A 115343-nucleotide genomic window follows, 5' to 3' on the forward strand; every position below is an offset into this window, starting at 1 on the left:
TTCCCGCGCGAGATGAGCGGCTCGCCCGAAGCTGGCTGACGGCCCACCTGATCCTGGCCCTGATGATCGACGAGGCCGTCACCGACGTTCTCGACTCTCCCCCCTGTGAAGACCAAACCACGCACGGCGCAATCGCTGTCCCTTTGGAGGCTGCATAGTCTCCTGCGTTCTGAAATCCTCAACGCCATACTGAGGGTGATGCGGCCGGGAAAAATCCTCACCCGCGTCACCGAAATCATTCGTCACGTCTGCGACCCACCAAGACGGCGCAAAAACCAATCCGCCGCAGCAAGGATAGCTGCCATGCCCTAAGTTAGCGCTTATGGGACAGCGCCCCCCTCTGGCCTGCCGGCCATCTCCCCCTTAAGGGGGAGATTGGCAGCTTCGCCGAAAGCGCCCTTCTTTGGAGACTAGCGAAAGCCGAAGTGACATCCAATCTCCCCACCAGAGGGGGAGATGTCCGGCAGGACAGAGGGGGGCGCGACGGATCGCGGCGGGTCGGTTCTACTTCCCACTCACCGCCTGCTGATAAACATCGGGCTTGAAGCCAACGAGAACCCTGTCGCCAAGTTCCAGCACCGGACGCTTGATCATCGTCGGTTTGGCCAGCATCAGCGCCTTGGCCTTGTTCTCGTCCAGGCCCAGTCTGTCCTCCTCCGACAGTTCACGGAACGTTGTGCTCGCCTTGTTGAGCAGGATCTCCCAGCCGACCTTGCCTGACCAGCCGTTCAGCCGATCCGCATCCAGCCCTTCGACCCTGTAGTCATGAAAGCGATAGGCAACATCATGGCTCGCCAGCCAGGAACGCGCCTTCTTGACCGTATCGCAATTGGTAATGCCGTACATGGTGATCGTCAAAACGCGTCCTCGGACCAGTCGAATCTGACGGCACCCTAAAACCGCGCCTCTCGGTTTTCCAGCGGCCTCGCCGGCCGTCTGCGATTTTCGCGCTTGCCAATAGTAAGGAATTTTCCTAACTATTTCCCGAGCTAATTTGAGGCAAGGAAACGACCATGACGGGCCTGCAGACCGAAAGCCCCCCGCCCATTGACGGCATTTTCCGGGCGCTCGCCGATCCGACCCGGCGACGCGTGGTCGAGCGACTGAACCGAAGCCCCGCCTCGGTCAGCGAGCTTGCCCAGCCGTTCGAGATGGCCCTGCCATCCTTCATCGAGCACCTCAGGGTTCTGGAAGGCTGCGGGCTGGTGCATTCGGAAAAGGCCGGCCGCGTCAGGACCTACCGGCTCGCGCCGGAGCCGTTGAAGCTCGCGGAAAACTGGCTGGCCGAGCAGCGTGCGCTGTGGGAGCGCCGTCTCGACCAGTTCGACGATTACGTGCTGAAACTCAAGGAGACAGACAGATGAATATGGTGCCGTTGTTCCAACCCGATCCTAAGCTCGACCTCGTGCTCGAACGAACGATCGAGGCGCCGCGAGAACTGCTGTGGATGGCCCTGACGAGACCCGAGCATGTCAGCCAATGGTTCACGCCGAAGCCGTGGATCATCACCGATTGCGAGATCGACCGGCGGCCCGGCGGCCTGTTCCGCACCCGCATGCAGTCGCCCGACGGCAAGGAGGTCAACGATAGGCGTTGCTGCTACCTCGAGATCGTCCAGGACGAGCGGCTGGTGTGGACCGATGCGCTGCTGCCCGGCTACCGGCCGTCAGGCGACCCATTCATCACAGCCGTCATAGCGCTGCAATCGCATGGCGAGACGACGCGCTACACCGCCACCGCCATCCACCGCGACGAAGCCACGCGCAACAGCCACGAGGAGATGGGCTTCTACGACGGCTGGGGCACGGTGGCGGATCAGTTGGCCGGCTATCTCAAGACGATCTGAGGCGACCCTGCTTCGCACTCACATTGCGGCCACGCAATCGTTGTGGCCGTTCAGCCGAACGCCGGTGCCGAAGGCACCCACGCTCGGAACAAATTTCGATGGTTGGCGCAATGCCAGATGTCGAAGGCTCAGGCGCCGTAGCCGATGATGCCCTTGATCTCGAGGAAGTCGTGGATGGCCCAGTCGGCGTATTCGCGGCCGTTGCCGGACTGCTTGTAGCCGCCGAAGGGCGCGAACGTGTCCCATTCCGGATAGTTGATCGAGACCTGGCCGGCACGCAGGCGGCTGGCAATCTTGCGGGCGTGGTCGATATCCCCGGACTGCACATAGGCAGCCAGGCCATAAACGGTGTCGTTGGCGATCTTCACCGCATCATCATCGTCATCGTAGGAGATGACCGACAGAACCGGCCCGAAGATCTCCTCCTTCTCGATGGTCATGCCAGGCCTGACGTGGCCGAAAACGGTCGGCCGCACATAATAGCCACGGTTGAGGTGTTCCGGCCGGCCGGGGCCGCCGGTGACCAGCGTCGCACCCTCGGCGATACCGGCCTCGATCAACCGCTGGATCTTGTCGAACTGGATGTTGCTGACCACCGGCCCGAGCTTGGTCTCCTCCGAGCGCGGGTCGCCGACCTTGTGCCGTTCGGCGGCCTTCCTGGCGATCGTCAGCGCCTCGTCGTGACGGGCGGCCGGTACCAGCATGCGGGTCGGCGCATCGCAGGACTGGCCGCTATTGCCGAAGCAGGCGTTGACACCCTTGCGCACCGCCGTCTCGAAGTCAGCGTCGGGCAGCACGATGTTGGCCGATTTGCCGCCCAGCTCCTGCGCGACGCGCTTGACGGTCTCGGCCGCCGTCTTGGCGACGATGATGCCGGCCCGGGTCGACCCGGTGAACGAGACCATGTCTACGTCGGGATGGCCAGCCATGACCTGGCCGACATCCGGACCAGTGCCATTCACCATATTGTAGACGCCCTTCGGCGTGCCGGCGGCGTCCATCACCTCGGAAAAGATGATGCCGCTGATTGGCGCGATTTCGGAAGGCTTTAAAATGACGGTGCAGCCGGCGGCGATGGCCGGCGCCACCTTGCAGACTATCTGGTTGAGCGGCCAGTTCCACGGTGTAATCAGCGCGCAGACGCCGATCGGCTCCTTGACCACCATGGTGGTGCCGCGCTTCTCGCTGAATTCGTAATCCTCCAGCGCCTTGATGGTAGCTTCCATGTGCGCCCTGCCCGCCCAGGCCTGCGCCTCGCGCGCCCACCTGATCGGCGCGCCCATTTCCTGGCTGACCGCCTGGGCGATGTCCTCGTAGCGCTCATTGTAGACGTCGAGGATACGCTTCAGCAGCTTCAGGCGCTCGGCCTTGGTCGTTTGCGAAAAGGCCGGGAATGCCGCCTTGGCCGCAGCCACGGCCTTGTCGACATCGGCTTTCGAGCCGACCGAGATTTTGGTGTAGGCCTCTTCAGTGGACGGATCGATCACATCCAGCGTTGCCGGAACCACGGGGCCGACCCATTTGCCGCCGATGAAAAAATTGAGATGATTGCTCATGGGCCGTGCTCCGGTTTTCTGGAAATGAGTGAGACTAGCTAGGCAGCATAGGGCAGTTGGCACCACGGCGCAGGCTGATATGCGCCACGTCGCCGACGCTGAATTGAAAACCCTCTGTCCGGCGCGGCGCGTCGATCACCACCTGTGTCCCCTGCCCCAACTCTGCATGAAGGCGCAAGGTGCGGCCGTGAAAGACGATGCTGTTCACCCGCACCGGTGCAGTACCGGCCGCCGCCTCGGTCGTGGCCAAAAGGTCCTCCGGACGCACGCCAATGGTGCGCACCGTGCCCTCGCCAGGCAGCTCGCCTTTATCCGAAATCGCTTCCAGCGGCAGAGCGCCGGCGATGAACCGCAAGCGCTCGCCGTCACGGCCGACAAAGCGCGACTGCAGAAGGTTCATGGTGCCGATGAAGCTGGCGACGAATTTGGTGGCGGGTCGATCGTAAAGGGTCGCCGGCGGCGCAATCTGCTCGATGCGGCCCTTGTTCATGACGACAATGCGGTCTGAGATCGACAGCGCCTCGGTCTGGTCGTGCGTGACCATGACGAAAGTGGTGCCAAGCCGCGACTGCAGTCGCTTCAGTTCGACCTGCATCTGCTCGCGCAGATGCGCGTCGAGCGCCGACAGCGGCTCGTCGAGCAGCAGCACACGCGGCTCGCAGACGATCGCGCGGGCAAGTGCGACGCGCTGGCGCTGGCCACCCGACAATTCGGACACGCGGGCGCCGAGCTTCTCGGCAAGGCCGACCATGTCGAGCGCTGCGCCGACGCGCCTTGCCTGTTCGGCACCGGAGAGCTTGCGCAGCGACAGGCCGAAGCCGACATTTTCGGCAACGTTCATGTGTGGGAACAGCGCGTAGTCCTGGAACACGGTATTGACAGGACGGCCGAAGGGCCTGAGCGCTGTGATGTCGCGGCCTTCGAGCAGGACCCTGCCGTTCGACGGGCCCTCGAAGCCGGCGATGACCCGCAGGCTGGTGGTCTTGCCGCAGCCGGACGGTCCGAGCAAGGTCAGGAACTCGCCGCGGGCAATGTCAAGATCGACGGCGTCGAGCCCGATGATGCCGCCGGGGAATATCTTGGAGACCTTGTCCAGCCGGACGAGAGGATCAGGCGCCATCGCGAACCTCGGACGGCTTGGTGGTGTTGACCCACAGGATCTGGCAGCGCTCGCCGCCCGGATTGCGGAAGGCGTGCAGCAAGGTGCTCTTGAAGGCGAAGCTGTCTCCGGCCTTCAGCCCGTATCTGGTCGAATCGACCACCAGCTCGACCTCGCCGGACAGGACGAAGCCGAATTCATGGCCGGCATGGGCGTAAGCTTCGGCGGTGCCGCCACCGGCCTCAACGGTCACCAGCATGCCGGTTAGCGTGGCAGCCGGCGGCGACAGCAGTGCCTTGGCGATGCCTTCCGATTTGACCGGGATCTGACGCCGGCTGTTGGCGCGCACACAATAAAGATCGTTGACGACATCATTGCCGTCGGCGATCAGCGCCGACGGCTCTACATCGAGGGCGGCGGCAAGCGGCCAGATCACGCGGACCCGCAATGACGACATGCCGCGCTCGATCTGGCTTAGCGCACCTATCGAGACACCGGCTTTGGCGGCAAGTTCGGCCAGCGAGAGATTGCGCTCCAGCCTCAGCGCCCGCACGCGCCGGCCGACCCTGACGTCGGCGTCGTCCTTCGGCTTCTCAGCCGCTTCGTCCAGCATGTCCATTCGTTCGTCCTTGTTACAGTATTTTTGGCCGGCGCCGCGCGGCCTTCGCTTCTCCCCCTTGTGGGAGAAGGTGGCCGAGCGAAGCTCGGTCGGATGAGGGGTGTTCCAGAAAACACCAACGCCTCATTCCTTCCAACACCCCTCAACCGTCTTGGCGCTGCGCGCCAATCCACCTTCTCCCACAAGGGGAGAAGGAAGAGCGAACTCAGCCGCCTGCCTTGACCTTCTCGAACATCTTGGCGAGTTCGTCATTCTGTTTCATCGGCCCGGTGAAGATCGTGGTCTTCAGCATCACCTCGGGATCGGAAGGCAGCTGCAGTTTCTCCAACTCCTCCTTTGGCACGGCGGCGAAAGCCGAGCTGGTCGAGCTGCCATAGCCGTAGGCCTGGATCAGATACTTTCCGGAATCCGTTTCCAGCCGGCTGTTGATGAAGTCATAGGCAAGATCGACGTTCTTGGCGTCCTTGAGCATGACGAAGCCGCAGGCCCAGGTCAGCATGCCTTCCTTCGGCTTCATGAACTCTACAGGCACGCCCTGCTTCTTCAGCGAGGTGGCCGAGGCGTTCCAGGTCATGGCCGCGACCAGCTGGCCGCTCGCCAGTGCCTGTTCGACCGAGGTCATGTCGGTGGTGTAGTTCGAGAGCAGCGGGCGCTGCTCGCGCAGTTTCTCCGCCACCTTGTCCATCTGTTCCGGTGTCATGTCGAATGGATTGACGCCGGCCAGAAGGGCCGCCACCACCGGTGTGTCGTGGACGGCATCGATGGTCGCCATGCGCCCGGCATATTGCTTGTCCCAGAGCAGGTTCCAGCTGGCTTCGGGGTTCTTCACCAGATCGGTGCGGTAGAGGATCGAGGTATTGCCCCAGTCCCACGGCACCATCCAGACCTTGCCGTCGCCGGCCTGCAGGTCGGGCAGGTTCTTGAAGACCGGGAAGATCGAATCCCAGTTCTTGATGCGCTTGGTGTCGATCGGCTGCAGCAGGCCTTCCTTGTTCCAGCGCGCCACCTTGTCATAGCAAGGGTGCGCGACATCGGGGCGGAAGCCGGCCTTGACCTTGGTGAAGGCGTCATCGTCGTCGCCGAACATCGCGGCTTCGACGCCATCAGGGTGCGCGGCGAGGAAGCTCTTGTTGAAGTCGGGCAGCTCGTAACCCGACCAGGTGAAATATTGCAGCTTGTCGCCGGCAAAGGCGACAGTCGATGCAAGCGCCAGCGCGAAGGCGGCCAGTCCGGTTTTCGCTGTCTTTGTCGTTATCGATTTCAAGTCGAATGCCATTGCAGTTCTCCTCTTTCGGTTTCTTCTGGTTTTGACAGGCTGGCGGGCGCTGGCCGCTGGGTGGCGGCAAGCCCGCGATGGCGCAGGATTTCGGCGAGTGCGGCGATGACGAACGACACGGCCAGGATCGCCGTGCCGAGCGCCATGACGGTCGGCAGCGATTTCGGGAAGCGCAGCTGGCTCCAGATATAAAGCGGCAGCGTCGGCTCGGTGCCGGCAAGGAAGAAGGCGACGATGAACTCGTCGAACGAGGTCAGGAAGGCCAGCATGAACGCCGAAATAATGGCGGGCAGGCTGAGCGGCAGCATCACCCGTCTGAAGGTCGTCCAGTCCGAGGCGCCGAGGTCGAGCGCTGCCTCGCGGATGGTCTTCGGGATGGCGGCGAAGCGGCTGCGCATGACCACCACCGTCGTCGGCAGCGCCACCAATACATGGCCGAGCACAATGGCAATGCGCGACGGCCCGAAACCGGCGAGATTGACCAGGATCAACAGCGAGATGCCGACGATGACGCCGGGGATCAGGATCGGCAGCCGCGCAATGGCACTGATCGTGGCGGCCAGCGGCGAGCGGCCGTAAAGGTCCATATAGGACACGGTGATGCCGCAGAGTGTTGCGCCGGTGGCGGCAATGGCGCCGATGACGAGGCTGGTGGCAAGCGCACCGGACAGCGCCGAATTGCCGACCAGCGTGCCGTACCATTCCAGCGTGAAGCCTTGCAGCGGAAATGCCGCCTGGATCGAATTGTTGAAGGAAAACAGCGGGATCAGCAGTATCGGCAAATACAGGAACACCAGATAGGCAAGGACATAGACACCCAGCCAGCCGCCGCCCTGCCTTGCATCGATACGCGCCGTGTTCATGTGCGGCTGCCGTATCGGCGGTCGGCGAAGCGCACCACCAGCACCACGGCGAGAATGACCAGCATGACGGCGACGGCGAGTGCGGCGCCGAACGGCCAGTCATTGGCCTTGCCGAACTCGGCCTGGATCAGTGTGCCGATCATTGTACTGGCAGGGCCGCCGACCAGCGCCGGCGTCACATAATCGCCGACGGTCGGCACGAAGACGACGAGAGCAGCCGCCAGCACGCCCGGCATCGAATTGGGCAGCACGATGCGACGGAAGCTGGTGAACGGTTTTGCGCCGAGATCGGAAGCAGCTTCGAGCAGCGATTTCGGGATCGTGTCCAGCGCCACATAGATGGGCAGGATAGCGAACGGCGCATAGGCGTGGGCGAGCGTGACGACGACCGCTGCCGGCGTATTAAGGAAGGCCAATGTCGGCTCCGACCAGATGCCGCTTTCGATCAGCGCCGAGTTGAGCACGCCATTATAGGCAAGCACGATCTTCCAGGCGAAGACGCGCAGCAGATAGCTGGTCCAGAACGGCAGGGTCAGCAGGAACAGCAGCAGCCCACGCCGCCGCCCGGCATGGAAAGCCAGATAGTAGGCAACGGGATAGGCGGTGACGACGGTTGCCAGCGTCACCAGGCCGGCGATGCCCAGCGAGCGCAGCGTCACCGTCCAGTACAGCGGATCGGTGGCCACAGTGACGAAATTCGCAAGGGTGAAACCAGCCCCCAGCAACGAGCCGTCATTGCCGCGAAAGGCGAGAAAGAACACCAGGCCAAGGGCGAAAAGGATCAGCAAGAAGGTGACCAGCCCGCCGGGCAGCAGCATGGCGAAGCGGAAGGCCGGCGAAGACCGGGTTTCCGGCAGCGACTGCATTGCGACGATGGTCGACATCGGCTGTCCATCGAAATTTGAAATCGATTAAGCTTTTTTCATATTTGTGAAACTGTCAAGCTGTTTCATGCTTGGGAATGAACGTCAGCGTTCGAACGCGTCCAGCATCCGGTACCAGGCGATGGTCGCGGCGACGCCGACCTGCCGAAACGCATGAAACGGAATCGGCCGGATCGGCGAGACCGGGAACGGCAATTGCCTGGTGTCGCCGCTCGACAGGTAGGAGGCGATGCGCTCGCCAAGCGCGGTCATCAGGCCGATGCCGCGGCCCTGGCAACCGACGACCGCCAGCAGACCCTTCTCTGGCTCGTGGATATGCGGGAGATGGTCCGGCGTCATTGCCACCCGGCCGAACCACCGCTTTTCAATGGCCACATCGGACAGTGCCGGGTAGAGCCGCAGCAGCGCGCGTTCCAGATGCGCCCAGTCGGCCGGGCCGTTCGGCAAGGCCATGCGGCCGCGTCCGCCGAGCACCAGCCGACCATCGGCAGTCTTGCGGTAATAGACGAGGATGCGGCGCGAATCCGAAACCGCCTGCCCTTCCGGCAGGATAGCCGCCGCGAGATTGGACGATAGCGGCGCTGTCGCGATCTGGAAGGAATGCAGCGGGACGATCGTCTCGGCGAGGCCGGGAAGCAGGCCGCCGGTATAGGCGTTGGTCGCCAGGACAATCGCCTTGGCCTTGAGTTCGGCGCCGCTTTCCGTAGAAACGTGCCAAATGCCGGCATTCTTGCTGATCTGCATCACGTTCTGGCGCTCGGCGATCTTTACGCCCGCCGCTGCAGCGACGCGCGCCAGTTCCGACGTGTAGGCGAGCGGATCGATGACACCGGCGCGGCGATCGAGCCAGCCGCCGAGATAGCCTTGCGCGCCGGTCATCGTCGCGATCTCCGTCCCGCTCAGCAGCCGGACATCGGCGCCGCGGGCGCGCCACTGCCGATCCCGGTTCGCCGCCGCTTTCAGCGCGGTCTCGGTATGCGCGGCCTGGATCCAGCCATTGCGGACGAACGGCACCGCCAGTCTTTCGTCGCGGATCAATTCGAAGACCGTGTCAGCGGTCGAGGCGACAAAGTTGACGAGCGCTTCGCCGCGTTCGAGACCAAAATGCTCCAGCAGCCAGTCCGGATCGTATTTCAGGCCGGGAATGACCTGACCGCCGTTCAGGCCGGATGCGCCATTGCCAATTTCGCCGGCCTCCAGCACCTGGACGGCAAGGCCGAGCCGGGCAGCGTGCAAGGCTGTCGACAGACCCAGAATGCCGCCGCCGACGATAACGACATCGACGCATTGGCCGGCTGGAAAAAGCGACTGGAACGCGGTGGCTGTCCGCGGCTTCTGCCAGATTGGATCGGAAAACCGTAAGAGCAAGCGTCACCTGAAGATTCAGTAGGTGAAAACCCTAGCGACGGTTTCATTATTTTGAAAGAGCGTTTTCCGTCGCCGTTGGCGCACGTCAGGCTCGATCAAGGTCCAGCGATGCGAAGACCGCTTGAAAGAATTGACAAAGCTCGCCCTGCAAGCGGGATAGACCTTTGGCGGGAATTTGTTGAAAGTGCCGCCGCCGAAGGACAAGACAACAGGAAATGTAAGCCATGACGAACGCCACACATTTGCCCGCCGAAGGCCTCTTCGTGGGCCGCGCCCGGGCGAGCGATGCTTCCCATCCGCTGGTGGTCACGGTGCGTGACGGCACGGTCTTCGACATCACGTCAAATGCGGCGCCGACCGTACGCGACGTTTGCGAATTGCCGGATCCGGCGGGGCACGTCCGCTCGGCCAAGGGGCGACCGATCGGCCCGCTCGATGCCGTTGCCGCCAACAGTTTCGAGACAGCGCGCGATCCGGGGAAACCGTACCTGCTGTCCCCCGTCGACCTGCAGGCGATCAAAGCGTCTGGCGTCACCTTTGTCGTCAGCTTGCTCGAGCGGGTGATCGAGGAGCAGGCGCGCGGTTCGGCGGAAAGGGCCGACGCCATTCGCGCCGACATCGCCGGGCTGATCGGCCACGATCTGTCGAAGCTCAAGCCCGGCTCGCCGGAAGCGATGGAGATCAAGGCCAAGCTGATTGCGCGCGGCGCCTGGTCGCAATATCTGGAAGTCGGCATCGGCCCCGATGCCGAGATCTTCACCAAGTGCCAGCCGATGGCCTCGGTCGGCTTCGGCGCCGATGTCGGCCTGCATCCGGTTTCGACATGGAACAATCCGGAGCCGGAGATCGCCATGATTGCCGCCAGCAGCGGCAGGATTGTCGGGGCGACGATCGGCAACGACGTCAATCTGCGCGACGTCGAGGGGCGCTCGGCGCTGCTGCTCGGCAAAGCCAAGGACAACAACGCTTCGGCAGCACTTGGCCCCTTTATCCGGCTGTTCGATGAGACATTTTCCATCGGCGACGTGAAGCAGGCGATCGTACGCCTGAAGGTCGAGGGCGAGGATGGGTTCTCGCTGGAGGGCGCCAGTTCGATGGCCGAGATCAGCCGCTCGCCGGAAGAGTTGGTCGCCGCCGCCATGGGGCCGCATCATCAATACCCCGACGGGCTGGCGCTTTATCTCGGCACCATGTTCGTGCCGTCGAAGGATCGCGGCGAAACAGGCAAGGGCTTTACCCACAAGGTCGGCGACATCGTCACCATCTCGTCGGAGAAATTCGGCGCCTTGGTCAACCGCGTGCGGCTGTCGCCCGACTGCCCACACTGGACCTACGGCGCCAGCCACCTGATGCGCGACCTCGCCAGGGCCGACCTCATCTAGTCCCCCAGCCTAACATCCGATAGATTCTAGAATTCTCTGATTGGAAATTACCTGCTCGTCGGCATTCGGGAGAGTCCATTGATCGTCGCTCTTGAGGGCAAGACCCTTGTCGTTACCGGCGGAACGCAAGGGCTTGGCGAGACCATCGCCCGGCTGGCCTCAGCCGACGGCGGCGAAGGGATCGCCATTGTCGGCCGCATTGCCGAGCGTGGCAGACGCATCGCCGAAGAGCTTTCACGACCAAGCCGGCCCGTCGTCTTCATCCAGGCCGACCTTGGAGATCCGGCCGCGCCTGCAGCTGTCATGGCGGAAGCGATCAAAAGACTCGGCCGCATCGATTGTCTGGTGAACGCCGCGGCCCTCACCGACCGGGCCTCGCTGGAAACTGGCACAATCGACGACTGGGACAGGTTGTTTTCCGTCAATGCGCGCGCGCCGTTCTTCCTCATGCAGGCGGCCGTAGCCGACATGAAGACACGGCGGGCGGCGGGCGCCATCGTCAACATACTGTCGGTGAATGCGCATTGCGGTGCGCCGGACCTTGCCATCTATTCCGCAACCAAGGGCGCGCTTTCGACGCTGACCAGAAACATTGCCAACGCGCATCTTTCCGATCGCATCCGCGTCAACGGCATCAACATGGGCTGGGTAGCGACGCCGGCCGAACAAGAGATGCAGGCGCGCAGGCTGGGCAAGGGCGAAAACTGGGCAAAGATTGCCGCCGCCGGCCTGCCGCTTGGTCGATTGCTGACCATGGACGAAGTCGCCCAGCTAACGCTGTTCCTGCTCAGCGACGCCTCCGGGCTGATGACCGGGACGCTTATCGACCTAGAGCAATCCGTGCTCGGCGCGCCGCCGCGCAGCATTGCATGACGGTCGCAAGGCCGATCGTCGGCCGCCTGGAAAATATCAGCCAAACTGATGCAATCTGATGGGATTGCTGATGGCGCGGTGCCTTGCGCCAACGTCCATTGGCAATCGAGGCTTGCCATCGATCGAAAAAGGGAATGCTCTAATGCGCCCAGGTCGACGCTGGCAAAATGCGACCACCGTTTTGGCCGCGCACGGCTTTTCGCGGTGATCGTCGTCGGAGGAGGAGTTCGGTTCAAATGGGAGGAAATCAAATGCTGACGAGGCTAAGACTGCTTGTACTTGGCTTGATGGTGGCGCTGGCCATTCCGGCCGCGGCACAGGCCAAGACGTTCTACTGGATTTCGCATGGCGGCCCGGCCGATCCGGTCTGGACATACTTCCTTGCCGGCGCCAAGCAATGGGCGGCGGACACCGGCAACACCGTCAACACGTCGTTCCACAATGGCGACGTGGCGTCGCAGCAGGAGGCTGTTCGCGCCGCGATTTCCGCCAAGGCCGACGGCATCACCACGACCAGCCCTGATCCGGGCAGCCTTGTCGAGATCGCCAAGGAAGCGCGGGCGGCGAACATCCCGATCATCAACTTCAACACGCCCGACCCGAAGGCGGACTTCAACGCCTATGTCGGCGGCGACAACGTCACCTTCGGCAAACATTGGGCGCAGTATCTGGTCGACAAGGGCCTTGTGAAGAAGGGCGACTTCGTCTGGATGCCGGTCGAGATTCCCGGCGCCACCTATGGCGTCCAGGAAGAGGAAGGCATCAAGAGCGTGTTCGAGCCGCTCGGCATCACCTATGAAATCACCGAAGCGACGCTCGACCAGGCTGAAGTGATCAACCGCATGGTCGATTACCTCACCGCCAACAGGGCCAAGGTCAAGGCGGTTATCGGCCTCGGCGACCTTGTCACCGGTTCGATCAAGCGGGTGTTCGACCAGGTCGGCGTCAAGCCGGGCGAAATCCCGGTCGTCGGCTGGGGCAACTCGCTCGACACCACCCAGGAAGTGCTGAACGGCTACGTCAATGCCGCGCAGTGGCAGGATCCGCAGGCGACCAGCTACGTCGCGCTCTCGCTCGCCAACATGGCGGCGAGCGGTATTCCGCCCGGCTTCGACGTGATCACCGGCGCACTCTACGAGAAGGACACCGCGGCAGTCTACGACAAGATCCTGTCCGGCAAATAAATCCGCGATCGAGTTGGTCACGGCCGCTTCGGCGGCCGTGACTGTCTCATCATTCCGCCGAAGCCGGTTGCGGTCGCGGCCAAATCCAATCCTATCGCGGGTCCAAGGTGGAAAATCGTTCTCTTATCCAACGCTCGATCGCGCGGCCCGAGTTCGGGCCGTTTGTGCTGCTCGTCGTCGAGATCGCTGTGTTCTGGGGCATCAACCACGACTTCCTGTCGCCGCAGAACATCTCGAACACGCTGGCCTTCACGGTTGAGCTCGGGCTGATCGCGCTGGCGATGACGCTGTTGATGACATCAGGCGAATTCGACCTCTCGGTCGGCTCGGTGTTCGGCTTCTCGCCGGTCCTGATGTGGACGTTGTTCAACAGCGGCGTCGTCTCGCTCGAAGCCGCCTTCGTCATCGCGCTGGTGGTCGCTGCGTTTATCGGGCTGGTCAATGGCTGGTTCGTGACGCAGCTCAAGATCCCGTCCTTCCTGGTGACGCTGGGCATGCTGCTGGTGGTGCGCGGCACCGCTTTGTTCGTCACCAACGGGTTTCCGCAGCGGACCTGGAGCGCCGAGGGTAGCTGGCTGGCGGAAGCGCTGGTCGGCGATTTCTTCATCGGGTCGTTCCGTATCTACATGTCGCTGTTCTGGTTCATCGCCGCCGCAATCGCGCTCGGCTACGTTCTGACGCAGAGCCGGACAGGCAACTGGATCCAGGCGGCCGGCGGCAACCCGAGTGCTGCAAGGGCGCGCGGCGTCAATGTCAGCGGCGTCAAGATCGGCCTGTTCATCCTGTCGTCGATCCTGGCCTCGCTTGCCGGCGTCATCTCCTCGCTGCGCACCTCTGCGGCCAACCCCAACAGCGGCACCGGCTACGAGCTCGAAGTCATCGCCATGGTGGTGATCGGCGGCACGGCGCTGACCGGCGGGCGCGGCACAATCATCGGCACGGTGCTCGGTATCCTGATCCTGCGCGTGATGCGCAACGGCATCGTGCTGATCGGCGTGCCCGGCCTTGCCTATAATATTTTCATCGGCGCCATCATCCTCGGCATGATGGCGCTCCACTCATGGCTGGAACGCCGGCATCAGGCAGGGACTTGAACCATGGCCGAACCGCTTGTCCGCATGGAAAATATCCGCAAGTCCTATGGGCGCGTGCAGGCGCTGGTTGATGCCAATTTCCATGTCAACGAAAGAGAGATCGTCGGCCTGCTCGGCGACAACGGCGCCGGCAAGTCGACGCTGATCAAGGTGCTGTCGGGCGCGGTCCCGCTGACCAGCGGCGACATCTTCATCCGCGGCAAGAAGGTGAATTTGCGCAGTACCAGCGACGCCATCGCCCATGGCATCGAGACGATCTACCAGGACTCGGCGCTGGTTACGCAGCTGTCGATCGCCCGCAACCTGTTTCTCGGGCGCGAACCGATCAAGCCGCCGCGCTTCCTCAATCGGATGGACCAGGAGGCAATGAACGTGGTTGCCCGCGATCTGCTCAAGCAGGTCGGCATCTCGAAGAACATCCCGCCGACGACGCCGATCGGCTCGCTCTCCGGCGGCGAGCGGCAGGCGGTGGCGATTGCGCGCGCCATGCATTTCGACAGCGACCTCATCATCCTCGACGAGCCGACCAACAATCTCGGCGTCGCCGAAACGCAAGGCGTGCTGAGCTTCGTGCGCAGCGCCCGCGATTCCGGCCATTCCTGCATCTTCATCGCCCACAACATCCATCATGTCTTTCAGGTGGTCGACCGCATCGTCGTCATGCGCCGCGGCAAGGTGGTCGCCGACGATATCGACCCGAAGAAGACCAGCGTCGCCGAAGTCGAACGCGTCATCACCGGCATGTCGGACAAGGAGATCCATGACGCGCTGGTCGAGGGCACGCAACGGCCCGGCTGAGCAGCCGGGGGTCGGCCTGATCGTCGAGGCACTGGATCGCATCGCCACATGGTTGCGACATGAAAGCCACCGTTTCGGATATTGCCAGGAGCTGCGGCCTGTCTACCGCGACGGTCGACCGTGTGCTCAACAACCGGGCGGGAGCCAGTGCCGCCAACCGGCAGCGCGTGATGGAGGCGGCCAAGCAGCTCGGCTATCTGCCGGTCGTCGACCAGGTCGCGTTGCCGTCGCGGCCGGCGCATCTCGAATTCTTCCTGCCGATAGGCAGCAATGCCTTCATGGCCGATCTGGCCAGGCACATCGAGGATTATGCGGCGCGCCTGCCGCTGGTCGCCTCCTGCCGCATCCACAAGCTCGCCGGCATCCCGCCGAGCGCCTTGCAGGCGGCCGTCGAAAACCTCTCGCTCAAGGCGAACGGCGTCGGCGTCATCGCCATCGATCATCCGAGAACGCGCAACATCTTGCGCGAGATCGTCGAGGCCGGCATCCGCCTGGTCACCCTGGTGTCCGATGTTCCGGGCGCGCCCCGCTCGGCCTATGTCGGCATCGACAACCGGGTGGCCGGCCGCACCGCGGCGCTGCTGATGGGACGGTTCCTCGGCGGCCGCCAGGGCCATCTGGCGATGGTCGTCGGTTCACGCTCCTACCGCGGCCATGAGGAACGCGAGATGGGCTTTCGCTCCGTGCTCGGCGAGGAGTTCCCCAACCTAACCGTCACCAGCGCCGTGGAGATCAACGACGAGCCGGAGGTCAGTTATACCGCGACCATGAAGGCGCTGCACAACGAGCCGGAGCTGCTCGGCATCTACTGTATCGGCGCCGGGCGCTCGGGCGTGGCAAAAGCATTGCTCGAAGTCAGGCCGCAGACGAAGCCGGTGTTCATCTGCCATGATCTGACGCGCGAGACACGCGGCTATCTGGTCGACGATCTGCTCGACGTCGTCATCGACCAGAATGCGCGGCTGATTGCCGAACAGTCGGTCATTCGCCTGCTCGGCTCGATCGCCTCGTCGGCGCCCTATCTGACGCGGAAATTCATCGAGCCGCGCCTGATCTTCAAGGAAAATGTCCCGGTGCAGTGATGTCGCGCGAGGCGATGGCTCGGGCCAGTGGATCGTTAAAATTCGGTTGATACCGCAAATCTGCACATCACCTATGCAACTTTTGTGGTTGCCGAATCATTGGGCAATCGATAGTTTCGCAGGTGTCGGCCATCTACTCCTCCCAGATGCGATGCCGACGCTGAGTGCGGTACACCTCCTCCCGTGCCGTATTCGAAATCGAGCCCGCTGCCACCTCCTCCCGGCAGCGGGCTTTTTTTGTTCCGGCTCCGGGATAGCGGGCGATGCTGGGATCGTGACTGGCACCGGACACGATTGCTGATCCGCGGATCGATGAGCTTCGCTGCGACCGCCGCGGCTTGTCGGGCAGAATCCTGTCACACTTGTCACTCTCACCGGTTCGCCGGCGGCCCTATCCTGCCTCACGACCAGCAATCAACGCCGCGCCGGCCATGGTGCGGAGGATCGGCACAGGAGACGCGAGATGGCACATCGCGATGGGACGAGACATCACCCGGCGGCGCGGCCCGCAATCGAAACGCCACGTATCGTTTCGCCGCTTGCGAGACTATCTGGCCCTGAAAGACGTGATCAGGCCTTCCGCCATGCGGACGAACTGCGCGCTCGGGCCCTCGGCGCCGACGCTTTGCAGGCTGACGCGGGCGCCCTCGAGCAACAGCGACAGCGTGTCCGCAAGAAGCTCGGCCTGTCCGATGCCGGCATCGCGACACAGCGAGACCAGCCGCTCGCGCTGCGCTTCCTTGAGTTCCTTGATCACTTGCCTTGCCGGATGATCGGCCTCGCTCAGCTCGATGGCGGCGTTGGCCATGTCGCAACCGCGGCGATCCGACATCAGGCAATCGGCCGCCATCCGGACCCAGGCGTGCAGCTGCGCCAGCTTGTCGCCCGGATTCTCGGCCTCGAACTTTTCCCACATCGCGTTGGCGCTGCAGGCGGTCGCCCGCAGACATTCGATGATCAGGTCGTCCTTGGACTCGAAATGCCGGTAGAGCGTCATCTTGTTGGTGCCGGCGGCCTCGGTGATGGCGTCGATGCCGACGCCGCGAATGCCATGCTTGTGAAACATGTCCCGTGCCGTCTCCAGGATCCTGTCCCGGGGGCGAACACGCTCCACAACACCGTCTGTCATCAAAACCTCCGTGATTGCGTTTCCCGAAATTCCCTCGGTGCACCTCTTGACTAGGGTGTTACCGGTCTGTAACGTTAGAGATGTTACTTACCTGTAACACCCGCATTGCATCATGTCAAACTCGCAAGTGCCAGCCATCAGCCCCGCCCCGATCGGCAAGGGGACGAACCGCACCTCACGGCCTCGGCCGGCGAGCAAGAAAACACCAGATCCGCGGCTTGCCGCGGATCACCAAAAACCAGGAGCCGCTTCGATGTCGCAGCGCAATGATCTGACGATCGATGAAGTCGTAAGGGATCCGATGATCCGCATGCTGATGAAGGCCGACCGCGTCGACCCGCGGTCTTTCGAGGCGATGCTGCGTGCGCTGGCGGACGAACAGGCCGAGCGCCGCAATGCGCCGCGCCGCCTTGAAGATTTCGGCTTTCTCGAAGATTCCGGCTCAACACGCAGCCGGCGGCTGTCCAGGGTGGCCAGGGCGTTTGGCCGGGCCAGAGCATCGGGCGAGGCGTGCATATCATGGTAAACTTCTTCGTTCATCGTCCGATCTTTGCGTCGGCGATCGCCATCATCATGGTGCTCGCCGGAGGGATCTGTTATTTCCTCCTGCCCGTCTCGCAGTTTCCCGACATCACGCCGCCCCAGGTCGTGGTCAGCGCCCACTACCCGGGCGCCAGCGCGCAGGTCGTCGCCGACACGGTGACGACGCCGCTCGAACAGCAGATCAACGGCGTCCAGGGGATGACCTATATGTCGTCGTCGAGCTCCAATGACGGCTCCTCGACGATCACCATCACCTTCGACGTCGGCTACGATCTGAGCACGGCGGCCGTCGACGTCCAGAACCGCGTTTCGCAGGCGGCTTCCTCGTTGCCGGCCATCGTCAATCAGGGCGGCGTGACGATCAAGAAGCAGAACCCGAACTTCGTCCTGATCGTCGACCTCACCTCGCCGGACGGTTCCGTCAACCCGGTCGCGCTGAGCAATCTCGCCTACTTGCAGGTGGTCGATCCGCTGAAGCGCCTGCCCGGCGTCGGCGACGTGCAGATCTTCGGTGAGCGGCGCTATTCGATGCGCATCTGGCTCGACCCCGACAAGCTAGCCAATCTCGGCATTACTGCCGTCGACGTGCAGAACGCCGTCGCCGAGCAGAACGTCCAGGTGGCGGCCGGCAAGATCGGGCAGTCGCCGGCTCCGGCCGGCACCGCCTTCGAGATGCAGGTCAACGCCGTCGGCAGGCTGAGCGATCCCAAGGAGTTCGGCGACATCGTCGTGCGGGCCAATACCGCCAACGGCTCGCTGGTCAGGCTGCGCGACGTTGCGCGCATCGAGCTCGGCGCGCTGCAATATTCGTCGTCGGCCTTCTTCGGCAAGGACCCGACGGTGGTGCTCGCGGTCTACCAGATGCCGGGCTCCAACGCGCTCGATCTGCAGCAGCGCGTCAAGGACAAGATGCAGGAGTTGTCGGCCCGTTTCCCGAAGGGCGTCAGCTACGCCATGCATTACGATACGACACGTTTCGTTTCGGCCTCGATGCACGACGTGCTGATCACGCTCGGCGAAGCGCTGGTTCTGGTCGTCGCCGTGGTGTTCATCTTCCTGCAAAGCTGGCGCACCACGATCATCCCGACGATCGCAATTCCGGTGTCGCTGGTGGCGACGCTGGCCGTCATGCATATGCTTGGCTTCTCACTGAACATGCTCAGCCTGCTCGGCATGGTGCTGGCGATTGGCCTCGTCGTCGACGACGCCATCGTCGTCGTCGAGAATGTCGAACGCCAACTTGAGGCCGGTCTCAAACCTCTGGCTGCCACGCGCACCGCGATGGCGGAGGTCACCGGCCCGATCATCGCGACGACCGCCGTGCTGATGGCGGTGTTCGTGCCGGTCGCCTTCATTCCGGGCGTGTCCGGCCGGCTCTACAACCAGTTCGCCCTGACGGTGGCGATCTCCTTCGGCATCTCGGCCTTCGTCTCGCTGACGCTTACCCCGTCGCTCAGCGCCGCCTTCCTGCGCCACCGGCCGGAAACGCAGTTCGTGCTGTTCCGCTGGTTCAACATGGGCTTCGAACGGCTGGCGCATGCCTATGCGAATGGGGTCCGTATTCTCATCCGCCTGCGCTGGATCATGATCGGCGTGTTCGCGGCCGGACTTGTCGCGACCTATTTCGTCTGGCAGCGCCTGCCCTCGACCTTCCTTCCGGTCGAGGACCAGGGCTATTTCTTCGTCGTCATCCAGCTCCCCGACGGGGCCTCGCTGGAACGCACCGATGCCGTGGCGCAAAAGGCGCGCGACATCCTGCAAAACACGCCCGGCGTCGACATCGTCGGCTCGATCAGCGGCTTGAACTTCCTGACCAGCGCCGCGCAGTCGAACTCGGCGGTCGAATTCGCCATCCTGAAGCCATGGGACGAACGCGGCGCCGACCAGAGCGCCTCTAAGCTCGTCGCCGACGTGCGCAACAAGCTGCTGCAAATTCCAGAGGCTTTTGCGCTGAGCTTCGACCCGCCGTCGATCCCAGGCATCGGTACCACCGGTGGCTTCGAGTTCCAGGTCGAGGACCTGACCGGCCGCGGCAGCGTGGCGCTCAACGATGCGACGCAAGCGGTGATTGCCGAGGCGCGCAAGCAGCCCGAGCTCAACCCGCAGCAATTGTTCTCGTCGTTCTCGACCTCGACGCCGCAGTTCAACTACGATCTCGATCGCGCCAAGGCGAAGCTGCTCGGGCTCAACCTGCCGGACGTGTTCAACACGCTACAGATCTATCTCGGCTCGCTCTATGTGAACGATTTCAACCTGTTCGGCCGCACCTTCCGGGTGACGATACAGGCCGACAAGGACTCTCGCGCCGGTCCGGCCGACATATCGCGGCTCTATGTCCGCAATGCGTCGGGTGGGATGGTGCCGCTGAGCACGCTGGGCAAGCTTGTGCCCGTCGTCGGCCCCGAGACCGTGCCACATTACAACAACAATGCGTCGGCCCTGATCAATGGCGGCGCCGCGCCCGGCTTTTCGTCCGGCCAGGCGGTGGCGGCAATGGAACGTGCCGCTGCCACGGCGTTGCCGAGAGACTTCGGCTACGAATGGACCGGCATCACCTATCAGGAGCTCAAGGCGGGATCGATCGCATCCGTCGTCTTTGGTCTCGCGATCGTCTTCGTCTTCCTGATCCTCGCCGCGCAATATGAGAGCTGGGCGATGCCGTTCATGGTGCTGCTGGCGGTGCCGCTCGCACTGTTCGGTGCGTTCGTCGTGCTGTGGCTGCGTGGCATGCAGATCGACGTCTATTCGCAGATCGGCTTCGTCATGCTGATCGGACTGGCGGCCAAGAACGCGATTCTGATCGTCGAGTTTGCCCGGCGCCGGCGCGAAGAAGGCCTCAGCATCGTCGACGCCGCCATGGAAGCGGCGCGGCTTCGGCTGCGACCGATCCTGATGACCGCCTTCGCCTTCATCCTCGGCGTGCTGCCGCTGATGTTCGCTACAGGTGCAGGTGCCGCAAGCCGGCAGTCGATCGGCACCACCGTCTTTGGCGGCATGGTCGCGGCGACGATCCTGTCGCTGGTGTTCGTGCCGGTCTTCTATGCGGTGATCGAGCAGCTGCGCGAGCGCCGCAGCGAGAGCGAACCGGTTTCCGAAGCGACCGAACAACCAACTGCCGAACCCGCCTTCGAGCCATTGGCCGAAGCGGCTGAATAGGACTGGAGAATTGATCATGCGTAAATGGAAAATCGCGCTGGGAACGGCCGTCGCCCTTGGGGCGATTTCGGTGGCGAGCGTTCACCTGCTCGACATGGGCAGCCTCAGCCTCAACGCCGGCACAGCCGGGGCGGCGACACCCAAGCCGGAAGCCTTTGTCATGCCGGTGCCGGTGGTGAGCGTCGTCAAGAAGACGATCCCGATCTATCTCGACTACGCCGCCCGGGTGGAGCCGATCCGCAGCATCACGCTGCAGGCGCGCGTGCCGGGTTATCTGCAGGAGCAGGTCGCCACCGACGGCAGCGACGTTGCGAAGGGCGACCTTCTCTACAAGATCGCGCCGGAGGATTTCCAGGCTGCCCTCGAGCAGGCGAAGGCGCAGGTCCAGCGCGACACGGCGACGCTCGACTATGCGCGCTCCAATCTCGGGCGCGGCAGCGAGCTCGCCAAGAGCGGCTATCTCGCCAAGGACGTGTTCGACCAGCGCACCAGCACCTTGCGCGGGGCACAGGCCTCGCTCGCCGTGAATCAAGCCGCCGTACGGACCGCCGAGCTCAATTTGAGCTACACCGAAATCCGTGCCCCGTTCGCGGGACGCATCGGTCGCAGCCAGGCTTCCGTCGGAACGCTGGTCAGCGTCGCCGGCACGGTGCTCAACACGTTGGTGCAACTCGATCCGATCTACGTCACCTTCAATCCGAGCGAAACGGACCTGGCCCAGATCGAGGAGGCCCGCGCCGCAGGACCGATCAGCGTCGACGTTCTGCTTCCCGGTGAAACGGAACCGCGCCAGAAGGGCGATCTTACCTTCATAGACAACACGATCGACCGCTCGACCGGCACGATCACGGCACGGGCGACGATCGGCAACGGCAAGTTCACGCTGCTCCCCGGCCAATATGTCCGCGTCCGGCTGCACGTCAAAGAGCAGCCCGATGCGCTGATGGTACCGCAGACGGCACTCGGCTCAGGCCAGCTCGGCAAATACCTCTATGTCGTCGGCAAGGACAACACGGTCGACCAGCGTATCGTTTCGCTCGGACCGACCAATGGCGATCAGGTCGCCATCTTGAGCGGTGTGGCCGAAGGCGACCGGGTGATTACCGGCAATCTGCAGAAGATCGGCCCGGGAATGCCGATCTCGCCGCTGCCCGAGAAACCGGCCACCTGATAACCCCCATCAGGTCCGGTCCCGCGGCGCCCTCGGCTCCCACGCCAAGGGCGCCGTTTTTGCTGATGTTTTCGACACGGCCGATTCAAGCCGTAGTGCGAACGGCGGCTCTGGCGACGATGGCAGCATAGAGGCGCTCTCCAACTGTGAAGGCAGTTTGTGGATCAGCAAACGAGACATCCATCCAGCCGACGGCTTGTCGCGGCCACACGTATCACTCGCGCGAACGCCCGCTTCGACCTGGATGGATGGACTGCTGGATTTAGGCGGCATAAGGCACCGTCTTCCAGGTCAAATCCTGGCGCAACGGTTTCGCCGGTCAGGCCGCCTGCAGGATCCGGATCCCATGGCGTCCGGTAAGCTCGATCACGCGGTTAATCATGCCAGCGGTCGGCGGGCCGGAGGGCGCGTCCTTGGATGCAGCCTCTTCGAAAAATGCGATCATCTGGTCGTCGACGATCGCCATGAAAATAACCGGCACGGGACCAGCATTGCGATAGCCATGGGGCGCGTTGCCCGGAATGGTGACGACATCACCGGGTTCCACCTCATATTCTTGCGCGACCCCATCGATCATTGTCCATATCGTGAGGGTGCCCTCGAGAATGCGGAAAATTTCCGCGGAAGGATGCGTGTGGGGCGGCGTGCCGCTTCCAGGAGGTACCGTGACGTCGATCACGTTGAGTGCCGTCCCAGCGAGCTTTGCCCGGACAGCGACCTGATCGCCCATCACCCAGAAGCCTTGAACCGAATCGGCCGGATGGACCGTCGCTTTGGTCTTATGCCAAGTCACTTGCTTTTTCCTTTCGAACAGCGCCTTGCTGCGATTTTGCCGCATTGAGCAAGGCGCGAATTGCCCAGGCGGCTGCCTCTCCGGCCTCACGGCCGGTAAGACCCCAGTAGTCTTTCATCGTCTGCCAGGCAGTGGCGCTGAACAGGAGCTGGATCACGGCCTCAAGCTGGCGCGCCGCCTTCGGGTCCATTCCGTTTGCGACTTGCGAAAGGCTGCTCTGAAAGGCACGTTGCCGCTCACCATTGGCTTGCAGGCGCATCTCGCGCCCGGTAGCGCTCGCATGCGAGGCTCTGACTACGCCTTCGATTGCGTCCAACGAGGCGAAAAGGTCGGGAGGAAGATCGATCAGATCCTGCTCCCGCTCAGGCCAGAACCGCACTCCCAGAGAGGCATTGGTGCTGGCCCAAAAGGCCTCCAAAAGCGCTTCCTTCGTCGGGAAATGGCGGAAGATCGTCCGTCGGTTTACGCCCGAAACCTCGGCAACCTCATCGAAGCCAAGGAGGCTGTACGGATTTTGCTCCAGAATCGTTCGAATGGACGCGAGGATGCGCTCGCGCGTGGCCTGCGCCTGCTCTGCCCGCAGCGGGCTCTCGTATTTCTGAGTCATCGTTTGTGAATTCATGTCACTGCTAGTGACACAAACCTTCCCAGTCGTCAATGGACATTGCGAAGGCTACGCACCGGGCCGTTTCCCGCTGCGAGAAGCCAGCTGACGCTCAGCGGCCGGGACCTAGTCGGCTTGCATGGCCAGGCTGGCTGAGGCCGGAAGGGCGCCAATGTCCTCCAGGATCGAGAATCCAGCTCTTGTTAGATTGTCGACAATCTGCTTGTCTTGCTTTCGGTTCCCTGGAGCAGCCGAATGGCAAAGCTGGATTTCAGTCCGATCGCGGATACGACACGCAGGGCCGAGATCGTGGGGCTGCTCCGGCGGGCGATCCTGACCGGCCAGCTGGAACCGGGACAGAAGCTCAACGAACTCAGGATTTCCGAGCAGATGCGGGTGAGCCGCGCGCCGCTGCGCGAGGCGATGCGCGAGCTGGTGCAGGAAGGCATCCTGACCAGCATTCCCTACGCCGGAACCTTCGTCATCAACGTCACCGCCAAGGACATCGACGACGCCTATTCGCTCAACAAGGTGCTCGACGAGTTCGCCATCGAGCGGACCTGGCCGGTTCGCGACCAGCGCTTCTTCGACGAACTCGACCGGCGCCAGGCGGCGGTGAAGCAGGCGACGCGCGACCTGGACACCACGCGACAGATCGAAACGGCGCTGCAACTGCATGGCCTGATCCACGAATGGGCCGACAATTCGGTGCTGCTTGAAACGTGGCAACGGCTGACCAGCCGGCTGCAGATGTATTTCGCGTTGCACCAGCGGGCGCGCAACGAGCCGGTGCCTGCCGTAGGTGCTCACGAGACCTATGTTCGGCTGCTCAAGGGCAGCGACATGCGCGCCGCACAGCGCCACGCCAAGGACCATATCGACCTGGATTTCGAAGAACTGCTCGCCTATGCGCGCGGGCTGGAACAGCGCGGCTCAAAGGGCGCCGGCGCCGATCGTGCCGGCCGACCTAGAGGCGGCTGAGCCCGACAAATTTGACGGACATCCCGGAACACAGACAACGGACAGAACACGTGCAGATCAAAACCATCAAGGCCTACCATGTCGTGCAGCCCTTCGTGGATGGGCCTTACCGCATGTCCAAGGGGCGTGTCGCCGATGCGTTCGACGCGGTGATCGTCGCCGTCATCGCCGACAGCGGGCTCACCGGCTGGGGCGAGATGGCGCCGCTTGGCAATTTCTATTCGCCTGCCTTCGCTGCGGGTACTCGCGCCGGCGTCGTCGAGATCGCGCCGCATCTCATTGGCCATGACCCACGCGGGCTTGCCAGTATCAACAGGCTGATGGACACGGTGTTCAAGGGCCATCCCTACGTCAAGTCGGCGCTCGACATGGCGTGCTCGGATCTTGCGGCGCGCGCCGCCGACGTGCCGCTGGTCACCCTGCTCGGCGGACGCGAGAGCGAGACGGCCGAACTCTACAAAGTCGTCACCCACGGCACGGTCGACGCGATGGCCGCACTCGCCAAGCGCATCGTCAAGGACGGCTTTCATCGGCTGCAGGTCAAGGTCGGCGGCAACGTCCATGACGACATCGAACGCGTCACAGCCGTTGCCGCCGCGGTGCCGAAGGGCACCGTCATTTTCTGCGACGCCAATGCCGGCTGGACCCCTTACCAGGCGCGCCAGTTTGTGGATGCGACGCGCACCATCGACTACACGTTCGAGCAGCCCTGCACGACCATCGACGAATGCCTGTCGGTGCGCCGCTCGCTCGACAAGCCGATGGTGCTCGATGAATCCGTCGCCTCGCTGGACGATATGCTCGACATCCACCGCAAGGGCGCCGCCGACGGGCTGACGCTGAAGATCTCGCGCCTCGGCGGCGTTACCAAAACGCGCCAGATCCGCGACCTTGCCGTCGACCTCGGCTTCATGATCACGGTCGAAGACACTGGCGGCGCCGAGATCGACACATCGGCGATGGCGCATCTGTCGCTGTCGACGCCGGAGGAGCGCCGGCTGCACGCCATCGCCTTTCACGAATGGGTGACGGTGCGCACCGCATCCAACATGCCGCCGGTTTCGGGAAGCCGTATGGGCATTCCGGATGGGCCGGGCCTCGGCATCGATGTCGTTCCCGGCCTGCTTGGTGCGCCCTTCTTCGAAATCGGCAGCTGAGCTGCAACAAGGCTGCACCCAATCAACCTGAATATGGCGCGTCCTTCTGACTGCGGAGGCACGGCCGTGTGGATTGACCGCTCATCCAATCGTCTTCGGCCGATTGCAGAGCGACAATGCCCAATTGCCGGTTGAAATATTTTTCATTTGCAAATAGAAATGTTCAAAACGTTGATTTGGACGCTGCGGCGCGTCAGGAACTGGAGGAAGCGACATGTCCCATCCGCAATTTGCAGCGGAACTTCTGCAGCGCGCTGAACAGCAGGGGCCGATCACCATCGGGCTTGCCGGCGCCGGACAGATGGGCACCGACATCGTCGTCCAGGTGGCGCTGATGCCGGGCATGCGGATCGGCGCCATTTCCGAAGTCAGGCCGCAGGCAGCGATCGACGCGGCGCTGCTCGCTGGCCATGACCGTTCCGACATCGTGCAGGCCGGCAATGCGGCCGCGATCGACCGCGCCATCGAGGCCGGCAAGATCGCGGTGACCGAAGACTTGCATGCGCTGGCGGCGGCCGGCCGGATCGACGTCATCATCGACGCGACGGGCAATCCCAATATCGGCACGCTGTTCGCGCTGGAAGTGATGAAGAACGGCAAGCACATCGTCATGCTCAATGTCGAGGCCGACATCACCATCGGCCGCTTCCTCAAGGAGGAGGCACGCAAGGCTGGCGTCGTCTATACCGGTGCCGCCGGCGACGAGCCGGCCTGCACGCTGGAGATCATCGGCTTTGCCAAGAGCCTCGGCTTCAACATCATCGCCGCCGGCAAGGGCAAGAACAATCCGCTGAAGATCGACGCCAAGCCGGCCGACTACGAGAAGGAGGCGGCCGAGCGCAACATGAATGCGCGCATGCTGGTCGAATTCGTCGACGGCTCGAAGACGGCGATCGAGATGGTGGCGATCGCCAATGCGACCGGCCTAGTGCCCGATGTGCCGGGCATGCACGGCCCGACCGCGACGCTGGAGGAGTTGGCCAGCGTGCTTTGCCCGCGCGAGGATGGCGGCGTGCTGCATCGCAAGGGCGTGGTCGATTACTCGATCGGCAAGGGTGTGGCGCCCGGCGTGTTCTGCATCATCGAGACCCGGCATCCGCGTGTGCTGGAGCGCATGATCGACCTCAAGGTCGGCAAAGGCCCCTATTTCACGATCTTCCGGCCCTATCATCTGACCAGCCTGGAAGTGCCGCTGTCGGCGGCGCGCGCGGTGGTCTACAAGCGGGCCGACATGGAGCCGCTCGACCATCCTGTGGCCGAGGCGGTGGCGGTCGCCAAGAGCGATCTTGGCGTTGGCCAGTCGCTCGGCATGATCGGCGAGAATGACTACCGCGGCTTCGCCATGACCTGGGGGGATGCGCGCGCCCGCGGCGCCCTGCCGCTCGGCCTTGCCGAACGCGCCAAGGTGGTCAAGCCGCTCAAGACCGGCGACTTCCTGACCTATGAAAATTGTGTACCCGACGATTCGATGGTGATAACCCAGATCCGCCGCCGTCTCGACCAGTCGGACGGACGGTTCGTTACAAACGCAGCCTGACCCCGCCGGATCTCCGCCTGATGGACGATGTCGTAATCGGGATCGACGCCTCGACCACGGCCGTGAAGGCGATTGCCTTCGCGCGCGACGGCGAGGAGCTGTTCCAGGCGCGCGAGCCGTACCCGCTTTCAAATCCGAAGCCCGGCCATTTCGAGCAGGACGCCGAACAGTGGTGGACGGCGCTGCTTGGCGCATTGAAGCAGGTCACCGAGGCGGTCGGCGCTACGCGGGTGGCGGCGATCTGCATCGCTCACCAGCGAGAGACCTTCACGCTGGTGGACAGCGCCGGCAAAGCACTCATGCCGGCGATCCTGTGGCTCGACGAACGCGCCCGGCCGCAGGTTATCAGGCTTTCGGCCGAACTCGGCCGCGAGGCGATCCGCGACTGGAGCGGCAAGCCGCCGGACCCGACGCCGGCGCTCTACGCCATTGCCTGGCTTGCCGAGCACCAGCCGCAAGTGCTTCGCCAGGCAGCGGCACTGGTCGACGTGCACGGTTTCTTCGTCCAGCGGCTGACCGGGCGATTGGTCACCAGCACCGCAAGTGCGGATCCGCTCGGGCTGCTCGACGTCGAGAAAGGTACCTGGCATCCCCGCCTCGTTGCGGCCGCCGGACTGCAGATGGAGCAATTGCCCGAGCTGGTCGCGCCAGGCGTGGTCTGCGGCAGTCTTTCCGCAAGCATAGCGCAGCTGACCGGCCTGAGGGCCGGCACGCCGGTCGTTGCCGGCGCTGGGGACGGCCAGGCGATGGGCCTCGGCATGGGCGTCTACGGCGAGGGCAAGAGCTATCTCTCGCTCGGCTCCGGCGTGGTCAGCGGCTGCTATTCCGGCAAGGTGAAAACCTCGGACGCCTTTCGTACGCTGGTCTCGCCGACCGGCTCCGGTTTCATGCTGGAGACCGTGCTGCGCTCGGGCATGCAGCTGGTCGACTGGATCGTGCGAACCACCGGTTCGCCCTCGGCGGCAGCGCTGGAGAAAGTGGCGCTGGATGTTGCCGCGGGCAGCGAGGGCCTGCTCATCATGCCCTATTGGGCCGGCGTCATGAGCCCGTATTGGGACGGTGCGGCGCGCGGCGCCATTGTCGGCCTGTCGCTCGATCACCGGCCGGAGCATCTCTTCCGCGCTGTCCTGGAAGGCATCGCCTTCGAGCAGGCCGTCGCCACCGAGGCCATGGAAGCCCAGGCCGGCGGACCGGCGGCGATGATTGCCGCCGGCGGCGGCACCAATTGCGCGCTGCTAATGCAGATCATGGCAAGCGTGCTCGAGCGGCCGCTCTCGGTTTCGCCGGTCAACGAAGCCGCCGCACTCGGCGCTGCCATGCTGGCGGCAGCGGCTGTCGGCTGGTTTGCCTCGCCGGAAGCCGCAGCAGAGGTAATGGCTGCCGCTCCCACCAGGCATGTCGATCCGGTCGACGGGCTTGTCGCCGCCTATCGCAGCCGCAAGGAAATCTACCGCGACCTTTATCAGGCGACGCGCGACATCCACACCCGCCTCAGCGCTCTCGGCGAAATCTAGCGGTTGAGCAGGCCCTTGGCCGCGTCTTCGTCGGTGATCAGAACCGAAACCTTGGTGTTGGCGAGCGCAGCCCGCATTACCGCTACCTTCTCGCTGCCTCCCGACACCAGGATGATGCTCGGGATATCCGACAGATCCTGCAGCGGATAGGCGCAGACGCGGCGGTTGACCTCGTGGTCGACCGGGCGGCCCTCGGCGTCGATGAAATGACACAGAATATCGCCGACGGCACCGGCCGCCTGCAATTCCTCGAGTTCGCTTGGCTTGATGAAGCCGTAATTGGCGATCGGGCTGTCGTTGGAAAACGAGCCGACGCTGAGCACGGCGATGTTTGCCCGGCGTGCACGGAAGACGACGTCCTGAACGCTGCGCTGGCTCATGAAAGCGTCGCGCTGCTCCGGCCTGTCGGCATAGACCGGCACCGGCAGCAGGAAGCACTCCGCACCGATCTTTTCGGCGAAATCCCAGGCGCTTTCTGTCGGGTTGAGCGGCTGGGCATGGGTGAGGCCGCCAAGCATCGAAACCACCGTCGTCCTGGCGATGGGCCGCCGCGGCAATTCATTGATGGCGAATTTCAGTGTCCGCCCCCAGCCCAGTGCGATGACATCGCCGGCATTCACATGGTCGGCCAGGTAGGCGGCGGCGGCGTGGCCGATCATCAGCGGCGCGTTGCTTCGGTCGGCCGCCGACGGCACCACAACAGCCTGGCTGAGCCCGAACCGCTGCTTGAGGCTTTCCTCCAAAATCACGCATTCGACGACGCTGTCGCGGATGCGAAACTGGACGACACCCTCTTCGCGGGCGGCGGAGAGAATGCGATGCACCTTGATGCGGCCGACGCCGAGAATTTCGGAAATCCGCTCCTGTGTAAGACCCTCGACATAATAGTGCCAGGCGGCGCGGGCCTTGAGTTCGGCGTCGGGGAAGCGCGAGGCTCTTTCGTTCTCTACGATCGTCATCTGATTGCCTTGCCGCAGCCGCCGGCTCTGCTCATGATATTCCAATCCGGCGACTTCGAAATGCCCAAGATTTCCGAGACCTTGCGTAAGGCAAACCGGCGGACAGCGCAAACCCGTCGTCGAATGAAGCGGCAGGCCTTGACAATTTTCCGACGAACAGTTTAGCTGAACAAAATTGCATGTTAAAGATAAATTGTTCACAGGGAGGGGCCTGGTGAACAAAGTGGCCCGGTGATGCAGCGCCGGACTGCTGTGGAGGAGACAAAGTGGCTGTGAGCAACGACGCAAGCAATTTGAAGGCAGGCGAGTTGAAGGCAGGCTCTGGCGCGCAGGCTACGGCGGGCGCAAAGTTTTCAGCCGTCTTTGCCGGAACCATGGGTCCGCTGATCGGGCTGGTTCTGCTGTGCCTGGCGCTCTCGCTGACGACCGACACCTTCCTGACCATCCGCAACATCCTCAACGTGCTCGACCAGGTCACTGTGCTCGGCATCATGGCGATCGGCATGACGCTGGTCATCCTGATCGGCGGCATCGACCTGTCCGTCGGCTCGGTGCTGGCGCTGGCTTCCATGGTGATGGGCTTCGTCGCCCATCCGGACTATCTCAATCTCGGCCTGCCGGCCGGCATCGCCGCAGCCCTCGTCGTCGCCGGCCTTTGCGGGCTGGTTTCGGGCCTGCTGGTGACGGTCACCAAGCTGCCGCCCTTCATCGCCACGTTGGCGATGATGTCGGTGGCGCGCGGCCTCGCCAACATGATCACCGACGGCTCGCAGATCGTCGGCTTTCCCGACTGGTTCACCAGCCTGTCGATAATCCGCCATTTCGGATTCCTGTCGGTCACCGTCGGGCTGATGATCGTGCTTGCCGTCATTTTCGCGATCTTCCTGAATTATCGCGCTACCGGCCGTAGCCTGTACGCAATCGGCGGCAGCGCCGAAGTCGCCCGGCTGTCCGGCATACCAGTCAAGTCGCTGACAAACTGGGTTTATGCGATCTGCGCCGTGCTGGCCGGTCTCGCCGGCATCGTGCTTGCCGCCCGGCTCGATTCCGTCCAGCCGAGCTCCGGCCTTGGCTACGAACTCGACACCATCGCGGCGGTGGTGATCGGCGGCGCCAGCCTGTCGGGCGGCGTCGGTTCGATCGGCGGCACAGCCATCGGCGTCCTCATCATCGGCGTGCTGCGCAACGGGCTGAACCTGCTCGGTGTCTCGCCCTTCATCCAGCAAGTGGTTATCGGCGTGGTGATCGCGCTGGCGGTGGCCACCGACACGTGGCGGCGCCGAGCACAATGAAGAAATGGGGCACAATGAAGAATTGGGCTCAATGAGATTCGCCCCGATATTCGGGCGAAAACGGATCGGTGATCCGAAACTGGGAGTTGTTCGGCCAAGGGGCGCCGCGATGCGCGGGCAGGACAGATTGAACATCAACGGAGGAATAAACATGCTGACCAAACGTTCATTGCTGCTTGCCGCCGCGGCCGTCATCCCGCTGCTTGGCCTGTCCGACATGGCCTCGGCCAAGGAGGCCAAAAAGCTCGGCCTCGCCGTCGCCAATCTGCAGGCCGACTTCTTCAACCAGATCAAGCAGTCCGTCGAAGCCTACGGCAAGGAAAAGGGCATCGAGGTCGTTACCGTCGACGCCAAGGGCGATTCGGCGACCCAGGTCAGCCAGGTGCAGGACCTGATCACGCAGAACATCGATGCGCTGATCTATATTCCAGCCGGCGCCACCGCCGCCACCGTGCCGACCAAGACCGCCAAGGCTGCCGGCATCCCAGTCGTCAATGTCGACCGCAACGCCGATGGCGCGCCCGGCGATACTTTCATCGCAACCAACAGCGTGGCATCGGCCAAGGCGGTTTGCGACTACATCGCCAAGCAGGCCGGCGGCAAGGGCGAGCTGATCATCATCCACGGCCAGAAGGGCACGACGCCCGAAGTCGACCGCTCGAAGGGCTGCGGCGAAGCGCTGAAAGGCTATCCCGACATCAAGGTTGTCGGAGAATTGTGGAGCGAAGGCTGGCACCAGGACGAAGGCTTCAAGCTGACGCAGGATTTGTTGCAGTCGCACCCCGACGTGTCGATCGTCATCGGCCAGGCCGACGCGCTGGCGCTCGGTGCGGCGCAGGCGGTCAAGGTCGCCAATCCCGGCCACAAGGTCTGGGTTGCCGGCTTCGACGGCGACGTGGCGGCGCTCAAAGCTCTGAAGGACGGCGTCTTCGACGTGACCGCGACGCAGCAGACCCAGGGCATGGGCCGGCTCGCCGTCGATGCGGCAATCAAGCTGGTGGCCGGCGAGACCATTCCCGCCGAACAGCTGCAGGATGCGACGCTGACCACCAAGGACAATGTCGAGCAGTTCATCGCCAAGCATCCCTGATTGAGACCAGTCCGGCAGTCGACGAGCACAACGATGTCCACCGATCCTCGCCACACGCACAGCCCCCATAACGGGCTCGTCGTCAGCGGCCTCTGCAAAAGCTACGGGCCGGTGCAGGTCCTGGCCGATGCGAGCTTCGAGGTGCGGCCGGGCGAGGTCGTGGCGCTGCTTGGCGAAAACGGCGCCGGCAAGTCGACTGTCTCGAACATCATCGCCGGGTCGACGAAACCCGATGCCGGCACCATCACCTGGCGGGGGAACGCTTATTCCCCCGCCAATCCTGCCGCGGCGATCGACGCCGGCATCGGCATGATCCACCAGGAGCTGAAGCTCTTGCCCGATCTGTCGGTCGCGGAAAACGTCTATGTCGGGCGCCTGCCGATGCGTGGCGGCCGCATCGACCGCGCGGCAATGAATGCACGGGCATCGGCCCAGTTGAAGCGCCTCGGCCTCGATGTCTCGCCCGAGCGCAAGGTGCGCACGCTGCGTATCGCCGCCCAGCAGCAGGTCGAGATCGCCAAGGCGCTGACGCTCAATGCCGAGCTGCTGATCTTCGACGAACCAACGGCAGCCCTTGGCGGCGAGGAAACGGAGCTCCTGTTCCAGCAGATCCGCAAGCTCAAGGCGGAAGGCATGTCCTTCATCTATATCAGCCACCGGCTGGACGAGATCGCCCAGATCGCCGATCGCGTGGTGGTGATGCGCGACGGGCGCATCGTCGCCCGGCACGAGCGCGCCGACATTCCGGTGCGCACTGTCGTCGAGCAAATGGTCGGCCGCAGTGTCGAGCGGATGTTCCCTACGGTATCGGCGCCGGGCAACGACACGCTGCTCGAGGTCGAGAACCTGTCCTCGCCGGAACGCAGCTTTCAAAATGTCAGTTTTTCAGTGCGGGCCGGCGAAATCCTCGGCATTGCCGGGCTGATCGGCGCCGGACGCACGGAGCTGGTGCGGGCGATCGCCGGTGCCGATCCGATCTCATCGGGATCGGTGCGCGTCGCCGGCAAGCCGGTGCATCTCAATGGCCCGGCGGCGGCGATCAAGGCCGGCGTCGTCCTGGTACCGGAAGACCGCAAGGCGCAGGGCGTGGTGCTCGACCAGACGATCGGCGAGAACCTGGCGATCGGCAATTTCGACCATGTCGCGCCGAATGGCTGGGTGTTCCCGAAGGCGGTGCAGAAATTCGCCGAGGCCGGCATTCGCCGGCTCGGCGTCAAGGGCCGGCCGAACCAGGCGGTCAGCAAGCTCTCCGGCGGCAACCAGCAGAAGGTGATCATCGCCAAATGGGTGTCGCGCCCGCCCAAGGTATTCATCCTGGACGAGCCGACGCGCGGCATCGACGTCGGTGCACGCGCCGCGATCTATGATGTCATCGCCGACCTTGCCCGCTCCGGCATGGCGGTGGTGGTGGTGAGCTCCGACCTCGAGGAAGTTCTCGGCCTGTCGCATCGCGTGCTGGTGCTGAGCCGCGGCCGGCAACGCGGCATTCTCGACCGCAGCGAAGCAAGCAATATCGCCGTGATGGAACTCGCCACGAGCTAGGAACAGCCCATCGAAACAAAGCGCAGCAGGTGGTATCCTCCCGGGCACCAGACCGCGCGGGGCGCCAGCAACAGAGTTGGCGCCCCTTTATTTCCGGAGGACGGCGGTTGGAGCAGAGGGACCGACGATGAAATTATTCGACCTTTATGGTGACGTGGCACTTGTGACAGGCGCCGGCAGCGGCATCGGGCAGGCAATCGCCATTGGGCTGGCCGAGGCCGGCGCCGACATAGCCTGCTTCGGCCACGCCTCGAAAGGCGGGCTGGAGGAGACCGCGCACCGGATCACGGCACTCGGCCGCAAGGCGCTGGTGCTGAACGGCACGGTGACTTCAGAGGCCGATCTCGCGGCCGCGATCGAGCGTACGGAGATGGAACTCGGCGCGTTGACCATCGCCGTCAATAATGCCGGCGTCGCCGGAGCTGAACCGGCAGAGATGCTGTCGCTGGAGAAATGGCAGAAGCTCTATGACGTCAATGTCAGCGGCGTGTTCCTGTCCTGCCAGGCCGAGGCCCGCGCCATGCTGACGCGGCGCAATGGCTCGATCATCAACATCGCGTCGATGTCGGGCTCGATCGTCAATCGCGGCCTGACCCAGGCGCATTACAATTCGTCGAAGGCCGCGGTGATCCACATGTCGAAGAGCCTCGCCATGGAATGGGCCGATCGCGGCCTGCGCGTCAATGTCGTCAGCCCCGGCTACACGCTGACGCCGATGAACAAGCGGCCGGAGGTCGCCGACCAGGTCAGGATCTTTGAGCGCGACACGCCGATGGGCCGCATGGCGGCGCCGGAAGAGATGGTCGGCCCGACCGTGTTCCTGGCCAGCCGCGCCTCGAGTTTCGTCACCGGCATCGACCTGATCGTCGATGGCGGCTTCGTCTGCTGGTAGGAGAAAAGATGCAGAAGCGATTCCTGGGAAAAACGGCGGTCATCACCGGCGCCAGCGGCGGCATTGGCGCGGCAATGGCCAGGCGCTTCGCGGCGGAAGGTGCCGCGGTCGTTGTCAGCGCCATCGACCCGCGCGTCGAAGAGGTCGCCGCCGATCTCAAGGCTACGGGCGCCAGGGTCGCATCGATGCGCATGGACGTGACGAAGAAGGACGAAGTCGTCGCGCTCTACGACCTGGCCGAGCAGGAGTTCGGCCGCGTCGATATCTCCGTGCAGAATGCCGGTGTCATCACCATCGCCAGGATCGAGGCGATGACCGAGGCCGAATGGGACAAGGTGATGGCGGTCAACACCAAGGGCGTGTTCCTGTGCTGCCAAGAGGCGATCGCGCGCATTCGCAAGCATGGCGACGGCGGCCGGCTGATCAACACCGCATCCGGCCAGGCGCGGCAGGGCTTTATCTACACGCCGCATTATGCGGCCTCGAAATTCGGCGTCGTCGGCGTCACCCAGAGCCTGGCCAAGGAAGTGGCCAAGGAGAAGATCACCGTCAACGCGATCTGCCCCGGCATCATCGACACCGATATGTGGGCCTATAACGATGCCGCATGGGGCAAGTTGATGGGCGACTACAAGCCCGGCGAGCTGATGGCCGAATGGGTGAAGAACATCCCGATGGGCCGCGCCGGCAGCGGCGAAGATGTCTCCGGCCTGGTCAGCTTTCTGGCCAGCGACGATGCGGCCTACATCACCGGCCAGACCATCAATGTCGATGGCGGCCTGATCATGTCGTGAGCGGCGGCGCGGGCCAACGTACCATCCACCGGGATCTGAAAGCCCCTTCGCTGCGTTCAGACCGGTCGGCCGGCCCGTGCCAATCCATGCTCCACGAGCCGGTCGATGATTTCGGAATAGCTGACGCCGCTCGCCGCCATTGCCTTGGAATACATGCTGATATCGGTGAAGCCGGGGATGGTGTTGATTTCATTGACCAGGAATTGCATGTCCGGTGTCAGGAAAAAGTCGACGCGCGCCATCCCGTCACAGCCGACGGCTCTGAAAGCCCTTGCGGCCACGTCCCGCATGGCTGCCTCGACCTCCGGCGGCAGATCGGCCGGCACTCTTAGCGCCGCGCCGTTCTCGTCGATGTATTTGGCATCGTAGCTATAGAAATCGTGGCTTTCAGCCGGCACGATCTCGCCTGGCCGCGAGACGAACAGGTCGCCTGCCGGATCCTCCAGCACGCTACACTCGATCTCGCGCCCACGAACGAATTCCTCGGCCAACAGCTTGCAATCGTGCCGGAAGGCTTCAGCAAGCGCTCCATCGAATTCCTGGCTGGCATGGACTTTTCCGACGCCGACAGACGATCCCTGACGCGCCGGTTTGATGAAGAACGGCAGGCCGAGTTCGCTTTCCAGTGCAGCGAGGGCGGGCGCCGCACCTTCATGGATCGTCACTGAGCGCGCGATTGGCAGCCCCGCCGCTTCCAGGAGCCGTTTGGCGATGTCCTTGTCCAGCGCGGTTGCCGAACCCAGGATGCCGCAGCCGGCGAGCGGCACCCGAGCCACCTCGGCCATCCCCTGCACCGAGCCGTCTTCCCCGTGGAGGCCGTGCAGGACCGGAAACAGGATGTCGATCTTCGGCAGGTCATAGGGCGTGCCGTCGGCCGGGATCGCCATCATCCGTCCGTGCCCGCCCGGAACCAGGCAAACTTCCAAACCGCCCGCAGGCTTTGCGAGCGTACCATCCTGGAAGCTGCTCAGCAGCCACTGTCCTTCGCGCGTGGCGAAGATTGGGACGGCATCGTATTTGGCGGGCAGCAGCGCACGCATGACATTGGTTGCTGAAAGCACCGAAACGTCATGCTCGGCGGAACGTCCGCCAAAGAGCACGGCGATGCGCAGTCTGTTCAAGGAAGAGGTCTGCTGCATTGTATCGGTACCCTGACCTCGCGGCTCGCATACGGGATGACCGGCAACCTTGGCTTTTTTCGAACCGATCTGCGGGTCCATGTAAAAAGACGGGCCGTGAAATTGGCACCGGCGTTAATCGTTGCGCGACGTGAACGTTGGTATATATAATTTCATCCCATGAAAGTGGCTCTGGGCGAGTTGCCGAGCCAACAGCCGAGATCATGGGACTTTGATGGTTTGCCCCTCAAGACCGGCGATCGATCCGTGGATGACTGCCTTGGCAGCAATCCTTCGGCAGTCATGACGCGGCCGGTCCCGCCACATCTTCACCAATTTGGGCACCACCCCCGTTTTGCGCCGGCATCCGCTTCGGCAGCATTGTGGCGCCTACGGCCTTGCGCAACGACCAGCTGTTCCAACACAATCAAAAAAGACGCAAGAAGGGAACTAACGATAACGTCCACCAGAGCTTGACAGGAGAACAAGCATGTCACTTCGGAGCATGATTTCGAATTTCTCAATGGGAGCCTTAACACTTGCCGCAGCCGCACTGACATCTTCGGCCTATGCGGCAGCGCCGGAATCCAACGACCCGATCAAGATCGCACTGTTCGATTGGACCAGCGTCAATCTGAACGCCAAGATCCTCGGCGGCATCCTCGAAAAGCTCGGCTATACCGTCGAGTATCCGACCGCCGACTATCTCTCCAGCCTGACCACCGGCCTGACCAAATGGCGACATCGATGTCGGCCTGGAATTCTGGGACACGACGGCCGGCGAGGCGATGAAGGCCTCGGACGCGACCGGCCAGACCGAACGCCTCGGCAAGCTCGGACCCAAGGCCAAGGAAGAATGGTGGTTTCCCGAATATATGAAAGAGAAATGCCCCGGCCTGCCGAACTGGGAAGCGCTGAAAGATCCGAAATGCGCCGAGGCCTTTTCGACGGCCGAAACCACACCGAAGGGGCGCTATCTCGGCGGCCCGGTGACATGGGAAGGTTTTGACGACGAACGCGTCGAGGCGCTGAAACTGCCCTTCACCGTCATCCATGCCGGAACCGATGCGGCGATGTTCGCCGAACTGGACTCGGCCTATCAGCGCAAGGCGCCGATCATGCTGTGGATCTATTCGCCGCATTGGGCGCCGGCCAAATACAAGGGCGAATGGGTCGAATTCCCCGACTATACGACAGAGTGCTACACCGACCCGAAATGGGGTGTGAACCCCGACGCGAAATATGACTGCGGCAAGCCGCATGGCGAGATCTGGAAATATTCCTGGGCCGGCATGAAGGACAAATGGCCTGTCGCCTACAAGGTCGCGAAAAACTACACGGTCGACACCGACGAGCTCAACAAGATGAGCGGCGAGATCGATCTCGAAGGCAAGACGCCGGAAGACGTCGCCGCCGCCTGGATCGCCGCCCACGAAGCCGACTGGAAAGCCTGGGCCGAGTGACCGTCTGACTGGAAATCCGACGACCCGGCCATCCGTGGCCGGGTCTCGATCCCGTGTTCCAGAAGGACGATCGCATGACCGATACGATTGAACAGGCGGCGAAAGCGGGCAACGACGCCCGCCCGATAAAGCTTGCCTGTCGCAATGTCTGGAAGCTGTTCGGGGCGGACGCGGCCGATTTCATCCGCCGGCGCGACGGCAAGGCCAGCCTGGCGGACATCGCCGCTGCCGGACTGGTTGGCGCGGTGCGCGCCGTCGATCTCGAAATCCGCCAGGGCGAGATCTTCATCATCATGGGACTTTCGGGGTCAGGCAAGTCGACGCTGGTGCGCTGCATGTCGCGGCTGATCGAGCCGACCCACGGCAAGGTCGAGTTTGAAGGCAAGGACCTGCTCAAGATTTCCGATGCCGCGCTGATCGAGCTGCGACGCCACCGCATGGGCATGGTGTTCCAGAATTTTGCCTTGCTGCCGCATCTCAACGTACTGGAGAACATTGCCTTCCCCCTCGGCATCCAGGGGCAGGACCGGCCGACGCGCGAGGCGCGCGCGCGGGAAGTGATCGAGCTGGTCGGCTTGCGCGGTCGCGAGCATTTCTATCCGCGCGAGCTTTCCGGCGGCCAGCAGCAGCGTGTCGGCATCGCCCGCAGCCTCGCCACGAAGCCGGAAATCTGGTTCCTCGACGAGCCGTTCTCGGCCCTCGATCCGCTGATCCGCCGTGAGATGCAGGACGAGCTGATGCGGCTGCAGACCATGCTGCACAAGACCATCGTCTTCATCACCCATGATTTCGACGAGGCCATTCGGCTGGCCGATCGTATCGCCATCATGAAGGACGGCCAGGTCATCCAGATCGGCACGCCGGAAGAGCTGGTGGTCAACCCGGCGACCGACTATGTCGCCGAATTCACCCGCGACGTCGACCGCGCCAAGGTGATCTCGGCGCGCAGCCTGATGCGCGCCTGCGACGGCGCCGAGTACGGCGGCACGGTCGCGCCGGATGCCAAGATATCAAGTTTTTCGGCAGATATCGTCTCTGCCGGCAAGCCCTTCGCTGTGGTCAACGGCACCGGCAAGCCGATCGGCGAAGTCACGCCGCAGGCGGTGATCGATCTTCTCGCCGGCATCGAACGTCGTGGGGCCGGCGCATGACAGTCACGGCAAGCGCCAGCGCAGCGAGGCCCCGGCCGGTTCAAACCTGGCTGGCGATCTGGGCCTGCGCGCTCGCCGCCGTGCTTATCGTCTTCCTGCTGCAGGAAAGCCTGCCCTGGGCGGTCAATTACCCGGCCGGCGCGATCGTTCCTGTCGCAGACTGGGTCGGTGCGCTGATGAACTGGGTGAAGTCGAACTTCTCCTGGCTGACCCGCTCGATCACCGCGGTGCTCGGCGTGCCGCTCGATTTCGCGCTCGGTCTTCTGGCCAAGAATTTCAAGATCGGCCATGGCGCGGATATGATCGTCTTGCCGTGCCTGTCCTGGGTCGGCGTCTGCGCTGCCGCCTATCTTGCCGGGCGCGCCGCCGGCGGCTGGAAGCCGGGTGCGCTGGCCGGCGGCTGTTTTCTCTACATCGCGCTGTTCGGGCAGTGGGCCAGCGCCATGCTGACGCTGGGCTTGATCTCGATCGCCGTGCCGTTTTGCATTGTCACCGGGCTGTTCGCCGGCATCTGGGCATGGCGCAAGCCTTGGGCGGAGAGGTTGTTGATCTCCCCTGCCCTCGATCTAATGCAGACGATCCCGACCTTCGCCTATCTGATCCCGATGCTGCTTCTGTTCGGCAACAGCCCGGTCTCGGCAATGATCGCGACGGCAATTTTCGCGACGCCGCCAATGGTGCGGGCGACGATGCTCGGCCTGTCGCGGGTGCCGTCGGAGATCGACGATTTCAGCGAGATGGCCGGCTGCACGGCACGGCAGAAGCTGTGGCGGGTGCTGTTGCCGTCGGCGCGGCCGACATTGATGGTCGGCGTCAACCAGGTCATCATGCTGGCGCTCAATATGGTGATCATCGCCTCGATGATCGGTGCCGGTGGGCTCGGCTATGACGTGCTTTTGGCGTTGCGCGCGCTCAAGGTCGGTGAGGCCATGGAAGCTGGCCTCGCCATTGTCGCGCTGGCAATTGCACTCGACCGGCTGAGCCAGGCGATCGCGCACAATCACGCCAAGGGCAATGTCCGCCATCAGGCCAGCACCAGTTTCTGGCGACGCTATCCCAATCTGACGCTGGCCGTCGCCATTCTCGCCGCCACCACGCTGCTCGGCCTGTTCGTGCCGGCCTTTGCCGCGGTGCCGAAAGCCATCACCTTGACCACCGCGCCTTTGTGGAAGGCGGCGGTGAACTGGATCACCATCAACTTCTTCGACACGATCGAAGCATTCCGCGTGGTGCTTATCCTCAATGTGCTCAACCCGGTGCGCGCCTTCTGCGAGGGCTTTCCGTGGCTGGGCGCGGTGTGTCTCCTCGGCCTTGCCGGCTACCAGCTCGGCGGCTTGCGCCTCGCCGCCCTGGTCGCGGCATTGACAGCGTTCTGCGCCGCCACCGGACTTTGGGAAAAGACCATGGCGACGGTCTATTTGTGCGGCATCTCGGCCTTTATCGCCTGCCTGATCGGCATCCCGATCGGGCTGATCGCATCGCGCAGCGACCGCTTCGAAAAGATCATCACGCCGGTCATCGACACGCTGCAGGTGCTGCCGTCGTTCTGCTTCATCATTCCGGTGGTCATGCTGTTCAGGGTCGGCGACGTCACCGCGATGATCGCCACCGTCGCGTTCGCCGTGGTGCCGGCTATCCGCTATACCAATCACGGCATTCGACAGGTGCCGCCGGCGCTGATCGAGGCGGCGAAGGTTTCGGGCTGCACCAGGCGCCAGACCTTCTTTCGCGTGCAGCTGCCGCTGGCGTTGCCCGAGATCATGCTCGGCGTCAACCAGACCATCCTGATGGCGCTGGCGATGATCATCATCTGCGCCATGGTCGGCACGCGCGATCTCGGCCAGGAGGTGTTCATCGCCCTGTCCAAGGCCGATTCCGGTCGCGGCATCGTCGCCGGCCTGGCCATCGCCTTCATCGGCATCGTCGCAGACCGGCTGTTCAACGCCTGGACGGCGAAGGCTCGGGCAAGGCTGGGATAGTCCGGAATAGGACGGCCTCAGGAAGCTGCCGCCAAGCGCGCCGTTAACGAGGCACCGATCCCTACGCCTAAAGACATAGCCATTCGGGATTATTGCTCGTTTTTGCCTCACATCGTACGGCTGCCATGGGACGGGTAGGCTCAACAGGAGAGCGGATAATGTCTAAACGCGTTCCCTTTACTACTGATGATCTAGCAGATCATCAGTGGGGTATCGATGACGCCCTCACAGGCGATCCGAATACGAATATCTTGACCGGCGACGCTGGCGGCAGCCTGCTCGATTTCTCAAGGGGCGGCAATGACACCTTTACGGAAACCGCACCGTCGACCTACACCTTCTACGGCGACGCGGCTCGGAGCTTGTTCAATTTTGCTCGGGGCGGTGACGATACCTTCACCACGGGGCTGTCATCCTCCACCACCACTGCCTTTGGTGACGCGGGCGACGATATGTCGGACCATAGCAGGGGCGGCAACGATACCTTCAACAGTGGAGTGGCAAGGCAGGTAGTCGATACCTTCTATGGTGACGCCGGCGGCAAGATGTTCGGCTATGCCCGTGGCGGGGATGACACTTTCCTGACCAGCACTGTACAAGGAGCTACCCACACCTTCTACGGTGATGCGGGCGGCGAAATGTCGGATCACAGCAAGGGCGGCAACGACACCTTCCAGGGCTCCAGGCAGGCCACGAACACCTTCTTCGGTGAGTCCGGCAGCAACATGTCCGGCAATGCCCAGGGCGGCGACGACAGCTATACGAGCCGGACCGACTCGCTCAACACTTTCTACGGCGATGCCGGCGGCGATATGTCGGGCAACAGCAAGGGCGGCAACGACACCTTCACGGGTGCCTTCTTTTCCACCAGCACTTTCTTCGGCGATGCCGGCGGTGACATGTCGGACCATGCTCAAGGCGGCGACGACCATTACACGGATCTGGGTGGGGCGATCCCGAACAAAACCCTCTTTGGCGATGCGGGCGGTGATCTTTCCGGTTTTGCCAAAGGCGGCAACGACAACTTCACGAGCGCTGGTGGCTCCCAGATAAGCTTCTACGGTGACGCGGGCGCCAACATGTCCGACCACGCTCGCGGTGGCGACGACGTGGCCGTGCTGCAAGGCACTCATAATTTGGGGTATGGCGATGCGGTCACGATGCTCGGCAGCGTTGTGAGCGGCAATGATTTCCTGACCGGCGGCGACAGGAACTCCGGTCCGGATGTTCTAAGCGAGTTGTACGGCGACGCCCTCGCTATGTCCGGTTCCGCCAGGGGCGGCAACGACATTCTTACCGGGGGCCACAACAGCGAAAGCGGCCAGGTCCGCAACTTCCTGTGCGGCGACGCTCTACAAATGTCCGGTTCGGCTCTGGGCGGAAACGATACCCTGTACGCCGGGAGCGCGGCACCCGGCTGCACCGTCATCAACGACATGTGGGGTGACGGGCAACTGAGCGAACTGGCTCAGGGCGGCAGAGATCAATTCATATTCAAGGACGATGGTTCAATGACGGTCGGAACCCAAAACACCATCTACGACTTCAGCCAGACACAAGGCGACACTATCGTGTTTAGTGGCGTGGAGGGTGTGCAATCATTCGATGATCTTACTATTTCGCAAAGTGGAACCAGCACCATCATTACCGCGGGAGCCGATCAAGTTACTCTCGCAAACTTTACGAGCCCGCTGGCGGCGAGTGACTTTTTGTTCGCCTGAAAGCGAAGCTCTTATCGCATTCGAAGAGGGGGAATGCGTGAGAATTCGTTGAGCATCGTCGCGCGGCCGGTCGCCCCAATAATGCTCGACCGGCCGATCGACAATCCCAGCCGCAAGTATGGATCAAGCGGCCAGGAATCTCTCGGTCAAACGAGCCCAGAGCGCTGCGCCGACGGTCAGATTGCCGTCGTTGAAATCATATTTCGAGCTGTGCAGGATGGCTGAATCCTCGCCGTTTCCGAGGCGCAGGAAGCAACCGGGTTTGTGTTCGAGGAAATAAGAAAAATCTTCGCTGCCGGGGATCAACGGGCAGACGGACACCTTGTCCTGACCGACGAGTTCGACAGCGATGTCTGTCGCAAAGGACGTCTCGCGCTCGGAATTGACGACCACCGGGTAGCCGCGCTCGTAATCGATCTCGACCGTTGCGCCATGCGCCTGCGCCACAAGTGCTGCGATATTGCGAATACGCTGCTCGAGCGTGTCGCGGATCTCGGCCGAGAAGGAGCGGACGCTCAGCGTGATTTCGGCGTGTTCCGGGATGACGTTGGAGGCCGTGCCTCCGTGAATCGTGCCGACGGTGACGACAGCCGTCTCGATCGGGTTGACGTTGCGCGACACAACCGTCTGCAGGGTCATGACGATGTTGGCGGCAGCGACGATCGGGTCGACCGTCAGGTGCGGACGCGAGGCGTGGCCGCCGCGCCCGGCGATCCTGATGGTGACGGTATCGCTCGCTGCCATCAGCGGCCCGGCGCGCATCAGGAACGAACCCGTCGGCGCGCCCGGGTGGTTGTGCAGCCCGAATATCGCATCGCAGGGAAAGCGCTCGAACAGGCCGTCGGCGATCATCGCCTGCGCCCCGCTTCCCTTGCCGGCTTCCTCGGCCGGCTGGAAGATAAGGTTCACCGTGCCGTTGAAATGCCGTGTGCGCGCCAGGTATTCGGCGGCGCCGAGCAGCATCGTGGTGTGGCCGTCATGACCGCAGGCGTGCATCTTGCCGCTGGCCTGGCTGGCATAAGGGAGATTGGTAGCTTCGGTGATCGGCAGGGCGTCCATGTCGGCACGGATGGCGATGCTGCGGCCGCTGCCCTGGCGCAAGCGGCCGACAACGCCGAGCCCGCCGACATTGCGCGTCACCTCATAGCCCCAGCTTTCGAGCCGTTCGGCAACGTATGCAGCCGTTTCGTGCTCCTGGAATGAAAGCTCGGGATGCGCGTGCAGGTGCTGGCGGGCCGCTGCAAGCTCGGCGGCCTTGTCGGCGAAGTCGGAAATATCGGCGAACTGGTTGGAGGTCTTTGGCATAGGAGGTCCTTTGCCGGCCCAATAGGCAAATCGCGCCGGCTTTGCTGTTAGATGAAACGGCTTAAGAAAGCCCGCGTGCGCGGGTGCCTGGGTTTAGCGAGAACCTCGTCCGGAGGCCCGGCCTCGATCACATTACCGTCGTCCATGAACACCACCCGATCCGCCGCTTCGCGGGCGAACCCGATCTCATGCGTGACCACCATCATGGTCAAGCCCTGCCTGGCGAGATCGCGCATGGTGGCGAGCACCTCGCCGACCAGCTCCGGATCGAGCGCCGACGTCGGCTCGTCGAAGAGCATCAATTTCGGGCGGATGGCGAGCGCACGGGCGATGGCGACGCGCTGCTGCTGGCCGCCTGAAAGCTGGCGCGGATAGGCGTCGATCTTGTCGGCAAGACCGACACGGGTCAGCAGTTCGCGGGCGTAGCCGATCGCCTCCTTGCGGTTCTCCCGGTGAACGCCGACCGGAGCCTCGATGACGTTCTGCAGGGTCGTCATGTGCGGATAGAGATTGAACTGCTGGAACACCATGCCGATCTTGCGCCGCTGCGCGGCGATCGCGCGGTCGGAAAGCTTGTCGAGGCGGCCGTCGTGCAACCGGTAACCGATCTGCTCGCCGTCCACCTCGATCGACCCCTGGTCGATCGCCTCGAGATGATTGATGCATCGCAGGAAGGTCGACTTTCCGGAGCCGGACGGTCCGAGAATGACCACCACCTCGCCAGGCGCGACGTCCAGATCGATGCCCTTCAGCACCTCGAGCGGGCCGAAGGCCTTGTGAACGTTGCGCGCCCGGACCAGGGGCGTGTCATGCGCGCTCATTGGCGGCCTCCAGGGTGGCGGTCGCCGTCTTCTCGCGCGCGCCGCGGTCGCCGCGGCTGTAGTGGCGTTCGATCGCGCCTTGCGCGACATTGAGGACCGAGGTGATCAGCAGGTACCACAGCACTGCAACCATCAGCAGCGGAATGATTTCGAAGGTGCGGTTGTAGATCGACTGCACCGAGTAGAGCAGGTCGGCCATGGCGATGACGCTGACAAGCGACGTCGCCTTGATCATGCTGATCAGCTGATTGCCGGTCGGCGGCACGATCGACCGCATGGCCTGCGGGATGATGATGCGCCGCAAGGCCCGCGCGCGGGTCATGCCGAAGGCTTCAGCCGTTTCGGCCTGTCCCTTGTCCACCGACAGCAGCCCGCCACGGATGATCTCGGCCATGTAGGCGGCCTCGTTCAGCGCCAGACCAAGAACGGCGGCCGTCAAAGGCGTGATCAGGTCGTTGGTGTTCCAACTGGCGAAGCCAATGGAAATGCGCGGAAACAGCGTCGAAAGGTTGTACCACAGGATCAATTGCACCAGCAGCGGCGTTCCCCGGAAGAACCAGATGAACAGGCCGGAGAGAAGGGATGCCAGCCTATCGTTCGACATGCGCGCGATGGCGAGCAGCAGGCCGAGCACGATACCCAGGATCATCGCCACGACCGTCAGGCCGAGCGTTACGGAAAGCCCCTGCATGACCGTCGGATCGAAGAAATACTGGGCGACGACCGGCCAGCCGAAATTCGGGTTGACTGCAACGATATAGGCGAAGCCGGCTGCCACGGCGACGGTGAACGCCCAGAGCGCCAGCCGGACGAGCGGAAACGGCCGGTGGGCTCGTTTGACGTCGCGCAGCGCGTCGTCGGGACGTCGCGGCAGCCCGGCCGCGTAGGCAGCGGTGGCGTCGGTCATGGCAGCCTCTACTGGCCCTGGTTGATGCCTGGCGCATCGATCATGTTCTTCTCGAGACCCCACTTCTTCATGACCGCGGCGTAGGTGCCGTTCTTCATCAGGATCTTGAAGGCGTCGAGCAGCACGCCGCCCAGCGGCGAGCCCTTCTTGACGACGGCGCCTTGATAGATGTCCTTGAAGCCGTTGGCCTGGCCGACCCCGGCGAGTTCCAGCTGGCCCTTCGCCGCTCGACGAAATAGGTCAGCGGCGCCTGCGAGGAGAAGAATGCGTCGGAGCGTTTCGACCGGACGGCCAGTATCGAGCTTGGCTGGTCGGTGAAGGATTGCACCTCGACGGCCGGCTTGCCGCCCTCGGTGCATTTCTGCGCCTGCTGCTTGATGACCTTTTCGGCCGAGCCACCCGACATGACGGCGATGCGCTTGCCGCACGCGGTGTCGAGCGAGGTGATGCCTTGCGGGTTGCCCTTCTCGACGGCGAAGACGACGTATTCGCGCACCCAATCGATGAAGTGGTTGGATTTCTGCCGGTCGGGATAGTCGCCGACAGGCCCCATCGCGAACTGATAACGGCCGGCATTGATGCCGCTCAGCAAAGCCGGCAGGCCGGCGACCGAGGCATGATCGATCTCGACACCGAGCAGCTGGCCGATGGCGTCGGAAATGTCCCTGGTCGCCCCCGACAGTTCGGTGCCGGTGACGATCTCATAGGGCGGGAACGAGCCGTTGTTGACGGCTGTGATCTTTCCCGCCGTGCGGATCTCTTCCGGCAGCCGGGCCTGCAAATCCTCGTTCACCGATTGCTTCTGGATATCCTGGGCAAAGCTGGCCTGCGCCAGCATGGTGACGAGCGAGGCGAATATGAAGCTGATTGTCCTCATGGCATTCTCCTTCGTGTTCTTCGTTGTGCGTTGTCAGGCTGCGGTGGCCCGCGATCTGGCCTCGAAAGGAAACAAGGCTTCGGCGGAAATCGGTTCCGCCAGAATGCCCTGGGCATGGAGCTCGGTGACGAAATCCTCGATCATGCGCCGGTTGGCCGGCAGGCCGCTGGCGTTCCAGGAGGCAGGCAGGTCGCGCCCCGCATGAAGCAGCTCCTCGAGGATCCAGGGCGAGGTATCGGCATATTTTCGGCGCTTTGCCGTCCAGACGCGCTGGCTTTCGTCGATCAGCCTGGCGAGTTCCTGCGGCAGCCAGGGGTGCTCCCTGACCAGGGCGGCCTTGACGGCGACCAGATGCATGCCCGGGATATAACCGACGTCGGCGAAATAGGCGCGTTCGGCCGCGCGAAAATCGCGCAGCACTTGCCGGAAGCCGGAAGCTGCACCGAAAAAGCCGTCCGGCATGAAGGGCGTGAAAACGGCGTCGAGCTCGCCTTGCGACAGCAGCTCCATCATCGGGCGCTCGCCTGGTGCTGCTTCGATGCGCCCCGGCCTGCCGAATCCGTCGAGGCGGTCGGCGATCGGGTGCCCCGATGTCAGCCTGCCGGCGAACCAATAGGCATCCTCGACGCCGACGCCTTCCCGGCGAAGCGCCGCGCGCGTCCATGTGTTACCGGAATCGCGCCAGCCGGTCACGCCGATGCGTTTGCCGGCAAGGTCGGAAAGCCGTTCCAGCGGGCTGGTCTCGACCGTTATGATGCAGCGATGGCGAAAGCCGCGCATGATGAAGCACGGTAATCCAACCACCGTATCGACGCCCGAAGCCATGGCCGACACATAACGGCTGAATGAGACCTCCGCCGCATCGTAGTTCGGATCGGTACCGAGGTCCGGAATGAGCGTGGCGACGCGATCAACCTTCACCGACAAGCGGCTCGAAGTGACGTCACCCAGCACCAAAGGGGTGAGATAGTCCCAATCGCGGGTGGCTACAGTGATGGAAACGGGCATCGGCATGAACTTCAACGCTATGTTTGACCGGCGATTGGTAAATGTTTATTTTTGGCCGATCAAATGTTATTATGTTATTGAACATTAGCTTTAATGGTCGCGGGTGCCGATGGATTTCGATGCAGGATGGTTCGCTGATCGCCTTGGCGACCGCACGATGCGCGGCATCGCGCGCGAGACCAGTGCGCTGATCAGAAGCGGCGCGCTGCCTGTCGGCGCAAAGCTTCCGCCGGTGCGCGATCTGGCCTATGTGCTTGGCGTCAGCCCGGCGACGGTCTCGCAGGCGTGGAGCGAGTTGCGGCGCTACAAGATCATCGGCGGCCGCGGACGCAACGGCACCTGGATCATGGGCAACCGCTTTGCCGCCCGGCCCGAGCGCCACATGAGCGGCGGCAATTACGGACAGGATGTTCTGAACCTGGCGATCGCGGAGCCCGATGTGAGGCTCTTGCCGCCGCTCGACATCGCGCTGGCGCATGGTGCGCGCGCCGAAAAGCTCAACAGCTACGAGCGGGTGCGCATCCTGCCCGAGCTGGAGGCCGCAGTGCGCCCGTCATGGCCGTACGATCCCGGCGCGTTCCTGGCCACCAATGGCGGTTACAACGCCATCTACACCTTGCTGCATGCGCTGGTCCCGCCGGGGGCGCCGGTGGCCATCGAGAACCCGACGGCGCTTCGCCTGCTCGACATCCTCGAGGATCTCGACGTGCCGATCATCCCCGTGGATTGCGACAGCGACGGTCCCTTGCCGGATGCACTTGCCAACGCTCTGCGGCAGCGGCCCGTCGCGTTCCTGTTCCAGCCGCGCGTCCATTCGGTTACCGGCGCCTGCATGTCGTCGGCGCGGCTGGACGTCATCGGCGACCTGCTCGCCGGCACCGACGTGCTGATTGTCGAAGATGACGGCGTCGGCGATATAGCCTCGGCGCCGCGCATTTCGCTTGGCCGGCGTTTTCCCGATCGCGTCATCCATATCCTGTCCTATTCCAAGACCCATGGCCCGGATCTGCGGCTCGCCGTGCTATCCGGATCGGCGACGATCGTCGAGCAGATCCAGTCCTACCGCAGCTTCAGCTCGGGATGGACCAGCCGCATCCTGCAGGCAGCCACCGCCTGGCTGCTGCAAGACCCGGCCACGGCCGCCCTGGTGGAGCAGGCGAAGGAGGTATACCGCGGCCGTCGCGAACGGCTCGCCGGCGAACTGGCGAAACGCAACGTCGCGATCGACGCCGGACATGGGCTCAGCGTCCTCATTCCCGTTGCCTCAGAACCTTATGCGATGGTCACGCTGGCTGCACATGGTATCGCGGTCCATGCCGGGGCGAAGTTTTCGACCGGAAAGACCAGCGCCGTGCGCGTCGCGACCAGCATCCTGAGCGAGGAGTACCTCGAGCACGCCGCAAATTCCGTGGCGCTGGCAGCCGATCCGGCGCGGGAGGTTAGCTAAAGGGTCAGCTGCTCCGACGGATAGTTGGCGACTGGCCATATACAGACCCTGTCTTCTTTCGCGTTCAGCTGCCGCTAGCCGGTCCCGAGATCATGCTCGGCGTCAACCAGTCCGTCATGGTGGCGCTGGCGATGATCATCAGATCTCCCTGATCCGCCGTTCATCGAGAGGAGGCTGCAGGTTTAGGCGAGGCGTTTCCACGGCCCGCGTTGGAGCTTTCCACGCTGACGCACACGCCTGCTTCCATACCGCTGGCCGATGACAGTTTCGAAGAGGTCCTTCGAGGGCAGAAACATGTCGAATCGTCAATCACCACCAACTGGAGGCAGGGAGGTTCGGGACGGCGCAATACGGCTACGCGGCCTGTTGGCTGCGGCCGGCGCCACGACCGCCATGGCGTTCGGATTTGGCAGCCTGGCGCTCACATCCGTCTTCATCAGACCGCTTGAGGCGGAGTTTGGCTGGTCGCGAGCCGACATCAGCCTTGCCTACACGCTATCAAGCGTCGGCATGGCGTCGGGCGGGCTGTTCTGGGGCCGGCTGTCGGACCGCCTGAATGTCAAAAGCCTGCTATTCATCGGCTCAGCTGGCATGGTGATCGCGCTCGCCGCGCTTTCCTCCGCCAATTCGCTCTGGCAGATCTATGCGGCCAACTTCGCTTTGGGCGGGCTAGGCTTTGCCTGTCTGTACGCGCCGGTACTTGCAGTGACCGGACTCTGGTTCGACCGCCGCCGCGGGGTGGCGGTGGGGATCGTCACAGCAGGCGGAGCCCTGGGCCAGGGCATAATGCCCTACGCCGCGAATGCCTTGATTGACGGCGTCGGTTGGCGCCTCGCATACGCGATCATGGCGGCGGCGACGATGGCTGCGCTGGCGATCTTCATGCCGGCGGTTCAGGCGCCGCCCGTCGGTGAGGTCCTTCCCGCGCCGGTGCGTTTTTCAGCAAAGCCAGGGTTCCAAAGTGGCCGCCTTTCCCCGGTGACGCTGCTATCTGCCGCAGCCTTCCTCTGCTGCGCCTGCATGGGCGTCCCGCTGATGCACCTCACGAGCTTCGTCACGGCTGTGTGCGGGTCTTCGGATGTCGGATCGCTCAGCCTGCTGACCGCCATGCTGTTCGGCGCCGTCGGGCGGATCGCGTTCGGGCTCCTCGCCGACCGGGCAAGCAATCTTGCCGCCTATGCCCTGGCGTCGTTTATTCAGACGGCATGCGTTGCGATTTTTCCCGCGCTGGACCAGCAGCTGAGCCTGCTGGCGCTGTCGGCGGTTTTCGGCTTCGGCTTCGCCGGAAACATGACGTGCCTGATCCTTTGCGTGCGCCAGTTTGCGCCAGCCGAACGCTTTGGCCAGTCACTCGGCATCGTCATGCTGATCGCCTGGCTGGGCATGGGCGTGGCCGGCTATTTCGGCGGTTTCGTCTATGACAGCTTCGGCAGCTATGGGCCCGCTTTCCTGGTGGCATCTGTCGCAGGCGCGGCCAATCTCGTGGTTCTGGGCGTATTGGCGGCATCATCCGGCGCGAGAGCGCAGGTCCCATGCGGCCGCCTTCCGGACCCTGCGATGAGGCGCTGATTCAAACGTCGAAATCCATTTTAATTCCACGTTGGTTCGAACGCTGCAAACCACGGCCTTCCTGCCAACCTCAGAGATCGAAGAGGGCAGAGCACCGTCATCACCAGGCAAGGACAGCTGAGATGAGCAGTATCTACGACAGCATTCTCGACACGATCGGCGACACGCCGGTCGTCCGCCTTTCCCGCATCAACAATGGTGCCGCTTCGCTCTATGCCAAGATCGAGGCGTTCAATCCTGGCGGCTCGGTCAAGGACCGTCTTGCCGCAGCGATCATCGAAGAAGCGGAGAGTTCGGGTGCACTTCGGCCTGGCCAGACGGTGATCGAGGCGACGAGCGGCAACACGGGCATCGGACTTGCCATGGTTTGCGCGCGGAAAGGCTATCCTCTCGTCATCGTAATGCCGGAGAACGCCAGCCTCGAACGCCGCAAGCTGATGCGTTTCTTCGGTGCCAAGGTCGTGTTGACCCCTGCTGTCGAGCGCGGCAGCGGCATGCTCGCCAAGGCGTTCGAGCTGGCCGGAGCGCACGGCTGGTTCCTCTGCCGGCAATTCGAGACGCCCGTCAACGCCGATGTCCATGCCCGCACGACAGCGCTCGAAATCCTCGCAGCGTTCCAGGACCGTCCACTCGATTACTGGGTCACCGGCACCGGGACCGGCGGAACGCTGGCCGGAGTGGCGCGAGTACTCAAGCGCGAGCGCCCGGAAACGCGGATCATCGTCTGCGAGCCCGACAATTCGGCGCTGCTGTCGAGTGGCATTCCCCAAGCTTTCGACGAACACGGACTGCCCACTCGGGCGCACACTCGCTTCCGGCCACACCCGATGCAGGGCTGGAGCCCTGATTTCATTCCGCTGATCGTCGGCAACGCGATGGCTGACGGTCTTGTGGACGAAATCTTGCCCGTTTCAGGCGCCAGCGCTTTGGAAGCTGCGCGCCGGCTTGCGACGGAAGAAGGAATACTGGCGGGGATCTCTGGCGGGGCTACCTTGAGCGGCGCACTGGAAATCGCTGGACGCGTCGGACCGGACCGGAACGTGCTCTGTATGTTGCCTGACACGGGCGAGCGGTATCTCAGCACGATTCTGTTCGATCACATCAGCGAGGAAATGTCGCCCGCCGAAGAGGCGATCTCTCGCTCCACACTCGGCTACCGCTTCGACCGGCCGCCGTCCTTCGCCCTTTCATCGGCGCCCGTGAACGAAATCCAAATCGATCAGTCGGCGCATGCGTTTGTCGATGAGGCGATCTATGATCCGGAGCATCCGGTGGTCATATTCGCCCTGACATGGTGCGAATTCTGCTGGACGGTAAGAAAGCTTTTCGACCGTGCCGGAATCGCCTACAGGTCCATCGACATCGATGCTCCGGAATTCCAGAAGAACGGCCGGGACGGGGAAATCCGCAAGGCTCTGAGGGCCCGGATCGGTTCGCCTACAATTCCGCAGGTCTTTGTCGGCGGCGAGCATATCGGTGGTTGCATGGATACGCTTGCGGCCTGGCGGGACGGCACGCTCGCCGCCCGGCTGGAGTTCGTTGGCGCAAACTACACGCCCGGCGCATGCGCAAATCCCGAGAGCCTGCTGCCCCGATGGGTGCGCGCGGCAGCGTGAGACCCTGCCTCCGGGCCTTTCAGAGTGCGGTCGCCACCATCAAAGCGAGCCGGAACGGGCGTGATCCCGTTCCGGCTCGGCATTCATGTGGACTTGTCCGTGTCGGCCTTCCCACGAAGGGAAGGCAAATCAGAGCGCAGGCGGAAACCTCACGCTTTCGGAAACGAACGCTTTCGGCAGCGGCACGGACTTGATACAATCCATGGCTAATTTAGCAGCGACTGGGATTGGCAAAGTGTCGCTCGAAATTCGCGTTCTCGGAGATCTGACCGTCCTTCGCCTTGGCGAGGTCGTTTCCTTGCCGCCTTCGAAAAAGACGCGGGCTCTACTGGCCTATCTTGCGCTCGTAGAGCGCCCGCAGCGGCGCGAGCGCCTTTGCGAGATGTTCTGGGAGGTACCGGACGATCCTCGCGGCGCCCTGCGCTGGAGTCTCTCGAAGATCCGACAGGTCGTCGACCTCGGGAACGGCGAGATCCTGCAAGCCGACCGCAATGCAGTTCGCCTGAACACCAGCGAAGTCGTGCTGGACATCGCGCCGCTCCGGGGCCTCGGCGGTCGTGACATAGAGGCTCTCGAACCGGAGAAACTGGAGGCCCTCGCCTTAGCGTTCCGCGGCCGTTTCCTGGATGATCTTTCACTGCCGCGCTGTCCGGAATTCGAAGCCTGGCGCATTGCGACCGCCGACGAACTGCACGTGACGCATCTGCGCATCCTTCGGGTGCTGGTCGACCGGCTTGAGCCGGCGCGGGCACTTCCGTACGCGCATGTCCTGGACGGGTTGGAGCCTGGGGACGAGGCTCTTCGAGCGGACATCCGCCGGCTGAGCGAGGCAGCACGGCAATCCGCCATGGTCCAGAGCCGCGCTTCGAGAACCGACATCGGGGTCGCTCCCGCCGATGAGACCGTTCCTCCGACGCGTGTTTTGCCTGCGTCGGAGATACAGCTTGCCTCTCCGCCGGAGCGAACCCTGGCGCAGGAGATTCGCCGGTGCACGACGCCCGACGGCGCGCGCTTGGCCTATTCCTTGAGTGGTCAAGGCCCGCCTTTGGTAAGGGCCGCCCACTGGATGTCCCATCTCGAGCTTGAATGGGACAGTCCGGTCTGGAAGCATTGGATCGAGGGCCTCTCCGCGCACTACCAGCTGATACGTTACGACCAGCGCGGCAACGGCCTGTCGGACCGGTATCCCGCCGACCTGTCCTTCGAGGCCATGGTTGCCGACCTGGAGAGCATCATCGATGCGGCTGGTCTGCGCCGCGTTTCCCTGCTTGGCATTTCCCAGGGGTGCGCCGTTTCGATAGCCTATGCCGTCCGGCATCCAGAGCGCGTGGCGGGGATGGTGCTGTATGGCGGATTTACCAAAGGTTGGCGCAAACGGGGCAATCAGCGCGAAATAGCGCGCCGCGAAGCGATGGGAGCGCTGATTCAGGAAGGCTGGGGCCAAGACGACCCGGTGTTCCGGCAAATGTTCACCTCCCTCTTCATTCCGGAAGCAACGCCGGAACAGAGGAATTGGTATAACGAGTTGCAACGCAATACCGTCTCGCCGGAGATTGCCCATCGCATCTTCGAGGAAGGCGCCGTCATTGACGTTGACGAGCTGTTACCGCGGGTCCGCGTCCCGACCCTGGTGATGCATGCTACGGGGGACGCGGTCATTCCGTTCGATCATGGCCAGGCGATGGCTGGGAAAATCCCCGGCGCGCGTTTCGTTGCGCTAGACAGCGTCAACCACGTGCTGCTTGGCCACGAACCGGCATTCGCGACCTTCGTCGACGAAACGCGTCGTTTCCTTGCCGACCCCGAACAGACGCAGCAACTGGCAGGCCCTCCGGCGTCCTTGGGAATCAACCGCTCTCGGCAATACATAACAGTGCTGGCCGCGGAAGTGGTCAGTCCCATGCATCTCCTCGAAACGGAGGATCCGGAAGTGGCGATCCGCGAATTCCAGCCCGTCGAGGATCGGGTGATAGAAGTCGTGGAGAGCCATGGCGGCGTCGTCACGTCGGCTGCTGACGGGACAATCACCGCAGCATTCGGCCTCGCTCGCGCCACCGAGGATCACGCTTATCTTGCATGCCGCGCCGCGCTTGCGGCCAAGCTGGCAGTGGAGGAGCTTTCCCAGGGCGGGATCCAGTTGAGGGCCGGAATAGACACCGGCGAGGTGATCGTACGGCAGCAATGGACGACCAAAGCCAGCAAGGTTGAACTGGCCGGAGCCGCGCCGCGTGCGGCCAACCGGCTGATGCGTGCCTTGCACCGTGCGACGATCGCCGCGACAGGCCGGGCGCGCGCAGCCGCCGGAGGCTATGTGCAGATGCACCGCTTAGCGCATTCGGAGCATCCGCAACTTGGCCAAGAGGAACGCATTTACGAGCTGTTGGGCGAAAATCACGCTTTGTCGCGCTGGCACCTGAGGGCCAACCGCGGCCTCACCGGACTGGTGGCGCGCGAGCTCGAGCTGAAAATCCTTCTTGCAACCTGGCGCCGGGTCAGGGAGGGCCACGGCCAGGTCGCCGGGATCGTCGCCGACGCCGGCATGGGCAAGTCGAGGCTTGCCCATGAATTTCTCTCCCTCGACGAAGTGGCCGGTTTTACTGTGCTTGAATGTGGCGGTCTGGAGTTTGATTCATCAGTTACTCTGGGTGCTGTAAAGAAGCTGCTGCTCTCGGCTTGTGGCATTCGCGGCGAAGACGGCTTGGCGGAAGCCCAGCGCCTGTTTGCCTTCAAACGGGCTGAACTGGACCTGGATCCAAGTCATACGGCGCCGCTTTCCTTCCTCGCGGACCTGCCGGTCGACGATTCTTCCTGGTGGCATCTCGATGCGCGGGAGCGGACCTCACGGGTATCGGAGGCGATGAGCGCTTTTCTCGTTGCCTTGAGCCGGGCCGCGCCCGTAGCCGTGCTTATCGAGGATCTGCACTGGATCGATGCCGAGAGCGAGGCCGTAATGTACAGGCTGGTCGAAGTCATGGGCGCCAACCGTATCATGCTGCTCGCCACCTACAGGCCGCAGTACCGGCACGAATGGAACCGCCGCGGCTATTTCCAGCAGATAAGGCTGGAGCGGTTCGCGCGGGACGAAATGGAGCAGTTCCTCACCGAATTGCTGGGATCCGATCCCAGCTTGGGGGAACTGCGGCAATCGCTTGCCGAGCGGGCCGAGGGCACGCCGCTATTCCTGGAAGAAATGGTGCGCGGATTGGTTGCGGACGGTGCACTTGCCGGCCAGTCCGGCCGCTACGAGCTGAAGAGGCCAGTGGATTCCATCACCATCCCGTCGACGGTTCAATCGCTCATCGCCGCACGTATCCAGCAGCTGGGTGACTCGGAAAGGCAGGCACTCCAACTCGCTTCGGTTATCGGCAAGAATGTTCCGTATCCCCTGCTGAGGGCACTCTCGCCGCTCTCGGAGGCGGAGCTGGGGGTATGCCTGGCCAAACTGCAGAGTTTGGAATTCCTGTTCGAGGTCCAGAGCTATCCTCACGTGGAGTATACGTTCAAGCACGCGTTGACGCTCAAGGTGACCTACGAATCCCTGCTGGCGGAGGACCGAAAAAGGCTGCATCGGGCTGCATTGGTTGCGATGGACAGACTCTATGCCGGATCGCTGAACCACCATATCGAGGAACTGGCCGAACACGCGCTTCGTGCCGAGGCATGGGAACCGGCCGCGGATTATCTGCTGCAAGCGGCGGGTCGGGCTGAGGAACGCTCGGCTTATTCCGCCGCGGTCCAGTTCCTCGAAAACGCCCGCAAAGCAGTCGCCGCGCTGCCCCGAAATCCGAAAACCCTCGCCCAGGCGATCAACCTGCGGGTGCGGATGCGGCCCGCCTACGGCGCCCTGGGTGCCTATCGGAAGGCGCTGCCGCAGCTATTGGAAGCGCGCGAACTGGCCATGGAACTGGGCGATCCGCAACTCATCTCCGACGTGTTGCTTCACTTGAGCTATCTCAACAGCTCCCATGGCCGCTACGAGGAGGCGCTGGAACCGGCCGACACACTCAAGCGCGGCGCGACGGCAAATGGCGTGCAGCGCTGCATAAGCGAGTCGGATCTGGCCGCCTCACAGGCGCTTCTGATCCGCAGCGAGGCGCGGCAGGTGCTGGAGCGGCTTGTTCCGCATGAGGAGAGATTCACCAAAGCTTGGCGTCTGGAACGTTTCGGACAGCTCGGTGCGCGTGCGGTTTGGTACCTGGGGCACCGCGCGCAGGCGGAAGCGCGCCTTGGCCGGTTCGATGATGCGGAACGTTCGATTGTCGAACTGCAGAAGGTCGCCGCCGAAGTGGCGCGCCCGATCGACAGCTGCGCGGCCGCCTATTTCACCGGTGTGGTGGGCGTTCTGCGCGGCCCCGAGCCGGCGCTTGTCGAGGCGCTGCAATTGTGGTCCTCCGAAGCCGCTACCAGCGCATCTATCCTGCTCCGGCCATGGCTGTTGACCGTGCTCGGGCATGCGGAATTCCTGCTCGGCCGCAACCACGACGCGGGCGCCACCTTGGAAATGGCGGTGACCGAGGCTGAGCGGCTCGATCTTGCCCAGTTCGAATGTCACGCGCGCGCGGTGCTCGCATGCGTGCGTGCGCGCCTGTATGAGCCGGAAGCTGCGGCCAATCTCGGCCATGCGCTCGAGCTTGCGCGGGGACGCGGCGACCCGTGGAGCGAGATCATCGTACTGCGCGGCCTTGCCGAGCTGAAGCCTTCCAGATCGGCCATTGGCTGGCTCGAACAGGCCTGCAATCTTGCCAGGAGGGTTGAATTGCGGCCGGAGCTTGCCCGCTCCTTGCTAGCTCTCGGGCTTGCGAAGCGGCGCGGCAAGATTGCTGGCGCGGATGCCACTCTCGCGCAAGCGGCCAAGCTCTACACAGAAATGCAGATGCGGGAGGATTTCTCCGGCACGGAAGAGCCGGCCGGAAGTGTCCTGCCCGATCGCGTTCCCATGGCGGTTACGGCTTGATCCCTCCGCATCCAGGGATCTGCTTCGAAGGTTTGCGCTGCCTGTAGGGCAAGCAAGCCGCGGTCACGCAGCTCGCGACCCCGCGGTGTCATGGAACGATATCTGCCGGACCAAACGATCCGCCACCACGTCTGCGTGGGTCAGCGGTCCCATATGCCCGGCGCCAGGAACAATCGCCCCGATCGCGGCCGGAACGCGGGAAACGAGTTCCCGAGCAATGAGCTGCGTCGGAACTGGTGCAAATTCGCCGCGCAATACCAGGACCGGAAATCCAAATCTGGCATATTCGCTTGCTGGCGTCGATTCATGGATCAATGCGTGGAAGTCCAGGCTGGCCTTCGGCAGAAACCGCACGAGTGCGGCCTGAAGTTCCGGCTTCATCGCCGCGAAGATGCCGGCCCCACCCCAGTAGTCGATGAAATGAGCTGTCGCGGTCAGGTAACTGCCGTTGATCAGACCGTCATGGACGGTGCCTGCGATCGCCAAGACTTCGCCGAGCGCCTCGTGGCCCTCACAGTCCAGCTCGCGCAGCAGGTGAAAGGCAGACGGCTCATAAAGGGAGAGGCTGGCCAGCCGGTCTGGACGCATCGCCGCTATATGCAGGGCCAATCCACCACCATAGGAATGGCCAACAAGATGCACAGGCCCGTCATGGTGGTCGATCATCTCCAGGATCCCGGCGGCTTCGTCGGCCAGACGGAAAGCGCCGGCACCAGTCCAGGTGCCGCCGCCCGGCGCCCCGATCAGATCGGGTGCGATGAGCCGGTAGCTGTCATCGAGCCGCTCCGCCAGGCTGCGCCATTGCCGTCCGCTGCCGCCTGAGCAGTGCAGGGCGATGACAAGCGGTGCCTGGCACGCCCTATGCGAGACGTGGGACGTCGATGCGGCAATCATCGAGCCCCTCCCGCCTCAAAAACGCGTGCGGCGGCTGGGATCACGCCCGGCAAACGAAGTGATCCAGTTGATCTCGAAGCGGGTGATGCCGATGTCGCGCAAGATGTAGTCCGGCAACTCATAAAGCTGTCTACGGTCCCGTTGGATACGAATGAAACGCCAGACTGCGGCCAACATTGTTCCGCCAGCCCAGCGCAAACCTCGCGTTGTGGTGAGGCACAGGGATGGGTTCACCATTGCACTCATTTTGATTTTCTCCATGGTTGCGGGCGCTGACTACGGCGCCAGTGGAGCCCTGTCGTTGTCCGCCGTGAGCGTCATCGTTGAAGGCAACGTCGATTCTTGCCGCGCCAGCGTTGTATTCGGCGGTCAGGCCGCGGCTCGGCGGGAGACGTCGAGAAACATTGCCAGGTGAGCCGCCAGCGCCTCCGCATCGCGGCCGACGCCGTCGAGGAAGCTGGAGCTTCGATGGCGCATGAAATTGAGGCCGAGCACGTAGAGTCCCGAATACGCGCAGACGCCGCCATCGTTCAGGATTTCGCCCCGGGCGTCGAACACATCCAGCTTCAGCCATGGGTATTCCCGGCGATAGCCGGTGGCCCATATGATCGTCTCGATACCCTGGTCGATGAGGTCGATTTCGGTCGCCTCGGCGCTCAGGATCAGGCTCGGAATGGAACCGGGATCGATCGAGTAGAGGCCGTCTCCGGCGGCCGCGCGGTCGATATTGGCCAGCACGCGCCTCAGCCTGCGTTCCGCCGCCATGGTCGTGTCGGCGAGATCGCCGTTGAACCGAATGCGTGTATCGCAAGCGGCAGCCGCTCGACCGACAAGACGAACGCCTTGCTCCCGAAGACCGGCAAGGTCGAGCGCCCTGCGCTCGGGTGTGCCTATCAGCTGCAGGGAGGGCTGCCGCCGTGCCGCGGTGAGATCCGGAACTTCAGCGACAGGCTTGGCAAGCATTCCCAGCCGGTCGAGCCACCACAGGATGTCGTGCCCGCGGTAAAGCCTCGGTAGGCGTGTATGACTGCCGACCGACAGGGTCACCGGGCGCCCGGAGCGATTGATCTCCTCCGCAAGTTGTATGCCGGTCGCCGAGGCCCCGGCCACGAGAACGCCACCCTGGGGCAGTTGCTGAGGATTGCGATAGTCCCGCGGCACGACCTGCCTGATCCGGGAGGAGATCTGCTTTGCTAGTGGCGGAATGCGTGGCCGGTCGCTATATCCGGTCGCGACCACGACCGCACGTACGCTCCATTGGCCGCGATCGGTCAGCAGCCGGAAGCCTCCGTCGACCCTTTCGGTCGAAAGCACCTCCACACCGTCCTCCACCGGTGCGGTGATCGAGCACGCGTAATCCTCCAGGAACCCCACCGTCTCGGCCATTGTCATGAAGCCGTCGGGATTGGCTCCGCGATAACCGCCGCCGGGCAGGCGTGTCATCCAGTTGGGCGTCAGCAGGCGCAGCGAATCCCACCGTTCGCTGCGCCAGCGCTCAGCGATGCGGCCGCGCTCCAGCACGACGTGGTAGACCCCGCGCTCGGACAGGCACCGGCTCATGGCTAAACCCGCCTGTCCGGCGCCGATAATGGCTACGTCTGTATGCTGCATGGAATCCGCGCCTTGTAAGCAGGGGCAACAGATCGCCGGCGCCATCCTTTTCAGGACGAGGCCGGCGATATTGCTCTTGCGGACCGAAGTCAGCCTTTCACGGCAACCGAGACCGGCACGCCGTTGGTCAGCACGTCGAACACCGCGGAACGGGCGCGCGACTGCATTACGATTTCCTCGAGCTTCTCAGCCGAAGCATCGCCCTTGATCTTGAAGGAGATACGGATGCCCTGGTAGCCGTTGCGGACTTCGTTAGAGATGCCGAGGATGCCGCGAAGGTCGATGTCGCCTTCGACGGTCGATTCCACCTCATGCAGCGTCACGCCGCGCGCGGCCGCGATGTTCGCGATGCCGGCGGTGAGGCAGGAAGCAAGCGCGTGGAGGAGGTATTCGACCGGCGTCGGGCCGTTGTCTTCGCCGCACAGGACCGCCGGATGATCGCTGTCGGCCTGGTATGCCGTCACATGCGGCTGCTCGGCGCCGGCGCCGAAGAAGTTGGCCATCGTGCTGCGGCTGTGCGTGCCGGTGATCCAGCGGCTCTTGGCCCGGAACTGGAACTTGGCAAGCTCCGGCTGGCCCGCGACGGCATTGATGGTGGCCAGAAGGGTGGGCGTATTGACGCCGTTCCTCGGCTCCCGCGACGCCTTCTTAACGGAAGCCTTTTCCATGACCATTGTATCGTCCTGCATGTCATTCACTCCTGGGTTCGGATGTTGCGCGACCGGGATCGCCCCGGACGGCTAAACCTCGGCCGGCAGCGTTTGACGTGCAGTGGGAACAACAGTGGGAAAACGAGAGGTTTTTTTGCGTCAACCAGTCGTGAACAGCGCCAGATCCGCAATCAGCGAAACGGCGGGCCTTCAAACGCTTTGCTTCCTCGCGCGGTGCGATCTCCCGTAAGCGCCGAGAACGCTTCGCAACCGAAACCACAGGAGATCAGACCATGTCTCGTTCATTTGGAAAGGATACCCGCCCGTCCTCAACCGACTGGGCTGTCATAGCTCGCGGGCCAAGCAAGGCCGAGGTGCTCGCCCATATCGCGAAGATTCACACATACGCGAGCACCCTAAATCGGCCCGGCCGCGAGAAAACCACATGAGGCTTGTTGCGGCGGGAGTGCCGATCGGCCCCCCGCCGACAACACTTGTCGGGATAATGTTTTCGGTCGACGCCCAGCTGGCCGCACACGGCATCGCGGTCCATGCCGGGGCGAAGTTTTCGACCGGAAAGACCAGCGCCGTGCGCGTCGCGACCAGCATTCTGGACGAGGAGCACCTCGAGTACGTCGCAAATTCCCTGGCGCTGGCAGCCGACCCGGCGCGGGAGGTTGTCTGAGGCAAGTCAATCGCCGTTCGGACTGCTACTCCGCCGCCACGCCCTTCACCTCGAGATAGCTTTCCATTGAATCGTCCATCGCCTGCAGCCAGGGCGTATGGTGCAGCGGCGCCATCGTGCCGGTCATTAGCGAGCGATAGGCATGGTCGCGGAAGCCCATAATGTCTTGCGCCTTGTGATGCTCCCACTCCATGAAGGTCTGATTGACGGCCTCGACATCGAAACCCGGATAATCGGTCTGCTCCATCAGCTCTCGGGTGTAGTCGCCCTGGAACCAGATCATCTGCTCGGCGTCTTCAAGTGTTTCTTCACGTGCCCGCCATTTCCGGCCGTGCTCGGCCATCGCTTCGGCCGAGGGCAGCTTGATGCGGCCCATGATGACGTCGCGGGCGAACCAGGCCTGCGCGTCGAACATGTTGAAGGTGTAGAACTGGTCCTGCATGCCGATATAGGACAGCTTCGGGTTTTTCTCCCAGACGACGCCCTCGTAGAGCCCGTCCGGCCACATACGGTTGGCGGTCTTCAGCTTCAAATCCTCGGTGAGGAACGGGAAGGAATGGAGGTAGCCGGTGCACAGGATGATGGCGTCGACGTCTTTGGTGCTGCCGTCCTTGAAATGCGCGGTCTTGCCGACGACCTTCTGCAGAAGCGGCACTTCCTTCCAGTTCTCCGGCCATTTGAAGCCCATCGGCTTCGAGCGGTAGCTGGAGGTGATCGATCTGGCGCCGTATTTGTAGCATTGCGAGCCGATGTCCTCGGCTGAATAGGAGCGGCCGATGATCAAAATGTCCTTGCCCTTGAATTCCATGGCGTCGCGGAAATCGTGGCTGTGCAGGATACGGCCGTTGAAGGTCGAAAAGCCCTCGAAATAGGGAACGTTGGGCACGGAGAAATGGCCCGAGGCGACGACGACATTGTCGAACTCTTCCGAATAGGTGACGTCGTTGGTGCGGTCATGCGCGGTGACGGTGAATTTTTTTGTCGTTTCGGAAAAGGTGACCATGCGCACCGGGCTGTTGAAGCGCACCCATTGGCGCACGCCGGATTTTTCGACGCGGCCCTTGATGTAGTCCCACAGCACGGCGCGCGGCGGATAGGAGCCGATCGGCCGGCCGAAATGCTCCTCGAAGGTGTAGTCGGCGAATTCGAGGCATTCCTTCGGCCCGTTCGACCAGAGATAGCGGTACATCGAGCCGTGCACCGGATCGCCGTGCTCGTCGAGGCCGGTGCGCCAGGTGTAGTTCCACAGGCCGCCCCAGTCGGACTGCTTTTCGAAGCAGACGATCTCGGGAATATCGGCGCCCTTTTCGGCGGCCGACTTGAAGGCCCTGAGCTGGGCCATGCCGGACGGCCCGGCTCCGATGACGGCAACACGATCTTTCATTGCGGGCCTCCCGATCTCATTTCCCTAACGAAACAAATTTCACTGACAGGACAGTAATTGCCCCTTCGATGCTGTCAACAGGGCTTGTCGCGAAACCCTCGTTTCACCAAGCTGGATTTCCAAGCGAGGCAGTAGCTCGGGCGAAATCCGGACATTGCGCAATTCGACACGGGTGGCTTGCCGTGGCAGTTGCGCTTCTGTATCGGCACCGAATATGTTCACCGTGAGTGAAATGAATCGGCAAGGTCCGGGGTGGCAACATGGCGAAAAAAGCATCCAGTCTAAAGCCCGCTGCGGCCGTCGTCGCCGCCAAAGCCAAGCCGTCGGTCGCTGCAATCGATCCGCGCAAGATACGCGCGCCGCTCACCCAGAACCCGCACGCCATTCGCGACACCCGCGAAAAAGTGCTGGAGGTCGCGATCGGCCGCGAGGTGCGGGCATTCCGCAAGAAGCTCGGCATCACCGTCGCCGATCTGGCTGCCGCCACCGACATTTCGCTTGGCATGCTGTCGAAGATCGAGAACGGCATCACCTCGCCGTCGCTGACCACGTTGCAGGCGCTGTCGCGGGCACTCGGCGTTCCCGTCACCGCCTTCTTCCGCCGCTTCGAGGAAGAGCGCAGTGCCGTCTTCGTCAAGGCCGGCGAAGGCCTCGACGTCGAACGCCGCGGCACGCGCGCCGGCCACCAGTACAATCTGCTCGGCCATATCGGCTCCAACACCAGCGGCGTCGTCGTCGAACCCTATCTGATCACGCTCACCGAGGATTCCGACGTGTTCCCGACCTTCCAGCACGAAGGCATGGAATTCCTCTATATGCTCGAGGGCGAGGTGGTTTACCGGCACGGCAGCAATCTCTACCCGATGAAGCCCGGTGACAGCCTGTTCTTCGACGCCGATGCGCCGCACGGACCGGAAGTGCTGAGCGTTCTGCCGATGCGCTATCTGTCGATCATCTGCTACCCGCAGAGCGCGGGGTGAGCCGGAGATGAGGGCGCGCAAGCAATCCTGGATCGCTGCACTCCACGGCCACGGTAACGGCATGGATCCTAGGGTCTCCGCTACGTCGCTTCGCTCCTGCTCCGCCCTAGGATGACGAAGGCGTGGGGTCCAAGGCTAATCGCGGATGTCGGAGATTGGCAGTTGCATCGCGGCTTAGAGGGTGGTGGCCGACGGCAATTCGCAATTTTCGAGGTTAGCTGAAGCGTCCCTCACTTCGTCATCCTAGGGCGGAGCAGGAGCGAAGCGACGTAGCGGAGACCCTAGGATCCATGCCGTAACCTCCACGCGCTGCTACGTTGAACTGCAGGGCAAGCTCGTCCTCGATTGATCGCAAGGGGGCTAAAGGCCGGCGCTCTACGGCGCCCCCCTCTGCCCTGCCGGGCATCTCCCCCTCTTGGGGGGAGATTGGCAGCTTGACGGGCAGCGCGAACCTCGCAAACAGAACCTCAATCCGGCCCAAACCCCGGCGACGTCGCACTGCCGTCATCCAGCTTCGACAGCCATTCGACCAATGTCGCACGGTAACGCGTCAGGCCCTTGTAGTTGGCGAGTTCGTCTGGCAGGTCGCGGATGACGCGGTGCAGCCGCCGTGCCCATTTCGGCTGCGTCACCAGCTCGTCCATCTTGATCAGATAGCAGCGGATCGGGAAGACGATCGCATTCGAGCGCGGCAGCCGCCAGAAGCTCTGCAGCTCGACGCGCAGATGGACCTTGTCGCCGACGTTTTCCGGCGTCACCGTGGCGCGGTCCGGACCCCATTTGTGATAATTTTCCGGGCTGGTATCGAGGCGCGGATTGATGGTCATCGTCCAGTTCAGCCGGCGCGCCGGCTTGCCCTGCTGGATGTTGGTGAGGAATTTCAGCGCCCGGACGAAGATGCCCTTCTCATGCGCCAGCGGCACCGGCGCGTGCCATTCGAAGAAGTTCATGCCGATGTCGAAATCCAGCGACCAGTCGGCCTGGGTGGTGACCATGCCGGCATCCATCCACAGATTGCCGTCGCGCTGGTCGAGGATGCAGAAATCGCCCTGGCTCTGGCGGGTGATGTATTCCATCGGCCCATAGGGCAGCGTCGAGACATCGCCGAAGGTGAAACTGTCGTCGATGCCGAGCGGCTGGTTGATCCAGCGCCAGCGGTCACTGTTGCGGGTCAGCGTGAAATGCTCGGGATAGCCCAGCGCCTGCTGCTCCATCAAAAGCTCGAGCAGGTCCCAGCCGGCCAGCGTCATGTGCGGCAGCGACTGGCAGCGCAGCGGGTCTTCGGCCAGCACCAAAGCGCGGTCCTGCATCTCGGCGACATAGTGCTCGTCGACGTCGATCAAATTCTCCAGCACGCTGCCCTTCGGCCCGACGACATGCGGCTCGATGTTGACCGCATACATGTAGCTGTCTTCGTGGAACGGGAACGGGAACCGCCTGATGTGCTCGGGGCTGTTCCTGAAGGTGAAGTCGTCGCGGAAGGTTTCCTTGCGAAAGGTGATGCCCAAGCTCGCCTCCTATCTTTCCAGAACCAGCGACCTGCCCTCGAAGCGTGAGACGCAAGGCATGATCTTGCAGCCCGAACGGTGGTCTTCCTCGCTCAGCCAGTGGTCGTTGTGGATGAATTTGCCGTCATGCGAGATGACGTTGGTCTCGCACTGGCCGCAGACGCCGCCGCGGCAAAGATAGGGCGGATCGACGCCGGCCGCCTCGATCGCCTCGAGCAGGCTCTGCTGCTCGTCGACACGGATGGTCTTGCCGCTGAGCGCCAGCGTCACGTCGAAGGGCGCGCCGGGCTGCGGTGCCGCGAAATGCTCGAAATGCACGGTCTCGGCAGGCCAGCCTAAGGCAGCCGCGCGCTCGCGCACCCAGCCGATCATGCCGGACGGGCCGCAGACATAGAGATGCGTGCCGAGCGGCTGCGACGACAGCAGCCGGTCGAGTTCGACGCGCTCGTCGCGGTCGTCGTGATAGAGCCTGATCCGGCGGTCGTAGCGCTCTCTCAGCAAATCGGCATAGGTGCCGAGCGAAGCGGTGCGGCAGGTGTAGTGCAGTTCGAAATTGCCGCCTTCCGCCGCCAGCTGCGCGGTCTGCGCCATGAACGGGGTGATGCCGATGCCGCCGGCCAGCATCAGATGCTTCCTGGCGCGCAGATCGAGCGAGAACAGGTTGACCGGGTAGCTGACCACCATCTCCGTGCCCGGCCTGACCTGCCTGTGCATGAACAGCGAGCCGCCGCGGCCGGCGTCGTCGCGGCGCACCGAGATGGTGTATTCGCGGGTGTCGAGCGGCGAGCCCATCAGCGAATAGGGATTGAGCCTGGTGCGTTCGCCATCGCGCATCTCGACGACGACATGGGCGCCGCCGGAAAAGGTCGGCAAAAGCTCGCCGTCGCGCCTGCGGAAATGAAAGCGCGTCACCAGCTCGTTGACCGGGACGACATCGCTGACGACGACATCGAGCTTGGTGGTGCCGGTGCTCATCGAAAGACCTCCTCGATCGGAGGAATTTCGCTGCGGTCCTCGGCGTTGATGCAGACGCCCTGGAAGGCGGCGAGCCGCCGCGAATAGTGATCGCGCACCAGAAGCAAGAGGCCGCAATGCGAACAGGTTGCTGGCTGCGTCGTCACGTTCTCGGTGATGCCCTTGCAATGGACGCACTGCATGCGGCGCGCCAGCGAGCCGCGATGCTCGGTCTGGATCGAGGTGTGGTCGATGCCGGCTTCGAGCGCCGCCTGCATGGCCTGGCCGATCAGCCCTTCGGTGCCGGCGAGATAGAGCCTGAGGCCCATATGCGCGTTGGCCAGCGTCTGCTTCAGCCGCGGCAGGGCGCTGGCAAAGGAATGACCGAGGTAGAACTGTGCCGGCTTCAGGGCTTCGAGCGCATCGGGATATTTACCGTCGCGGCCGGGAATGAAGATGATGTGGGCGCCGCCGAAGAAATCCGCCGGTGCCTTGGCGGCCAGATCGGCAATCGCCAGCGCTCCCTCTGCATCCGCTATGAAAAGATGATGCTTGCCGGGCTGCGGAGACAGGGTCCCATAGACCGGCCGGCTGATGATGCTTTTCGCTGCCATACCCGCAGTATGCCTCAGCCTTTCGCCGTGCGCTTGGTCTTCTTCGGATCATCGAAAGGAAGCGGCTCGGCGGTTGCGCTGATGGCGCCGCTCTTGTTGCGGATCTCGAGCCTGGTGCCCTGCACCGCGCAGTCGACGTCGAGCCGGGCAATGCCCATCGATTTTTTGACAAGCGGCGAATACATGGCGCAGGTCACCACGCCGACCTTTTTGCCGTCGCGATAGACCGGTGCGCCCTCGTCGGCCGGCTCCTTGCCTTCGAGCAGCACGCCGAAGATCTTGAAGCGCTCCTTGCCCTTGAGGCGGTAGTGCTCCTCGGCACCGCGAAAGCCCGTCTTGCCGGGGCTGACGGTGAAGTCGAGACCAAGCTCCCACAGCGTGTCGCCCGGGCCTTCGTTCTCAAACGGGTATTTCTGCGAATTGTCGTAGGGGTAAAACAGCAGGTAGCTCTCGACGCGCAGCATGTCGAGCGTGGTGAAGCGGCACGGGATGATGCCGGCGCTCTTGCCCTCGTCGAGGATCCTGTCCCAGATCGTTCCAGCGTCCTGGCCACGGCAGAAGATCTCGTAGCCGCGTTCGCCGGTATAGCCGGTGCGCGAGATCATCACGGGAAAGCCGAACAACTGCGTCTGCATGTGGTGGAAATAGTTGAGGTCGCGAATGCCGGGCACATGCTTTGCCAGATAATCCACGGCTAGCGGCCCCTGCAGCGAAAGGTCGTGCAGATTGTCGTCGAAGCGCAGCGACACGTCGCGACCGACGGAAGCGCGCTGCAGCTCTTCATGGCCGGTGCCCGAGCCATGCACGACCATCCAGGAATTCGGGCCGGTGCGGTAGAGGATGCAGTCGTCGGTGAACTTGCCGGCCTCGTTGAGCATGCAGGCATAGGCCGACTTGCCGGGATAGATCTTTTCGACGTCGCGCGTCGTCGCCAGATCGATCAGGTGCGAGGCGTGCGGCCCGGTGATGTGGACCTTCTTCAAGCCGGACACGTCCATCAGGCCGGCCTTGGTGCGGATGGCGATATACTCTTCGTCGGCGTCCTTGTCGTAGGTCCAGGCGGTGCCCATGCCGCTCCAGTCCTCGAGCTTCGAGCCGAGCGCGCGATGGCGATCCGCAAGCGTCGAAAATCTCCAGGATGCCGTCATCCGCTGGTCCTCCGTTGAAAGAAACTTTTTTGCTTTCCCCTGCTCCCTGCACACAGGCGGGAGCGTTGCCTTGAATATTGATCGCAAACGCCGGGAGCCTGCAATACCCGTAAGCAAATAATTTCATTGTCAGGCAAATCCGGCGAGCCCAAACAAACGGTTAACGTCGCGTAAAATCGTCTTGACAATTCCAGAATTCGGCCGGATTTTATGAAAAAAATTTCACTCTCTTGAAAGAGGGCAATGACCGGCCAATCCGGACCGGCGTTGAAAAAGGGGAAAGCCGATGTCCGACCTGCAACAGCGCGTGGAAGCGTTGTACCGTTCCGACGTGCGTGGATCCATGCTCCTGATCGTCTGCCTGTGGGCGACGATCCTCTTTGTCCTGTTCATGACATGGCCATACGTCCCCGACGCCGGCATCAAGCTCGTCGTCGCGGTCGCCGCCGCCGCCGTGCTGATCTTCAACACGGCCGCGATCCTGGCGATGGTCAACCACTACAAAGAAGACAAGGACTTCATCTACGGCCTCGACATCAAGAACGCCGACGCCTACCGCAACCGCAAGTCCTGAGGGGGAGACCCATGGCCCGCTATACACCGCCCGAACAGAGCAAGGCCGGACAGGTTTTCGATATCGCCGTCGTCGTGGTCGCGATTTTCGTCGCGCTGTGGCTGCCGCTGAAACTAGGGCTGGCAGGGGCGGCAAAATCCATCGACGCGCTCGACGCCAAGACGTGGGAAGCGCTCGGCCAAAACCCGACCATGGCCTCGATCTGGGAAAAGCTCGGCTACACGCCGGAAACCGCGCACGACATCATCCAGAACCGGTTCCACTACATCATCGACTGGCCGACGCTGATCATCATGGCGGCAGTGCTGATCGGCTATTTCATCTTTCTGTTCCGCGCATCGGACCGCGAATACCGCGACGTCATCGACGAAAAGTTCGGCGACAAATAAATAGGAAGCATCGTCATGTGGGTGGCACTCTCTTACGCATGCTGGGGCATCTCGATCGTGCTCGCGCTGTGGATGCTCTACGACTGGTTCAGGATCGACACGACCTATTCCGAAGAGATGCTGACCTCGTCCAGGGAAGGCGAACTTGAAGCCGTGTCCGAAAAACACCGGATCTGAGTGGGGGATTGAACGATGACGATCACGGCTGAACCAGCGGTGCAAGTGCAAGGCGGCAGGGTTTCACTGCTCAGGGTGCTCGGCCCCGCCCATGTCTGGGCGCTCGGTGTCGGCATCGTTCTGGTCGGCGAATTCACCGGCTGGAATTTCGCGGCGGACAAGGGCGGCGCGCTGGCGGCGCTGATCGTCTGCTGGATCGTCGGCCTGCTCTACACCTCGGTCGCGATGATCGATTCCGAAGTTACCTCGACGGTTGCCGCCGCCGGCGGCCAATATGCGCAGGCCAAGCACATTGTCGGGCCGCTGATGGCCTTCAACGTCGCGCTGTTCCTGGTCTTTGCCTACACCATGCTCGAAGTGTCGGACGCGATCCTGCTCGGCGACACCATCGTCGCCAAGGCCGGCGTCGAGGGCCTCAACCACAATTCCTTCATCGCCGCGACAATCGTCGTGCTGGCATGGCTGAACTATCGCGGCGTGCTGATGACGCTCAACGTCAATTTCGTCATCACCGCGATAGCCTATGTCTCGATCGTCATCCTGTTCTTCTCGGTCAGCCCGTGGACGCAAGGCGCCGTGCTCAAGCTGAACGAGTTGGTGACCCCGGGCAACGCCCTGCCCTATGGCTGGATCGGCGTCATCGCCGCCTTCCAGTTCGGCATCTGGTACTATCTCGGCATCGAGGGCACCACGCAGGCCGCCGAGGAAGTGCGCTCGCCGGCGCGCTCGCTGCCCTACGGCACGATGGCCGGCATGATCACGCTTCTGATCGCCGCCGCCATGACCTGGTATGTCTGCGCCTCGCTGATGCCCTGGGAATATCTCGGCATCACCTATTATCCGCTGTGGGACGCGGGCAAACTGACCGGCAGTGCGCTGCTGGAAAACCTGTTGTTCATCGCGACGCTGCTTGCCGCGCTCGCCTCCGCCAATGGCTGCATCAACGACGCCGCGCGCGCCTGGTTTTCGCTCGGCCGCGACCGCTATCTGCCGACCTGGTTCTCGGCGGTGCATCCGAAATACCGCACGCCCTATCGCTCGATCCTGTTTCTGCTGCCGATCGCGCTCGCCTTCGCCTTCATCGCCGACCTCAACCAGGCGATCACCTTCTCGATCCTGTCGGGCGTGCTGCAATACACCTTCATGAGCATCAACATCATCATGTTCAGGAAAAAGTGGCCGCTCGGCTCGATCCGCCGCGGCTACACCCATCCGTTCCATCCGCTGCCGGCGATCGTCTTGTTCTGCCTTTGCGTCGTCACCTTCTTTGCGATCTTCCTCGGCTTCGGCTCGCAGCTGATCGCCATGGTCGCCTTCTACTTCCTGATCTCGCTGTGGTTCCACTTCTACCGCTACAAATTCGTGCGCCGTGGTGCCCAGTTCACCATGCCGTGGCCGAAGCCGCAGGGCTACTGACGGCGCGCCCGGTCTGGGCGGGCATTTGCGTGACGAGGTGCGTTAGGTGATCTCAGCATTGCTCGCCGGGGCGGTTGCCCTGGCTCTCGTCCTCCATATAGCCTGGCTTGCGCGGGCCAGCCGCGCCAAGGCTTCGACCGGGCTTGCCGCCGACGAAGCCGGCGTCCGCGCCGTCATCCCCGACGTGGCCAACATCTCGGACGGCACCGCCGGCGTCGTTACCTTCGCCGGCTCGTGGAACGGCCGGCGGGTGCAGGTGCGGACCATCGTCGACACGCTGGCGATCAGGAAGCTGCCGGCGCGCTGGCTGAGCGTTTCGATCACCGAAAAGGTCGCGATACCAGGCACTTTCGATATGATGATGCGGCCGGGATCGCCGACGACTTTTTCCAATTTCGATCATCTCGTCCATCCGCTGCCGAAGGCGGCGGGGTTTCCGGCCGAGGCGGTGCTGCGGAGCGACCGCAAGGGCGTGCGCTTCCCCGAAGCCGTCATCGCCGGCCACCTCGATATCTTTGCCGAGGAGCGCACCAAGGAATTGCTGATCACGCCGAACGGCGTGCGCATCGTCTGGCTTCTGGCCGAGGCCGAGCGCGCGCGTTACGGCGTATTCCGGCAAGCCGAATTCGGCACGGTCAGGCTCGATCCGGTGCTGATCGAGAGGCTGCTGTCGTCGGCTTCGGCGCTGCGCGATGCCATCAATCAAAGCGAACGGCAAGCGGCATGACCAGCCAGATCACCACCTCCCCCGCACCACCGAGCCCCTATCTGGTTCTGGGCGCTGCGATCGTCTTGCCGGCGAGCGGGCATGTCGTGCTCGGGGTGCCGGTGCGCGGCCTGCAATTCCTGTTCTTCATGGTGATCCTTGCCTGGGTCACCGCCAAGATCGCGCCGCCAGACGCCAGCTTCGTCGGCCGCCATGCCGGCGGGATCCTGATCTATGCCCTGTCGATCCTGGATGCCTACAAGATCGCCCGCATCCGCTATGCCAAATGGGTTCACAATGGCGGCCAGCGCAGCGATAGTGCGGCCGGCGGCGCCTCAGCCGATATATAACGACAGGAAAATTTTTTTCATACCAATTGAATTCCCGGGACTCATTCGATACATCTCGGAGGGAACAAACTCGCGGAGGCTGACATGTGCGGAATCGTCGGACTGTTTTTGAAGGACAAGTCGCTCGAGCCCCAGCTTGGCGCGATGCTGTCGGAGATGCTGATCTCGCTCAGCGATCGCGGTCCCGACAGCGCCGGCATCGCCATCTATGGCGCGCCCTCCAGTGAAGCCAAGATCACCATCCAGTCGGCCAAGCCGGAGCGCGATTTCCGCGGCCTCGACGCCGAACTCGCCAAGGCGATCGGCGCGCCGGTGAGCATTGCTGCGAAGTCGACGCATGCCGTGGTCCGGACGACGCCTGCCAAGATCGACGAAGCGCGCGAGGCGATCCAGACGCTGCGCCCCGACATCCGCATCATGGGCGCCGGCGACGTCGTCGAAATCTACAAGGAAGTCGGCTTGCCCGAAGCGGTCGTCGACCGTTTCGGCGTCCGCGAGATGACCGGCACGCACGGCATCGGCCATACCCGCATGGCGACCGAATCGGCGGTGACGACGATGGGCGCGCATCCGTTCTCGACCGGCGCCGACCAGTGCCTGGTGCATAATGGCTCGCTGTCCAACCACAACAATGTCCGCCGCGAGCTGATCCGCGAAGGCATGACATTCGAGACCGAGAACGACACCGAGGTCGCTGCCGCCTATCTCTCCTCGCAGATGGCGCATGGCAAGAATCTGGGCGAGGCGCTGGAAGGCACGCTGAGCGATCTCGACGGCTTTTTCACCTTCGTCGTCGGCACCAAGAACGGCTTCGGCGTGGTGCGCGATCCGATCGCCTGCAAGCCCGCAGTAATGGCCGAAACCGATCAGTATGTCGCCTTCGGCTCGGAATATCGTGCGCTCACCAAACTGCCCGGCATAGACAATGCGAAGGTCTGGGAACCCGAGCCCGCAACCGTCTATTTCTGGGAGCATTGAACCAATGCCGGCAATTAACCTCTCCAAGGCGGCTCGCGAGCCGGGCCATGCGTCACGGGTCTTCGATCTGGCCGAAATGTCGCTGCGCGAGCTCAACCAGGCGCTGCACGATCTGGCGCCCGGTTCGAACGAGACCGCCTGGGAGGTGCTCCACCCGCGAGGCAGCCATTCGGTCGCCGTCGGCGTCGACCAGCCGGTCGCCATCGATGTGCGCGGCAGCGTCGGCTATTATTGCGGCGGCATGAACGACGGCGGCACCATCACCGTGCATGGCTCGGCCGGGCCCGGCGTCGGCGAGAACATGATGTCCGGCCAGATCGTCGTCAAAGGCGATGCCAGCCAGTATGCCGGCGCCACCGGCCGGGGCGGGTTGCTCGTCATCGAAGGCAACGCATCGTCGCGCTGCGGCATCTCGATGAAAGGCATCGACATCGTCGTCCATGGCAATATCGGCCACATGTCGGCCTTCATGGCGCAGTCCGGCAACCTCGTGGTGCTGGGCGACGCCGGCGATGCGCTCGGCGATTCCATCTACGAGGCGCGGCTTTTCGTGCGCGGCAAGGTCGAAAGCCTCGGCGCCGACTGCATCGCCAAGGAGATGCGGCCCGAGCATCTCGAATTGCTGCAAGGCTTGCTCGACCGCGCCGGTGTGACCGGCGTCAAGGCGGCGGAGTTCAAGCGTTATGGCTCGGCTCGTACCCTCTACAATTTCAATATCGACAACGCCGACGCGTATTGAGGCTCAATGACCTATCGCAACCCGCCGACGACGCCGCGCAAATCCGCGACCTTCGACGACTACACGCTTTCCGAGATCCGCCGCGCCGCGGCGACCGGCATCTATGACATCCGCGGCGCCGGCGCCAAGCGCAAGCTGCCGCATTTCGACGACCTTCTGTTCCTCGGTGCTTCGATCTCGCGCTATCCGCTCGAAGGCTATCGCGAGCGCTGCGACACCAGCGTCGTGCTCGGCTCGCGCTATGCGAAAAAACCGATCGAATTGAAAATCCCGATCACCGTTGCCGGCATGAGCTTCGGCTCGCTGTCCGGGCCGGCCAAGGAAGCGCTTGGCCGCGGCGCGACGCTGTCGGGTACCTCGACGACGACCGGCGACGGCGGCATGACCGAGGAAGAGCGCGGCCATTCGAAGACGCTGGTCTACCAGTATCTGCCGTCGCGCTACGGCATGAACCCGCGCGATCTGCGCCGTGCCGACGCGATCGAGGTGGTCGTCGGCCAGGGCGCCAAGCCAGGCGGCGGCGGCATGCTGCTCGGCCAGAAGATCTCCGACCGCGTCGCCGAAATGCGCACGCTGCCGAAGGGCATCGACCAGCGCTCGGCTTCGCGCCACCCCGACTGGACCGGGCCGGACGACCTCGAGATCAAGATCCTGGAACTGCGCGAAATCACCGACTGGGAAAAGCCGATCTACGTCAAGGTCGGCGGCGCACGGCCCTATTACGATACCGCGCTTGCGGTGAAATCGGGCGCCGATGTCGTCGTCGTCGACGGCATGCAGGGCGGCACGGCAGCGACCCAGGAAGTGTTCATTGAAAATGTCGGCCAGCCGACGCTTGCCTGCATCAGGCCGGCGGTGCAGGCGCTGCAGGATCTCGGCATGCACCGCAAGGTGCAGCTGATCGTCTCGGGCGGCATACGCAACGGGGCCGACGTCGCCAAGGCGCTGGCGCTCGGCGTCGATGCGGTGTCGATCGGCACGGCAGCGCTTGTCGCGCTCGGCGACAACGACCCGCGCTGGGAGGCGGAATACAACGAGCTCGGCACCACCGCCGGCGCCTATGACGACTGGCATGAGGGTCGCGACCCGGCCGGCATCACCACGCAGGATCCCGAGCTAATGAAACGGGTCGATCCGATTGCGGCCGGCCGACGGCTGGCGAATTATCTTAAGGTGATGACACTTGAGGCTCAGACAATCGCACGCGCCTGCGGCAAGAACAGCCTGCACAATCTCGAGCCCGAGGATCTTGTCGCCTTGACGATCGAAGCCGCCGCCATGGCCGGCGTGCCGCTGGCCGGCACCAACTGGATACCGGGCAAGAACGGCTTCTAAAACAAACCAAATGCCAGTAAGCGAGGAACTATAATGGGGAACGATCTCGCCGCCTTCGCCAAGGAGAAGGGCGTCAAATATTTCATGATATCCTACACCGACCTGTTCGGTGGGCAACGCGCCAAGCTGGTGCCGGCGCAGGCGATCGCCGACATGCAGCGGGACGGTGCCGGCTTTGCCGGCTTTGCCACCTGGCTCGACCTGACGCCGGCGCATCCCGACATGCTGGCGGTGCCGGATCCGGCCTCGGTGATCCAGTTGCCTTGGAAGCCGGAGGTCGCCTGGGTCGCCGCCAACTGCATCATGGACGACAAATCGGTCGAGCAGGCGCCGCGCAACACGCTGAAGCGGTTGATCGCGGAGGCCGCTGGCGACGGCATGCACATCAAGACCGGCGTCGAGGCCGAATTCTTCCTGATCTCGCCGGATGGCAAGACGATTTCCGACGAATATGACACGGCGTCGAAGCCCTGCTACGACCAGCAGGCGGTGATGCGCCGCTACGATGTGATCGCCGAGATCTGCGACCACATGCTGGCGCTCGGCTGGGGCGCCTACCAGAACGACCACGAGGACGCCAACGGCCAGTTCGAGATGAACTGGGCCTTCGACGATGCGCTGGCGACCGCCGACAAGCATTCCTTCTTCAAATTCATGGTGAAATCGGTCGCCGAAAAGCACGGCCTGCGCGCAACCTTCATGCCCAAACCCTTCCAGGGCCTGACCGGCAATGGCTGCCATGCGCATATCTCGGTGTGGGACAAAGACGGCAAGACCAATGTCTTTGCCGACAATGCGATGGAGCTCGGCCTGTCGGCCAAGGGCAGGAATTTCCTCGGCGGCATCATGAAACATGCGTCCGCGCTTGCCGCCATCACCAACCCGACGGTCAATTCCTACAAGCGCATCAACGCACCGCGCACCATCTCCGGCGCCACCTGGGCGCCGAACACGGTGACCTGGACCGGCAACAACCGCACCCACATGGTGCGCGTACCCGGCCCCGGCCGCTTCGAGCTGCGCCTGCCCGACGGCGCGGCAAACCCGTATCTGCTGCAGGCGGTGATCATCGCCGCCGGGCTCGACGGCGTCCGCTCGAAGGCCGATCCCGGCCGGCGCTACGACATCGACATGTACCAGTTCGGCCATACGGTCGAGGGCGCGCCGAAGCTGCCGCTCAACCTGCTCGACGCATTGCGCAAGTTCGACAACGACAAATCGCTCAAGGCGGCGCTGGGTGAGGAATTCTCGTCGGCCTATCTAAAGCTCAAGCAGCAGGAATGGAATTCCTATGCTTCCCACTTCACCCAGTGGGAGCGCGACCACACGCTCGACATCTGATCCGGAATTGTTGCACGCCCGGCGCGAAACAGGTTCATGAAATACTCGATCTTCTCCCTCGCCCGGGCGGCATTTTCCGGCCATAAGAACTGGCAGCGCACCTGGCGCGACGCCAGCCCGAAGAGCCACTACGACGTGGTGATCATCGGCGGCGGCGGCCATGGCCTGGCGACGGCATGGTTCCTCGCCAGCGAATACGGCATCAGGAATGTCGCGGTGCTGGAAAAAGGCTGGATCGGCTCCGGCAATGCCGGCCGCAACACCACCATCATCCGCTCCAATTACGGACTGCCAGGCAATACCGGCTTCTACGAGCTGTCGATGAAGCTGTGGGAGCGGATGGAGCAGGACCTCAACTACAACACCATGGTCAGCCAGCGCGGCGTCATCAATCTCTACCATTCCGACGCGCAGCGCGACGCCTATGCGCGGCGCGGCAACACCATGCGCATCAACGGCATCGATGCCGAACTGCTCGATCTGACGGCGGTCAGGAAGATGATGCCGTTCCTGAACTTCGACAATGCGCGCTTTCCAGTGCAAGGCGGGCTTTTGCAGCGACGCGGCGGCACGGCACGGCACGACGCCGTGGTCTGGGGCTATGCGCATGCGGCGAGCGCGCTCGGCGTCGACATCATCCAGAACTGCGAGGTGACCGGTTTTGTCCGCGATGGCAGCGGCAAGGTGACCGGTGTCGAGACGAGCCGCGGCAGGATCGGTGCAGGCAAGGTCGGCATGGCCGTCGCCGGCTCCTCGTCGCGCGTCGCGGCGATGGCCGGCATGCGGCTGCCGATCGAAAGCCATGTGCTGCAGGCCTTCGTCTCCGAGGCGATCAAGCCGCTGATCCCCAATGTCATGACGTTCGGCGCCGGCCACTTCTATGTCAGCCAGTCCGACAAGGGCGGCCTGGTCTTCGGCGGCGACATAGACGGCTACAATTCCTACGCCCAGCGCGGCAATCTGCCTGTCATGGAAGACGTCTGCGAGGGCGGAATGGCGCTGATGCCGATGATCGGCCGGATACGGCTGCTGCGTCAGTGGGGCGGCATCATGGACATGTCGATGGACGGCTCGCCGATCATCGACAAAACACCGGTCGACGGGCTCTATCTCAACGCCGGCTGGTGCTATGGCGGCTTCAAGGCGACGCCCGGCTCCGGCCTGGTCTTTGCCCATCTTCTGGCGCGCGACGAGCCGCACAAGGAGGCTGCCCGCTTTCGTCTCGACCGCTTCCGGCGAGGTGCGATGATCGACGAAAAGGGCCAAGGCGCCCAACCGAACCTGCATTGAAGGCTGGCTGAAGAAGCATGCGCATTGTCTGTCCCTTCTGCGGCGAACGCGAACTCGGCGAGTTCACCTATCTGGGCGACGCCAAGCCGACGCGTCCGGCGGCCGGCGCCACCGAAGACGAGGTCTTCGACTACGTCTATCTGCGCGACAACATCGCCGGGCCGATGAGCGAATACTGGTACCATGGCGGCGGCTGCCGGGCCTGGCTGAAGGTCGCCCGCAACACGCTGACGCACGAGATTTCGGCGGTCGAACCGGCTGCAGGCGTTGGTGCCGCCGAGGTTGGGGCCTGATGGTTGGCCCCGCGCAGACACACCGGCTGGAGAGCGGCGGTCTCATCGATCGCGCCGCGCCGCTGGCCTTCCGCTTCGACGGCAAGAGCTTTGCCGGCTTCCAGGGCGACACGCTGGCCTCGGCGCTGATCGCCAATGGCGTCAAGCTGGTCGGCCGCTCGTTCAAATACCATCGGCCGCGCGGCATCCTGACCGCTGGTTCGGAGGAGCCCAACGCGCTGGTCGAACTGCGCAGCGGAGCGCGGCGCGAGCCGAACACCAAGGTGACCACGGCCGAACTCTATGACGGGCTCGAAGCCGCCAGCCAGAACCGCTGGCCGTCGCTGCGCCACGACCTGATGGCGGTCAATCAGCTGTTCGCGCCGATCTTCGTCGCCGGCTTCTACTACAAGACCTTCATGTGGCCGGCGAAATTCTGGGAAACGATCTACGAGCCAACGATTCGCCGCGCCGCCGGCCTCGGCCGCGCTGCAGGCGTCGCCGATCCCGACCATTACGACAAGGCGTGGGCGCATTGCGACGTGCTGATTGCCGGGTCCGGCCCGGCCGGGCTGGCTGCGGCACTGGCGGCCGGGCGCGGCGGCGCCCGCGTCATCCTGTGCGAGGAAGATTTTGCGCTTGGCGGCCGTCTGCTCGCCGACGGCGGCATGATCGACGGCGCGCCGGCGGCCGAATGGATTACGCGCACGCTGGCCGAACTCGCCGCACTGCCCGATGTCCGCATCATGACCCGCACGACATTGTTCGGCGTCTATGATGGCGGCACCTATGGCGCCATCGAGCGAGTCAACGACCACCTGCCCTCGCCGCCCGAGCACCAGGTGCGCCAGCGGCTGTGGCGGATCGTGGCCAAGCGCTGCGTCGTCGCCGCCGGCGCCATCGAACGGCCGATCGTCTTTGCCGGCAACGACACGCCGGGCGTGATGATGGCGTCGGCGATGCGGACCTATGTCGCGCGCTACGCGGTTACCCCTGCCAAGAGGATCGCGCTGTTCACCAACAATGAGGATGGCTGGCGCACGGTCGAGACCGCGCTTGGCGCCGGTTTGCAGATCGCGGCGGTCGTCGATGCGCGCCCGGACGTCTCCGCCGCGCATCGCGCGCTTGCCGCCAAAGGCGGCTTTGCCGTGCTCAACGGCTCGGTCAGCGGGGTCGAAGGCGGCAAGGACGGGATCCGGAAAATCGTGGTGGCGCTGACCGGCGGCGCACGGGCGGAAGTCGAAGCCGACGGGCTAGCCGTGTCCGGCGGCTGGAATCCGGCGGTCGGGCTGACCTCCTATCATCGCGGCCGGCCGAAATGGCAGGACGATATCGCAGCCTTCGTGCCGGATGGTGCGCCGCCCGGCATGGTGGCCGTCGGCGCCGCCAATGGCGCCTTCGGGCTGGGCGAGTGCCTGCGCCAGGGCTTTGCCACCGGATCGGCAGCAGCACAAGGCGCCGGACGCGGCGGCAATGCCGGCACGCCGCCGGTCGCCGACGAAGAAGCCTTTTCGCTGACCCCGCTCTGGCACGTCGCCGGCAAGGGCAAGGCCTTTGTCGACTACCAGCACGATGTCACCGCATCCGACATCGAACTGGCGCAGCGCGAAGGTTTTGAATCGGTCGAGCATCTCAAGCGCTACACGACGCTCGGCATGGCCACCGACCAGGGCAAGACCTCGAACGTCGCCGGTCTCGCCATCATGGCGGCAATCAGCGGCAAATCGATCCCCGAAACCGGCACGACGATCTATCGCCCGCCCTATGTGCCGGTCGCCATCGGCGCCTTCGCCGGCCATCATCGCGACGAAGATTTCCATGCGACGAGGCTGACTCCGTCGCATCACTGGGCAGCCGAACAGGGCGCGGTGTTCGTCGACACCGGCCTGTGGAAGCGCGCGCAATGGTATCCGCGCGCCGGCGAAAAGGACTGGCTGGACTCGGTCACCCGCGAGGTCAAGGCGGTGCGCTCCGGCGTCGGCTTCTGCGATGTCTCGACGCTCGGCAAGATCGACGTGCACGGCCCGGACGCCGGCGCCTTCCTCGACCGTGTCTACATCAACACCTTCTCCAGTCTAGCCGTCGGCAAAGCCCGCTACGGGCTGATGCTGCGCGAGGACGGCATCGTCTATGACGACGGCACGACGTCACGGCTGGCCGAGGACCACTATTTCCTGACCACCACCACCGCCAAGGCCGGGCTGGTGATGCAGCATCTCGAATTCTGCCGGCAGGTGCTGTTCCCCGAATTCGACGTGCAACTAACATCCGTCTCCGATCAATGGGCGCAGTTCTCGATCGCCGGGCCGAAGACCCGGGACCTGCTTCGGGAAATGGTCGATCCGGCGGAGGATTTGTCGAACGAGGGCTTTCCCTTCATGGGGGCGCGCGAAGTCGCGCTTCGCGGTGGCATCAAGGCGCGGCTGTTCCGCATCTCGTTTTCGGGCGAAATGGCGTTCGAGATTTCGGTTCCCGCCCGCTATGGCGAGGCGCTGGTGCGCAATTTGATGCTGGCCGGCAAGCCGTTCGGCGTTACGCCCTACGGTACCGAGGCGCTCGGCGTCATGCGCATCGAAAAGGGCCATGTCGCCGGACCGGAGCTGAACGGCACGACGACCGCCGCCGACCTCGGGTTGGGCAAGATGATGTCCAGCAAGAAAGATTTCATCGGCCGCGTCATGGCCGGGCGCGAGGCGCTGATTGCCCCAGACCGGCAGGTCGTCGTCGGCATCAAGCCGGTCGACAAGACGCGCCGCCTGCGCTCCGGCGCGCATATCATTCCGAAAGGCGAGACGCCCGGTCCCGGCAACGACCAGGGCTATGTCACTTCGGTCTGCTTCTCGCCCATGCTCGACCAGTGGATCGGGCTGGCGCTTGTTGAGCGTGGCCGCGAGCGCATTGGCGAGATCGTCCATGCGCATGACCCGCTGCGCGGCGAAGACTACGACGTCGAGCTGTGCAGCCCGGTCTTCTACGATCCGGATGGAGGGCGCCAGCGTGGCTGAGTTTTCCTGGATTGCCCGCAGTCCGCTGGAGAAAGCGCTTGTCGTCGGCGCCTATGGCGCGCGCGGCACCGAGGCTGGCGTTTCACTGACGGAAATCCGCAATTTCGACCTGATCCAGGTGATGGCGCGGCGCGGCAAAGCGGCAGAACTGGCGAAGGCCGCCGAAACCCGCTTCGGCGTTGCCGCCCCGGAAACGCCCAAGGCGACCCGAACTCCCGACGCTACGCTGATCTGGTCGGGACCGGATCAGTTCCTGGTCCTGTCCAATGGCGGCAAGCACGCGAGCGACCCGCTGAGCCAGGCGTTTGCGCAATCCGCCTCGTTGTCCGACCAGTCGCATGCCCGCGCGCTGATCAGCGTTTCCGGAGAAAAGGCGCGCGCGATGCTGGCCAAACTGTCGTCGCTAGACCTGCACCCCGCGCCGTTCCCGGCAGGCACCGCTGCTGCGACCTCGGTCGATCACACCAGCATCAATCTCTGGCGCGGCAATGACCGGCCGGACGGACAGGCGGTGTTCAATCTTCTGGTGTTCGCCACCTTCGCGGAAAGCCTGTGGCATACGATGCTGGACGCTGCCGCCGAGTATGGCGTCGAGATCAGCCACAGCGAGGAGTTGGCATAGCCTTGGCGCGTCTTCCCTTCTCCCCTTGTGGGAGAAGGTGGATCGGCGCGCAGCGCCGGGACGGATGAGGGGTGTTCCAGCGGAGTGAGAGGCTGGCGTTCCCTGGAACACCCCTCATCCGTCGCCTTCGGCGACACCTTCTCCCACAAGGGGAGAAGGGGGAGCTTGTGCCACCTTCACCTTGCCAAACCCGATCCCCCTGCTATTCTTCCCGCTAAAATAATTTCACACACAGGCAAACTTGTTTCTCGAAACCAAGGTTGAGATGAGCCAGTCGCCCTACCCCGCCGTCGTCGCCGGACCGCCCCGGCCGAGCCTGATCCTGCGGCCAGGCCAGATTACGCTGCCGGCCGGGATGGAGCGCTACTCGGTTCAGGGCAATGGCGCGATGCTGATCGAGGTCGAGGCCGGCGACATTGTCACCGTGCGCGATGTCGAGGGCGGGCAGGCCTGCGAGCTGCTGGCATGGGACAGCAGCGACGCGACCGATCCCGGCATTCTCGGCGAGAAATCGAACAGCAATGCCGCCGGCATCAAGGCGCTGCTGGCCGAAGGCGACGACAGCCTCGCATCCTTGCGCCGGGGGCTCGAGCGGCGCCAGGTGCAGCTCGACAAGGCGAAGGCGGTTCGCGTTTTCGGCGGCGCCACCCCTGCCGGTACCGAACAGGCTTTTACCGTCGCCCGCGATGGGTCGATGCTGATTGCCGCGCCCGGCGGGCCGATGCTGGTCGACGGCCACGATACGGCGACGCCGCTTAGCGTCATCGTCCGCCGCGCCACCATCCGCCCTGGGGCGAAATCCAGGCTTGCCGACCCGCTGACCGATCCCGTGCTCGACCTGCGCGTCCATTCGGCGACGGCGGAGGCCTACTTCGTCAAGGCGGGCGACTATCTGCAGATCATCGATGTCGACGGGCGCCAATGCACCGACTTCCAGTGCTTTTCGGCGCGCAAGCTGGACAAGGGCCGCGATCATCCGCTCGATGTGACGACGACGCGCACGCTGATGGGTTCGAGCTATCCGATGCCCGGTCTGCACTCGAAATACTACGACCAGGACATGGAGCCGCTGGTCGAGGTTGTGCAGGACACTTGCGGCCGCCACGATGCATTCGCGCTCGCCTGCGCGGCCAAATATTACGACGACATCGGTTATCCCGGCCATCCCAACTGCTCGGAGAATTTCAACCGCGCGCTGGCCGACAAGGGTGTCACGCCTCGCGCCGGCTGGATGGCGATCAACTTCTTCTTCAACACGGCCATCGACGCGCATGGCGTCGTGGTATCGGACGAGCCGTGGTCGCGGCCGGGCGACTATGTGCTACTCAGGGCGCTCACGGACATCGTCTGCGTCTCGTCCGCCTGCCCCGACGATACGACGCCGGCCAATGGCTGGAACCTGACCGACATCCATGTGCGAACCTATTCCGGCCAGCACAAATTCTCGCGAGCGATCGCCAGACGCATGACGCCCGATTCGGAACCGAAAATGACCCGCGAGACCGCCTTTCATTCGAGCTTTGCCAAGCACACCCGCAACTTCGTCGAGTACAAGGGCTATTGGCTGGCCAATTCCTTCGCCAGGCAAGGCCCGATCGATGAATACTGGGCCTGCCGGCAGGACGCCGTGATCATGGACCTGTCGCCGCTGCGCAAGTTCGAGGTCACCGGGCCGGACTCCGAGGCGCTGCTGCAATACACGCTGACCCGCGACGTCAAGAAGCTCGGCGTCGGCCAGGTCGTCTATTCCGCCATGTGCTACGAGCATGGCGGCATGATCGACGACGGCACGCTGCTCAGGCTCGGCAAGGATAATTTCCGCTGGGTCGGCGGCGACGATCTATCCGGCGAATGGCTGCGCGAAACGGCGACAAAACTCGGCCTCACCGTGCTGGTGCGTTCGTCGACCGACCAGATGCACAATGTCGCCGTGCAGGGGCCGAAAAGCCGCGACATCCTGCGGCAGATCATCTGGACCTCGCCGCTGCAGCCGTCGATCGACGAGCTCGAATGGTTCCGTTTCGCCGTCGCCCGCATCGGCGGCGGCAACGGCATTCCCGTCGTGGTTTCGCGCACCGGTTACACCGGCGAGCTCGGCTACGAGATCTGGTGCCATCCGCGCGACGCCGAAAAGGTATTCGACGCGATCTGGCAGGCGGGGCAGACGCACGGCCTGAAGCCGATGGGGCTGCAGGCGCTCGATATGGTACGCATCGAGGCCGGGCTGATCTTTGCCGGCTACGAGTTTTCCGACCAGACGGATCCGTTCGAGGCCGGCATCGGCTTCACCGTACCGCTGAAGACCAAGAGCGACGATTTCATCGGCCGCGAGGCGCTGATCCGGCGCAAGGAAAACCCGCAGAAGAAGCTGGTCGGCCTCGACATCGACGCCAATGTCGCCGTCGGCCACGGCGATTGCGTGCATGTCGGCCGGGCCCAGATCGGCGTCGTCACCTCGGGCATGCGCTCGCCGGTGCTGAACAAGACTATCGCGCTGGCCAGGCTCGACGTCGCGCATTCGGCGATCGGCACCGAGGTCGAAATCGGCAAGCTCGACGGCCACAGCAAGCGGCTGCCGGCGCGCGTCGTCGCCTTCGCCCATTACGACCCGCAAAAGACCAGGCCGCGCTCCTGACCGACGCTGCCTGGTTCTTCCCTTCTCCCTTGTGGGAGAAGGTGGATTGGCACGCAGCGCCAAGACGGTTGAGGGTGCTGGACGAAGTGCGGTTTTGCCAATCTGGAACACCCCTCATCCGACCGAGCTTCGCTCGGCCACCTTCTCCCACAAGAAGGGGAGAAGGAAAGACCGCACCCGTTGGCAGCGCCAGCGAAGCTCGACTGTTTCACAAACGCAATGTGCACAGCGTCACAAACCACTTGACGTGAAAGCGCCTTGGGTCGATCTTCACTGCTAAGAAAAAAATACTACTGAGCGGAAAACGCCTGAGGCCGTTCAACGTGAGCGTCGATGACGCCTCGCGAGATTGCGGCTGTTGCCGATGGGGAACATCAAAAATGGGGAATCCACGTAAATGAGCACGATAGTCACCACCTTGGTGCCGCCTGCCGAAGGGCAGCTGCACCGGAACATCGATTGGCGCGGCGCCTTCTGGGTGGCAAGCGGCGTTCCGGCCCTTGTCTTGTTTTCGATCGGCGGCATCGCCGGCACCACCGGAACACTGGCCTTCCTGATCTGGGCCGTATCCATGGTCATGGGCTTCCTGCAGTCCTTCACCTATGCGGAGATCGCCGGGCTGTTCCCGAACAAATCCGGCGGCGCCTCGGTCTACGGCGCCACCGCGTGGCTGCGCTATTCGAAATTCATCGCGCCGCTTTCGGTGTGGTGCAACTGGTTCGCCTGGTCGCCGGTGCTGTCGCTCGGCTGCTCGATCGCCGCCGCCTATATCCTCAACGCGCTGGCACCGGTGCCGCTGTTCACCGACACTTCGCCCGAGGTCGCCGCCTATATCGCGGCCCATGCCGGAACCAGCGCCGCCGACGCCATCACCGCGGTCACCGCGGCGGCGACGCCGGCGATCCGTAACTGGACGCTCTACGGTCACACGCTTGGCCCGGTTTCCTTCACCTTCAACGCCACCTTCTTCATCGGCGCGGTGCTGATGCTGATCATCTTCTCGATCCAGCATCGCGGCATCCTGGGCACGGCCAACGTGCAGAAATATATCGGCCTGCTGGTCATCATCCCGATGCTCATCGTCGGCGTGGTGCCGATCGTCACCGGCCAGATCAACTGGGCAAACTTCTCGCCGCTGGTGCCGCTCGCGGCAGCCTATGCGCCGGAGCCCGGCGCATGGAACATCGCCGGCTGGACGCTGGTGCTCGGCGGCATGTTCATCGCGGCATGGTCGACCTACGGTTTCGAGACCGCCGTCTGCTACACCTCCGAATTCAAGAACCCCGGCACCGATACCTTCAAGGCGATCTTCTACTCCGGCCTGTTATGCATGCTGCTGTTCATCCTGGTGCCGTTCACCTTCCAGGGCGTGCTCGGCTTGAACGGCATGCTGGCGACGCCGATCGTCGATGGCTCCGGCGTTGCCGATGCGCTGGCCGGCATGGTCGGCGGCGGACAGCTGATCCACAGCCTGCTGGTGATGCTGATGATCCTGGCCCTGGTGCTCTGCATCATGACGGCGATGGCCGGCTCCTCGCGCACGCTCTATCAAGGTTCGGTCGACGGCTGGCTGCCGCGCTATCTCAGCCATGTCAACGAGCACGGCGCCCCGACGCGGGCGATGTGGACCGACCTGATCTTCAACCTGATCGTGCTGGCCATCGCCTCGGCCGACGCGACGAGCTTCTTCTTCATCCTCGCCGTGTCGAATTGCGGCTACATCATCTTCAACTTCCTCAATCTCAATGCCGGCTGGATCCACCGCATCGACAATGGCCACATCGCGCGGCCATGGAAGGCGCCGAGCTGGCTGCTCGGCCTCGGCGCGATCTTTGCCTACGTCAACGCGGTCTTCATGGGCGCCGGAGCCAAGGTCTGGAACCCGATGGCATTGTGGGCCGGGCTGATCACGGCAGCCTTGATCATCCCGGTGTTCTGCTTCCGGCATTACATCCAGGACAAGGGCAAATTCCCCGACCACATGCTGGCCGATCTCGGCATGAGCTCGTCCGACCTTGCGGTGAAAAAGGCGGGGATGCTGCCCTATCTGACGCTCGTCGCCGGCGTCGCAGTGATGCTGCTCGCCAACTGGCTGTTCGTCATCTGACGGCTGCGTTGAGGGATCGGGTGCGCAAGGCGCGCTCGGTCCCTGCGTATTTTGTTCTTGCTTTGTGCCGGCAGCTATGCTACTAATTTCGGTATGGTGCTGATTCGCCCCGAGACCCGCCGCCGAGGCGGGTTTTTCTTTTTAGGGGCTATTCGGCAGCGGTGCCAGCGCGGGAGCGACCGCCAAGAGCTGCACCGATATCCTCGAGCACCTGTCCGACGCGCGCCTGGATCGTCTCGGACGCAAGCACGCCGTCGATGAAATCCCTGTCCGAAGCGTAGATCGCGGTCGGCAGCGTAAAGGCCTCGAAGAAGCCGAACAGCGGCCTCAGCTGGTGCTCGATGATCAGCGCATGCCGGTCGCCGCCGCCGGTCGCCAGCAGCACCACCGGCTTGCCCCTGAGCGCCGTTGGGTCGACAAGATCGAAGAAGTGTTTGAACAGGCCGGTATAGCTGCCCTTGTAGGTGGGCGAGCCAACGACGAGCACGTCCGCCGCGACGACGCGCTTGAGGATATCGCCCGCTTGCGCATCCAGTTCACGCGCCCATTTGGCGCCACCGAGGCTGGGGCCGAGGTCGACGACGTCATGCGTGCTGGCGGCCAGGCCATATCTGCCGGCTACCTCGTTCACGATACGATCGACGAAGCCGCGCGTCTTGGACGGCCGGGTGAAATTGCCTGAGAAACCGACAACGGCCGGATTGGTCATGATGCAAAGCCCTCGCGATGATTTCGGGCTGCCAGCCCGCTGCTCATGACCCTATGGACATTCGGACCGAACGAAAAGAACGGATGCTTGCCACGGTCTAAAATCATTGCCGGTTCTAACCAGCTTTGCGGATCGCTGCCGTCTCAGGTTGGAAGAACCGGTTTGGCGGCCGCTTCAGGCCAAGATTTTCGCGCAAGGTCGATCCTTCGTATTCGCTCCTGAAAATGCCGCGCCGCTGCAATTCGGGCACGATTTTCTCGACGAAATCATCCAATCCGGCGGGAAGATAGGGGAACATGACGTTGAACCCGTCCGAGCCTTCGGTGACCAGCCATTCCTCCATCTCGTCGGCGATGGTTTTCGAAGTGCCGACGAAGGCAAGACCGGAATAGCCGCCCAGCCGCTGCGCAAGCTGCCTGACGGTCAGGTTTTCCTTGCGCGCCAGTTCGATGACGCGCTCGCGGCCGCTCTTGCTGGCGTTGCTTTCCGGGATTTCGGGCAAGACTGAATCCGGATCGAACCGCGACGCGTCGTGGCCGAGGGCGATCGACAGCGAGGCGACGCCGCTCTCGTAGTAGACGAGGCTGTCGAGCTTGGCCCGCTTCGTCTGCGCCTCCTCGACGGTCTCGCCGACAATGACGAAGGCGCCGGGCAGGATCTTGATGTCGTCGCGCGACCGGCCAAGTTTTTGCGCACGTTTCTTGACGTCGGCAAAGAAGCGCTGCCCCGAGGCGAGATCGGCATGGGCGGCGAAGATCACCTCGGCCGTTTCCGCGGCGAGCTGCCGTCCGGCCTCCGACGCGCCGGCCTGCACGATGACCGGCCAGCCCTGCACCGGCCGCGCGATATTGAGCGGTCCCCGCACCGAAAGATATTCGCCCTTGTGGTCGAGCACATGCAGCTTCGCCGGGTCGAAATAGAGCCCGCTTTCGGCGTCGCGGATGAAGGCATCGTCGGCAAAACTGTCCCACAGGCCGGTGACGACATCGTAAAACTCCCGCGCCCGGCGATAACGCTCGTCGTGCTCGACATGCTCGTCGAGGCCGAAATTCAGCGCGGCGTCGGGATTGGATGTGGTGACGATATTCCAGCCGGCGCGCCCGCCGCTGATATGGTCGAGAGAGGCGAAACGACGGGCGATGTGGTACGGCGCGTCGAACGTCGTCGAAGCGGTTGCGATCAGCCCGATACGATCGGTGACGGCGGCAAGCGCCGACAACAGCGTGAACGGCTCGAAGGACGTGACCGTGTGGCTGCGCCGCAGCGCCTCGATCGGCATGTTGAGCACGGCCAGGTGGTCGGCCATGAAGAAGGCGTCGAACTTCGCCGCTTCCAGCCTTTGCGCGAAGTGCTTGAGATGCGCGAAATTGAAGTTGGCGTCGGGATAGGCGCCCGGGTAGCGCCAGGCGCCGGTATGAAGGCTGACGGGCCGCATGAAAGCGCCAAGCCGCAATTGTCGATTTTCTGCCATGGAAAAACGCACCGATGACGACGAGCGTAACGCTCCAATTGCTCGAGCATGGGATGGCTTTGCGGCCATGGGAAGGAATTCTGTTTTGCAAAACCGGCGTCGGGGAGCATTTTTTGTGCGGGCGGCGGACCGATCAGTCGATCTTGATGAACACGCCCTTGGTGTTGAGATACTCGGCGAGGTGCTCGGCGCCGCCCTCGCGGCCGTAGCCGCTCATCTTGTAGCCGCCGAAGGGCACGGCCGGATCGATCGCGTGATAGGTATTGACCCAGACCGAGCCGGCGCGGATCTTGCGCGACAGCTGGTGGGCGGTGGCGAGATTTTGGGTGAAGACCCCTGCAGCCAGGCCGTAAGGCGTGTTGTTGGCCCGCTCGACCGCCTCGTCCAGCGTATCGAACGGCAAGGCTGAAATCACCGGCCCGAATATCTCCTCACGGGCGATCTTCATGTCGTCCGAGACGCCGGCAAAGACGGTCGGCGCGACGAAATTGCCGGCGGCAAGCGCGCCTTCCACAAGCCGGGTGCCTCCGGTGACGAGTTTCGCCCCTTCCGCGGTGGCGGCCTCGAGGTAACCGGTGACCCGTTGCAGCTGCTTTTCGGAGACGAGCGGACCGATCTCGGTCGCCGGGTCGATGCCGTCGCCGACCCTGAGACCCTTGGCGTGTGCCGCGAGCCGCTCGACGAACTCGTCATGGACGGCGCGTTCGACGAAAAGGCGAGAACCGGCGATGCAGATCTGGCCGGAATTGGCGAACACCGACATCGCCGCCACCGGCACCGCCTTGTCGAGATCGGCATCGGCGCAGACGATGACAGGCGACTTGCCGCCGAGCTCCAGGGAGACGCGCTTGAGGTTGCCGGCCGAGGCCTGCACGATCGACTGGCCGGTCGCCGTCGAGCCGGTGAAGACGACCTTGTCGACGCCCATATGCTCGGCGAGTGCGGCACCTGCCTCGGTGCCGGTGCCGGTGACGATGTTGACGACGCCTTCCGGAACGCCGGCCTCGTTCATGATGTCGGCGATCAAAAGCGGCGTCAGCGGCGCCTCTTCCGATGGTTTCAGCACGATAGTGCAGCCGGTCGCCAGCGCCGGGCCGATCTTCCAGATCGACGCCGCCGTTGGCGCGTTCCAGGGAATGATGGCGCCGACGACGCCGACCGGCTCCTTGCGGGTGAAAGAGACGATTTCGCCGGGCAGCGAGTTGTCGATCGTCTCGCCGTGCAGCGCCGTCGCCATGCCGGCATAGTAGCGCAGCATGCCGATGACGCGGTTGCGATTGGCGCGGGTGCGTATGATCGGCATGCCCATGTCGGTGGTGTCGGAGCGGCTGATCTCTTCCCAGTGCTTTTCGAAGAGGTCGGCGATTCTCAGCAGCAGCACCTGCCGCTCGTAAGGTTTGAACCGGCTCCACGGGCCCTCGAACGCCTTGCGCGCAGCAGTCACCGCCAAGTCGATGTCCTGGCGGTCGGCGCGCGGCACCGTGGCGATGACCGCGCCGGTGGCGGGATTGCGGCTCTCCGTGGTCCGACCGGAGCGGGCATCGACCCAGCCGCCGCCGATGAACATCCGGCGATGGCGCCCGTCGATCGGCAGCCGCAGCGGTGCCTTTGTCTGAGCTATGGTCATGACTGTCCTCCAACCACGCGCTAGTCTTAATAGCGGTGTCGTCCTGTGTTCGGTAGCGAATTTGTCACCACCCAACGGGCGTCAATGGCATGCCGCTTGTTTATTGACGTTCAGCACTTTTGTAGGTATCACCATGATAGATGAAGCACCGGAAGGAATGCCATAGAAGGGGGATTTGTGACGACCACGCAACCTTGGGATGCCGGCCGTGCGACGATTGAAATACGATCTATCGCGAGAAATCAGAAACTAAACATCTCGTACAAGCTGCATGCGCAGGATCGGCTTTCCGAACGCGGCTTGATCATGTCTGATGTACTGCATGCGCTCAAGTTTGGAAATGTGTACCAACCACCTGTGCCCGCAACCCGGCCGGGTCATTTCCGTTATCGCGTCGAGTGCAAGACACCGAACAGCGGGAGTCGATCCATCGGGGTCGTTATCATCCCTTCCAAGAACGGATGTCTCGTCAAAGTTATTTCGGTCATGTGGATCGATGAGTTCGAGCGAAAAGCGGGCTCGATAATTGGAGTTGAAGCTGATGAATAACGCACACCACTACACAGAAAGCGGTCTGCTCAACGTTTACATCGAAGGCATCGCCGTTGAGGTGGATGACGATGGCGACGACATCATCACGATTCCTGCTGTGAATGAACTGCATCAAGTAATCGCGCTTGGGATCGTAAGCCATGCCAAGGGCATGAGCGGGGACGAGCTTCGTTTCCTGCGCTCCGAAATGGGTCTGACCCAAGCTGAATTGGCCGCCATGGTCCACCGTGACAAGCAGTCGATTGGCCGATGGGAGCGCAACGAAATCGACATTGACAGCTCGGCTGAGGCCCTGGTGCGTCGTTTGGCAATCGAAAAGCTGGGGCTCCCTGTTGACGCGGGAATCGATGAGTTGTCGCGTCGGAGCGTTCCTACCGCGGACGAGCAACCGATCAAAATACAGAAAATGAATAACGATGCTCGGCCGTACGAACTGATTGCGGCCTGACCCGACCCTGATAACCCCGCCTCGGCGGGGTTATCTATGGAAGACGTTCGCTCGACCGCTATTCGGCCGCCAGGGCCAGTTGCGGCCTTTCGTTCTTTTCTTCCGTCTCGGCCGGCTGCTCCACCACCTTCTTGGGCTCCCTGCCGAAGAACAGCGCATAGGCTGCCGGCAGGACAAGGATGGTCAGCACCGTGGCGACGAGAATGCCGCCCATCATGGCGTAGGCGAGCGGCCCCCAGAAGACGCCGCGCGAGATCGGGATCAGCGCCAGCACCGCCGTCAGCGCCGTCAGCACGATAGGCCGGAACCGGCGCACCGCCGAGCCGATGATGGCCTCGGAACGCTCTACGCCGGCGGCGATGTCCTGATCGATCTGATCGACCAGGATGATCGAGTTGCGCATGATGATGCCGAGCAGGGCGATGACACCGAGGATGGCGACGAAGCCGAACGGCGCGCCGCTGATCAAAAGTGCCGCCGCCGCGCCGATGATGCCGAGCGGACCGGTCGCCAGCACCAGCATGGCCTTGCCGAAATGCTGCAGCTGGATCATCAGCAGCACGACGATGACGGCCAACATGATCGGCGCTTTCGCCGCAATCGAGGCTTGGCTTTCGGCCGCATCCTCGGCGCCGCCCTGGATCTCGATCTTGTAGCCGGGGGCGAGGCTGGCGCGCAGGCCCTGCATGTCGCTGTACATCTTCATGGCGACATCGTTCGACTGCACGCCATCCGGAAGCGTGGCGCGTACGCTGATGGTCGGCAAGCGGTCGCGCCGCCATTCGACGCCTTGCTCCAGCACCGGGACGATCTTGGCGACCTGCGACAGCGGCACGGAGCCACCGAAATCGGTCGGAATGTAGACGGAGTCGACCGCCGACAGCAGGTGACGGCTTGCCTCCGGCTCACGGGCGACGATCGAAACCGTCTCCTCGCCGTCGCGGAAGTCATCGAGCGGCGCTCCCGACATGGTCGCCTGCAGTATCTGGCGGATGCGCTGCGAGGTGACGCCGAGCGCACGGGCGCGATCCTGGTCGATCACCAGTTTCATCGCCGGCACCGGCTCCAGCCAGTCGTCGTGGATGGCGCCGAGCAGCGGATTTGCCTGGAACTTCGCCTTCACCTCGTCGGCGATGCGGCGCACCTCCTGGCGATCCGGACCCATGACGCGCATCTGCACCGGCCAGCCGGTCGGCGGGCCGAGGAACAGGCGATCGACCTTGGCGCGGATCGACGGGAAATCCTCGGCCAGGATGGTGCGCAGCTTGACGATCAGCCGCTCGCGGGCGGGTTCGTCATTGGCCATCACCAGAAGCTGGGCGAAGTTCGGATTGCGAAGCTGCTGGTCGAGCGGCAGGAAGAAACGCGGCGCGCCTTCGCCGATATAGGTGGCGATGAAGCGCTTGTCCTTGTCGTCCATCATCCTGACTTCGAGCGCCTTGGCCTGCGTCTCGACTTCCTTGATGCTGGTGCCTTCCGGCAGCCAGAGGTCGACAAGGATTTCCGGGCGCGACGACTGCGGGAAGAAATTCTGCGGGATGAACTGGAACGCCCACAGGCTGGTGGCAAAGGTCATCAGCGTCATCACCAGCACGATGATGCGATGGCGCACCGCCCATGCCACGGTCGAGCGAAGACGGCGGTAGAAGCGCGTGTCGAAGACATCGTGATGGTTGCCGGCGTGCTTGCGCTGCTTCAGGATCATGTGGCCGAGCCATGGCGTGAAATAGACCGCCGCGAACCAGGACACGATCAGCGCGATGCCGACGACGTAAAACAGGGTGCGCACATATTCGCCGGCGGTCGAGGCAGCGAACCCGACGGGGATGAAGCCTGCCGTCGTGATCAGCGTGCCGGTCAGCATCGGGAAAGCGGTCGAGGAGTAGGCGAAGCTCGCCGCCTCGACCTTGACCAAGCCTTCCTCTAGTTTTCGCTCCATCATTTCGACGACGATCATCGCGTCGTCGACCAAGAGCCCAAGAGCGATGATCAGCGCGCCCAGCGAAATGCGCTGCAGGTCGATGCCGAGCTCGTACATGATGGCGAAGGTGGCGGCCAGGACCAGCGGAATGACGATCGCGATCACCAGGCCCGAGCGCCAGCCGATCGACAGGAACGATACGAAAAGCACGATCAGCAGCGCTTCGCCGAGCGCTTCCATGAACTCGCTCACAGCCTCCTTCACGACATGCGGCTGGTCGGAAATCTGATCGACCGAAACGCCATAGGGCAGCGCCTCTTCGAAGCGCTTATAGGTCGCTTCGACGTCCTTGCCGACGTCGGTGACGTTGAAGCCCTTGGCCATGACGACGCCGAGCTGGACGCTGTCGTGTCCGTTGAAACGGTACTTGCGCTGGTACGGATCCTCGAGGCCCGAGGTCACGGTGGCGATGTCGCCGAGGCGCGTCACCTGGTTCCCGGCGCGCAGGCGAAGCTCGCGGATGTCGGCCGCCCTGGTGACATCGCCCTCGACCGAAATGCGCACCGAACGCTGGCCGGTGTCGACCGAACCTGCCGGGTCGACATTGTTCTGGCCTCGGATCGCATTCTGCAGGTCGGTCAACGTCAGGCCACGTTCGGCAAGCGCCTTGGATGAAACGTCGATGTAGAGTTTTTCCGGCTGGTCGCCGATGATCACGGCCTTCTCGACACCGGGCGTCGTCAGCAGCATGTCACGCGCCTGGATGGCGAATTTCTTCAGCTCGGGATAGCTGTAGCCGTCGCCGCTGATCGAATGCAGGGTGATGAACGTGTCGCCGAATTCGTCATTGAAGTAGGGCCCGAGCAGCCCCTGCGGCAGCTCATTGGCGATATCGCCGACCTTCTTGCGCACCTGATAGAAAGCATCGGCGACCTGCGCCGGATTGGTGTCGCCCTTGACCTGCAAGGTGATGATGGCGCTGCCGGCGCGGGTGTAGGAGCGGACGAAATCGAGGTGCGGCGTTTCCTGCAGCTTGCGCTCGATCTTGTTGACGACCTGGTCCTCCATCTCCTTGATCGAGGAGCCTGGCCAGATCGCCTGGACGACCATGACGCGGAAGGTGAAATCGGGGTCTTCCTTCTGGCCCATGCGCATCAGGCCGAGCGCACCGGCGACGATGATCAGCCCGAACAGGAAGCGGGCAATGCTCGGATGGCCGATTGCCCAGCGCGAAAGATTGAAAGACCGCTTTTCATTGGTGTCGATGGTCATCGGCGTCAGTCCGTTTCAATTTGATCAACAGAGCACGCGCTTTCGCATGCCCAAGGAACTTCCGATGTGGGCTTCCGGGCGGCGTGGCTTTCCGAGTTGAGAGATCTACATCGCGGTGGGACGCGAGGATCGACGTGGGGGTTACATCGACCTGAGATCTCGAAAATCGGGGGCGCCTGCCGCCCGGAAACCGTGAATTGCCTGGCCGTCAGCGCAAGCGCCTTGCAGCGTCATCGGCCGACGCCGACTGTTGCGCTGCATCACCGGTCAGCTTGACTTTCAGATTCTCGGTCATGAACTGCGTGCCGGCGGCGACGACGACGTCGCCCGGCTTCAGCCCATCGGCGACACTGACGCCGTCGGGGGTGAAGGCGGCGACCTTGACCGGATGCGCATGGACGGTCCCGCCGTTGCGGTCGACTGTCCAGACGATCGATTGGCTGTCCTTTTGCGCCAACGCGGCCAGCGGGATCGACACCAGTTGCTGCCGGTTGTCCGCCGCGGCTTCGATGGAGGCGGTCATGCCTAGCAGCACGCGAGGATCGTTGGGCAGGCTGACGCGAACGGCAAAGGTGCGCGACTGCGGATCGGCGCTGCCGGCGACTTCGCGGACCTTGCCGTCGAGCGTCAGCGCCTCATCGGACCAGAAGCCAGCCTTGACGGTCTTGCCCGGCTTGAATTCGGCGATATCGGTTTCCGGAACAGCGATCAGGACTTCCTTCTCGCCGTCGATGGCAACGGTCACCACCGGCGTGCCGGAGCCGACCACCTGGCCGACATCGGCGGCAACTGATGTGACGATGCCGTTCTTGTCCGCCTTGAGATCGGTATAGCGGACCTGGTTCTGTGCCTGGGCAAGCTGCGAGCGGGCGGAGTCTCGCGTGGCGACCGCCTGATTATAGGCGAGCGTCGCCTGCTCGAGCTGCGACTTCGGCGCGAAATTCTTGGCATAGAGCTGTTCGGCCCGCTTGCGCGTAAGCTCGACTGTCTCGACCTGACGGTCGGCAGCATCGAGGCTGGCCTGAGAGCTTCTCACCGAGAGCTCGTAGTCGGTGGGATCGATGCGGGCGAGAACGTCGCCCGGCTTGACGCGGTCACCGATGTCGACAAGGCGCTCGGTGATCTTGCCGTTGATGCGAAAGCCGAGATTCATCTCGGTGCGGGCACGCACCGATCCGGAATAGGAAAGCTGACGGGTATCGCTCGCCTTGGCGATCTCGACCACCTTGACCGGGCGGATGATCTCGGTGACCTCGGCTTTCTCCTGCGAGCAGCCGGCGAGGCCGAGAGCGGCAACGACAATCAATGCCAGGCCGGCGGCCGGTCGCCTGTAGGTGATGGACTTGGACAAAGACACTTTTCGTACTCCCGAACTGTGGAGATGAATTGCCGACATCACCGCCCGACGGGCGGCAATGGTCATTTCTTCAAGGCTCTGATGGCAAACTCGGTAAGCTCGTCCGGCGTCGCCCGGTTCTTCTTGGCGAGGCACTGGGCCATTATCTGCGGATGAGAGAGGCTGATAATGGCAGCGCCGAAACACCGGGAAGCGATCACCGGATCCTGATCGATGAACTCGCCGGTAGCGATTCCCTCGCGGATCACTTCCGCGACCAGTTCATGGATGCTGTCGATGTGCTTTTCGATGACGTGCCAGTCTCGCTCGATGGCGACGATGACCATCTCGTGCACCTTCTCCTGGTCGATCATGGTCTCGAGCGTCCACTGGTAGTGCGTATGCACGTAGCGGCGGAGCTTTTCGCTGGCGGTGCCGGGGCCATGGCAGGCTTCGTAGGTCAACCGGTAGCAGGTCTCGAGCATACGGCCGCAAACCGCCTGGTGGATTTCCACCTTGGAGGCGAAGAAGCGATAGATGTTGGCGGTCGACATGCCGAGTTCGCGCGCAATGTCGGCGACGTTGGTCTTGCCGTAGCCGTAGTGGCGAAACAATCGCTCCGCGCAATCCAGGATGCGCGTGACATTTTCCTGGCGGGCGGAATCGGCGGTGGTGTCTAGGGTTTCAAGCATCTCGTTGGCCAATTTACGACTGACGAATTTAGAATTTCGTCACTCGTAAATTGAAAACCATCATCTGTCAAGGCTCGATTTTGGCTGCTGATGACAGATGGTGACATCCCTGGACGGAGTTGGCCCATGAAACGCATGTGGTTTCCGCCGGGCGCGCCTGCAACGCCGCCCCGTGTTTGTTTGCGAAGGATCTTGAAAAGATGCTTTCCGAAATCGGTTCCGTTTTCGGATCAGGCCCTAAGGCTGCTTTGCCATCTCCCGCAGCCGGAACTTCTGGATCTTGCCCGTCGAAGTCTTCGGGATTTCCGCGAAGATCACCGCTTTCGGCACCTTGAAGCGGGCGAGCAGCGCGCGGCAGTGCTCGATTACCTCCGCCTCGGTCGCCGCCTTGCCCGGCTTCAACTCGACATAGGCGACCGGCACCTCGCCCCATTTGTCGTCGGATCGGGCGACAACGCCGCAAGAAGCGACGGCGGGATGCTTGTAGAGCGCCTCCTCGACCTCGATCGAGGAGATGTTTTCGCCGCCGGAGATGATGATGTCCTTGGAACGGTCCTTGAGCTGGATGTAGCCGTCCGGGTGCATGACGCCGAGGTCGCCCGAATGGAACCAGCCGCCGGCAAAGGCCTCGTCGCTCGCCTTGCGGTTCCTGAGATAGCCCTTCATGACGATGTTGCCGCGGAACATCACCTCGCCGATCGTCTCGCCGTCGGCCGGCGTCTCTTGCATCGTCTGCGGGTCCATCACCGTCAGGCCTTCGAGCGCGGCATAGCGTACGCCTTGCCTGGCCTTCTTCGCCGCCCTCGCCCCTTTCTCCAGCCGGTCCCACTCGCCATGCCATTCATTGACGACGGCCGGGCCATAGGTTTCGGTCAGGCCGTAGAGATGGGTGACGGCAAAGCCCGCATCGGCCATGCCCGACAGCACCGCCTCAGGCGGCGGCGCCGCGGCGGTATTGAAGGTGACGGTCTGCGGGAATTGCCGCTTGTCCTCGTCCCTGGCGTTGATCAGCACCGACATGACGATGGGTGCACCGCACAGATGGGTGACGCCGTGATCGGCGATGGCGTCGTAGATCGGCTTCGGCCGCACCCAGCGCAGGCAGACATGCGTGCCGGCCTGCACGGCAAGCGTCCAGGGAAAGCACCAGCCGTTGCAGTGGAACATCGGCAACGTCCACAGATAGACCGGGTGCTTGCCCATCCCGGCATGGATGGTGTTGGCATAGGCCATCAGTGCCGCGCCGCGATGGTGACAGACGACGCCCTTCGGATTGCCTGTCGTGCCGGAGGTGTAGTTGAGCGAAATGGCATCCCATTCATCGTCCGGCATCGACCAGGCGAAATCCTCGTCGCCGTCGGCGACAAACGCCTCATAGTCCAGCGTGCCGATCCGCTCGCCCTTGGCATAGGGCGCATCGGCGGCATAGTCGGGATCGTCGTAATCGATCAGCAGCGGCCTGACCTTGGCCAGGGTCAGCGCTTGCCGAACCACGCCGGCGAATTCGCGGTCGACGATCAGCACCTTGCTTTCGGCATGGTCGAGCTGGAAGGCAATGACGGCGGCGTCGAGGCGGGTGTTGAGCGAATGGAGCACCGCCCTGGTCATCGGCACGCCGAAATGCGCTTCCAGCATCGGCGGTGTGTTGGACAGCATGACGGTGATGGTGTCGCCCTTGCCGATACCGCGCTTCGCCAGCGCCGAGGCAAGCCTCAGCGAGCGCTTCCAGAAATCGCGATAGGTCGTGCGCTGGCGGCCATGGATGATGGCGATCTGGTCGGGAAAGGTCTTTGCCGCCCGCTCGAAATAGGTCAGCGGCGTCAGCGGCTGGTGGTTGGCCGGATTCCTGTCGAGATCCTGTTCGTAGGGATTGCCCATCCCGTCCTCCGAATGTCTGGTCGAGCCTTCTTACCATCAGATCCTGAGCGCGTACTGGATTCGTGCACCGCCATCACACACTTCGCTCATTACTTGGGACGCCCCTCCCCGCCCTCACCCTCCGGCCACAAAGCGTCGATGTCCCGATGCCCTTCCACGATATTCGCCACTTCGAAAAAGTCGCCATTATAGCGGAAGAAAATCACGTATCCCCTGAAAGCGAAACTTCGGACGTCCGGCCGGAGTTCGGGACGAGCACGACCAATCGTCGCCGGCAAGCTCGCCAGATCACGGCATTTCTGGCGCAGAGCATCCGCAAAACGCCCGCCAACCAACAGGCTGCCGCTTTCACGAGTGATGTATTCAAGGATATTGACCAAATCTGCTTGTACCGACGGCAACATGCGCAGCCGTGGCACTCCTAAAAGCCTTCCCTTGCGAGCTGCTTGGCCTTGGCTTCCAAGGCGGCGTCAATATCCTGCTCGGTGGCTTCGCCGCCTTCAGCAAACGACTTGTCCACCATGGCACGGAGCGCCTTCAGCTTTTCCTCGCGCTCTTCGACAAGGCGCAGGCCCTCGCGCACGACTTCGCTGGCAGAACCGTAGCGGCCGCGCTTGACGATGTTGGAAACAAAGGTTTCCCAACGCTCTCCCAATGACACGTTCATTGTCGGACCTCCTGATTGGTTTATCGTACCGAGATAACAACAAATGCGCAATTACTGACATCCAGAATGCTAGGTGTCGGATTAGGTGCGCAGCCTAAGGTTTGACTTTTGTCGAGAGCCGTGAATAATGTCAGCGAGGAGATGGCATGGCGATCCGACCGACAGAACAGCTTATCCACAAGGCCGCCTGGCTTTACTATGCACACGGCCTGCGCCAGGACCAGGTGGCCAGCCAGCTCAAGATTTCCCGTGCCTCGGTGGCGATGTATCTGCGCAAGGCGCGCGAGACCGGCATCGTCAACATCTCGACCTCGACTCAGCTTTTCACCAACGACGTGCTGGCGCGCAAGCTGGAAGACGCGCTGAAGCTCGACGCCGTCTGGATCGCGCCGGAAAACGGCTATGTCGCCGACCCCTCGACCGACATCGCGGTGCTGGCGGCAAGCGTCTTTCTCGAGTTGGTCAGGAAGGGCGACCGCATCGGCGTCGCCTGGGGACGGACCATCTACACGATCGCCGACATCATGTCCTATGCCGATCTGCAGGACGTCACCGTGGTGCAGCTCTGCGGCAATCTGGGCGCCCCCTATTCGTACCGGCCGGACCAATGCACGATGGAAATCGCGCGCCGGCTCAACGCCAAGGGGCTGAATTTCTATGCGCCGCTGGTGCTGACGACGGAAGAACTGGCACGCGGCCTGCGCGCCGAGCCGGTGATCCGCGAGCAATTGTCGGGCATCGGCGAATGCGACCTGGCGCTGTATTCGGTCGGCTCGGTGGACACCGACAGCCATCTGGTCAAATGCGGCGCGCTGACGCCAAGCGAAATGGCTGTATTGCGCAAGGCGGGTGCGGCCGGCGTCATCGCCGGGCAGATCATCGATACCGAAGGCCAGGCGCTCGACTGCAGCTACAACCGCCGGCTGATTTCGGCAGAGCTGTCATCGCTGCGCCAGATCGGAAAGCGCCTTGTGGTGGTGCAGGAAGAGAGCAAGTTCGAACCGCTCGTCGCGGCGATCGCCGGCGGGCTCTGCACCCATCTCGTCGTCGGCGCGCGCATGGCGCGGCGGCTGCTCGACCATGCCGGAGCGGCAGCAGAAAAGGTCGCCTGATACCTAGTTTCAGCCGCCGACGCATTGTCATCAAGGCGTCGCGGTATTCCTGTTCACAACAAGAGAGAAATCGGACGAAGCTGACATGAAGAACCTGTGGAATGACGGCGAGGCGGAGAAGCTGGTCGCCGACTATGCAAAGAAGGGTGTGGCCCGCGATCTGGCGCTGCGCGTCTATACGACCAGGCTGCTGGGCGGCGAGCCGCGGCTCGTCCTGCATGGCGGCGGCAACACCTCGTGCAAGACCAGGGCCACCGACCTTGTCGGCGACGAATGGGACGTGCTCTGCGTCAAGGGCAGCGGCTGGGACATGGGCGTCATCGAGCCGCAGGGCCTGCCGGCGGTCAAGCTCGGCGCGCTGTTGAAGGCGCGGTCGCTCAAGAAGCTCTCCGACGAGGACATGGTCGCGCTGCAGCGGGCGAACCTCATCGATCCGTCCTCGCCCAATCCGTCGGTCGAGACGCTGCTGCACGCCTTCCTGCCGCACAAATTCGTCGACCACACGCATTCGACGGCGATCCTGGCCATCGTCGACCAGGAGGACAGCGAGGCGCTGAGCCGGAAGGTGTTCGGCGAAAAGATGGGCTTCGTGCCTTACATCATGCCGGGCTTCGATCTGGCCAAGGCGGCCGCCGATGTATTCGACGCCGATCCGACGGTCGAAGGCCTGATCCTAGACAAGCACGGCATCTTCACCTTCGGCGACGATGCCAGGCAGGCCTATGACCGGATGATCCATTATGTGAACGTCGCCGAGGATTTCATCGCCGGAAACGGCAAGCCGCGCACCGAAAAAGTGGCACTGCCGGCCAGGCTGGCGAAGCCTGCGGAGATTGCGCCGATGCTGCGCGGCGCGGTGGCGGTGGCACGCGGCGAAGGCCGCTTCGATCGGATGATCAGCGATTTCCGCACCTCGGATGCGATCGTCGATTTCATCAATTCGGCAAAAATTGCCGACTATGCCGGGCGCGGCGTGTCGACACCTGACCTGTCGATCCGCATCAAAACCGGACCGATGGCACTGCCGGCGCCCGACGCGGACAAGGTCGGCGACTACAAATCCGTCATCCGCCAGCATGTCGAGAAATTCGCCAAGGACTATCGCGCCTATTTCGAAACCAATGATGCGCTCGACGACGTGAAGCGCACCATGCTCGACCCGATGCCGCGGCTGACGCTGGTGCCCGGCCTCGGCATGTTCGGCCACGGCCGCACGCTCAAGGATGCGAAGATCGCCTCCGACGTCGGCGAAATGTGGATCGAGGCGGTACGCGGCGCCGAAGCCGTCGGCGATTTCCGCCCGCTCTCCAAAAGCGACCTGTTCCCGCTCGAATACTGGTCGCTGGAACAGGCCAAGCTCGCCGCCAACAAGCCGAAGCCGCTGACCGGCCAGGTGGTGCTGGTCACCGGCGGCGCCGGCGCGATCGGTGCTGCCACGGCAAAGCTGTTCGCCGACAACGGTGCCCATGCGGTCGTCGTCGATCTCGATGCGTCAAGGGCTGCCGAGGCGGCAAAAAAAGCCGGCAACGGTTCGATCGGCATTGGCGCCGACATCACCGATCCGGCGCAGATGCGCGCCGCCTTCGACAAAGCGGTCGACGTCTACGGCGGCCTCGACATTCTCGTGTCCAATGCCGGTGCTGCCTGGGAGGGCCGGATCGGCGAGCTCGACGACGCCACCTTGCGCAAAAGCTTCGAACTCAATTTCTTCGCCCATCAGTCGGCGGCGCAGAATGCCGTGCGCATCATGCTCGAACAGGGCACCGGCGGCGTGCTGTTGTTCAACACCTCCAAGCAGGCGGTCAATCCGGGGCCGAAGTTCGGCGCCTATGGCATTCCCAAGGCGGCAACGTTGTTTTTGTCCAGGCAATATGCGCTCGACTACGGCGCCCATGGCATCCGCTCCAATGCCGTCAACGCCGACCGCATCCGTTCGGGGCTGTTGACCGATGCCATGATCGCCAGCCGCTCGGGCGCACGCGGCGTGTCGGAGAAGGAGTACATGTCCGGCAACCTGCTCGGCCAGGAAGTGACGGCAGAAGACGTCGCCCAAGCCTTCCTGCATCAGGCGCTGGCCGAGCGGACCACCGCCGATGTGACGACGGTCGATGGCGGCAACATCGCGGCGGCGCTGCGGTAGATCTAAACACCGGACCAACAAAAAGAGCGGCCCGCGAGCCGCTCTTTTCCTTTGCCTATAGCGAAAGACTACTTCGCGTTCGGGTTCGGCATCCAGGTCGGCATCGCGACATCGGCATGGGCGAATTGCGGCAGCTTGGCCGAGAGGTCCTCCATGTTCTTGATGTCCTTGTCGAGCAGATCCTTCTGGGTGATCAGCGTCGGCGGCACGATGACGTTGTGGCCGGGATCCTCGCCGGCCAAGAGCTGCGCCAGCGCACGCACCGAGACCTGGCCGACGACGGCCGGGTTGGTGGCGGCGGTTGCCGCCCAGGCGCTGTCCGGCTCGCGCATCGCGGCGATATCCGAGGTCGAGATGTCGGCCGAATAGATCTTGATGTCCTTGTTCAGCCCGGCCTCGTCGACGGCGATCTTCACGCCCTTGGCGAATTCGTCGTAGGGCGCGAACATCACCTTGATGTCGGGATGGGCCGATAGCACCGAACGGGCCTGGTTGGCGACCGAATTGGCGATCGGATTGTCGAGCGTGCCGAACATGGCGGCTTCGTTGATGCCCGAATATTTCTTCTTGAATTCGACCCAGGTCTCGTTGCGGCGATCGAGCGGCGCGATGCCGGCGACATAGACATAGCCGGCCTTCCAGCTCTCGCCATTGTCCTTGACCGCCTGTTCGAGCGCCAGGCGGGCGAGGTCGCGGTCGGATTGCTCGATCTGCGGGATCTTGGGGTTTTCGACATTGACGTCGAAGGCGACGACCTTGATGCCGGCGTCGACCGCGCGCTGGGCGGCGTCCTTCATCGATTCCGTCAGTCCGTGCTGGATGATGATGCCCTGGACGCCGAGCGCAATAGCCTGGTCGACCATGTCCGCCTGAAGCGCCGCGTCCTGACGGCTGTCGAGCACGCGCAGGTCGACACCGAGTGCCTTGGCCTGCGCCTCGACGCCGGACAGATACGCCTGGAAGAAGTCGCCAGTCGAGAGATAGCGGACCAGCGCTATCTTGACGGCGCCCGGCTTGTCGAACGGCGCCGGCCTGTCCTGCGCCATCGCCGGCAACTGCATAAGCAATGTTGCGCCGGCAAGCCCGAGCGCTGCCTTCCCTAAAAGCCTTCTTGTGATGTTCACGTCGTTTCCTCCACTTGTTGAACCCAAAATGTGACCCGGTCGAACCCCTATCTCCTGCCCCTGCCGGAAAGGGCGAAGGTAAAGACAAGGGCGACCACGAGAACCACGCCCTTGACGAAATCCTGCGTGTAGTAAGGCGCGTTCATCATCGTCAGGCCCTGCAACAGCACGCCGACAAACACCGCGCCGACAGCCGTGCCGAAGGCGTTCGGCTTGGCGGCGCCGAGAACCGCGTAACCGATGAGTGCCGCAGCCACCGCGTCGAGCAACAGATTATTACCCGAGGCGATGTCGCCGCGTCCAAGCCGGGCAGCGAGCAAAATGCCGCCGATCGAGGCAAAAACTCCCGAAATCACATAGGCCCAGATTTTGTATGCCTTGACAGGCGCGCCGGCGAGTTCTGCGGCGCGTTCGTTGCTGCCGACCGCATACATCATGCGCCCGAAACGCGTGTATTCGAGAAAGAACCAGATCAGCACCGCCAGCACGAGCAGGACGACGACCGACACCGGAATGAGGTTCGGGATGAAGAAATCGAAGCGATGGCGGCCAAGCGCCAGGAACGCGGCGCCGAAACTGCCGTTGGCGACCGAGCCGTCGGGCATGGTCATGCCAGTGGCGATCGAACGGCCCTCGGTCGGTATGCGCTGCAGGCCGACAAGCAGGAACATCATGCCGAGCGTCGCCAAAAGGTCCGGAACCCGCATATAGACGATCAGCCAGCCATTGATCAGGCCGACGACGGCGCCGATCACAAGACAGACGACGACCGCCACGACGGCGTTCTGCCCCAGCACCACCATGACATAGGCAGCCGCCATCATGGCGCTGGTGGCGACAGAGCCGATCGACAGGTCGAAGCCGCCGACGACCAGCGTGGCGGTGACGCCGAGCGCCAGAACACCGGTGATGGCGACCGACTGGAAGATGAAGACGGCGCTTTGCGGCGAGACGAAACCATCGGCGGCAACAGCGAAATAGGCGATCAGCCCGAACAACAGAACGATGAAGCCGTAGCGAATAGCATTGTCGCGCAGGATCATTCAGCGCTCCCGCACGCTGGCACCGTCTTTATCCGACCCGAATTCATGCCCTCTCCATTCCAATTCTCATCGTCTTCCCGCTCTCAGGCTGCGCTGTGCAAAGGCCCGCCCGCCACTTCGGCCAGCAGACGCTCGAGATCGACATCGGTATTGCGGTGCTCGCCGACGATCGTCTGCTCCGACATCACCAGGATGCGATCGGCCGTCTCCAGGGCTTCGTCGAGTTCGGTGACGAACAGCAGCGTCGCGCGGCCGTGGGCGCTGGTCCGCAGCTTGGCGGCGATATCGCGTCTGGCCGAGATGTCCACACCTTGAAACGGCTCGTCGAGGATGAAAAGCCTTGCCGCCTGCGACATCCAGCGGGCGACCATCACCTTCTGCTGATTGCCACCGGAAAGCGACGCCATCTCGTCCCTCTCGGAGCGACAGACGATGCCCAACTCCTGGATCTGCTGGCGAGCAATGGCGCGTTCGATACGGCGCTTGAGGACGCCGAGACGCGACATGCGCCTGTGGAACGGCAGGCTGATATTCTCCTGGACGTTGAAGTCGCCGACGATGCCGTTTTCGCCCCGGTCCTTGGCGACGAGAAACACACCGGCGGCAATCGCTTCGCCGGTCGATGCCGGCGCATAGGGTTTCCCGTTCAGCATCATGGTCCCGCCCAGCGGCTGGCGCAGGCCGAACAGCGTCTCGGCGAGCGCGGTCTTGCCGACGCCGACGAGGCCGGTGATGGCAACGACCTCGCCGTCGCCGAGCGTCAGCGAGATCGGCCTGGCGCCTTCAGCAATCCGCAGCGCGTCGGCAGTGAAAATTGCTTTGGCCGAATTCCTGGCGACGATCCGCTCGAGCTGGATCTTACGGCCGAGCATGGCGTTGACCGCACCTTCGTAATCCAGCGGCTTCTTGTCGAAGATGCCTGAGATGACCCCATCGCGCATCGAAATGATGCGATCGGCAAGCCGCCTGATGTCAGACATACGGTGCGAAATGTAGAGGATGGCCACGCCTTGCTGGCGAAGCCGGTCGAGCAATGCGAACAGCCGGTCGGCCTCGGCGCTGGACAGCGAGGAAGTCGGCTCGTCGAGGATCAGCACTTTCGGCCGGTGCGCCATGGCGCGGGCGATCGCCACCATCTGGCGGTCGGCCAGAGAGAGATCGCTGATCCGGGCCTTGAGGTCGATGGCCAGTCCCATGCGGTCGGCCACCGCCTTTGCCTCGCGACGCACCCGGCCTGGATTAAACAGGGTCGGCACGCCGCTGCCGCTCAACCTGTCGAGGGTAAGATTGGTGGCGACGTCAAGGTCGGCGACGACACCGTCATTGATGTTCTGGTGGACGGTGACGACGCCGGCGCGGATCGCCTCCGCCGGTGTTTTCGGGTCGAACTCGTGACCGGCAAGCGACATCGAGCCGCCGCCATGGTCGTAGACGCCACTGATGATCTTGACGAGGGTGGATTTGCCGGCGCCGTTGGCGCCCATCAGCACGGTCACTTCGCCGGCATGCAATTCGAGCGAGACGCCGCCAAGCACCTCGATATGGCCAAAGGATTTCCTCAGGCCGTCGACGCGGAACACGGCATCATTGCCCATTCGTTCCTCCCTGACCATGACGCTATGGGCTATATCGGCAATTGTCAACACGATTGACAATTGCCAGCAGGCTTCCTAGCTTGGCCCGACCGCGTTGGCTCCGCTATCATCGGAGCACATGAGCGGGAGGTGAGGATGACTGGGAAATCGCCGTTCGAAGCATTGTCGGTCGAGACACTGGCGGACCGTCTCGGTGCCAACGAGCCCCTGTGTTCGCAGATCGGCAAGGATACGAGCCAGTGGAAGGTTCGTGAAGTCGGCGACGGCAATCTGAACCTGGTGTTCATCGTCGAGGGTGCTGAGGGTGCGGCCGTCGTCAAGCAGGCCCTGCCCTACGTCCGGCTGGTCGGCGACAGCTGGCCGCTGCCGCTAAAACGCTCCTTCTTCGAATACCATGCGCTGACGCGGCAACAGGCGCGGGCGCCGGGTTCGGTGCCCGATATCTATCACTTCGACGAAGGCCAGGCGCTGATCATCATGGAGTATCTGTCGCCGCACATTATCCTGCGGCGGGCGCTGATCGAAGGCCGGCAATTGCCCAACATCGCGACAGACATCGGCTTGTTCATGGCCCGCACGTTGTTTCGCGGCTCCGACCTGCATATGGCGACCAAGGACCGCAAGGCCGATCTGGCACTGTTCGCCGACAATGTCGAACTCTGCGACATCACCGAGAACCTGGTTTTCTCGGATCCGTATTTCGATGCCAAGATGAACCGGCACACCAGCCCGCAGCTCGATGGCATTGTCGCCGAGCTGCGCGCCGACCGCGACCTCAAGGTCGAGGCGCAGCGCATGAAGCACATCTTCGCTGCCAATGCCGAGACGCTGCTGCATGGCGACCTGCATTCCGGCTCGATCATGGTCACCGACACCGAAACGCGGATGATCGACCCCGAATTCGCTTTCTACGGGCCGATCGCCTTCGACGTCGGCATGCTGCTCGCCAATTTCTGGATGGCGTTCTTCTCGCAGCGCGGCCATGAACAGGACGGAAGCCGCGACGCCATGCGTGACTATCTGCTCGGCGTTACGGTCGAGACATGGTCGGTGTTTCGCGCCGAGTTCTCGCATCTGTGGCGAACCGAGCGTACCGGCATGCTCTACCAGAAGAGCCTGTTCGAAGATCAGGGCGACAGGCTTGGCGCCGAGCAGGCGCTAGACTACATGCTGCATTCGATCTGGACCGATCTGCTCGGCTTTGCCGGCGTCGAGGTTCACCGGCGAATTCTCGGCCTTGCCCACAATGCCGATTTCGAGACCATTGCCGATCCGGATCTGCGCGCCAGATGTGAGGCAAAGGCGCTGAAATTCGGCCGTCACCTTGCCGTCAACCGGCGCCAGATCCACAGCATCGACGAGGTCAACCGGTTGGCCGCGCTGATCGAACGGGAGAGCAGGATTTGAACGTCGGCGACCGCCACTACCGCACCATCTGGCCGAGTGACGACGGGCGTTCGGTGGAGATCATCGACCAGCGCTGGCTGCCGCATGATTTCCGCATCGAAAAGATCGATACCGTCGCCGGCATCGCCACGGCAATCCGCGACATGTGGGTGCGCGGGGCGCCGCTGATCGGCGTCACCGCGGCCTATGGCGTCGCCATGCAGATGGCCGACGATCCGTCGGATGCAGCACTCGACGCCGTCTGGGCAACCTTGCACGAAACGCGCCCGACGGCGATCAATTTGCGCTGGGCGCTGAACGAAATGCAGCGCTTCCTGCTGACGCTTCCCCTGGCAGAACGTGCCGCGGCTGCCTATCGGCGTGCCGGCGAGATCGCCGACGAGGATGTCGGCCTCAACCGCGCCATCGGCGCCCATGGGCTCGAAATCATCAAGGCGATCGCGGCGCGCAAGCAACCGGGCGAACCGGTCAATATCCTGACCCACTGCAACGCCGGGTGGCTGGCCACGGTCGACTACGGCACCGCCACCGCGCCGATCTATCTGGCGACGGAAGCCGGCATTCCAGTCCATGTCTATGTCGACGAAACACGACCCCGCAACCAGGGTGCCCAATTGACCGCCTGGGAGATGGCCGGCCACGGCGTGCCGCATACGCTGATCGTCGACAATGCCGGCGGCCATCTGATGCAGCGCGGCCAGATCGACATGGTCGTCGTCGGCACCGACAGGACCACCGCCGACGGCGATGTCTGCAATAAGATCGGTACCTATCTCAAGGCGCTCGCCGCCGACGACAACGACGTGCCGTTCTATGTCGCGCTGCCGTCGCCGACGATCGACTGGACCGTGGGCGACGGGCTGGCCGACATCCCGATCGAACAGCGCTCGCCCGACGAGGTCTCACTGGTCTGGGGCAAGACCGCTTCCGGCGAGATCGCCCAGGTCCGCGTATCGCCGGAAGCCACGCCGGCGGCCAATCCGGCCTTCGACGTGACGCCGGCGCGGCTGGTCACCGGCTTGATCACCGAACGCGGTGTCGCTACGGCCTCGCGCGAAGGCCTGAGGGCGATGTTTCCCGAGCGCGGATGAATCCGCTTTGCCGAGAGGGCGCTCCGGATTTGCCTGATCTCACGATTTCTTGAACACGGCACGGTTAAAAACGCCCGTTGCCTGTCCCACATGGACGGCCGTATGCGTAGCGGCGGGGCGGCGCCCAACGCTCGAAGCCGGGGTTGCCCACGGCTCGGCGAGTGAACCAGCGGGATACCGCGATGTCATTCAGACCATTGCTTGGTGACGGACGGGTTCGGAGCCAGGACGAGAAGTCGGAGCCCCTGCAAACCGCGTCATGGGTCAGCTCCTCGATCGTCTTCGACAACCGGCGGTGGGCGTGCCGGGAGGCGGAGCTCCGCTGGACAGCCCCTCATCATCTGATCGTGCTGACCGAAGAAGGCGGCACGTCCCATACATCCATCCGGCACGAGGCACGATCCCTTTACGACGGAATGGACCGTCCCGGAGCCCTCACCTTCGTCCCGGCAGGCGCGGAACGACAGGGCTTCTATCGCGATGTAAACCTCGCCTATTCAGCCCTGTGGATCGATCCCGATATCGGGCTTCCCGGATGCGAACGCCTGAGGAACCTGCCTATACTGGTAAACAAGAAAGACGCGGTCGTCGCCACGCTGCTGAGTTCGCTTCGTGACGAGATGGCACTCGGCCACAAGCCAGACACTGCCTATGTCGAGCATCTGGTCGCCCTCGTCAGTCTCCGCGTGGCCAACCTGAGCCGGGAGCAACCGCGGTTTGTACGTCACGGCTGTCTCAGCCGCCGGGCACTTGGTCGCGTTCGGGATTACATCGATGCCCATATGAATTCCGACATTTCGCTAAGCGAGCTGGCAGCCGCCGCGGGCATGGCCGTCGACAGTTTTGCGCGTCGCTTCAAGGCGACGACCGGCCTTGCACCCTACGCCTATGTGATCGAGGAACGGGTGCGGCGAGCGGAGGCGCTGCTGCGCGAAACGGGTTTGTCGATCGGTGTCATTGCCTTTCGGCTCGGCTTCTCAAGCCAGAGCCACTTCACCACGACCTTCCGACGTCTGAGGGGCATGACGCCTCGTGCCTATCGGGTGAATTCTTCTCCAGAATCCTGATAGTGCCGCCGGTTTCTTGAAAGAAAGCCGCCGCCCGCACTCCCACCTCCGGTGTCGTTGGGTGACAGAACCCGAGGGTTCGCTCGGGTCAAGTTGCCGTCTGCGCTTCATTGCGACTGGGAGATCATGCATGGCCAAAACGGACAACAGGAGCGGGCCGACGCGTCGGATGGTATTGGAAGGCGGTGTTGCGACCGGGGTGCTCCTGGCTACCGGACTACCGGTTGACGCCGAGCCGGCCGAGACCGTCACGGCGGCTGCGTCGTCCTCACCGCTACCGACGATGACGATGTCGTTACGGATCAACGCGAAGGATCTTGCCATCGAGCTCGACCCGCGGACGACGCTGCTCGACGCCCTGCGCAACCATCTCGGCCTCACCGGCTCGAAGAAGGGCTGCGACCACGGCCAGTGCGGCGCATGCACGGTGCTCGTCGATGGGCGCCGGATCAATTCCTGCCTGACGCTTGCCGCAATGCATCAAGGCGACGAGATCACCACGGTCGAGGGCCTTGCCGAGGGTGACCGGCTGCATCCGGTCCAGGCCGCCTTCGTCGCCCGCGACGGTTTCCAGTGCGGCTACTGTACGCCAGGCCAGATCTGCTCGGCGGTTGGCATGCTGGGCGAGGCGCGGGCCGGCTGGCCAAGCCATGCGAGCGCCGACGTGGCAGCGGCTTCCGTCGCTCTCACCGATGCCGAGATCCGCGAGCGGATGAGCGGCAACATCTGCCGTTGCGCCGCCTATCCGAACATTGTCGCTGCAATCCGCGACGCGGCAGAGGAGGCATGAGCAATGCAGTCCTTCACTTATGAACGTGCGACGAGTGCTGAGCAGGCGGCGGCCGCAGTTGCGGCCCGGCCGGACGCCAAGTTCATCAGCGGCGGCACCAACCTGCTCGACCTGATGAAGCTCGAGATCGAGCGCCCAGCGCATCTCGTCGACATCAGCCGGCTGCCGCTTGATCGGATCGAGGAGACGGCGGAAGGCGGGCTTCGGGTCGGCGCCCAGGTCCGCAATAGCAATCTCGCCGCCGACCCGCGGGTAAGGTCGCGCTACCCGATGCTCACGCAAGCGCTGCTGGCGGGAGCGTCCGGACAGATACGCAACAAGGCCTCGACCAGCGGCAATCTCCTGCAGCGCACGCGCTGCCCCTATTTCTACGACCGCAACATGCCCTGCAACAAGCGCCAGCCGGGTTCGGGCTGCGCGGCACTTCAGGGCTTCAATCGCATGCACGCCGTACTCGGCGCGAGCGAAGCCTGCATCGCGGTCCATCCTTCTGACATGGCGGTCGCCATGTCCGGGCTCGACGCCAGGATTGAGACCGTCTCGCCCGGCGGCGAGACCCGCACGATCCCGATCGGCGATTTCCATCGATTGCCCGAGGCGACGCCCCAGGTGGAGACCGTGCTCGGCCACGGCGAAATAGTCGTCGCGGTTGCCCTGCCGCCGCCGCCACCCGGCCGGCAGCTTTACCGCAAGGTGCGCGACCGTGCTTCCTACGTCTTCGCGCTGGTGTCGGTGGCAGCAATCGTCGAGAAAAGCGGCGACCGTATCCGAAGCGCTCGGATCGCTATGGGCGGCGTGGCAGCCAAGCCATGGCGCGCGACGGAGGCGGAGCGGACGCTCGCAGGAGCGGCGGCATCCGACGGCGCCTTTAGCGACGCCGCCGAAGCCGCGCTCGCCGGAGCCGTCGGGCATGGCGGCAATGATTTCAAGATCCCGCTGGCGAAACGGACGATGCGGCACACGCTCGCTGCTGCCGTCGAGAGTGCGTGAGGTGACACGATGACAGAGACGACGACCCCGAACAGCGGTTCCCAGATGCAGGCGCCGAGCAGGAGATCGATATGAAACTCACGCGACGCGCCGTTGCCGCCGCGGGTGGCGGCTTTCTCGTCTCTGCCGCCACAGCCTGGGGCGCCACATCCGATCCGGGAGCTCGTCACGGGCTCGAGGCCGCCGTCGACGCCTTCTTTGCCGGCTGGGCCTCTGGCGACTGGACGGCATTCCTTGATTGTTGCGATGAGACGATGACCTTCCAATTCCCTGTCGGCGAGCAACGAGGCCGACACGGACCACCGGAAGGCAAGCGGGCACTCGCAGCCTGGACCGCCGCGTATCAGGCGCAGGGAAACAGGATCACGAAATCGACCGTCGATCTCAAGCTCTTCGCCGCCGACTGGGTCATCGTCTGCGACCGCGGGAGCGGGACAATCGGTGGCGCGCCCTACACTGGCCTGCATGCGATCTTCATGCGAGCCGGCCCAACAGGGAGGCTGGTCGAGTTTCGCGAGTATTTCGGCGAGATCGCCGCATGAGCTCCGGCCCGCCGCGCGACGAACATGAAGGTGCGAAGAAGAGGCGTCGTCGCGGCCTCGATGCTTCCGAACTCCAGATGAAAATCTTTAGGTGACTTATGAACGAGACCATACCCGGACTGCCCGGCTCCGCCACCCATTCAAGGGTGAAACCTCGTCCCGATGCTGGCATCATCGGGAGGCCGATCGACCGCATCGACGGTCCGCTCAAAGTGACGGGCGGCGCCACATACGCTTACGAGAATGAGCTGGATGGTACAGCCTATGGCTACATTCTCGGCGCCTCCGTCGCCAAGGGCCGCATCGCCGAGATCGACACGGCCGATGCCGAACGGGCGCCGGCAGTGCTGCTCGTCATGACGCACCGCAATGCGCCGGCCCAGCTGGATTTCGGCCCAACGGTCACGCCAACGGTGCCGGAGGTCTTCACGCGCCCCCGGCCCGCGCTCAACAGCGATCGGGTACGGTATTACGACGAGCCGGTCGCGCTGGTCGTTGCGGAGACGTTCGAGGCGGCGCGCGCTGCGGGCCTCATCAGAGTACGCTACGACGAGGAGCCGGGCCTCTACGATCTACCGGGACATATCGCCGACGCCTACGCGCCAAAGCGGACCAATGCCGGCTTCGAGACCGACAGCGTGGTCGGCGACTTCGAGCGCGCCTTTGCGACGGCGCCGATCAAGATCGATTCCACTTACGGGACCCCCTTCGAACATCACAATCCGATGGAGCCGCATGCGACGCTTGCTGCCTGGTCAGGCAACGAGCTGACGATCCGTACATCGGCGCAGACCCTCGCGAACTTCCGGGCCGGGGTCGCCAGCACGCTTCGCATCCCGCTCGAGCGAGTGCGCATCGTCAGCCCCTTCATCGGCGGAGGCTTCGGTTCCAAGCTGATTGCCCATGCCGACACGATCCTGGCCGCACTTGCAGCGCAGGTGCTGCAGCGCCCCGTGAAGATCGCGCTGACGCGACAACAGATGTTCGCCAATGCCGGTCATCGCGCAGAGATGGTCCAACAGGTACGTCTCGGCGCGGACACTGACGGGCGGCTCACCGGGATCGCGCACGATGTCTGGTCGGCAACGTCCAGCTTCGAGGAGTACTGCGAACAAACGGCAGTTTTTGCGCGCTCGCTCTACGCGGCGCCGAACCGTCTCACCCGCCATCGCCTGGTTCCGCTGGACATCAACCGCGGCGAATGGATGCGCTCGCCCGGCGAAGCGCCCGGCATGCTGGCTTTCGAATGCGCCATGGATGAGCTCGCCGAGCGCGCCGGTCTGGACCCGATCGAACTCAGGATCCGCAACGAACCGGCACAGGATCCCGAGCGCGGCGTGCCGTTCTCCACCCGCAATCTCGTCGCCTGCATGGAGGAAGGCGCCCGCCGTTTCGGCTGGGAGCGGAGAAATCCGACACCGGGCCGAACTCGGGAGGGCCGCAAGCTTATCGGCCACGGCATGGCGGCGGCGATCCGTCCGAACTATATCGGCGCGGCGACGGCGCGGGTTGCGATCGACCGGGACGGTCGGGTGACGGCGCGGCTCGACATGACCGATATTGGGACCGGCACCTATACGATCCTGACCCAGATTGCCGCCGAGAGCCTCGGCCTGCCGATCTCGTCCGTCAAGGTGGAGCTCGGCGACAGCCGCTTCCCGCGTACCGCCGGCTCCGGCGGGTCCTGGGGCGCAGCAAGCGCGGGTTCGGCCTTGTATAATGCGTGCAACGTCCTCAAGAAACAGATCCTGGAGGCGGCGCAGTCGAACGAAGCCTCGCCGTTGCGCGGCGCGAACGCCACCGAGGCAAGCTTTGCCGACGGCGAGGTCAGGGTCGGCCAGCGATCGGCGAGCCTGGCCGATCTTATCCGAGGGATCTCTCCCGACGGGCTCGAAGCCGAAGGCTCCGTAGCCGCGGGCGCCACCACCCAGTCATACAAGACCCATTCGCAGCATTCCTATGGCGCGCATTTCGCAGAGGTCGCTGTCGATTGCGATACCGGTGAAATCCGCATGCGCCGGATGCTGGCTGTGATCGGCGCGGGCCGTATCCTCAACGCCAAGACCGCGCGCTCGCAAATCATCGGCGGCATGACCTGGGGGATCGGTGCAGCGCTGATGGAGCAGACGGTGCTCGACCCGCGCTACGGCCACTTCGTCAATCACGATCTTGCCGAGTATCATGTGCCGGTCAATGGCGATGTCCCCGATATGGAGGTCGCCTTCCTCGAGGAAGACGACGACAAGGCCAACCCGCTTGGCGCAAAGGGTCTCGGCGAGCTCGGCGTGTGCGGTGCGGGGGCTGCTGTCGCCAACGCCGTTTACAACGCGGCCGGCGTGCGAGTGCGTGAATTTCCCATCACCTTGGATAAGGTGCTGCCTGCCTTACCTGTGATCGCCATTTGACGCTCTCCTCCCTCGCCCTCAACGGTGACCAGGTCGAAACGGATCGCTATTTCTGCGCCATCGACGACGACGCCGGTGGTTGACAGCGCTTTCCGGCCCTTCCATACAAACGCCGTCAATGTTCTCAGGGCGGGGTGAAAGTCCCCACCGGCGGTAAGGGTCTCGGCCCAAGCCCGCGAGCGCTTTCCGGTTAGCCGGAGGGGTCAGCAGATCCGGTGTGATTCCGGAGCCGACGGTCACAGTCCGGATGGAAGAGAACGAAATGGAAGACGGTCCGCTTTCGCGGTTCGAACTCCGTATCGTGCGTCCTGATTCTGGTTCGAAACGGAAGGATGGACCCATGAATCAGCATTCCCACAACGACTATGAAACGATCCGCGTTGCCGTCATTCGCGCGCGTTGGCATGCCGATATCGTCGACCAATGCGTTGAAGCATTCGAGGCGGAACTGGCGGTTCTCGGAGAGAAACGCTTTGCCGTCGATGTCTTCGATGTGCCTGGCGCTTATGAGATTCCCCTGCATGCAAAGACGCTTGCCGTGACCGGCCGCTATGCCGCTATCCTCGGCGCCGCGTTCGTCGTCAATGGCGGCATCTACCGGCACGAGTTTGTTGCAAGCGCGGTCATCGACGGCATGATGAATGTGCAATTGTCGACTGGCGTGCCGGTGCTTTCGGCGGTGCTGACGCCGCACAACTACCATGACAGCGCGGACCATCACCGCTTCTTCTTCGAGCATTTCAAGGTCAAGGGCAAAGAGGCGGCCAGTGCCTGCGTGCAACTGCTGGCAGCACGCGAACACATCGCGGCGTGAAACCTCCACCGCCGGGTGGAAATCCCGGTAAGGCGCTGTAGTATCTCACGAAGCAGGAGGATGCCGGTGCAGACCAAGAAGATCATCAATGACGGCAATCGCTCCGTCGACGAGATGCTGGAGGGCATCCTGGCTGCGCATCCGCGCCATCTCAAAAGCGCGGAGGGAAGTCCGCGCTCGATCATCGCCCGCGACGGGCCTCGCCAGGGCAAGGTCGGCCTCGTCATCGGCGGTGGCTCCGGCCACGAGCCGACATTCCTCGGCTTCGTCGGCAAGGGGCTGGCTGACGCGGCCGCGATCGGCAATGTCTTCGCCTCGCCGCCGCCGGACCCGATCCTCGAATGCGCCAAGGCGGCCAGCGGCGGCGCCGGCGTGCTGTTCATGTATGGCAATTATGCCGGCGACGTGATGAATTTCGACATGGCCGCCGAAATGGCGGCAATGGACGACATCGAGGTGCGTACCGTGCTGACCACCGACGATGTCGCCTCGGCGCCACGCGACCAGAGGCAGAAGCGACGCGGCGTCGCCGGCAATTTCTTCATCTTCAAGGCCGCCGGTGCCGCATGCGACCAGATGCTGTCATTCGATGAATGCGAGCGTATCGCCAGGAAGGCCAACGATCACACCTTCACCATGGGCGTGGCGCTGTCGCCCTGCTCGTTGCCGCAGACCCGCCGGCCCAATTTCGAGATCGGACCGGACGAGATGGAGGTCGGCATGGGCATCCATGGCGAGCCAGGCATCGCGCGCGGAAAATTGAAAACCGCCGACGAGATCACAGACGAGATGCTGGACAATATCCTCGACGAGATGGCGCCGGTGCGCGGCGACAAGGTCGCGGTGCTGGTCGATTCGCTCGGCTCGACGCCGCTGATGGAACTCTACATCATGAACCGGCGGGTCAAGCAGAGGCTCGACGAGATCGGCCTTTCCGTCCACGCGACCTGGGTCGGCAATTACTGCACCTCTCTCGAAATGGCCGGCGCCTCGGTGACGCTGATGCATCTCGACGGCGAGTTGCAGGCGATGCTCGACCATCCTTGCGACTGCGCCATGTTCCGCGCCGGCTGAGAAAGCATCATGACCTCGATCGATTCAGTCGGCTTGAAAAGAATGTTCGATGAGATCGCGGCGGCGATCGACGCCGACAAGGACAGGCTCTGCCAACTCGACGGCGTCATCGGCGACGCCGACCATGGCATCGCCATGGCACTAGGCTTCACTGCTGCGCGCGATGCACTAGCGCAACTCGACCTCGCGGCGACCGAG

General features: G+C 63.4%; 97 protein-coding genes, 2 pseudogenes and 1 riboswitch (1 of these 100 running past the window's edge). Of the genes and pseudogenes, 60 read left to right on the top strand and 39 right to left on the bottom strand.

The annotated features are described in order from the left end of the window. Positions 1 to 504: 504 nt before the first annotated feature. Positions 505 to 858, bottom strand: coding sequence for an ArsC family reductase (locus NKJ91_RS08450; RefSeq protein ID WP_352455156.1), 354 nt, complete (start codon positions 856 to 858; stop codon positions 505 to 507). Positions 859 to 1013: 155 nt separating this feature from the next. Between NKJ91_RS08450 and NKJ91_RS08455 the strand changes: the two genes are divergently transcribed. Further along, positions 1014 to 1364 carry an ArsR/SmtB family transcription factor gene (locus tag NKJ91_RS08455; protein WP_352455157.1) on the top strand — a complete coding sequence of 117 codons (351 nt, stop codon included), beginning with the start codon at positions 1014 to 1016 and terminating at the stop codon, positions 1362 to 1364. Beyond that, complete coding sequence (locus NKJ91_RS08460; RefSeq protein WP_502899028.1) at positions 1361 to 1846, top strand: SRPBCC family protein; 486 nt, start codon at positions 1361 to 1363, stop codon at positions 1844 to 1846. Before NKJ91_RS08455 ends, NKJ91_RS08460 begins: the two co-directional genes overlap by 4 nt. A 128-nt stretch (positions 1847 to 1974) precedes the next feature. Here NKJ91_RS08460 and NKJ91_RS08465 read toward each other — a convergent pair whose 3' ends face one another. From NKJ91_RS08465 to NKJ91_RS08495, 7 genes are all read right to left on the bottom strand, one after another. Further along, positions 1975 to 3402, bottom strand: a complete 1428-nt coding sequence (locus NKJ91_RS08465; RefSeq protein ID WP_352455158.1) for an aldehyde dehydrogenase family protein — start codon at positions 3400 to 3402, stop codon at positions 1975 to 1977. A 34-nt stretch (positions 3403 to 3436) separates the two neighbouring features. Next, positions 3437 to 4522 (bottom strand): ABC transporter ATP-binding protein, encoded by a 1086-nt coding sequence (locus NKJ91_RS08470; protein WP_352455159.1) that lies wholly within the window; start codon positions 4520 to 4522, stop codon positions 3437 to 3439. Continuing rightward, entirely contained in the window at positions 4512 to 5120 is a 609-nt protein-coding gene (locus NKJ91_RS08475; protein WP_352455160.1) for a cupin domain-containing protein, read from the bottom strand. Before NKJ91_RS08475 ends, NKJ91_RS08470 begins: the two co-directional genes overlap by 11 nt. A gap of 205 nt (positions 5121 to 5325) precedes the next feature. Further along, on the bottom strand, positions 5326 to 6396 hold the full coding sequence (locus tag NKJ91_RS08480; RefSeq protein WP_352455161.1) for an ABC transporter substrate-binding protein: 1071 nt from the start codon (positions 6394 to 6396) through the stop codon (positions 5326 to 5328). Continuing rightward, positions 6381 to 7259, bottom strand: a complete 879-nt coding sequence (locus tag NKJ91_RS08485; RefSeq protein ID WP_352455162.1) for an ABC transporter permease — start codon at positions 7257 to 7259, stop codon at positions 6381 to 6383. Before NKJ91_RS08485 ends, NKJ91_RS08480 begins: the two co-directional genes overlap by 16 nt. Continuing rightward, the gene (locus NKJ91_RS08490; RefSeq protein WP_352455163.1) at positions 7256 to 8143 is read right to left on the bottom strand and encodes an ABC transporter permease; all 888 of its coding nucleotides are present in this window, start codon (positions 8141 to 8143) and stop codon (positions 7256 to 7258) included. The genes NKJ91_RS08485 and NKJ91_RS08490 overlap by 4 nt, the downstream gene beginning before the upstream one ends. A gap of 84 nt (positions 8144 to 8227) precedes the next feature. After that, positions 8228 to 9511, bottom strand: a complete 1284-nt coding sequence (locus NKJ91_RS08495; protein WP_352455164.1) for an NAD(P)/FAD-dependent oxidoreductase — start codon at positions 9509 to 9511, stop codon at positions 8228 to 8230. Positions 9512 to 9735: 224 nt separating this feature from the next. Between NKJ91_RS08495 and NKJ91_RS08500 the strand changes: the two genes are divergently transcribed. The 6 genes from NKJ91_RS08500 (at position 9736) to NKJ91_RS08525 (ending at position 15924) form a co-directional block, all read left to right on the top strand. After that, the gene (locus NKJ91_RS08500) at positions 9736 to 10893 is read left to right on the top strand and encodes a fumarylacetoacetate hydrolase family protein (protein ID WP_352455165.1); all 1158 of its coding nucleotides are present in this window, start codon (positions 9736 to 9738) and stop codon (positions 10891 to 10893) included. Positions 10894 to 10971: 78 nt separating this feature from the next. Further along, positions 10972 to 11766: an SDR family oxidoreductase gene (locus tag NKJ91_RS08505; RefSeq protein WP_352455166.1), complete on the top strand. Its 795-nt coding sequence runs from the start codon at positions 10972 to 10974 to the stop codon at positions 11764 to 11766. Positions 11767 to 12017: 251 nt separating this feature from the next. After that, entirely contained in the window at positions 12018 to 12950 is a 933-nt protein-coding gene (locus NKJ91_RS08510) for a substrate-binding domain-containing protein (protein ID WP_352455167.1), read from the top strand. A 107-nt stretch (positions 12951 to 13057) separates the two neighbouring features. Beyond that, positions 13058 to 14044, top strand: coding sequence for an ABC transporter permease (locus NKJ91_RS08515; protein WP_352455168.1), 987 nt, complete (start codon positions 13058 to 13060; stop codon positions 14042 to 14044). A gap of 3 nt (positions 14045 to 14047) precedes the next feature. Then, positions 14048 to 14842 carry an ATP-binding cassette domain-containing protein gene (locus tag NKJ91_RS08520; RefSeq protein ID WP_023674040.1) on the top strand — a complete coding sequence of 265 codons (795 nt, stop codon included), beginning with the start codon at positions 14048 to 14050 and terminating at the stop codon, positions 14840 to 14842. Positions 14843 to 14901: 59 nt separating this feature from the next. Next, positions 14902 to 15924, top strand: a complete 1023-nt coding sequence (locus tag NKJ91_RS08525; protein ID WP_352455169.1) for a LacI family DNA-binding transcriptional regulator — start codon at positions 14902 to 14904, stop codon at positions 15922 to 15924. Positions 15925 to 16471: 547 nt separating this feature from the next. On the opposite strand, the gene NKJ91_RS08530 is transcribed toward NKJ91_RS08525, so the two are convergent. Further along, positions 16472 to 17053, bottom strand: a complete 582-nt coding sequence (locus NKJ91_RS08530; protein ID WP_031211029.1) for a TetR/AcrR family transcriptional regulator — start codon at positions 17051 to 17053, stop codon at positions 16472 to 16474. Positions 17054 to 17306: 253 nt separating this feature from the next. Between NKJ91_RS08530 and NKJ91_RS08535 the strand changes: the two genes are divergently transcribed. From NKJ91_RS08535 to NKJ91_RS08545, 3 genes are read left to right on the top strand one after another with little or no spacing between them, the layout of a single operon-like run. Continuing rightward, positions 17307 to 17579, top strand: a complete 273-nt coding sequence (locus NKJ91_RS08535) for a hypothetical protein (protein WP_031211028.1) — start codon at positions 17307 to 17309, stop codon at positions 17577 to 17579. After that, positions 17573 to 20752 carry an efflux RND transporter permease subunit gene (locus NKJ91_RS08540; protein WP_352455170.1) on the top strand — a complete coding sequence of 1060 codons (3180 nt, stop codon included), beginning with the start codon at positions 17573 to 17575 and terminating at the stop codon, positions 20750 to 20752. Before NKJ91_RS08535 ends, NKJ91_RS08540 begins: the two co-directional genes overlap by 7 nt. Positions 20753 to 20768: 16 nt before the next feature. Beyond that, positions 20769 to 21923: an efflux RND transporter periplasmic adaptor subunit gene (locus NKJ91_RS08545; protein WP_352455171.1), complete on the top strand. Its 1155-nt coding sequence runs from the start codon at positions 20769 to 20771 to the stop codon at positions 21921 to 21923. 319 nt (positions 21924 to 22242) lie between these two features. Here the strand turns inward: NKJ91_RS08545 and NKJ91_RS08550 are convergent, their stop codons facing one another. Together NKJ91_RS08550 and NKJ91_RS08555 are read right to left on the bottom strand one after the other, a co-directional pair. Next, positions 22243 to 22761 carry a cupin domain-containing protein gene (locus tag NKJ91_RS08550; RefSeq protein ID WP_084640922.1) on the bottom strand — a complete coding sequence of 173 codons (519 nt, stop codon included), beginning with the start codon at positions 22759 to 22761 and terminating at the stop codon, positions 22243 to 22245. Further along, complete coding sequence (locus NKJ91_RS08555; RefSeq protein WP_352455172.1) at positions 22703 to 23323, bottom strand: TetR/AcrR family transcriptional regulator; 621 nt, start codon at positions 23321 to 23323, stop codon at positions 22703 to 22705. The genes NKJ91_RS08550 and NKJ91_RS08555 overlap by 59 nt, the downstream gene beginning before the upstream one ends. A 252-nt stretch (positions 23324 to 23575) precedes the next feature. On the opposite strand from NKJ91_RS08555, the gene NKJ91_RS08560 reads away from it, so the two are divergent. From NKJ91_RS08560 to NKJ91_RS08575, 4 genes are all read left to right on the top strand, one after another. Next, positions 23576 to 24301 (top strand): GntR family transcriptional regulator, encoded by a 726-nt coding sequence (locus NKJ91_RS08560; RefSeq protein ID WP_352455173.1) that lies wholly within the window; start codon positions 23576 to 23578, stop codon positions 24299 to 24301. Between the two features lie 50 nt (positions 24302 to 24351). Further along, the gene (locus tag NKJ91_RS08565; protein WP_352455174.1) at positions 24352 to 25458 is read left to right on the top strand and encodes a mandelate racemase/muconate lactonizing enzyme family protein; all 1107 of its coding nucleotides are present in this window, start codon (positions 24352 to 24354) and stop codon (positions 25456 to 25458) included. Positions 25459 to 25672: 214 nt separating this feature from the next. Further along, positions 25673 to 26995, top strand: a complete 1323-nt coding sequence (locus NKJ91_RS08570) for an NAD(P)H-dependent oxidoreductase (protein WP_352455175.1) — start codon at positions 25673 to 25675, stop codon at positions 26993 to 26995. Between the two features lie 20 nt (positions 26996 to 27015). Then, positions 27016 to 28509 (top strand): xylulokinase, encoded by a 1494-nt coding sequence (locus tag NKJ91_RS08575; RefSeq protein WP_352455176.1) that lies wholly within the window; start codon positions 27016 to 27018, stop codon positions 28507 to 28509. Here NKJ91_RS08575 and NKJ91_RS08580 read toward each other — a convergent pair. Continuing rightward, a complete protein-coding gene (locus NKJ91_RS08580; RefSeq protein WP_031211026.1) occupies positions 28506 to 29468 on the bottom strand; it encodes a sugar-binding transcriptional regulator in 963 nt (320 codons plus the stop codon). The genes NKJ91_RS08575 and NKJ91_RS08580 overlap by 4 nt on opposite strands. 308 nt (positions 29469 to 29776) lie before the next feature. Here NKJ91_RS08580 and NKJ91_RS08585 point away from each other — a divergent pair, with 308 nt between their 5' ends. From NKJ91_RS08585 to NKJ91_RS08605, 5 genes are all read left to right on the top strand, one after another. Further along, complete coding sequence (locus NKJ91_RS08585) at positions 29777 to 30760, top strand: ABC transporter permease (RefSeq protein ID WP_502903563.1); 984 nt, start codon at positions 29777 to 29779, stop codon at positions 30758 to 30760. A gap of 151 nt (positions 30761 to 30911) precedes the next feature. Further along, positions 30912 to 31850 carry a sugar ABC transporter substrate-binding protein gene (locus NKJ91_RS08590; protein ID WP_023674026.1) on the top strand — a complete coding sequence of 313 codons (939 nt, stop codon included), beginning with the start codon at positions 30912 to 30914 and terminating at the stop codon, positions 31848 to 31850. A 33-nt stretch (positions 31851 to 31883) separates the two neighbouring features. Beyond that, the gene (locus NKJ91_RS08595) at positions 31884 to 33392 is read left to right on the top strand and encodes a sugar ABC transporter ATP-binding protein (RefSeq protein ID WP_352455178.1); all 1509 of its coding nucleotides are present in this window, start codon (positions 31884 to 31886) and stop codon (positions 33390 to 33392) included. Between the two features lie 127 nt (positions 33393 to 33519). After that, on the top strand, positions 33520 to 34284 hold the full coding sequence (locus NKJ91_RS08600; RefSeq protein WP_352455179.1) for an SDR family oxidoreductase: 765 nt from the start codon (positions 33520 to 33522) through the stop codon (positions 34282 to 34284). Between the two features lie 8 nt (positions 34285 to 34292). Then, positions 34293 to 35078, top strand: coding sequence for an SDR family oxidoreductase (locus NKJ91_RS08605; protein WP_352455180.1), 786 nt, complete (start codon positions 34293 to 34295; stop codon positions 35076 to 35078). Between the two features lie 56 nt (positions 35079 to 35134). Here NKJ91_RS08605 and NKJ91_RS08610 read toward each other — a convergent pair whose 3' ends face one another. Next, complete coding sequence (locus NKJ91_RS08610; RefSeq protein ID WP_502903562.1) at positions 35135 to 36217, bottom strand: D-alanine--D-alanine ligase family protein; 1083 nt, start codon at positions 36215 to 36217, stop codon at positions 35135 to 35137. A gap of 469 nt (positions 36218 to 36686) precedes the next feature. Between NKJ91_RS08610 and NKJ91_RS08615 the strand changes: the two are divergent. The 4 genes and pseudogenes from NKJ91_RS08615 to NKJ91_RS08630 all read left to right on the top strand — a co-directional run bounded on the left by NKJ91_RS08615 (position 36687) and on the right by NKJ91_RS08630 (position 42510). Next, positions 36687 to 37659, top strand: a pseudogene (locus NKJ91_RS08615) (ABC transporter substrate-binding protein). Positions 37660 to 37733: 74 nt separating this feature from the next. Next, positions 37734 to 38810 carry a quaternary amine ABC transporter ATP-binding protein gene (locus NKJ91_RS08620; RefSeq protein WP_352455182.1) on the top strand — a complete coding sequence of 359 codons (1077 nt, stop codon included), beginning with the start codon at positions 37734 to 37736 and terminating at the stop codon, positions 38808 to 38810. Further along, positions 38807 to 40789, top strand: a complete 1983-nt coding sequence (locus NKJ91_RS08625; RefSeq protein ID WP_352455183.1) for an ABC transporter permease — start codon at positions 38807 to 38809, stop codon at positions 40787 to 40789. Before NKJ91_RS08620 ends, NKJ91_RS08625 begins: the two co-directional genes overlap by 4 nt. Positions 40790 to 40947: 158 nt before the next feature. After that, positions 40948 to 42510, top strand: a complete 1563-nt coding sequence (locus NKJ91_RS08630) for a hypothetical protein (protein ID WP_352455184.1) — start codon at positions 40948 to 40950, stop codon at positions 42508 to 42510. Positions 42511 to 42633: 123 nt separating this feature from the next. Here the strand turns inward: NKJ91_RS08630 and NKJ91_RS08635 are convergent, their stop codons facing one another. From NKJ91_RS08635 to NKJ91_RS08655, 5 genes and pseudogenes are all read right to left on the bottom strand, one after another. Then, the gene (locus NKJ91_RS08635) at positions 42634 to 43815 is read right to left on the bottom strand and encodes a M20 aminoacylase family protein (protein ID WP_352455185.1); all 1182 of its coding nucleotides are present in this window, start codon (positions 43813 to 43815) and stop codon (positions 42634 to 42636) included. 47 nt (positions 43816 to 43862) lie between these two features. Then, positions 43863 to 44636 (bottom strand): amino acid ABC transporter ATP-binding protein, encoded by a 774-nt coding sequence (locus NKJ91_RS08640; protein WP_352455186.1) that lies wholly within the window; start codon positions 44634 to 44636, stop codon positions 43863 to 43865. After that, a complete protein-coding gene (locus tag NKJ91_RS08645; protein ID WP_352455187.1) occupies positions 44623 to 45543 on the bottom strand; it encodes an amino acid ABC transporter permease in 921 nt (306 codons plus the stop codon). The genes NKJ91_RS08640 and NKJ91_RS08645 overlap by 14 nt, the downstream gene beginning before the upstream one ends. Positions 45544 to 45551: 8 nt before the next feature. Further along, positions 45552 to 46381: pseudogene (locus NKJ91_RS08650) on the bottom strand (ABC transporter substrate-binding protein). A 72-nt stretch (positions 46382 to 46453) separates the two neighbouring features. Beyond that, complete coding sequence (locus tag NKJ91_RS08655; protein ID WP_352455188.1) at positions 46454 to 47428, bottom strand: substrate-binding domain-containing protein; 975 nt, start codon at positions 47426 to 47428, stop codon at positions 46454 to 46456. 109 nt (positions 47429 to 47537) lie between these two features. Here NKJ91_RS08655 and NKJ91_RS08660 point away from each other — a divergent pair, with 109 nt between their 5' ends. The 4 genes from NKJ91_RS08660 (at position 47538) to NKJ91_RS08675 (ending at position 57014) form a co-directional block, all read left to right on the top strand. Continuing rightward, entirely contained in the window at positions 47538 to 48875 is a 1338-nt protein-coding gene (locus tag NKJ91_RS08660; protein WP_352455189.1) for an aminotransferase-like domain-containing protein, read from the top strand. 366 nt (positions 48876 to 49241) lie between these two features. After that, positions 49242 to 50444, top strand: coding sequence for an MFS transporter (locus tag NKJ91_RS08665; RefSeq protein WP_352455190.1), 1203 nt, complete (start codon positions 49242 to 49244; stop codon positions 50442 to 50444). Positions 50445 to 50566: 122 nt separating this feature from the next. Beyond that, entirely contained in the window at positions 50567 to 52060 is a 1494-nt protein-coding gene (gene cysK / locus NKJ91_RS08670; RefSeq protein ID WP_023674007.1) for a cysteine synthase A, read from the top strand. 235 nt (positions 52061 to 52295) lie between these two features. Next, positions 52296 to 57014 (top strand): alpha/beta fold hydrolase, encoded by a 4719-nt coding sequence (locus NKJ91_RS08675; protein WP_352455191.1) that lies wholly within the window; start codon positions 52296 to 52298, stop codon positions 57012 to 57014. A 63-nt stretch (positions 57015 to 57077) separates the two neighbouring features. Here NKJ91_RS08675 and NKJ91_RS08680 read toward each other — a convergent pair whose 3' ends face one another. The 4 genes from NKJ91_RS08680 to NKJ91_RS08695 all read right to left on the bottom strand — a co-directional run bounded on the left by NKJ91_RS08680 (position 57078) and on the right by NKJ91_RS08695 (position 60208). Next, complete coding sequence (locus NKJ91_RS08680) at positions 57078 to 57908, bottom strand: alpha/beta fold hydrolase (protein WP_352455192.1); 831 nt, start codon at positions 57906 to 57908, stop codon at positions 57078 to 57080. A 15-nt stretch (positions 57909 to 57923) separates the two neighbouring features. After that, a complete protein-coding gene (locus NKJ91_RS08685; RefSeq protein ID WP_352455193.1) occupies positions 57924 to 58169 on the bottom strand; it encodes a DUF1127 domain-containing protein in 246 nt (81 codons plus the stop codon). Positions 58170 to 58277: 108 nt separating this feature from the next. Then, positions 58278 to 59564, bottom strand: coding sequence for an NAD(P)-binding domain-containing protein (locus NKJ91_RS08690; protein WP_352455194.1), 1287 nt, complete (start codon positions 59562 to 59564; stop codon positions 58278 to 58280). 44 nt (positions 59565 to 59608) lie between these two features. Further along, a complete protein-coding gene (locus NKJ91_RS08695; protein WP_023674002.1) occupies positions 59609 to 60208 on the bottom strand; it encodes an OsmC family protein in 600 nt (199 codons plus the stop codon). A gap of 466 nt (positions 60209 to 60674) precedes the next feature. Here NKJ91_RS08695 and NKJ91_RS08700 point away from each other — a divergent pair, with 466 nt between their 5' ends. Next, positions 60675 to 60854 (top strand): hypothetical protein, encoded by a 180-nt coding sequence (locus tag NKJ91_RS08700; protein WP_352455195.1) that lies wholly within the window; start codon positions 60675 to 60677, stop codon positions 60852 to 60854. Positions 60855 to 60879: 25 nt separating this feature from the next. On the opposite strand, the gene NKJ91_RS08705 is transcribed toward NKJ91_RS08700, so the two are convergent. Further along, on the bottom strand, positions 60880 to 62238 hold the full coding sequence (locus NKJ91_RS08705) for a trimethylamine monooxygenase (RefSeq protein WP_352455196.1): 1359 nt from the start codon (positions 62236 to 62238) through the stop codon (positions 60880 to 60882). Positions 62239 to 62498: 260 nt separating this feature from the next. On the opposite strand from NKJ91_RS08705, the gene NKJ91_RS08710 reads away from it, so the two are divergent. Then, positions 62499 to 63218, top strand: a complete 720-nt coding sequence (locus NKJ91_RS08710; protein WP_352452528.1) for a helix-turn-helix domain-containing protein — start codon at positions 62499 to 62501, stop codon at positions 63216 to 63218. A gap of 467 nt (positions 63219 to 63685) precedes the next feature. Here the strand turns inward: NKJ91_RS08710 and NKJ91_RS08715 are convergent, their stop codons facing one another. The 4 genes from NKJ91_RS08715 to NKJ91_RS08730 are packed head-to-tail and all read right to left on the bottom strand — an operon-like array spanning position 63686 to position 67442. Then, positions 63686 to 64726 (bottom strand): heme-dependent oxidative N-demethylase family protein, encoded by a 1041-nt coding sequence (locus NKJ91_RS08715; protein WP_352455197.1) that lies wholly within the window; start codon positions 64724 to 64726, stop codon positions 63686 to 63688. A 9-nt stretch (positions 64727 to 64735) separates the two neighbouring features. After that, a complete protein-coding gene (locus NKJ91_RS08720) occupies positions 64736 to 65701 on the bottom strand; it encodes a PDR/VanB family oxidoreductase (protein ID WP_352455198.1) in 966 nt (321 codons plus the stop codon). Beyond that, a complete protein-coding gene (locus NKJ91_RS08725) occupies positions 65698 to 66294 on the bottom strand; it encodes a dimethylamine monooxygenase subunit DmmA family protein (protein ID WP_352455199.1) in 597 nt (198 codons plus the stop codon). Before NKJ91_RS08725 ends, NKJ91_RS08720 begins: the two co-directional genes overlap by 4 nt. A 14-nt stretch (positions 66295 to 66308) precedes the next feature. Then, positions 66309 to 67442 (bottom strand): aminomethyl transferase family protein, encoded by a 1134-nt coding sequence (locus tag NKJ91_RS08730; RefSeq protein ID WP_352455200.1) that lies wholly within the window; start codon positions 67440 to 67442, stop codon positions 66309 to 66311. A gap of 286 nt (positions 67443 to 67728) precedes the next feature. Between NKJ91_RS08730 and NKJ91_RS08735 the strand changes: the two genes are divergently transcribed. From NKJ91_RS08735 to NKJ91_RS08810, 16 genes are all read left to right on the top strand, one after another. Then, entirely contained in the window at positions 67729 to 68016 is a 288-nt protein-coding gene (locus tag NKJ91_RS08735; RefSeq protein ID WP_023673993.1) for a hypothetical protein, read from the top strand. An 11-nt stretch (positions 68017 to 68027) separates the two neighbouring features. Further along, entirely contained in the window at positions 68028 to 68405 is a 378-nt protein-coding gene (locus NKJ91_RS08740) for a hypothetical protein (RefSeq protein ID WP_023673992.1), read from the top strand. Between the two features lie 15 nt (positions 68406 to 68420). Beyond that, positions 68421 to 68582 carry a hypothetical protein gene (locus tag NKJ91_RS08745; RefSeq protein WP_352455201.1) on the top strand — a complete coding sequence of 54 codons (162 nt, stop codon included), beginning with the start codon at positions 68421 to 68423 and terminating at the stop codon, positions 68580 to 68582. Between the two features lie 15 nt (positions 68583 to 68597). Further along, entirely contained in the window at positions 68598 to 69998 is a 1401-nt protein-coding gene (locus NKJ91_RS08750; RefSeq protein WP_352455202.1) for an APC family permease, read from the top strand. A 46-nt stretch (positions 69999 to 70044) separates the two neighbouring features. After that, entirely contained in the window at positions 70045 to 70725 is a 681-nt protein-coding gene (locus tag NKJ91_RS08755) for a hypothetical protein (protein ID WP_352455203.1), read from the top strand. Continuing rightward, positions 70722 to 71054, top strand: coding sequence for a hypothetical protein (locus NKJ91_RS08760; RefSeq protein ID WP_352455204.1), 333 nt, complete (start codon positions 70722 to 70724; stop codon positions 71052 to 71054). Before NKJ91_RS08755 ends, NKJ91_RS08760 begins: the two co-directional genes overlap by 4 nt. Positions 71055 to 71138: 84 nt before the next feature. Further along, the gene (locus tag NKJ91_RS08765; protein ID WP_023673986.1) at positions 71139 to 72032 is read left to right on the top strand and encodes a class II glutamine amidotransferase; all 894 of its coding nucleotides are present in this window, start codon (positions 71139 to 71141) and stop codon (positions 72030 to 72032) included. A 4-nt stretch (positions 72033 to 72036) separates the two neighbouring features. Next, complete coding sequence (locus NKJ91_RS08770) at positions 72037 to 72771, top strand: GltB/FmdC/FwdC-like GXGXG domain-containing protein (RefSeq protein WP_352453795.1); 735 nt, start codon at positions 72037 to 72039, stop codon at positions 72769 to 72771. A 6-nt stretch (positions 72772 to 72777) separates the two neighbouring features. Then, a complete protein-coding gene (locus NKJ91_RS08775) occupies positions 72778 to 74106 on the top strand; it encodes an FMN-binding glutamate synthase family protein (RefSeq protein WP_352455205.1) in 1329 nt (442 codons plus the stop codon). Between the two features lie 33 nt (positions 74107 to 74139). Continuing rightward, complete coding sequence (glnT, locus tag NKJ91_RS08780) at positions 74140 to 75447, top strand: type III glutamate--ammonia ligase (protein ID WP_352455206.1); 1308 nt, start codon at positions 74140 to 74142, stop codon at positions 75445 to 75447. A 36-nt stretch (positions 75448 to 75483) separates the two neighbouring features. After that, positions 75484 to 76737, top strand: coding sequence for a sarcosine oxidase subunit beta family protein (locus NKJ91_RS08785; RefSeq protein ID WP_352455207.1), 1254 nt, complete (start codon positions 75484 to 75486; stop codon positions 76735 to 76737). Between the two features lie 17 nt (positions 76738 to 76754). Next, the gene (locus NKJ91_RS08790) at positions 76755 to 77030 is read left to right on the top strand and encodes a sarcosine oxidase subunit delta (protein WP_352455208.1); all 276 of its coding nucleotides are present in this window, start codon (positions 76755 to 76757) and stop codon (positions 77028 to 77030) included. Beyond that, entirely contained in the window at positions 77030 to 80014 is a 2985-nt protein-coding gene (locus tag NKJ91_RS08795; RefSeq protein ID WP_352455209.1) for a sarcosine oxidase subunit alpha, read from the top strand. The genes NKJ91_RS08790 and NKJ91_RS08795 overlap by 1 nt, the downstream gene beginning before the upstream one ends. Beyond that, positions 80007 to 80636: a sarcosine oxidase subunit gamma gene (locus tag NKJ91_RS08800; RefSeq protein ID WP_352455210.1), complete on the top strand. Its 630-nt coding sequence runs from the start codon at positions 80007 to 80009 to the stop codon at positions 80634 to 80636. Before NKJ91_RS08795 ends, NKJ91_RS08800 begins: the two co-directional genes overlap by 8 nt. Positions 80637 to 80901: 265 nt before the next feature. Beyond that, positions 80902 to 83271, top strand: coding sequence for a trimethylamine N-oxide demethylase (locus tag NKJ91_RS08805; RefSeq protein WP_352455211.1), 2370 nt, complete (start codon positions 80902 to 80904; stop codon positions 83269 to 83271). A 397-nt stretch (positions 83272 to 83668) separates the two neighbouring features. Continuing rightward, the gene (locus NKJ91_RS08810) at positions 83669 to 85378 is read left to right on the top strand and encodes a trimethylamine N-oxide permease (RefSeq protein ID WP_352455212.1); all 1710 of its coding nucleotides are present in this window, start codon (positions 83669 to 83671) and stop codon (positions 85376 to 85378) included. A gap of 148 nt (positions 85379 to 85526) precedes the next feature. Here NKJ91_RS08810 and msuE read toward each other — a convergent pair whose 3' ends face one another. The 3 genes from msuE to NKJ91_RS08825 form a co-directional block, all read right to left on the bottom strand. After that, the gene (msuE, locus tag NKJ91_RS08815) at positions 85527 to 86087 is read right to left on the bottom strand and encodes an FMN reductase (protein ID WP_352455213.1); all 561 of its coding nucleotides are present in this window, start codon (positions 86085 to 86087) and stop codon (positions 85527 to 85529) included. A gap of 115 nt (positions 86088 to 86202) precedes the next feature. Then, positions 86203 to 87558, bottom strand: a complete 1356-nt coding sequence (locus NKJ91_RS08820) for an LLM class flavin-dependent oxidoreductase (protein WP_352455214.1) — start codon at positions 87556 to 87558, stop codon at positions 86203 to 86205. Positions 87559 to 87691: 133 nt separating this feature from the next. Next, positions 87692 to 89185: an aldehyde dehydrogenase family protein gene (locus NKJ91_RS08825; RefSeq protein ID WP_352455215.1), complete on the bottom strand. Its 1494-nt coding sequence runs from the start codon at positions 89183 to 89185 to the stop codon at positions 87692 to 87694. Between the two features lie 177 nt (positions 89186 to 89362). Here NKJ91_RS08825 and NKJ91_RS08830 point away from each other — a divergent pair, with 177 nt between their 5' ends. After that, positions 89363 to 89734, top strand: coding sequence for a DUF4258 domain-containing protein (locus NKJ91_RS08830; protein ID WP_352455216.1), 372 nt, complete (start codon positions 89363 to 89365; stop codon positions 89732 to 89734). Further along, entirely contained in the window at positions 89727 to 90185 is a 459-nt protein-coding gene (locus NKJ91_RS08835) for a helix-turn-helix domain-containing protein (RefSeq protein ID WP_352455217.1), read from the top strand. The genes NKJ91_RS08830 and NKJ91_RS08835 overlap by 8 nt, the downstream gene beginning before the upstream one ends. A 58-nt stretch (positions 90186 to 90243) precedes the next feature. Here NKJ91_RS08835 and NKJ91_RS08840 read toward each other — a convergent pair whose 3' ends face one another. The 6 genes from NKJ91_RS08840 to NKJ91_RS08865 form a co-directional block, all read right to left on the bottom strand. Further along, positions 90244 to 93378 carry an efflux RND transporter permease subunit gene (locus tag NKJ91_RS08840; protein WP_352455218.1) on the bottom strand — a complete coding sequence of 1045 codons (3135 nt, stop codon included), beginning with the start codon at positions 93376 to 93378 and terminating at the stop codon, positions 90244 to 90246. 208 nt (positions 93379 to 93586) lie between these two features. Further along, entirely contained in the window at positions 93587 to 94735 is a 1149-nt protein-coding gene (locus NKJ91_RS08845) for an efflux RND transporter periplasmic adaptor subunit (RefSeq protein ID WP_352455219.1), read from the bottom strand. Positions 94736 to 94797: 62 nt separating this feature from the next. After that, positions 94798 to 95406 (bottom strand): TetR/AcrR family transcriptional regulator, encoded by a 609-nt coding sequence (locus NKJ91_RS08850; RefSeq protein WP_352455220.1) that lies wholly within the window; start codon positions 95404 to 95406, stop codon positions 94798 to 94800. A gap of 237 nt (positions 95407 to 95643) precedes the next feature. Further along, positions 95644 to 97284: an acyl-CoA synthetase gene (locus tag NKJ91_RS08855; protein ID WP_352455221.1), complete on the bottom strand. Its 1641-nt coding sequence runs from the start codon at positions 97282 to 97284 to the stop codon at positions 95644 to 95646. Positions 97285 to 97373: 89 nt separating this feature from the next. Continuing rightward, positions 97374 to 97703 carry a type II toxin-antitoxin system RelE/ParE family toxin gene (locus tag NKJ91_RS08860; RefSeq protein WP_352455222.1) on the bottom strand — a complete coding sequence of 110 codons (330 nt, stop codon included), beginning with the start codon at positions 97701 to 97703 and terminating at the stop codon, positions 97374 to 97376. 2 nt (positions 97704 to 97705) lie between these two features. Continuing rightward, positions 97706 to 97951: a type II toxin-antitoxin system ParD family antitoxin gene (locus NKJ91_RS08865; RefSeq protein ID WP_352453248.1), complete on the bottom strand. Its 246-nt coding sequence runs from the start codon at positions 97949 to 97951 to the stop codon at positions 97706 to 97708. Positions 97952 to 98097: 146 nt separating this feature from the next. Here NKJ91_RS08865 and NKJ91_RS08870 point away from each other — a divergent pair, with 146 nt between their 5' ends. Together NKJ91_RS08870 and NKJ91_RS08875 are read left to right on the top strand one after the other, a co-directional pair. Beyond that, a complete protein-coding gene (locus NKJ91_RS08870) occupies positions 98098 to 99063 on the top strand; it encodes a sugar-binding transcriptional regulator (RefSeq protein WP_352455223.1) in 966 nt (321 codons plus the stop codon). Between the two features lie 85 nt (positions 99064 to 99148). Then, on the top strand, positions 99149 to 101203 hold the full coding sequence (locus tag NKJ91_RS08875) for a bifunctional aldolase/short-chain dehydrogenase (RefSeq protein WP_352455224.1): 2055 nt from the start codon (positions 99149 to 99151) through the stop codon (positions 101201 to 101203). A 68-nt stretch (positions 101204 to 101271) separates the two neighbouring features. Here the strand turns inward: NKJ91_RS08875 and NKJ91_RS08880 are convergent, their stop codons facing one another. The 3 genes from NKJ91_RS08880 to NKJ91_RS08890 all read right to left on the bottom strand — a co-directional run bounded on the left by NKJ91_RS08880 (position 101272) and on the right by NKJ91_RS08890 (position 104965). After that, positions 101272 to 102327 carry a substrate-binding domain-containing protein gene (locus tag NKJ91_RS08880; RefSeq protein WP_352455225.1) on the bottom strand — a complete coding sequence of 352 codons (1056 nt, stop codon included), beginning with the start codon at positions 102325 to 102327 and terminating at the stop codon, positions 101272 to 101274. A gap of 47 nt (positions 102328 to 102374) precedes the next feature. Continuing rightward, entirely contained in the window at positions 102375 to 103370 is a 996-nt protein-coding gene (locus tag NKJ91_RS08885; RefSeq protein WP_023676003.1) for an ABC transporter permease, read from the bottom strand. 83 nt (positions 103371 to 103453) lie between these two features. Beyond that, positions 103454 to 104965: a sugar ABC transporter ATP-binding protein gene (locus NKJ91_RS08890; protein WP_352455226.1), complete on the bottom strand. Its 1512-nt coding sequence runs from the start codon at positions 104963 to 104965 to the stop codon at positions 103454 to 103456. A 135-nt stretch (positions 104966 to 105100) separates the two neighbouring features. Between NKJ91_RS08890 and mtnK the strand changes: the two genes are divergently transcribed. From mtnK to dhaL, 10 genes are all read left to right on the top strand, one after another. Continuing rightward, entirely contained in the window at positions 105101 to 106372 is a 1272-nt protein-coding gene (mtnK, locus tag NKJ91_RS08895; protein ID WP_352455227.1) for an S-methyl-5-thioribose kinase, read from the top strand. Continuing rightward, the gene (gene mtnA / locus NKJ91_RS08900; RefSeq protein WP_352455228.1) at positions 106369 to 107463 is read left to right on the top strand and encodes an S-methyl-5-thioribose-1-phosphate isomerase; all 1095 of its coding nucleotides are present in this window, start codon (positions 106369 to 106371) and stop codon (positions 107461 to 107463) included. Before mtnK ends, mtnA begins: the two co-directional genes overlap by 4 nt. A gap of 182 nt (positions 107464 to 107645) precedes the next feature. After that, positions 107646 to 108530 carry a helix-turn-helix domain-containing protein gene (locus tag NKJ91_RS08905; RefSeq protein WP_352455229.1) on the top strand — a complete coding sequence of 295 codons (885 nt, stop codon included), beginning with the start codon at positions 107646 to 107648 and terminating at the stop codon, positions 108528 to 108530. Between the two features lie 130 nt (positions 108531 to 108660). Further along, positions 108661 to 109320, top strand: coding sequence for a 2Fe-2S iron-sulfur cluster-binding protein (locus NKJ91_RS08910; RefSeq protein ID WP_023676008.1), 660 nt, complete (start codon positions 108661 to 108663; stop codon positions 109318 to 109320). Between the two features lie 3 nt (positions 109321 to 109323). Then, entirely contained in the window at positions 109324 to 110310 is a 987-nt protein-coding gene (locus NKJ91_RS08915; protein ID WP_352455230.1) for an FAD binding domain-containing protein, read from the top strand. Positions 110311 to 110381: 71 nt separating this feature from the next. Continuing rightward, positions 110382 to 110852 carry a nuclear transport factor 2 family protein gene (locus NKJ91_RS08920; RefSeq protein ID WP_352455232.1) on the top strand — a complete coding sequence of 157 codons (471 nt, stop codon included), beginning with the start codon at positions 110382 to 110384 and terminating at the stop codon, positions 110850 to 110852. A 98-nt stretch (positions 110853 to 110950) separates the two neighbouring features. Continuing rightward, positions 110951 to 113257, top strand: coding sequence for a xanthine dehydrogenase family protein molybdopterin-binding subunit (locus NKJ91_RS08925; RefSeq protein ID WP_352455233.1), 2307 nt, complete (start codon positions 110951 to 110953; stop codon positions 113255 to 113257). A gap of 116 nt (positions 113258 to 113373) precedes the next feature. After that, a riboswitch (FMN riboswitch) is annotated at positions 113374 to 113520 on the top strand. A gap of 77 nt (positions 113521 to 113597) precedes the next feature. Beyond that, complete coding sequence (locus NKJ91_RS08930; RefSeq protein WP_023676012.1) at positions 113598 to 114071, top strand: 6,7-dimethyl-8-ribityllumazine synthase; 474 nt, start codon at positions 113598 to 113600, stop codon at positions 114069 to 114071. A 66-nt stretch (positions 114072 to 114137) separates the two neighbouring features. Continuing rightward, positions 114138 to 115145, top strand: a complete 1008-nt coding sequence (locus tag NKJ91_RS08935) for a dihydroxyacetone kinase subunit DhaK (protein WP_352455234.1) — start codon at positions 114138 to 114140, stop codon at positions 115143 to 115145. A gap of 9 nt (positions 115146 to 115154) precedes the next feature. Further along, positions 115155 to 115343: the beginning of a dihydroxyacetone kinase subunit DhaL gene (gene dhaL, locus NKJ91_RS08940; RefSeq protein WP_352455235.1), read on the top strand. Its footprint extends 450 nt past the window's final position; only the first 189 of its 639 coding nucleotides appear in the window; the start codon lies at positions 115155 to 115157; the stop codon falls past the right edge of the window.

It is taken from the genome of Mesorhizobium sp. M0040, assembly GCF_040323505.1.
In the GTDB taxonomy this organism is placed as follows: Bacteria; Pseudomonadota; Alphaproteobacteria; order Rhizobiales; family Rhizobiaceae; genus Mesorhizobium.

Bases quoted from the DNA above. Each gene is read 5' to 3' on its own strand.
- NKJ91_RS08695 (WP_023674002.1), bottom strand. From the start codon at position 60,208: ATGCAGGACGATACAATGGTCATGGAAAAGGCTTCCGTTAAGAAGGCG.
- NKJ91_RS08555 (WP_352455172.1), bottom strand. From the start codon at position 23,323: ATGACTCAGAAATACGAGAGCCCGCTGCGGGCAGAGCAGGCGCAGGCC.
- NKJ91_RS08810 (WP_352455212.1), top strand. From the start codon at position 83,669: ATGAGCACGATAGTCACCACCTTGGTGCCGCCTGCCGAAGGGCAGCTG.
- NKJ91_RS08455 (WP_352455157.1), top strand. From the start codon at position 1,014: ATGACGGGCCTGCAGACCGAAAGCCCCCCGCCCATTGACGGCATTTTC.
- NKJ91_RS08500 (WP_352455165.1), top strand. From the start codon at position 9,736: ATGACGAACGCCACACATTTGCCCGCCGAAGGCCTCTTCGTGGGCCGC.
- NKJ91_RS08490 (WP_352455163.1), bottom strand. From the start codon at position 8,143: ATGTCGACCATCGTCGCAATGCAGTCGCTGCCGGAAACCCGGTCTTCG.
- NKJ91_RS08575 (WP_352455176.1), top strand. From the start codon at position 27,016: ATGGACGATGTCGTAATCGGGATCGACGCCTCGACCACGGCCGTGAAG.
- NKJ91_RS08705 (WP_352455196.1), bottom strand. From the start codon at position 62,238: ATGAAAGATCGTGTTGCCGTCATCGGAGCCGGGCCGTCCGGCATGGCC.
- NKJ91_RS08550 (WP_084640922.1), bottom strand. From the start codon at position 22,761: ATGCGGCAAAATCGCAGCAAGGCGCTGTTCGAAAGGAAAAAGCAAGTG.
- NKJ91_RS08820 (WP_352455214.1), bottom strand. From the start codon at position 87,558: ATGGCAGAAAATCGACAATTGCGGCTTGGCGCTTTCATGCGGCCCGTC.
- NKJ91_RS08620 (WP_352455182.1), top strand. From the start codon at position 37,734: ATGACCGATACGATTGAACAGGCGGCGAAAGCGGGCAACGACGCCCGC.
- NKJ91_RS08840 (WP_352455218.1), bottom strand. From the start codon at position 93,378: ATGACCATCGACACCAATGAAAAGCGGTCTTTCAATCTTTCGCGCTGG.
- NKJ91_RS08850 (WP_352455220.1), bottom strand. From the start codon at position 95,406: ATGCTTGAAACCCTAGACACCACCGCCGATTCCGCCCGCCAGGAAAAT.
- NKJ91_RS08905 (WP_352455229.1), top strand. From the start codon at position 107,646: ATGTCATTCAGACCATTGCTTGGTGACGGACGGGTTCGGAGCCAGGAC.
- NKJ91_RS08470 (WP_352455159.1), bottom strand. From the start codon at position 4,522: ATGGCGCCTGATCCTCTCGTCCGGCTGGACAAGGTCTCCAAGATATTC.
- NKJ91_RS08885 (WP_023676003.1), bottom strand. From the start codon at position 103,370: ATGATCCTGCGCGACAATGCTATTCGCTACGGCTTCATCGTTCTGTTG.
- NKJ91_RS08915 (WP_352455230.1), top strand. From the start codon at position 109,324: ATGCAGTCCTTCACTTATGAACGTGCGACGAGTGCTGAGCAGGCGGCG.
- NKJ91_RS08545 (WP_352455171.1), top strand. From the start codon at position 20,769: ATGCGTAAATGGAAAATCGCGCTGGGAACGGCCGTCGCCCTTGGGGCG.
- NKJ91_RS08725 (WP_352455199.1), bottom strand. From the start codon at position 66,294: ATGGCAGCGAAAAGCATCATCAGCCGGCCGGTCTATGGGACCCTGTCT.
- NKJ91_RS08710 (WP_352452528.1), top strand. From the start codon at position 62,499: ATGGCGAAAAAAGCATCCAGTCTAAAGCCCGCTGCGGCCGTCGTCGCC.
- NKJ91_RS08605 (WP_352455180.1), top strand. From the start codon at position 34,293: ATGCAGAAGCGATTCCTGGGAAAAACGGCGGTCATCACCGGCGCCAGC.
- NKJ91_RS08690 (WP_352455194.1), bottom strand. From the start codon at position 59,564: ATGGCGCCGGCGATCTGTTGCCCCTGCTTACAAGGCGCGGATTCCATG.
- NKJ91_RS08855 (WP_352455221.1), bottom strand. From the start codon at position 97,284: ATGGGCAATCCCTACGAACAGGATCTCGACAGGAATCCGGCCAACCAC.
- NKJ91_RS08610 (WP_502903562.1), bottom strand. From the start codon at position 36,217: ATGCAGCAGACCTCTTCCTTGAACAGACTGCGCATCGCCGTGCTCTTT.
- NKJ91_RS08835 (WP_352455217.1), top strand. From the start codon at position 89,727: ATGAATAACGCACACCACTACACAGAAAGCGGTCTGCTCAACGTTTAC.
- NKJ91_RS08480 (WP_352455161.1), bottom strand. From the start codon at position 6,396: ATGGCATTCGACTTGAAATCGATAACGACAAAGACAGCGAAAACCGGA.
- NKJ91_RS08765 (WP_023673986.1), top strand. From the start codon at position 71,139: ATGTGCGGAATCGTCGGACTGTTTTTGAAGGACAAGTCGCTCGAGCCC.
- NKJ91_RS08740 (WP_023673992.1), top strand. From the start codon at position 68,028: ATGGCCCGCTATACACCGCCCGAACAGAGCAAGGCCGGACAGGTTTTC.
- NKJ91_RS08745 (WP_352455201.1), top strand. From the start codon at position 68,421: ATGTGGGTGGCACTCTCTTACGCATGCTGGGGCATCTCGATCGTGCTC.
- NKJ91_RS08865 (WP_352453248.1), bottom strand. From the start codon at position 97,951: ATGAACGTGTCATTGGGAGAGCGTTGGGAAACCTTTGTTTCCAACATC.
- NKJ91_RS08580 (WP_031211026.1), bottom strand. From the start codon at position 29,468: ATGACGATCGTAGAGAACGAAAGAGCCTCGCGCTTCCCCGACGCCGAA.
- NKJ91_RS08875 (WP_352455224.1), top strand. From the start codon at position 99,149: ATGAAGAACCTGTGGAATGACGGCGAGGCGGAGAAGCTGGTCGCCGAC.
- NKJ91_RS08465 (WP_352455158.1), bottom strand. From the start codon at position 3,402: ATGAGCAATCATCTCAATTTTTTCATCGGCGGCAAATGGGTCGGCCCC.
- NKJ91_RS08460 (WP_502899028.1), top strand. From the start codon at position 1,361: ATGAATATGGTGCCGTTGTTCCAACCCGATCCTAAGCTCGACCTCGTG.
- NKJ91_RS08825 (WP_352455215.1), bottom strand. From the start codon at position 89,185: ATGACCATAGCTCAGACAAAGGCACCGCTGCGGCTGCCGATCGACGGG.
- cysK (WP_023674007.1), top strand. From the start codon at position 50,567: ATGAGCAGTATCTACGACAGCATTCTCGACACGATCGGCGACACGCCG.
- NKJ91_RS08560 (WP_352455173.1), top strand. From the start codon at position 23,576: ATGGCAAAGCTGGATTTCAGTCCGATCGCGGATACGACACGCAGGGCC.
- NKJ91_RS08530 (WP_031211029.1), bottom strand. From the start codon at position 17,053: ATGACAGACGGTGTTGTGGAGCGTGTTCGCCCCCGGGACAGGATCCTG.
- NKJ91_RS08790 (WP_352455208.1), top strand. From the start codon at position 76,755: ATGCGCATTGTCTGTCCCTTCTGCGGCGAACGCGAACTCGGCGAGTTC.
- NKJ91_RS08750 (WP_352455202.1), top strand. From the start codon at position 68,598: ATGACGATCACGGCTGAACCAGCGGTGCAAGTGCAAGGCGGCAGGGTT.
- NKJ91_RS08795 (WP_352455209.1), top strand. From the start codon at position 77,030: ATGGTTGGCCCCGCGCAGACACACCGGCTGGAGAGCGGCGGTCTCATC.
- NKJ91_RS08775 (WP_352455205.1), top strand. From the start codon at position 72,778: ATGACCTATCGCAACCCGCCGACGACGCCGCGCAAATCCGCGACCTTC.
- NKJ91_RS08730 (WP_352455200.1), bottom strand. From the start codon at position 67,442: ATGACGGCATCCTGGAGATTTTCGACGCTTGCGGATCGCCATCGCGCG.
- NKJ91_RS08600 (WP_352455179.1), top strand. From the start codon at position 33,520: ATGAAATTATTCGACCTTTATGGTGACGTGGCACTTGTGACAGGCGCC.
- glnT (WP_352455206.1), top strand. From the start codon at position 74,140: ATGGGGAACGATCTCGCCGCCTTCGCCAAGGAGAAGGGCGTCAAATAT.
- NKJ91_RS08930 (WP_023676012.1), top strand. From the start codon at position 113,598: ATGAATCAGCATTCCCACAACGACTATGAAACGATCCGCGTTGCCGTC.
- NKJ91_RS08735 (WP_023673993.1), top strand. From the start codon at position 67,729: ATGTCCGACCTGCAACAGCGCGTGGAAGCGTTGTACCGTTCCGACGTG.
- NKJ91_RS08625 (WP_352455183.1), top strand. From the start codon at position 38,807: ATGACAGTCACGGCAAGCGCCAGCGCAGCGAGGCCCCGGCCGGTTCAA.
- NKJ91_RS08590 (WP_023674026.1), top strand. From the start codon at position 30,912: ATGCTGACCAAACGTTCATTGCTGCTTGCCGCCGCGGCCGTCATCCCG.
- NKJ91_RS08520 (WP_023674040.1), top strand. From the start codon at position 14,048: ATGGCCGAACCGCTTGTCCGCATGGAAAATATCCGCAAGTCCTATGGG.
- NKJ91_RS08680 (WP_352455192.1), bottom strand. From the start codon at position 57,908: ATGATTGCCGCATCGACGTCCCACGTCTCGCATAGGGCGTGCCAGGCA.
- NKJ91_RS08910 (WP_023676008.1), top strand. From the start codon at position 108,661: ATGGCCAAAACGGACAACAGGAGCGGGCCGACGCGTCGGATGGTATTG.
- NKJ91_RS08785 (WP_352455207.1), top strand. From the start codon at position 75,484: ATGAAATACTCGATCTTCTCCCTCGCCCGGGCGGCATTTTCCGGCCAT.
- NKJ91_RS08870 (WP_352455223.1), top strand. From the start codon at position 98,098: ATGGCGATCCGACCGACAGAACAGCTTATCCACAAGGCCGCCTGGCTT.
- NKJ91_RS08645 (WP_352455187.1), bottom strand. From the start codon at position 45,543: ATGACCGACGCCACCGCTGCCTACGCGGCCGGGCTGCCGCGACGTCCC.
- NKJ91_RS08685 (WP_352455193.1), bottom strand. From the start codon at position 58,169: ATGGAGAAAATCAAAATGAGTGCAATGGTGAACCCATCCCTGTGCCTC.
- NKJ91_RS08920 (WP_352455232.1), top strand. From the start codon at position 110,382: ATGAAACTCACGCGACGCGCCGTTGCCGCCGCGGGTGGCGGCTTTCTC.
- NKJ91_RS08925 (WP_352455233.1), top strand. From the start codon at position 110,951: ATGAACGAGACCATACCCGGACTGCCCGGCTCCGCCACCCATTCAAGG.
- msuE (WP_352455213.1), bottom strand. From the start codon at position 86,087: ATGACCAATCCGGCCGTTGTCGGTTTCTCAGGCAATTTCACCCGGCCG.
- NKJ91_RS08655 (WP_352455188.1), bottom strand. From the start codon at position 47,428: ATGCCCGTTTCCATCACTGTAGCCACCCGCGATTGGGACTATCTCACC.
- NKJ91_RS08660 (WP_352455189.1), top strand. From the start codon at position 47,538: ATGGATTTCGATGCAGGATGGTTCGCTGATCGCCTTGGCGACCGCACG.
- NKJ91_RS08595 (WP_352455178.1), top strand. From the start codon at position 31,884: ATGTCCACCGATCCTCGCCACACGCACAGCCCCCATAACGGGCTCGTC.
- NKJ91_RS08570 (WP_352455175.1), top strand. From the start codon at position 25,673: ATGTCCCATCCGCAATTTGCAGCGGAACTTCTGCAGCGCGCTGAACAG.
- NKJ91_RS08760 (WP_352455204.1), top strand. From the start codon at position 70,722: ATGACCAGCCAGATCACCACCTCCCCCGCACCACCGAGCCCCTATCTG.
- NKJ91_RS08475 (WP_352455160.1), bottom strand. From the start codon at position 5,120: ATGGACATGCTGGACGAAGCGGCTGAGAAGCCGAAGGACGACGCCGAC.
- mtnK (WP_352455227.1), top strand. From the start codon at position 105,101: ATGACTGGGAAATCGCCGTTCGAAGCATTGTCGGTCGAGACACTGGCG.
- NKJ91_RS08485 (WP_352455162.1), bottom strand. From the start codon at position 7,259: ATGAACACGGCGCGTATCGATGCAAGGCAGGGCGGCGGCTGGCTGGGT.
- NKJ91_RS08525 (WP_352455169.1), top strand. From the start codon at position 14,902: ATGAAAGCCACCGTTTCGGATATTGCCAGGAGCTGCGGCCTGTCTACC.
- NKJ91_RS08535 (WP_031211028.1), top strand. From the start codon at position 17,307: ATGTCGCAGCGCAATGATCTGACGATCGATGAAGTCGTAAGGGATCCG.
- NKJ91_RS08635 (WP_352455185.1), bottom strand. From the start codon at position 43,815: ATGCCAAAGACCTCCAACCAGTTCGCCGATATTTCCGACTTCGCCGAC.
- NKJ91_RS08630 (WP_352455184.1), top strand. From the start codon at position 40,948: ATGTCTAAACGCGTTCCCTTTACTACTGATGATCTAGCAGATCATCAG.
- NKJ91_RS08540 (WP_352455170.1), top strand. From the start codon at position 17,573: ATGGTAAACTTCTTCGTTCATCGTCCGATCTTTGCGTCGGCGATCGCC.
- NKJ91_RS08890 (WP_352455226.1), bottom strand. From the start codon at position 104,965: ATGGGCAATGATGCCGTGTTCCGCGTCGACGGCCTGAGGAAATCCTTT.
- NKJ91_RS08700 (WP_352455195.1), top strand. From the start codon at position 60,675: ATGTTTTCGGTCGACGCCCAGCTGGCCGCACACGGCATCGCGGTCCAT.
- NKJ91_RS08510 (WP_352455167.1), top strand. From the start codon at position 12,018: ATGCTGACGAGGCTAAGACTGCTTGTACTTGGCTTGATGGTGGCGCTG.
- NKJ91_RS08640 (WP_352455186.1), bottom strand. From the start codon at position 44,636: ATGAGCGCGCATGACACGCCCCTGGTCCGGGCGCGCAACGTTCACAAG.
- NKJ91_RS08770 (WP_352453795.1), top strand. From the start codon at position 72,037: ATGCCGGCAATTAACCTCTCCAAGGCGGCTCGCGAGCCGGGCCATGCG.
- NKJ91_RS08720 (WP_352455198.1), bottom strand. From the start codon at position 65,701: ATGAGCACCGGCACCACCAAGCTCGATGTCGTCGTCAGCGATGTCGTC.
- NKJ91_RS08805 (WP_352455211.1), top strand. From the start codon at position 80,902: ATGAGCCAGTCGCCCTACCCCGCCGTCGTCGCCGGACCGCCCCGGCCG.